Source organism: Zobellella endophytica (assembly GCF_003012775.1).
Taxonomy (GTDB): domain Bacteria; phylum Pseudomonadota; class Gammaproteobacteria; order Enterobacterales; family Aeromonadaceae; genus Oceanimonas; species Oceanimonas endophytica.
This window is the reverse complement of the sequence record NZ_PXYG01000011.1, coordinates 1-112,051: the sequence shown is the minus strand read 5'-3', so window position 1 is coordinate 112,051 and position 112,051 is coordinate 1. Positions and strand designations below refer to the sequence as shown.

At 63.1% G+C, this 112,051-nt stretch carries 107 protein-coding genes, 1 tRNA gene and 1 rRNA gene; 52 read left to right on the top strand and 57 right to left on the bottom strand.

The features are described 5' to 3' along the window. The 7 genes from C7H85_RS18330 to nirD all read left to right on the top strand — a co-directional run. On the top strand, positions 1-124 hold a 124-nt coding region (locus tag C7H85_RS18330), incomplete at its 5' end, for a transposase (protein ID WP_146140482.1). Positions 125-370: 246 nt separating this feature from the next. Then, the gene (locus C7H85_RS18325; RefSeq protein WP_106731152.1) at positions 371-1,738 is read left to right on the top strand and encodes a CmpA/NrtA family ABC transporter substrate-binding protein; all 1,368 of its coding nucleotides are present in this window, start codon (positions 371-373) and stop codon (positions 1,736-1,738) included. Positions 1,739-1,755: 17 nt separating this feature from the next. Further along, positions 1,756-2,727 (top strand): ABC transporter permease, encoded by a 972-nt coding sequence (locus C7H85_RS18320; protein ID WP_106731151.1) that lies wholly within the window; start codon positions 1,756-1,758, stop codon positions 2,725-2,727. Between the two features lie 11 nt (positions 2,728-2,738). Next, positions 2,739-3,554 carry an ABC transporter ATP-binding protein gene (locus C7H85_RS18315; protein WP_106731150.1) on the top strand — a complete coding sequence of 272 codons (816 nt, stop codon included), beginning with the start codon at positions 2,739-2,741 and terminating at the stop codon, positions 3,552-3,554. Positions 3,555-3,606: 52 nt separating this feature from the next. After that, positions 3,607-4,368 carry a uroporphyrinogen-III C-methyltransferase gene (gene cobA, locus C7H85_RS18310; RefSeq protein ID WP_106731149.1) on the top strand — a complete coding sequence of 254 codons (762 nt, stop codon included), beginning with the start codon at positions 3,607-3,609 and terminating at the stop codon, positions 4,366-4,368. A 371-nt stretch (positions 4,369-4,739) separates the two neighbouring features. Continuing rightward, entirely contained in the window at positions 4,740-7,253 is a 2,514-nt protein-coding gene (gene nirB / locus C7H85_RS18305; protein WP_106731148.1) for a nitrite reductase large subunit NirB, read from the top strand. Then, positions 7,250-7,570, top strand: a complete 321-nt coding sequence (gene nirD, locus C7H85_RS18300; protein WP_106731147.1) for a nitrite reductase small subunit NirD — start codon at positions 7,250-7,252, stop codon at positions 7,568-7,570. The genes nirB and nirD overlap by 4 nt, the downstream gene beginning before the upstream one ends. A 396-nt stretch (positions 7,571-7,966) precedes the next feature. On the opposite strand, the gene hldE is transcribed toward nirD, so the two are convergent. Beyond that, complete coding sequence (gene hldE / locus C7H85_RS18295) at positions 7,967-9,391, bottom strand: bifunctional D-glycero-beta-D-manno-heptose-7-phosphate kinase/D-glycero-beta-D-manno-heptose 1-phosphate adenylyltransferase HldE (protein WP_106731146.1); 1,425 nt, start codon at positions 9,389-9,391, stop codon at positions 7,967-7,969. 138 nt (positions 9,392-9,529) lie between these two features. Between hldE and lpxL the strand changes: the two genes are divergently transcribed. After that, positions 9,530-10,453, top strand: coding sequence for an LpxL/LpxP family Kdo(2)-lipid IV(A) lauroyl/palmitoleoyl acyltransferase (lpxL, locus tag C7H85_RS18290; RefSeq protein ID WP_106731145.1), 924 nt, complete (start codon positions 9,530-9,532; stop codon positions 10,451-10,453). Positions 10,454-10,503: 50 nt separating this feature from the next. On the opposite strand, the gene C7H85_RS18285 is transcribed toward lpxL, so the two are convergent. Both C7H85_RS18285 and glnE read right to left on the bottom strand, forming a co-directional pair. Continuing rightward, positions 10,504-10,863 (bottom strand): four helix bundle protein, encoded by a 360-nt coding sequence (locus C7H85_RS18285; RefSeq protein WP_106731144.1) that lies wholly within the window; start codon positions 10,861-10,863, stop codon positions 10,504-10,506. A 22-nt stretch (positions 10,864-10,885) separates the two neighbouring features. Beyond that, complete coding sequence (gene glnE, locus C7H85_RS18280) at positions 10,886-13,765, bottom strand: bifunctional [glutamate--ammonia ligase]-adenylyl-L-tyrosine phosphorylase/[glutamate--ammonia-ligase] adenylyltransferase (RefSeq protein ID WP_106731143.1); 2,880 nt, start codon at positions 13,763-13,765, stop codon at positions 10,886-10,888. A 167-nt stretch (positions 13,766-13,932) separates the two neighbouring features. On the opposite strand from glnE, the gene C7H85_RS18275 reads away from it, so the two are divergent. The 3 genes from C7H85_RS18275 to C7H85_RS18265 are packed head-to-tail and all read left to right on the top strand — an operon-like array spanning position 13,933 to position 15,315. Beyond that, positions 13,933-14,346 (top strand): YjfI family protein, encoded by a 414-nt coding sequence (locus tag C7H85_RS18275; protein ID WP_106731142.1) that lies wholly within the window; start codon positions 13,933-13,935, stop codon positions 14,344-14,346. A gap of 10 nt (positions 14,347-14,356) precedes the next feature. Then, a complete protein-coding gene (locus tag C7H85_RS18270; RefSeq protein ID WP_106731141.1) occupies positions 14,357-14,986 on the top strand; it encodes a hypothetical protein in 630 nt (209 codons plus the stop codon). Then, on the top strand, positions 14,983-15,315 hold the full coding sequence (locus tag C7H85_RS18265) for a hypothetical protein (RefSeq protein ID WP_106731140.1): 333 nt from the start codon (positions 14,983-14,985) through the stop codon (positions 15,313-15,315). The genes C7H85_RS18270 and C7H85_RS18265 overlap by 4 nt, the downstream gene beginning before the upstream one ends. A 48-nt stretch (positions 15,316-15,363) precedes the next feature. Here C7H85_RS18265 and C7H85_RS18260 read toward each other — a convergent pair whose 3' ends face one another. After that, positions 15,364-16,878 carry a CYTH and CHAD domain-containing protein gene (locus tag C7H85_RS18260; protein ID WP_106731139.1) on the bottom strand — a complete coding sequence of 505 codons (1,515 nt, stop codon included), beginning with the start codon at positions 16,876-16,878 and terminating at the stop codon, positions 15,364-15,366. Positions 16,879-17,046: 168 nt separating this feature from the next. Between C7H85_RS18260 and C7H85_RS18255 the strand changes: the two genes are divergently transcribed. The 6 genes from C7H85_RS18255 (at position 17,047) to C7H85_RS18235 (ending at position 24,729) form a co-directional block, all read left to right on the top strand. Further along, positions 17,047-17,727 carry a TIGR00153 family protein gene (locus C7H85_RS18255; protein ID WP_106731138.1) on the top strand — a complete coding sequence of 227 codons (681 nt, stop codon included), beginning with the start codon at positions 17,047-17,049 and terminating at the stop codon, positions 17,725-17,727. Positions 17,728-17,748: 21 nt separating this feature from the next. Beyond that, positions 17,749-19,014, top strand: a complete 1,266-nt coding sequence (locus C7H85_RS18250; RefSeq protein ID WP_106731137.1) for an inorganic phosphate transporter — start codon at positions 17,749-17,751, stop codon at positions 19,012-19,014. An 87-nt stretch (positions 19,015-19,101) separates the two neighbouring features. Further along, entirely contained in the window at positions 19,102-19,719 is a 618-nt protein-coding gene (locus C7H85_RS18245) for a TIGR04211 family SH3 domain-containing protein (RefSeq protein WP_106731136.1), read from the top strand. Positions 19,720-19,767: 48 nt separating this feature from the next. Then, a complete protein-coding gene (locus C7H85_RS19655; protein ID WP_146140481.1) occupies positions 19,768-20,022 on the top strand; it encodes a hypothetical protein in 255 nt (84 codons plus the stop codon). Between the two features lie 166 nt (positions 20,023-20,188). Next, entirely contained in the window at positions 20,189-23,359 is a 3,171-nt protein-coding gene (gene putA, locus C7H85_RS18240) for a bifunctional proline dehydrogenase/L-glutamate gamma-semialdehyde dehydrogenase PutA (protein ID WP_106731135.1), read from the top strand. Positions 23,360-23,496: 137 nt separating this feature from the next. Then, positions 23,497-24,729, top strand: coding sequence for a multifunctional CCA addition/repair protein (locus tag C7H85_RS18235; protein ID WP_106731134.1), 1,233 nt, complete (start codon positions 23,497-23,499; stop codon positions 24,727-24,729). Here C7H85_RS18235 and C7H85_RS18230 read toward each other — a convergent pair. Both C7H85_RS18230 and folB read right to left on the bottom strand, forming a co-directional pair. After that, entirely contained in the window at positions 24,720-25,523 is an 804-nt protein-coding gene (locus C7H85_RS18230) for an undecaprenyl-diphosphate phosphatase (RefSeq protein WP_210433697.1), read from the bottom strand. The two genes, C7H85_RS18235 and C7H85_RS18230, sit on opposite strands and share 10 nt — an antisense overlap. A 65-nt stretch (positions 25,524-25,588) precedes the next feature. Further along, positions 25,589-25,957 carry a dihydroneopterin aldolase gene (gene folB / locus C7H85_RS18225; protein ID WP_106731158.1) on the bottom strand — a complete coding sequence of 123 codons (369 nt, stop codon included), beginning with the start codon at positions 25,955-25,957 and terminating at the stop codon, positions 25,589-25,591. Between the two features lie 106 nt (positions 25,958-26,063). On the opposite strand from folB, the gene plsY reads away from it, so the two are divergent. Further along, complete coding sequence (gene plsY, locus C7H85_RS18220; protein WP_106731132.1) at positions 26,064-26,681, top strand: glycerol-3-phosphate 1-O-acyltransferase PlsY; 618 nt, start codon at positions 26,064-26,066, stop codon at positions 26,679-26,681. A gap of 7 nt (positions 26,682-26,688) precedes the next feature. Here plsY and tsaD read toward each other — a convergent pair whose 3' ends face one another. After that, positions 26,689-27,702 (bottom strand): tRNA (adenosine(37)-N6)-threonylcarbamoyltransferase complex transferase subunit TsaD, encoded by a 1,014-nt coding sequence (gene tsaD / locus C7H85_RS18215; protein WP_106731131.1) that lies wholly within the window; start codon positions 27,700-27,702, stop codon positions 26,689-26,691. A gap of 172 nt (positions 27,703-27,874) precedes the next feature. Here tsaD and rpsU point away from each other — a divergent pair, with 172 nt between their 5' ends. From rpsU to C7H85_RS18190, 5 genes are all read left to right on the top strand, one after another. Next, entirely contained in the window at positions 27,875-28,090 is a 216-nt protein-coding gene (gene rpsU, locus C7H85_RS18210) for a 30S ribosomal protein S21 (RefSeq protein ID WP_014293599.1), read from the top strand. A 15-nt stretch (positions 28,091-28,105) separates the two neighbouring features. Continuing rightward, positions 28,106-28,549 (top strand): GatB/YqeY domain-containing protein, encoded by a 444-nt coding sequence (locus tag C7H85_RS18205; RefSeq protein ID WP_106731130.1) that lies wholly within the window; start codon positions 28,106-28,108, stop codon positions 28,547-28,549. A gap of 75 nt (positions 28,550-28,624) precedes the next feature. Next, positions 28,625-30,403, top strand: a complete 1,779-nt coding sequence (gene dnaG / locus C7H85_RS18200; protein ID WP_106731129.1) for a DNA primase — start codon at positions 28,625-28,627, stop codon at positions 30,401-30,403. Between the two features lie 3 nt (positions 30,404-30,406). Then, on the top strand, positions 30,407-32,485 hold the full coding sequence (gene rpoD / locus C7H85_RS18195) for an RNA polymerase sigma factor RpoD (protein WP_342749357.1): 2,079 nt from the start codon (positions 30,407-30,409) through the stop codon (positions 32,483-32,485). Positions 32,486-32,625: 140 nt separating this feature from the next. Then, a tRNA-Ile gene (locus tag C7H85_RS18190) sits at positions 32,626-32,702 on the top strand. Positions 32,703-32,908: 206 nt separating this feature from the next. Here the strand turns inward: C7H85_RS18190 and C7H85_RS18185 are convergent. Next, complete coding sequence (locus tag C7H85_RS18185; RefSeq protein WP_106731127.1) at positions 32,909-33,313, bottom strand: winged helix-turn-helix transcriptional regulator; 405 nt, start codon at positions 33,311-33,313, stop codon at positions 32,909-32,911. Between the two features lie 143 nt (positions 33,314-33,456). Here C7H85_RS18185 and C7H85_RS18180 point away from each other — a divergent pair, with 143 nt between their 5' ends. Further along, positions 33,457-33,666, top strand: coding sequence for a thioredoxin family protein (locus C7H85_RS18180; protein WP_106731126.1), 210 nt, complete (start codon positions 33,457-33,459; stop codon positions 33,664-33,666). A 38-nt stretch (positions 33,667-33,704) separates the two neighbouring features. Here the strand turns inward: C7H85_RS18180 and C7H85_RS18175 are convergent, their stop codons facing one another. Together C7H85_RS18175 and C7H85_RS18170 are read right to left on the bottom strand one after the other, a co-directional pair. Then, the gene (locus C7H85_RS18175) at positions 33,705-34,637 is read right to left on the bottom strand and encodes a ketopantoate reductase family protein (RefSeq protein WP_210433696.1); all 933 of its coding nucleotides are present in this window, start codon (positions 34,635-34,637) and stop codon (positions 33,705-33,707) included. Positions 34,638-34,732: 95 nt separating this feature from the next. Further along, entirely contained in the window at positions 34,733-35,599 is an 867-nt protein-coding gene (locus C7H85_RS18170) for a LysR family transcriptional regulator (RefSeq protein ID WP_106731125.1), read from the bottom strand. Positions 35,600-35,719: 120 nt separating this feature from the next. Here C7H85_RS18170 and C7H85_RS18165 point away from each other — a divergent pair, with 120 nt between their 5' ends. Continuing rightward, positions 35,720-36,913, top strand: coding sequence for an MFS transporter (locus C7H85_RS18165; protein WP_106731124.1), 1,194 nt, complete (start codon positions 35,720-35,722; stop codon positions 36,911-36,913). A 28-nt stretch (positions 36,914-36,941) separates the two neighbouring features. Here the strand turns inward: C7H85_RS18165 and C7H85_RS18160 are convergent, their stop codons facing one another. After that, complete coding sequence (locus C7H85_RS18160) at positions 36,942-37,760, bottom strand: DUF2797 domain-containing protein (RefSeq protein ID WP_106731123.1); 819 nt, start codon at positions 37,758-37,760, stop codon at positions 36,942-36,944. Positions 37,761-38,027: 267 nt separating this feature from the next. Here C7H85_RS18160 and C7H85_RS18155 point away from each other — a divergent pair, with 267 nt between their 5' ends. Both C7H85_RS18155 and C7H85_RS18150 read left to right on the top strand, forming a co-directional pair. After that, positions 38,028-39,269 carry an MFS transporter gene (locus C7H85_RS18155; RefSeq protein ID WP_106731122.1) on the top strand — a complete coding sequence of 414 codons (1,242 nt, stop codon included), beginning with the start codon at positions 38,028-38,030 and terminating at the stop codon, positions 39,267-39,269. Between the two features lie 8 nt (positions 39,270-39,277). Beyond that, positions 39,278-40,741 carry a glycoside hydrolase family 32 protein gene (locus C7H85_RS18150; protein WP_106731121.1) on the top strand — a complete coding sequence of 488 codons (1,464 nt, stop codon included), beginning with the start codon at positions 39,278-39,280 and terminating at the stop codon, positions 40,739-40,741. Between the two features lie 30 nt (positions 40,742-40,771). On the opposite strand, the gene C7H85_RS18145 is transcribed toward C7H85_RS18150, so the two are convergent. Continuing rightward, on the bottom strand, positions 40,772-41,767 hold the full coding sequence (locus C7H85_RS18145) for a LacI family DNA-binding transcriptional regulator (RefSeq protein ID WP_106731120.1): 996 nt from the start codon (positions 41,765-41,767) through the stop codon (positions 40,772-40,774). Positions 41,768-41,869: 102 nt separating this feature from the next. On the opposite strand from C7H85_RS18145, the gene C7H85_RS18140 reads away from it, so the two are divergent. Then, positions 41,870-42,292: a VOC family protein gene (locus C7H85_RS18140; RefSeq protein ID WP_106731156.1), complete on the top strand. Its 423-nt coding sequence runs from the start codon at positions 41,870-41,872 to the stop codon at positions 42,290-42,292. On the opposite strand, the gene C7H85_RS18135 is transcribed toward C7H85_RS18140, so the two are convergent. Continuing rightward, complete coding sequence (locus C7H85_RS18135; protein ID WP_245879717.1) at positions 42,289-44,226, bottom strand: alkaline phosphatase D family protein; 1,938 nt, start codon at positions 44,224-44,226, stop codon at positions 42,289-42,291. The genes C7H85_RS18140 and C7H85_RS18135 overlap by 4 nt on opposite strands. Positions 44,227-44,429: 203 nt before the next feature. Between C7H85_RS18135 and C7H85_RS18130 the strand changes: the two genes are divergently transcribed. Continuing rightward, entirely contained in the window at positions 44,430-46,100 is a 1,671-nt protein-coding gene (locus tag C7H85_RS18130; protein WP_106731118.1) for a methyl-accepting chemotaxis protein, read from the top strand. A gap of 2 nt (positions 46,101-46,102) precedes the next feature. Here the strand turns inward: C7H85_RS18130 and C7H85_RS18125 are convergent, their stop codons facing one another. Further along, the gene (locus tag C7H85_RS18125) at positions 46,103-47,101 is read right to left on the bottom strand and encodes a hypothetical protein (protein WP_106731117.1); all 999 of its coding nucleotides are present in this window, start codon (positions 47,099-47,101) and stop codon (positions 46,103-46,105) included. Between the two features lie 162 nt (positions 47,102-47,263). On the opposite strand from C7H85_RS18125, the gene C7H85_RS18120 reads away from it, so the two are divergent. Then, complete coding sequence (locus C7H85_RS18120) at positions 47,264-48,316, top strand: AI-2E family transporter (protein WP_106731155.1); 1,053 nt, start codon at positions 47,264-47,266, stop codon at positions 48,314-48,316. A gap of 6 nt (positions 48,317-48,322) precedes the next feature. Here C7H85_RS18120 and C7H85_RS18115 read toward each other — a convergent pair whose 3' ends face one another. Together C7H85_RS18115 and C7H85_RS18110 are read right to left on the bottom strand one after the other, a co-directional pair. Next, on the bottom strand, positions 48,323-48,646 hold the full coding sequence (locus tag C7H85_RS18115) for a metal-sulfur cluster assembly factor (RefSeq protein WP_210433695.1): 324 nt from the start codon (positions 48,644-48,646) through the stop codon (positions 48,323-48,325). Positions 48,647-48,693: 47 nt separating this feature from the next. Continuing rightward, entirely contained in the window at positions 48,694-49,929 is a 1,236-nt protein-coding gene (locus tag C7H85_RS18110; RefSeq protein WP_158260120.1) for a methyl-accepting chemotaxis protein, read from the bottom strand. A gap of 141 nt (positions 49,930-50,070) precedes the next feature. Here C7H85_RS18110 and C7H85_RS18105 point away from each other — a divergent pair, with 141 nt between their 5' ends. Beyond that, complete coding sequence (locus C7H85_RS18105; protein WP_106731115.1) at positions 50,071-50,814, top strand: phosphatase; 744 nt, start codon at positions 50,071-50,073, stop codon at positions 50,812-50,814. Positions 50,815-51,015: 201 nt separating this feature from the next. Here C7H85_RS18105 and C7H85_RS18100 read toward each other — a convergent pair whose 3' ends face one another. The 3 genes from C7H85_RS18100 to puuE are packed head-to-tail and all read right to left on the bottom strand — an operon-like array spanning position 51,016 to position 53,016. Beyond that, positions 51,016-51,525 carry an ureidoglycolate lyase gene (locus C7H85_RS18100; RefSeq protein ID WP_106731114.1) on the bottom strand — a complete coding sequence of 170 codons (510 nt, stop codon included), beginning with the start codon at positions 51,523-51,525 and terminating at the stop codon, positions 51,016-51,018. Positions 51,526-51,577: 52 nt separating this feature from the next. Beyond that, entirely contained in the window at positions 51,578-52,093 is a 516-nt protein-coding gene (gene uraD, locus C7H85_RS18095; protein ID WP_106731113.1) for a 2-oxo-4-hydroxy-4-carboxy-5-ureidoimidazoline decarboxylase, read from the bottom strand. Further along, positions 52,093-53,016 carry an allantoinase PuuE gene (gene puuE, locus C7H85_RS18090; protein ID WP_106731112.1) on the bottom strand — a complete coding sequence of 308 codons (924 nt, stop codon included), beginning with the start codon at positions 53,014-53,016 and terminating at the stop codon, positions 52,093-52,095. Before puuE ends, uraD begins: the two co-directional genes overlap by 1 nt. Before the next feature lie 361 nt (positions 53,017-53,377). Between puuE and uraH the strand changes: the two genes are divergently transcribed. Further along, entirely contained in the window at positions 53,378-53,731 is a 354-nt protein-coding gene (gene uraH, locus C7H85_RS18085; protein WP_106731111.1) for a hydroxyisourate hydrolase, read from the top strand. Positions 53,732-53,823: 92 nt separating this feature from the next. After that, positions 53,824-55,167, top strand: coding sequence for an NCS2 family permease (locus C7H85_RS18080; protein ID WP_106731110.1), 1,344 nt, complete (start codon positions 53,824-53,826; stop codon positions 55,165-55,167). 71 nt (positions 55,168-55,238) lie between these two features. Here C7H85_RS18080 and C7H85_RS18075 read toward each other — a convergent pair whose 3' ends face one another. Beyond that, the gene (locus C7H85_RS18075) at positions 55,239-55,580 is read right to left on the bottom strand and encodes a DUF3461 family protein (RefSeq protein WP_245879715.1); all 342 of its coding nucleotides are present in this window, start codon (positions 55,578-55,580) and stop codon (positions 55,239-55,241) included. A gap of 231 nt (positions 55,581-55,811) precedes the next feature. Between C7H85_RS18075 and C7H85_RS18070 the strand changes: the two genes are divergently transcribed. Beyond that, positions 55,812-56,060, top strand: a complete 249-nt coding sequence (locus C7H85_RS18070) for a hypothetical protein (protein WP_106731108.1) — start codon at positions 55,812-55,814, stop codon at positions 56,058-56,060. A gap of 173 nt (positions 56,061-56,233) precedes the next feature. Here the strand turns inward: C7H85_RS18070 and C7H85_RS18065 are convergent, their stop codons facing one another. Both C7H85_RS18065 and C7H85_RS18060 read right to left on the bottom strand, forming a co-directional pair. After that, positions 56,234-56,641: a DUF3461 family protein gene (locus C7H85_RS18065; RefSeq protein WP_106731107.1), complete on the bottom strand. Its 408-nt coding sequence runs from the start codon at positions 56,639-56,641 to the stop codon at positions 56,234-56,236. A gap of 201 nt (positions 56,642-56,842) precedes the next feature. Then, entirely contained in the window at positions 56,843-58,174 is a 1,332-nt protein-coding gene (locus C7H85_RS18060) for an aldehyde dehydrogenase family protein (RefSeq protein ID WP_106731106.1), read from the bottom strand. Between the two features lie 267 nt (positions 58,175-58,441). Here C7H85_RS18060 and C7H85_RS18055 point away from each other — a divergent pair, with 267 nt between their 5' ends. The 8 genes from C7H85_RS18055 to C7H85_RS18020 all read left to right on the top strand — a co-directional run bounded on the left by C7H85_RS18055 (position 58,442) and on the right by C7H85_RS18020 (position 68,223). Next, positions 58,442-60,238: a SulP family inorganic anion transporter gene (locus C7H85_RS18055; RefSeq protein ID WP_106731105.1), complete on the top strand. Its 1,797-nt coding sequence runs from the start codon at positions 58,442-58,444 to the stop codon at positions 60,236-60,238. Positions 60,239-60,347: 109 nt separating this feature from the next. Further along, positions 60,348-61,328: an AAA family ATPase gene (locus C7H85_RS18050; protein ID WP_106731104.1), complete on the top strand. Its 981-nt coding sequence runs from the start codon at positions 60,348-60,350 to the stop codon at positions 61,326-61,328. A 90-nt stretch (positions 61,329-61,418) separates the two neighbouring features. Continuing rightward, complete coding sequence (locus tag C7H85_RS18045) at positions 61,419-63,167, top strand: cobaltochelatase CobT-related protein (RefSeq protein WP_106731103.1); 1,749 nt, start codon at positions 61,419-61,421, stop codon at positions 63,165-63,167. A 314-nt stretch (positions 63,168-63,481) separates the two neighbouring features. Further along, positions 63,482-64,498 (top strand): TRAP transporter substrate-binding protein, encoded by a 1,017-nt coding sequence (locus C7H85_RS18040; RefSeq protein WP_106731102.1) that lies wholly within the window; start codon positions 63,482-63,484, stop codon positions 64,496-64,498. A gap of 64 nt (positions 64,499-64,562) precedes the next feature. Beyond that, positions 64,563-65,117 (top strand): TRAP transporter small permease, encoded by a 555-nt coding sequence (locus C7H85_RS18035; RefSeq protein ID WP_106731101.1) that lies wholly within the window; start codon positions 64,563-64,565, stop codon positions 65,115-65,117. A 14-nt stretch (positions 65,118-65,131) separates the two neighbouring features. Next, positions 65,132-66,472: a TRAP transporter large permease gene (locus C7H85_RS18030; protein ID WP_210433694.1), complete on the top strand. Its 1,341-nt coding sequence runs from the start codon at positions 65,132-65,134 to the stop codon at positions 66,470-66,472. 54 nt (positions 66,473-66,526) lie between these two features. Then, a complete protein-coding gene (locus tag C7H85_RS18025) occupies positions 66,527-67,033 on the top strand; it encodes a universal stress protein (protein ID WP_106731100.1) in 507 nt (168 codons plus the stop codon). A gap of 206 nt (positions 67,034-67,239) precedes the next feature. Beyond that, positions 67,240-68,223 (top strand): ribonuclease Z, encoded by a 984-nt coding sequence (locus C7H85_RS18020; protein ID WP_106731099.1) that lies wholly within the window; start codon positions 67,240-67,242, stop codon positions 68,221-68,223. Positions 68,224-68,239: 16 nt separating this feature from the next. Here the strand turns inward: C7H85_RS18020 and C7H85_RS18015 are convergent, their stop codons facing one another. The 4 genes from C7H85_RS18015 to C7H85_RS18000 form a co-directional block, all read right to left on the bottom strand. Continuing rightward, positions 68,240-68,533, bottom strand: a complete 294-nt coding sequence (locus C7H85_RS18015; RefSeq protein ID WP_106731098.1) for a DUF6506 family protein — start codon at positions 68,531-68,533, stop codon at positions 68,240-68,242. A gap of 24 nt (positions 68,534-68,557) precedes the next feature. Next, positions 68,558-69,499: a bifunctional enoyl-CoA hydratase/phosphate acetyltransferase gene (locus C7H85_RS18010; RefSeq protein WP_106731097.1), complete on the bottom strand. Its 942-nt coding sequence runs from the start codon at positions 69,497-69,499 to the stop codon at positions 68,558-68,560. A 287-nt stretch (positions 69,500-69,786) separates the two neighbouring features. Beyond that, positions 69,787-71,550 (bottom strand): sulfoacetaldehyde acetyltransferase, encoded by a 1,764-nt coding sequence (gene xsc, locus C7H85_RS18005; RefSeq protein ID WP_106731096.1) that lies wholly within the window; start codon positions 71,548-71,550, stop codon positions 69,787-69,789. A gap of 368 nt (positions 71,551-71,918) precedes the next feature. Continuing rightward, entirely contained in the window at positions 71,919-72,398 is a 480-nt protein-coding gene (locus tag C7H85_RS18000; protein WP_106731095.1) for a carboxymuconolactone decarboxylase family protein, read from the bottom strand. A 139-nt stretch (positions 72,399-72,537) separates the two neighbouring features. Here C7H85_RS18000 and C7H85_RS17995 point away from each other — a divergent pair, with 139 nt between their 5' ends. After that, positions 72,538-73,344, top strand: coding sequence for an AraC family transcriptional regulator (locus C7H85_RS17995; protein ID WP_106731094.1), 807 nt, complete (start codon positions 72,538-72,540; stop codon positions 73,342-73,344). A gap of 26 nt (positions 73,345-73,370) precedes the next feature. On the opposite strand, the gene pdxR is transcribed toward C7H85_RS17995, so the two are convergent. The 8 genes from pdxR to xdhA all read right to left on the bottom strand — a co-directional run bounded on the left by pdxR (position 73,371) and on the right by xdhA (position 84,210). Next, positions 73,371-74,837, bottom strand: coding sequence for a MocR-like pyridoxine biosynthesis transcription factor PdxR (pdxR, locus tag C7H85_RS17990; protein ID WP_106731093.1), 1,467 nt, complete (start codon positions 74,835-74,837; stop codon positions 73,371-73,373). A gap of 156 nt (positions 74,838-74,993) precedes the next feature. Then, positions 74,994-76,418, bottom strand: coding sequence for an NAD(P)/FAD-dependent oxidoreductase (locus C7H85_RS17985; protein WP_106731092.1), 1,425 nt, complete (start codon positions 76,416-76,418; stop codon positions 74,994-74,996). A gap of 42 nt (positions 76,419-76,460) precedes the next feature. Next, on the bottom strand, positions 76,461-76,856 hold the full coding sequence (locus C7H85_RS17980) for a nuclear transport factor 2 family protein (protein WP_106731091.1): 396 nt from the start codon (positions 76,854-76,856) through the stop codon (positions 76,461-76,463). Between the two features lie 227 nt (positions 76,857-77,083). Then, entirely contained in the window at positions 77,084-77,821 is a 738-nt protein-coding gene (locus tag C7H85_RS17975; RefSeq protein WP_106731090.1) for a GntR family transcriptional regulator, read from the bottom strand. A 188-nt stretch (positions 77,822-78,009) separates the two neighbouring features. After that, the gene (guaD, locus tag C7H85_RS17970) at positions 78,010-79,332 is read right to left on the bottom strand and encodes a guanine deaminase (protein WP_106731089.1); all 1,323 of its coding nucleotides are present in this window, start codon (positions 79,330-79,332) and stop codon (positions 78,010-78,012) included. A gap of 26 nt (positions 79,333-79,358) precedes the next feature. Continuing rightward, positions 79,359-80,189, bottom strand: a complete 831-nt coding sequence (gene xdhC / locus C7H85_RS17965; protein WP_106731088.1) for a xanthine dehydrogenase accessory protein XdhC — start codon at positions 80,187-80,189, stop codon at positions 79,359-79,361. 180 nt (positions 80,190-80,369) lie between these two features. Next, a complete protein-coding gene (gene xdhB / locus C7H85_RS17960) occupies positions 80,370-82,772 on the bottom strand; it encodes a xanthine dehydrogenase molybdopterin binding subunit (protein ID WP_106731087.1) in 2,403 nt (800 codons plus the stop codon). Continuing rightward, positions 82,765-84,210 (bottom strand): xanthine dehydrogenase small subunit, encoded by a 1,446-nt coding sequence (gene xdhA / locus C7H85_RS17955; protein ID WP_106731086.1) that lies wholly within the window; start codon positions 84,208-84,210, stop codon positions 82,765-82,767. The genes xdhB and xdhA overlap by 8 nt, the downstream gene beginning before the upstream one ends. Positions 84,211-84,455: 245 nt before the next feature. On the opposite strand from xdhA, the gene C7H85_RS17950 reads away from it, so the two are divergent. Next, positions 84,456-85,859, top strand: a complete 1,404-nt coding sequence (locus tag C7H85_RS17950; RefSeq protein WP_106731085.1) for an MFS transporter — start codon at positions 84,456-84,458, stop codon at positions 85,857-85,859. On the opposite strand, the gene C7H85_RS17945 is transcribed toward C7H85_RS17950, so the two are convergent. Then, positions 85,856-86,479 carry a TetR/AcrR family transcriptional regulator gene (locus C7H85_RS17945; protein WP_106731084.1) on the bottom strand — a complete coding sequence of 208 codons (624 nt, stop codon included), beginning with the start codon at positions 86,477-86,479 and terminating at the stop codon, positions 85,856-85,858. The genes C7H85_RS17950 and C7H85_RS17945 overlap by 4 nt on opposite strands. A 160-nt stretch (positions 86,480-86,639) precedes the next feature. Then, positions 86,640-87,071, bottom strand: a complete 432-nt coding sequence (locus C7H85_RS17940) for a GlcG/HbpS family heme-binding protein (RefSeq protein WP_106731083.1) — start codon at positions 87,069-87,071, stop codon at positions 86,640-86,642. Between the two features lie 306 nt (positions 87,072-87,377). On the opposite strand from C7H85_RS17940, the gene C7H85_RS17935 reads away from it, so the two are divergent. Continuing rightward, entirely contained in the window at positions 87,378-87,911 is a 534-nt protein-coding gene (locus C7H85_RS17935; RefSeq protein WP_245879713.1) for a superinfection exclusion B family protein, read from the top strand. 24 nt (positions 87,912-87,935) lie between these two features. Here the strand turns inward: C7H85_RS17935 and C7H85_RS17930 are convergent, their stop codons facing one another. From C7H85_RS17930 to C7H85_RS17850, 17 genes are all read right to left on the bottom strand, one after another. Beyond that, positions 87,936-88,397, bottom strand: a complete 462-nt coding sequence (locus C7H85_RS17930; RefSeq protein WP_106731081.1) for a methylglyoxal synthase — start codon at positions 88,395-88,397, stop codon at positions 87,936-87,938. Positions 88,398-88,511: 114 nt separating this feature from the next. Next, on the bottom strand, positions 88,512-88,988 hold the full coding sequence (gene bfr, locus C7H85_RS17925; RefSeq protein ID WP_106731080.1) for a bacterioferritin: 477 nt from the start codon (positions 88,986-88,988) through the stop codon (positions 88,512-88,514). A 77-nt stretch (positions 88,989-89,065) separates the two neighbouring features. After that, positions 89,066-89,257, bottom strand: coding sequence for a bacterioferritin-associated ferredoxin (locus C7H85_RS17920; protein WP_106731079.1), 192 nt, complete (start codon positions 89,255-89,257; stop codon positions 89,066-89,068). Between the two features lie 362 nt (positions 89,258-89,619). Continuing rightward, positions 89,620-90,045, bottom strand: coding sequence for a protein tyrosine phosphatase family protein (locus C7H85_RS17915; protein WP_106731078.1), 426 nt, complete (start codon positions 90,043-90,045; stop codon positions 89,620-89,622). 165 nt (positions 90,046-90,210) lie between these two features. Next, complete coding sequence (gene tuf / locus C7H85_RS17910; protein ID WP_106731077.1) at positions 90,211-91,395, bottom strand: elongation factor Tu; 1,185 nt, start codon at positions 91,393-91,395, stop codon at positions 90,211-90,213. Between the two features lie 63 nt (positions 91,396-91,458). Continuing rightward, a complete protein-coding gene (fusA, locus tag C7H85_RS17905) occupies positions 91,459-93,558 on the bottom strand; it encodes an elongation factor G (protein WP_106731076.1) in 2,100 nt (699 codons plus the stop codon). 76 nt (positions 93,559-93,634) lie between these two features. Beyond that, positions 93,635-94,105: a 30S ribosomal protein S7 gene (gene rpsG, locus C7H85_RS17900; RefSeq protein WP_106731075.1), complete on the bottom strand. Its 471-nt coding sequence runs from the start codon at positions 94,103-94,105 to the stop codon at positions 93,635-93,637. An 83-nt stretch (positions 94,106-94,188) separates the two neighbouring features. After that, positions 94,189-94,563 (bottom strand): 30S ribosomal protein S12, encoded by a 375-nt coding sequence (gene rpsL / locus C7H85_RS17895; RefSeq protein ID WP_106731074.1) that lies wholly within the window; start codon positions 94,561-94,563, stop codon positions 94,189-94,191. A gap of 137 nt (positions 94,564-94,700) precedes the next feature. Further along, positions 94,701-94,985 carry a sulfurtransferase complex subunit TusB gene (gene tusB / locus C7H85_RS17890; protein ID WP_106731073.1) on the bottom strand — a complete coding sequence of 95 codons (285 nt, stop codon included), beginning with the start codon at positions 94,983-94,985 and terminating at the stop codon, positions 94,701-94,703. Between the two features lie 7 nt (positions 94,986-94,992). After that, complete coding sequence (tusC, locus tag C7H85_RS17885) at positions 94,993-95,349, bottom strand: sulfurtransferase complex subunit TusC (RefSeq protein ID WP_106731072.1); 357 nt, start codon at positions 95,347-95,349, stop codon at positions 94,993-94,995. Then, positions 95,349-95,750, bottom strand: coding sequence for a sulfurtransferase complex subunit TusD (gene tusD, locus C7H85_RS17880; RefSeq protein ID WP_106731071.1), 402 nt, complete (start codon positions 95,748-95,750; stop codon positions 95,349-95,351). The genes tusC and tusD overlap by 1 nt, the downstream gene beginning before the upstream one ends. A gap of 52 nt (positions 95,751-95,802) precedes the next feature. Beyond that, positions 95,803-96,186, bottom strand: a complete 384-nt coding sequence (locus C7H85_RS17875; protein WP_106731070.1) for a RidA family protein — start codon at positions 96,184-96,186, stop codon at positions 95,803-95,805. Positions 96,187-96,198: 12 nt separating this feature from the next. Continuing rightward, positions 96,199-96,918: a helix-turn-helix transcriptional regulator gene (locus C7H85_RS17870; RefSeq protein WP_106731069.1), complete on the bottom strand. Its 720-nt coding sequence runs from the start codon at positions 96,916-96,918 to the stop codon at positions 96,199-96,201. Positions 96,919-97,004: 86 nt separating this feature from the next. Beyond that, positions 97,005-97,244, bottom strand: a complete 240-nt coding sequence (locus C7H85_RS17865; protein WP_342749355.1) for a DUF2845 domain-containing protein — start codon at positions 97,242-97,244, stop codon at positions 97,005-97,007. 165 nt (positions 97,245-97,409) lie between these two features. After that, positions 97,410-97,904, bottom strand: a complete 495-nt coding sequence (gene ilvN, locus C7H85_RS17860; RefSeq protein ID WP_106731067.1) for an acetolactate synthase small subunit — start codon at positions 97,902-97,904, stop codon at positions 97,410-97,412. Next, entirely contained in the window at positions 97,904-99,622 is a 1,719-nt protein-coding gene (locus tag C7H85_RS17855) for an acetolactate synthase 3 large subunit (protein WP_106731066.1), read from the bottom strand. Before C7H85_RS17855 ends, ilvN begins: the two co-directional genes overlap by 1 nt. A 304-nt stretch (positions 99,623-99,926) precedes the next feature. Further along, positions 99,927-100,841, bottom strand: a complete 915-nt coding sequence (locus C7H85_RS17850) for a hypothetical protein (RefSeq protein ID WP_106731065.1) — start codon at positions 100,839-100,841, stop codon at positions 99,927-99,929. A 469-nt stretch (positions 100,842-101,310) separates the two neighbouring features. Here C7H85_RS17850 and leuA point away from each other — a divergent pair, with 469 nt between their 5' ends. From leuA to leuD, 4 genes are read left to right on the top strand one after another with little or no spacing between them, the layout of a single operon-like run. Beyond that, complete coding sequence (gene leuA / locus C7H85_RS17845; RefSeq protein ID WP_106731064.1) at positions 101,311-102,876, top strand: 2-isopropylmalate synthase; 1,566 nt, start codon at positions 101,311-101,313, stop codon at positions 102,874-102,876. 2 nt (positions 102,877-102,878) lie between these two features. Further along, positions 102,879-103,979 carry a 3-isopropylmalate dehydrogenase gene (leuB, locus tag C7H85_RS17840; protein WP_106731063.1) on the top strand — a complete coding sequence of 367 codons (1,101 nt, stop codon included), beginning with the start codon at positions 102,879-102,881 and terminating at the stop codon, positions 103,977-103,979. Then, the gene (gene leuC / locus C7H85_RS17835) at positions 103,979-105,376 is read left to right on the top strand and encodes a 3-isopropylmalate dehydratase large subunit (protein WP_106731062.1); all 1,398 of its coding nucleotides are present in this window, start codon (positions 103,979-103,981) and stop codon (positions 105,374-105,376) included. Before leuB ends, leuC begins: the two co-directional genes overlap by 1 nt. 10 nt (positions 105,377-105,386) lie before the next feature. Then, positions 105,387-105,986 carry a 3-isopropylmalate dehydratase small subunit gene (leuD, locus tag C7H85_RS17830; protein WP_106731061.1) on the top strand — a complete coding sequence of 200 codons (600 nt, stop codon included), beginning with the start codon at positions 105,387-105,389 and terminating at the stop codon, positions 105,984-105,986. A gap of 31 nt (positions 105,987-106,017) precedes the next feature. Here the strand turns inward: leuD and C7H85_RS17825 are convergent, their stop codons facing one another. Together C7H85_RS17825 and C7H85_RS17820 are read right to left on the bottom strand one after the other, a co-directional pair. Further along, positions 106,018-106,443 (bottom strand): acyl-CoA thioesterase, encoded by a 426-nt coding sequence (locus tag C7H85_RS17825; RefSeq protein WP_106731060.1) that lies wholly within the window; start codon positions 106,441-106,443, stop codon positions 106,018-106,020. Positions 106,444-106,531: 88 nt separating this feature from the next. Continuing rightward, entirely contained in the window at positions 106,532-106,822 is a 291-nt protein-coding gene (locus C7H85_RS17820) for a PilZ domain-containing protein (protein ID WP_106731059.1), read from the bottom strand. A gap of 173 nt (positions 106,823-106,995) precedes the next feature. On the opposite strand from C7H85_RS17820, the gene thiB reads away from it, so the two are divergent. From thiB to thiQ, 3 genes are read left to right on the top strand one after another with little or no spacing between them, the layout of a single operon-like run. After that, positions 106,996-107,979 (top strand): thiamine ABC transporter substrate binding subunit, encoded by a 984-nt coding sequence (gene thiB / locus C7H85_RS17815; RefSeq protein WP_106731058.1) that lies wholly within the window; start codon positions 106,996-106,998, stop codon positions 107,977-107,979. Further along, positions 107,979-109,580, top strand: a complete 1,602-nt coding sequence (gene thiP, locus C7H85_RS17810; protein ID WP_106731057.1) for a thiamine/thiamine pyrophosphate ABC transporter permease — start codon at positions 107,979-107,981, stop codon at positions 109,578-109,580. The genes thiB and thiP overlap by 1 nt, the downstream gene beginning before the upstream one ends. Next, a complete protein-coding gene (gene thiQ / locus C7H85_RS17805) occupies positions 109,564-110,259 on the top strand; it encodes a thiamine ABC transporter ATP-binding protein (RefSeq protein WP_106731056.1) in 696 nt (231 codons plus the stop codon). Before thiP ends, thiQ begins: the two co-directional genes overlap by 17 nt. Here the strand turns inward: thiQ and C7H85_RS17800 are convergent. Next, positions 110,256-111,635 (bottom strand): PhoH family protein, encoded by a 1,380-nt coding sequence (locus tag C7H85_RS17800; protein ID WP_106731055.1) that lies wholly within the window; start codon positions 111,633-111,635, stop codon positions 110,256-110,258. The genes thiQ and C7H85_RS17800 overlap by 4 nt on opposite strands. A gap of 335 nt (positions 111,636-111,970) precedes the next feature. Then, positions 111,971-112,051: ribosomal RNA gene (gene rrf, locus C7H85_RS20360) — 5S ribosomal RNA — on the bottom strand; the annotation flags it as partial.

Genomic DNA, 112,051 nt, shown 5'->3' with positions numbered 1-112,051 from the left:
TACCAGTCAACTGGAAGGCGTGAACAATCGTATCAAAGTCATCAAGCGCATGGCCTATGGGTTCAAGGATACCGAGTACTTCTTCCTGAAAATCAAGGCGGCGTTCCCCGGTAAAGTGCGATGAACCAAAAATAACGGCAGGCACTTGCGGCGGCCCCGATATACCCCTAAAGTAGTACCTATAATTGCCTAAGTTGTACCCGCTGCATCATCTTGGTGAGAACCCTGCCCGCAAACAGGCATCGCCCTCGCACACACCTATAAATTCCATTTAAAATCAAACGTTTAATCTTTGGCACGTATCTTGATACTCCCTGTATAGCTACCGGTCTTTCCGGCCACGGATCCAACATCACAGGGAGTACCCATCATGAACTTATGGCAAAGCACCGCGGCGGCCTGCACCCTCGCCTTCGGCCTGGCCGCCCCGCTGGCGGCCCAGGACGAAACAGGCCCGGCGGAAAAGGACGAGCTCACCCTCGGCTTTATCAAGCTCACCGACATGGCCCCCCTGGCCATCGCCTATGAAAAGGGCTTCTTCGAGGATGAAGGCCTCTACGTCACCCTCGAAGCCCAGGCCAACTGGAAGGTACTGCTGGACCGGGTGATCTCCGGCGAGCTGGACGGCGCCCACATGCTGGCCGGCCAGCCCATCGGCGCTTCCCTCGGCATCGGCACCCAGGCCGACATCATCACCGCCTTCAGCATGGATCTGAACGGCAACGCCATTACCGTCGCCAACGAGGTATGGGCGGCGATGAAACCCCACCTCGAGCTGGACGACGCCGGCAAGCCGGTGCATCCCATCTCCGCCTCCGCCCTCAAACCGGCGCTGGAGCAGTACCGCCAGGGCGGCAAGAGCCTGAACATGGGCATGGTGTTCCCGGTGTCCAGCCACAACTACGAGCTGCGCTACTGGCTCGCCGCCGGCGGCATCCATCCCGGCTACTACGCGCCCCACAAGGGCGACAACAGCGGCCAGTTGCAGGCCGAGGTGCTGCTGTCGGTGACCCCGCCGCCGCAGATGCCGGCCACCCTGGAGGCCGGCACCATCGCCGGCTACAGCGTGGGCGAGCCCTGGAACCAGCAGGCGGTACTGAAGAAAATCGGGGTGCCGGTGATCACCAACCACGATATCTGGCCCTACAACCCGGAAAAGGTGTTCGGCGTCAACAAGGCCTGGGCCGAGCAACACCCCAATACCCACCTGCGGCTGGTGAAGGCGCTGCTGCGCGCCGCCCACTGGCTGGACGAGGGCGACAACGCCAACCGGGAAGAAGCGGTGGAGATCCTGTCCCAGCCCTATTATGTGGGCGCCGATAAGCAGGTGATCGCCGCCAGCATGACCGGATCCTTCGAGTACGAGCCCGGCGACGTGCGCCCGGCCCCCGACTTCAACGTCTTCTTCCGCCACGACGCCACCTACCCCTACTACAGCGACGCGGTCTGGTTCATGACCCAGATGCGCCGCTGGGGCCAGATTGCCGAGGCCCAGAGCGACGACTGGTACCTGGAGCAGGCCAGGCGCGTCTATCGCCCGGACATCTACACCCAGGCCGCCCGGGCGCTGATCGCCGAGGGCAAGCTCGGTGCCGACGATTTCCCCGGCCTGGACCAGCGGGACGGCTTTCGCCCGGTGACCGGTGACTTCATCGACGGCGCCACCTTCGACGGCCGTAAACCCAACGACTACATCGATCAGTTCACCATCGGCCTGACCGGCGATACCCGGTTGTAAACGGCGAGGAGGCAATGATGAACATGAAAGTGATTTCGCTGACGCAATGGTCGCGACTGGCGTCGCCGCGGTACTGGTCGAAGGCCCTGATACCGGCGTTCGGCCTTACCGTTTTCCTGCTGCTGTGGCATGTGCTGGCGGGCCAGGTGCAGACCTCTCTCGGCACCCTGCCCGGCCCGGTGCAGACCGGCCAGCAGTTGGTGAACCTGGTGCAGGAACACAAGGTGGAACGGGACCGGGAGCGGCAGTTCTACCAGCGCCAGATCGCCCGCAACCAGGCCCTGCTGGAGAGGGACCCCGACGCCGAGGTGCGCATCCGCGCCTTCAACGGCCGGCCCACCTTCTTCGACCAGATCCTGACCAGCCTGAAGACGGTGGCCGCCGGCTTCATGCTGGCCACCGCCATCGCCATCCCGACCGGCATCGCCCTGGGCCTGAACAAGAGCCTGTACCAGGCGCTGAACCCGGTGGTGCAGCTGCTCAAGCCGGTGTCGCCCCTGGCCTGGCTGCCGCTGGTGACCATAGTGGTGAGCGCGCTCTACGTCAGCCCGGAGCCGCTGGTGTCCAAATCGTTCCTGATCTCGCTGTTCACCGTCACCCTGTGCTGTCTGTGGCCGACCCTGATCAACACCGCCGTGGGCGTGGCCAACATGGACAAGGACCTGATCAACGTCAGCAAGATGCTGCGCCTGGGCAGCCTGACCCATGTGCGCAAGATAGTGCTGCCGAGTGCCATTCCGATGATCTTCACCGGCCTGCGCCTGTCCCTGGGAGTGGCCTGGATGGTGCTGATCGCCGCCGAGATGCTGGCCCAGAACCCGGGCCTCGGCAAGTTCGTGTGGGATGAATTCCAGAACGGCAGCAGCGATTCCATGGCGCGGATCATGGTGGCGGTAGTGGTGATCGGCCTTATCGGCTACCTGCTCGACCGCCTGATGCTGAGCCTGCAGCAAAAACTGTCCTGGGACAAAACCAGCGCCAGCCGCTGAGGAGACCAACCATGAGCAAACATTACCTGGAACTGAGCGGCATCGACATGTGCTTTCGCACCGACAAGGGCGAATTCGAGGCGCTGAAGAACATCAACCTGCGGCTGCAGAAGGGCGAGTTCGTATCGCTCATCGGCCACTCCGGCTGTGGCAAGAGCACCGTGCTCAACCTGGTGGCCGGGCTCTATGCCCCCAGCACCGGTGGCGTCATCCTCGACGGCCGGGAAGTGGACGGCCCCGGTCCGGAGCGGGCCGTGGTGTTCCAAAACCATGCCCTGCTGCCCTGGCTGACGGTGGAGCAGAACATCGCCCTGGCGGTGGACAACACCTTCCGCCATCACGGCAAGGCCGAACGCCGGGAGCGGGTGGAGCACTTCCTGGCCCTGGTGCACATGAGCCACGCCGCCCACAAGCTGCCCGGCGAGATCTCCGGCGGCATGAAACAGCGGGTGGGCATCGCCCGGGCGCTGTCGGTGGATCCCAAGGTGCTGCTGATGGACGAACCCTTCGGCGCCCTGGATGCCCTGACCCGGGCCCACCTGCAGGACTCGCTGATGGAAATCCAGGCCGAACTCGGCAACACCGTCATCATGATCACCCACGACGTGGACGAGGCGGTGCTGCTGTCAGACCGGATCGTGATGATGACCAACGGCCCATCCGCCACCATCGGCGAAATACTGCCCATCAACCTGGAGCGCCCACGCAACCGGGTGGCGCTGAGCGACGACGCCCAGTACCACCAGCTGCGCCGGCGGGTGCTGAGCTTTTTGTATGAAGGCCATAATAAAGTCAGCCAACTGGACCGCAAGGCCAGGGTCGCCTGACATAAAATTAAAGAGAGAGAAGCCGGCACTGGCCGGCTCCCTGGAGGAAGCAATGAATCAAGATATCCATGTCACCCTGGTCGGCGCCGGCCCCGGCGATCCCGAGCTGCTCACCCTCAAGGCCCTGCGCGCCATCGAGCGGGCCGAAGTGGTGGTGTACGACAGCCTGGTCAGCCCCGACATACTGGCGCTGATCCCGGCCGGCGTGAAACGCATCGAAATGGGCAAGCGCTGCGGCAAGTCCAGCGCCCGCCAGGAAGACATCTGCGCCGTGCTGGTGCGGCTGGCCCGGGCCGGCAACCGGGTGGTGCGGCTGAAGGGCGGCGATCCCTTCATCTTCGGCCGCGGCGGCGAAGAGGCACTCTATCTCAAGCAACACGACATTCCCTTCAGCGTGGTGCCGGGCATCACCGCCGCCCTGGGCTGCGCCGCGGCCAGCCTGATCCCGCTGACCCACCGGGGGGTGTCCCGTGCCGTCACCCTGGTCACCGGCCACCTGCAGCAGGGCGGGGAATTCCGGGGCTGGTCCGCCCTGGCCCAGGCCGGCCAGACCCTGGTGTTCTACATGGGGCTGGAGCAGGCCACCGTGATCCAGCAGCAACTGCTGGCCGAAGGCTGCCCCGCTTCGCTGCCGGTTGCATTGATTGAGTCTGGCACCACCGCCGGGCAACGGATCACCACCACCGAGCTGGGCCGGCTGATCCACACCGCCGAACGGCTGACGCCCCGGGGACCGGTGCTGATGATGATCGGCGAGGTGGTCCGGCTGCGGGCCGAACTGACCGCCACCCTGGACTCCCTGGCCGTGGCCTGAGTAGCCTCCCGCCAGACCGCGGCCGCTTCATCCTGGTGTTGAAGCGGCCGCGGCGTTATCTGGCCCCGCGCACAGCCGATGCCGGCCCCTTGTCAAAAAGCCGCTTGCCTTCTCCCGCAAATACCCCTAAAGTAGTAATCAGCGTCAATCCGCTCATTTCTGTTGCATCATCCTGGTGAAGCCTGCCCCGCCAGGGAGCATTCCATTATCCCCCTGACCAAAAAAAACCTTGTGGATCAAACAAATAAAGTTTGGCACGCATTTTGATACCTATGGCTTAAGCGCTCGTCGCACAACTAATGGGGCCCGAACCAAGAAGGTCGCCAACAGTATCAACCCGCAAGCAAGTCCAGGGTGGCTTAAGGATAGCAATGATGAAACAGAAACTGATTGTCATCGGTAACGGCATGGTAGGTCATCACCTGCTGCAACAGTTGGTCGACCAGAACGGATTGGCGCAGTACGAGGTGACCGTGTTCGGCGCCGAGAAGCACGCCGCCTACGACCGGGTGCATCTGTCCGAGGTGTTCGGCGGCAAGGAGCCGGAAGAGCTGCTGATGGCCACCCCCGACTGGTACCGGGAGAGCGGCCTGGAGCTGCGCCTGAACGAGGCGGTCACCGCCATCGACCGCCAGGCCAAGACCCTGACCACCGCCCTCGGCGAGGTACTGGAATACGACCGCCTGGTGCTGGCTACCGGCTCCACCCCCTTCGTGCCGCCCATACCGGGCCGAGATCGCAAGAAATGTTTCGTCTACCGCACCCTGGAAGATCTGGCCGACATCAAGGCCGCCTGCCAGAATGCCAAGACCGGCGTGGTGATCGGCGGCGGCCTGCTCGGTCTGGAAGCCGCCAACGCCCTGCGCCTGCTCGGCCTGGAAACCCATGTGGTTGAATTCGCTCCCCGACTGATGCCGGTGCAGCTGGACCCCCAGGGCGGCACCCTGCTGAAGGAGAAGATCGAGCGCCTGGGGCTGCATGTGCACACCCAGAAAGCCACCCACCATATCATCGATGGCGAAGGCGCCACCCACCGCCTCAAGTTCGACGACGGCGGCATTCTGGAAACCGACGTGCTGGTATTCAGCGCCGGTATCCGCCCCCAGGATGCCCTGGGCAAGGCCGCCGGCCTCACCCTGGGTGAGCGGGGCGGCATCTGCATCAACAATCAGTGCCAGACCTCGGATCCGGACATCTACGCCATCGGCGAATGCGCCCTGTGGCAAGGCAAGCTGTTCGGTCTGGTCGCCCCCGGCTACCAGATGGCCCGCACCGTGGCCGCCGACCTGCTCGGTGGCGAAGGTTCCTTCCAGGGCGCCGACATGAGCACCAAGCTCAAGCTGTTGGGCGTGGAAGTGGGCGCCATCGGCGACGCCCACGGCCAGACCCCGGGCAGCCAGGAAGTGCTGCTGCTGGATCGCAGCAAGGATCTGTACAAGAAGCTGGTGCTGAACGAAGCCGGCGATCGCCTGCTGGGCGCCGTGCTGGTGGGTGACACCGGCGACTACGACACCCTGCTGCAGACCTACCTCAACGACATGCCGCTGCCGGATCACCCGCTGGCCCTGCTGGTGCCGGAAGACGCCGCCGGCGGCGCGCCCAAGGCGGCCCTGCCGGCCACCGCCACCGTCTGCTCCTGCCACAACGTGAGCAAGGGCGCCATCATCGAGGCGGTGCAGGGCGGCGCCTGCGACGTGGCGGCGGTCAAGTCCTGCACCAAGGCCGGCACCGGCTGCGGCGGCTGTTCCGGCCTGCTCACCCAGGTGGTCAACCAGGCGCTGGAAGACCAGGGCATCAGCGCCGACAAGAGCCTGTGCGAGCACTTCGCCTACAGCCGCCAGGAGCTGTTCCACCTGATCAAGGTCGGCCAGATCAAGCGCTTCGACGAGCTGCTGCACCAGCACGGCACCGGCCTCGGCTGCGATGTCTGCAAGCCGGCGGCGGCGTCCATCTTCGCCTCCCTGTGGAACGAACACGTACTGTCGCCCAAGCACCAGCCGCTGCAGGACACCAACGACACCTTCCTCGCCAACATGCAGAAGAACGGCACCTACTCGGTGGTGCCCCGGGTACCGGGCGGCGAGATCACTCCCGAGCAGCTGATCGTGCTGGGCCAGGTGGCCAAGCGCTACGACCTCTACACCAAGGTCACCGGCGGCCAGCGCATCGACCTGTTCGGCGCCCGGCTGGAGCAGTTGCCGCTGATCTGGGAGGAACTGATCGACGCCGGCTTCGAGACCGGCCACGCCTACGGCAAGTCGCTGCGCACCGTCAAGTCCTGTGTCGGCTCCACCTGGTGCCGTTACGGGGTGCAGGACTCCCTGGATCTGGCGGTGGCCCTGGAGCACCGCTACAAGGGCCTGCGTTCGCCCCACAAGCTGAAGTTCGCGGTGTCCGGCTGCACCCGTGAGTGCGCCGAGGCCCAGGGCAAGGACGTGGGCGTGATCGCCACCGAGAAGGGCTGGAACCTGTACTTCGCCGGCAACGGCGGCATGCGCCCGCGCCACGCCGACCTGTTCGCCACCGATCTGGATACCGACACCCTGGTCCGCTACATCGACCGGCTGCTGATGTTCTACGTGGCCACCGCCGACAAGCTGCAGCGCACCTCGGTGTGGATGGAAAACCTGGAGGGCGGCCTGGACTACCTGCGCGAGGTCATCATCGACGACTCCTTAGGCTTGGCCGAGGAGCTGGAAGGACGCATGGCGCATGTGGTCGACAGCTACGAATGCGAGTGGAAAGCCACCCTGCAGGATCCGGAAAAACTCAAGCGCTTCAAGAGCTTCGTCAACACCGACGAGGCCGACGACAGCATCGTATTCGAACGCAAGCGCGGCCAGATCCGCCCGGTCGAACTGATTGAAATCAAGGAGGTATCATGAGTCTTGTTCGTCTTTGCCAGCAGAGCGACATTCCCGAGTACAGCGGCATGGCCGCCCTGGTAGAGGGCCGGCAGTTGGCCCTGTTCAACCTGCCCGGGCTCGGTTACGTCGCCCTCGACAACTGGGATCCCATGGGCAAGGCCCAGGTGCTGGCCCGGGGCATCGTCGGCGACATCAAGGGTGAGCCCTGCGTGGCCTCGCCCCTGTACAAGCATCATTATTCATTGAAAGACGGCCGCTGCCTGGAGCAGGAGGACGTCAAGGTCAAGGTCTGGCCCCTGATCGCCAAGGACGGTCAGCTGTGGCTTGAGCAGTAATCCCTGACGGGATACGGAAGCGGGCTGGGCCAACGGGAATAGGGGAGCCGGCAACCCGCCTCGCTTCCACCTTCATAATCAAACGGGGCCAATGCGGCCCCGTTTCTGCTGGCAGCTGTTTACGATCTTTACGAAACTTGTCGGTGACGACTCAAACAAAGAGTCAACAGGCGACACTGAGCTTTGGGGAGGACAAAGGGGGCAGCGAAGCCGACCATGAAATGCCATGGATGGCATTTCGAGCCCACATGGGGAGAGCTTGCTCGCCGTGACGAGCCGTTTCGGCCTGACCGAACATCCAGTGAATGTTCGCAGCAGGCCGAAATGGCGAGTATCAGGTCCTACGGCGTGTCGGTGGAGTGGGCCCTTTGGCCGACCTCACCGACATGTTATCCGTCAGCGGGTACGGATGGCCTGGATGATGGCGGTGGTGGAGCAGCCGTCCTCGAAGTTGAGCACCTTCACCTCGCCGCCGTTGGCGGTCACTTCCTCGAAGCCGGCGATGTCCTCGGGTTTATAGTCGCCGCCCTTGACCAGCACGTCGGGCAGCACCTCGGCAATCAGCCGGCGCGGGGTGTCCTCGGCGAAGGGCACCACCCAGTCCACCGCGCCCAGGCCGGCCAGCACCGCCATGCGCCGGTCCACCGAGTTCACCGGCCGGCCCTCGCCCTTGAGCGCGCGCACCGAGGCGTCGGTGTTCACCGCCACGATCAGCCGGTCGCCCAGCTTGCGGGCGTTGTTCAGGTAGGAGACGTGGCCGGCGTGGAGGATGTCGAAGCAGCCGTTGGTCATCACCACTTTCTCGCCCCGGCGGCGGGCGGCGTCCACCACGTACTTGAGCTGCTGCTCGGTGACCACCCCCATGCCCGATTCGGGGCCGCCGTAGAGCACGTTGGCCAGCTCGATGGCGGACACGGTGGAGGTGCCCAGCTTGCCCACCACGATGCCGGCGGCCACGTTGGCCAGGGCACAGGCCTGATCCAGCGCCAAGCCGGCGGCCAGGCCGGAGGCCAGGGTGGCGATGACGGTGTCGCCGGCGCCGGTGACGTCGAACACCTCGTGGGCCTGAGCCGGCAGGTGCAGTTCGTCCTCGCCCGGGCGGATCAGGGTCATGCCGTGCTCGGAGCGGGTCACCAGCAGGGCCTTGAACTCGAACCTGTCCACCAGCTCCAGGCCGCGGGCCACCAGCTCGCGTTCATCCTTCACCTTGCCCACCACCGCCTCAAACTCGCTCATGTTGGGGGTGAGCAGGGTGGCGCCCCGGTATTTCTCGAAATCCGAACCCTTGGGATCCACCAGCACCGGTACCCCGGCCTGGTTGGCGGCACGGATCAACTGCTGCACCTGGGCCAGGGCGCCCTTGGCGTAGTCGGACAGCACCAGCACCCCGGCCTGGCCCAGGGCCGCGCGGGTCTTGTCGGTGAGCGGGGCGGCGTCCTCGGCCTCGAAGCCTTCCTCGAAGTCCAGCCGCAACAGCTGCTGGTTGCGGCTCATCACCCTGAGCTTGGTGATGGTGGGGTGGCTCTTGAGGCGCACGAAGTCACACGCCACCCCCACACCCTGCATCTTGTCCTGCAGCACGGTGGCGGCCTCGTCGTCTCCGGTCAGCCCCAGCAGGCGGGCGCCGGCGCCCAGGGCGGCGACGTTCAGCGCCACGTTGGCGGCGCCGCCGGGGCGTTCTTCATTGTGTTCGACCTTGACCACAGGCACCGGAGCCTCGGGCGAAATGCGTCCGGTAGGACCGGACCAGTAGCGGTCCAGCATCACATCCCCGACCACCAGCACCCTGGCGCTATCGAATTCCGGCAACTTGATCTTCATGGTTCCGACCCTTGTGAACATGGGAAAGGCAAAATATTATCACAGCCACCACCGATCGCACCCGTCGGCCGGCCTTTGGTGGTCATTCCCGCCAGAGTTATTTAGAATTCGGCCTTTCGACGACGATGGCGACTCCCTATGTACGATTCCCGGCTTCCTCCCTTTCGCACCGCGCTGCTGCATCCGCGTTACGCCCTGAACTGGCTGGGCCTGGGCCTGCTGTGGCTGCTGGTCACCCTGCTGCCCTGGCGCGCCCAGATGGCCCTGGGCCGCGGGTTGGGCCGGCTGTCGATGAAGCTGCTGAAGTCCCGGGTCGGGGTAGCCAGGCGCAACCTGGAGCTGGCCCTGCCCGAACTGACGCTGGCCGAGCGCGAACGGATGCTCGGGGCCAACTTCGAGAGCGTGGGCTGCGCCATCTTCGAAACCGGCATGGCCTGGTTCTGGCCGCACTGGCGCATGCGCGCCCTCACCCGGATGGACGGCACCGAGCACGTAGACACCGCCGTGGCCAAGGGCCAGGGCATGCTGCTGCTGTCGGCCCACTTCCTGACGCTCGAGCTCAACGCCCGCCAGTTCGGCCTGTACCGGCCCGGGGTGGGGGTGTACCGGCCCAATACCAATGCGGTGCTGGAATACGCCCAGGTGCACGGCCGCTGCCGCTCCAACAAGTATTTGGTGGACCGGCTCGACATCAAGGGCATGCTCAGGGCGCTGCGCCAGGGCGACGCCCTCTGGTACGCGCCGGACCACGACTACGGCCGCCACGCCAGCGTGTTCGTGCCCTTCTTCGCGGTGGCGCAGGCCGCCACCATCACCGGCACCGCCACCCTGGCGCGGGTGAAGAACACCGTCACCCTGCCTTGCTTCACCCTGCGCGAGCAAGACGGCTACCGGCTGATCATCCAGCCGCCGCTGGCCGATTTCCCCACCGGCGACGATGAAGCGGACGCCATCGCCGGCAACCAGGTGATCGAAGCCGCCATCCGCCAAGCCCCGGAGCAATACATGTGGCTGCACCGGCGCTTCAAGACCACCCCGGAAGGAGTGCCCTACCGGTACTGATTAAAAAGCCGGGATTAGGGATTGGGGACTCGGGACTGGTACAGACGCTGTCAGCTCTCGAGTTTCTTTTTGATGCTGCTCTGCAACCCATTGAGCAACCGAAAGGTGCGGTCCAACTGCTGAAAAATATCGTGTGTCTGCGGCAGCAATCCGAGCATACACGCGATCTCCATCTGGGTATCAAGCTCATTCAGCGAGCCTCTGGCAATACTCAGGAAATGGGCATATTCACGCGTGCTCGATCTGGCCACGCCTTCAGCAATATTGGAAGGCACCGAAATGGCCGCCCTGCGCATCTGTGATGTCAGACCGAATAGCTCGGCCTTGGGAAATGCGGCTGAAGCCTCATAGGTCAGCTTTACCAACAGCATGGCCTCGCGCCAGACATCAAGTCGCTTATGCGTCTTCATACTTCCTCCCAGTCCCGAATCCCTAGTCCCCAGTCCCGGCGTGCTTGAGCCATTTATTCCAGCTTGCCACCACCCAATCCCTCTCCCGGACGAGTTCGCTGTCCGGCACCCGGCCGGGCTGGTCGGACAGGCTCAGCCGGTGGCCCCGGTCGCGGATGGCGCAGTAGGCGGTTTTCAATTGCCCGGCCTCCTCCTCTGCCAGCAGTCCCACTTCCACCGCCGACTCCAGGATGCGGATATTGTCCGACCAGCGGGTCAGCGCCCGGGGATGCTCATGACCGTAGGCCAGCACCAGGTACTGGGTGAGGAACTCGATGTCGGCCAGGCCGCCCACCGATTGCTTGAGGTGGAACTCGCCGGGGTCGGCCTTGATCAGATGGGCGCGCATCTTCTCGCGCATCTGCACCACCTCCCGCGCCAGCTCGCTGCGATCCCTGACCTTGCCCAGCACCTCCCGCCGGATCCGGTTGAAGGCCTCGAACAGCTCGGGATCGCCCACGATCATGCGGCTGCGCACCAGGGCCTGGTGCTCCCAGGTCCAGGCTTCGTGGTGCAGGTAGGACCGGTAGGCGTCGAGCGGGCTCACCATCAGGCCGGAGGCGCCGCTCGGGCGCAGCCGCATGTCCACCTCGTAGAGCACGCCGCTGGGGGTGCGGGTGCTGAACAGGTGGATGATGCGCTGGGCCAGGCGCAGGTAGAACTGGCGGCAGTCCAGGGGCTTGTCGCCGTTGGTCTGGCCCTTGAGCCCGGCTTCCTGCACGAACACCAGGTCGAGATCCGAGCTGTAGGCCAGCTCGATGCCGCCCAGCTTGCCGTAGGCCACCACCCCGAAGCCCTTGCGCGGGCTGTCCGCCAACGACTCGGGCTCGCCGTGGCGGGCGCTCATCTGGGCCCAGGCCTGGTTGACCACCTCCTCGACGATGGCTTCCGCCAGCCAGGTGAGGTGATCGCTCACCTTCATCAGCGGCAGGGCGCCGGCGATGTCGGCGGCGGCGATGCGCAGCAGCTGGATCTGCTTGAACTGGCGCAGGGCTTCCATCTGCTGCTCCACGTCCTCCTCCGGCACCCGCAGCAGGAACTGGCGCAGTTCGCCCCGGTAGGCATCGAGGGGGATGGGGTTGTACAGCAGCTGGGGCACCAACAGTTCGTCCAGCAGGATCGGATAGCGCGCCAGCTGCTCGGCCACCAGGGAGCTGGCCTCGCACAGCCGGATCAGCTGGGTCAGGGCGCCGGCGTTTTCCACCAGCAGCTGCAGGTAGGCGGTGCGGGTGGCGATCTGCAGCAGCAGCTTCTGCAGCCGGGCGAACAGGATGCCGGGGAGCTCCGACTGGCTGACCTTGTCGAGCAGCACCGGCATCAGCTTCTCCAGCGCCTGGCGTCCCTGGGGGCCCATGGCCCGGCGCGGGCACTCTTCCTTGAAGGTGTTGAGTGCCCGGGCCAGGCGGCCGGCCTTGTCCTGCTCCATGCCCTGCTCCTGCAGCAGCCGGACCAGCTCTTCCTCTTCCCAGTCGGTCTGCCAGAGATCGAACCAGATCTGGGCCGCCCCCTCCTCTTCCGCCTCGGTGCTGTCGCCGATCAACTGCTCGAACTGGCGGTGCACCCGGGCCATGGCCCCGTGCAGCGCCCGGTAGAAGTCCTCCCAGTCCGGATGGCCCATCAGCCAGGCCAGGCGAGTGCGGTTGAGTTCGTCCTGGGGCAGGGTCTGGGTCTGCTGGTCGGCGAAGGCCTGCAGGAAATTTTCGACCTTGCGCAGCAGGCGGTAGCTCTGGTGCAGCTGCCCCGCCTCGTCCGCCGTCAGCGCCCCCGCCTCCCGCGCCGCCGCCAGGGCCTGGGGCAGGTGGCGCACCTGCAGCGCCGGCTCCCGGCCACCGCGGATCAGCTGGAACACCTGGGCAATGAACTCCACCTCGCGGATGCCGCCGGCGCCCAGCTTGATGTTGTCCTTCAGTCCCTTGCGCCGCACCTCGGCGGCGATCATCGCCTTCATCTGGCGCAGGGAGTCGATCACCCCGAAGTCGATGTAGCGGCGGAACACGAAGGGCTTGAGCATGGCGCGCAGCTCGGCGGTGTATTCGCCCTCGTCGTTGAGGATGCGCGCCTTGACCATGGCGTAGCGCTCCCAGGTGCGGCCGTGGTGCTGGTAGTAGTCCTCCATGGCGGCGAAACTCACCGCCAGGGGGCCGGACTCGCCGAAGGGGCGCAGCCGCATGTCCACCCGGTAGACCTGGCCGTCGATGGTGGTCTGATTGAGCGCATTGACCAGCTTCTGTCCCAGGCGGATAAAGAACTGCTGGTTGGCCAGCTCCTTGCGCCCGCCCCGGGTCACCCCGTTGTGGGGGAAGGTGAAGATGAGATCGATATCGGAAGAAAAGTTGAGCTCGCCGCCGCCCAGCTTGCCCATGCCCAGGATCAGCATGGGCACCGCATTGCCTTCGGCATCACTGGGGGTGCCCAGTTCGACACACTGGCGCTGGTAGAGCCAGCGGTAGGCCTCCACGATCAGCGTATCGGCCAGCGCCGAAATGTGCACGAAGCTTTCTTCCACCTCGGCCCCCAGCAGCATCTCCCGCCAGGCGATCAGCAGCAACTCGCGCCGGCGAAAGCGGCGCAGGGTGCGCAGCAGGCCGGGCTCGTCGTGAACCTGCGCCAGCTGACCGGCGAGATCGGGACGGTAGCGGCCGGCCCGGTCGCCGTTGTGCAAATCCCGCGCATCGTCCAGTTCCAGGGCCAGCTCCGGCTGCTGGCACAGGCTGTCGGCGGCGAAGTCGCTGCAGGCGAACAGCGCCCTGAGCTGTGCGCGGCGCGGCTCGCCCAGGCCGGCGCGGATGTCGGCGGCGCGTTGTTCGAAGCGGGCCCAGTGCCTGTCGGCCTGGGCACTCAGCAGGGCGGGCATCTCAACCATGTACGTTTCCTTGTTGGCAGAATCTGCCTTCAGACTATCATTGTTGCCGCCATTGCACAGTGCGCGGGCGCAGATTGTCGTGCCCGCCGCCACCGGTCGACACCGGGCTTGCACTCGGGCCGCGGGCTGATTAGTCTGTTGCTGACTTATTATGTCAGGACCTCTTGATGGATCTCTCAGTTATCGGCCAGCACCTCGAGCAACTCGGCGACAATTCCACCACCGGTTTCGGCTTTCAGTGCTTCCCCATCTCCGGTGATGTGGAGGTGTTGAAGGTGACGGTGGAAGACCGCGAGGAGCTGCCCCTGTTCATTTCCGTTTCCGACGATCAGATCCTGTGCATCAGCTACCTGTGGGACGAAAGCCAGGTCCGGCCGGCCCGGCGCCAGGCCATGCTCGAAGCCATGCTCGACATGAACATCCCCATGCCGCTGTCGGCCTTTGCCCGGCTGGACGACTGGTACGTGGTGTTCGGCGCCCTTTCCCTTCACGCCAGCCTGGATGACATCGAACACGAACTGGCGGTGCTGAGCGACAACGTCCTGGAAGTGATCGAAGACATGGCGGAGTTTCTGTTATGAGGGCGGGGCGATGAGCGTATTGGGTCAGGTACTGCGCAGCCTGCAGGACCCCCGGGACGGCAGTCTGGATCCCGACCGGGTCTGCGTCCAGCTGGTGCGCGACTGCCGCCACGCGGAACAGCACATGCAGGGGCTGGCGCGCCAGCGCGACCAGCAGCAGCAGGATATCGACGAGCTGCGACAGCAACAACAGCAGCAGCAACAGTTCCTGGCCGGCCAGGAGCTGCAAGTGCTGCAGGCCCTGACTGAAGGCGACCGGCCCCGGGCCCTCCGGCTGGCCATCCAGGTCGCCCGGTGGGAAGATCGCCAGGAACAGGGTCTGGCGGCCCTGGCCGTGGCCCGCAAGCGGCTGCGCTACTACCAGGATCGCTGGCTCGGCGCCGAGCGTCAGTACCACGATCTGTGCCGTCAGCTGGCCATGGCCAAGACCACCGCCTGCGTGCGCAAGACCATGGCCGCCATCCGCCGCCATCCGGCGGTGACCCTGGTCAACGCCAAACAGGCGCTGGCGGACATCCGGGCGCGGGAGCGGCGGCAGGCGGCGGACTCGCTGCCCGAGGAGGCTCAGGCCACCTTCTGCCCGCACAGTGCCGAGCAGGTGCTGGCCCGGCTGCAACAACGACTGGACCCTCGCCCATGAGCCAACGCAAGCTTCCGGAAAAATGGCAAAGTTCGGTGCGGGCCGCCAAGGCGGTGCAGGTGGCCTTCGACATGGATGAAGGCCTGCAATACCACATCCGCCGCGAAGCGCTGGACAACGGCCTGAGCCCGTCGGATCAAATTCGTCATATCCTGGCCCTGCCCACCGCCGCCAGGCCCAAGCGTCCCCGGCTGACGGTGTCGCTCAGCCCGGAAGACTACGCCTACCTGGCCGAACGCTACGGCCTGCGCCCCGACCAGCAACTGGAAATCAAGCACAGGGTGATGGACGAGCTGCTGAGCTACAGCCGGCGCGCGCAGAAGCCCTGAGCGGAAAGGATGAAGGCGAGCCTGCCGAACGGGCGGCCCGCCATGTTGTCAGCGCCAGTAGGGCTCCAGCAGCAGGGCCTGGGCCCGGGACTGCTCTAGCGCTTCCAGCAGGAAACGCCGCTTGCGCTCCAGCCAGTCGTCCAGCTCCTCGCGATCCTCCGCCGCCAGCCGTTCGCGCGCCTCCTCCAGCGGCGACAGCATGTCCAGATCCTCGATGCCGCGCAGTATGTCCAGCCAGGGCATGCGAAACCCCATGCGCGCCTCCGCCGGGTACAACTCGCCGAAGCACAGCCCGACCAGCAGGTTGCGCCTGAGTTTGCCCTTTTGCTGAATGTACCGCTCCCTGCCGAGCCGCTCGTCGCCCAGGGCGCTCCGGCGCAGGGTCTGCCAGCTGTCGTCCATCAACTGCCGGGCCAGCCCCGCCACCGGCGCCGCCAGCTTCGCCACCTGCTCCTCGCTCAGGCCGGCACGCCAGTCCTGGCGATAGAGCCAGTGGGTCAGCCCCAGCATCAGCCGGCCGTAACGGGGGCCGTGCAACAGCTCCCGCAGTTGCGGCTCATCGGGCAGTTGCGCCTGCTGTTCCGCCAGCTCCGCCAGCAGCGCCTTCTGGCAATCCAGACGGCGCAGGTAATGCCCCTTTTCGGCGCTGAGGTGGCCCAGCATCTGCGCCTTGTCCAGCCAGGACAATTGCTGCTGCAGCCAGAGCAGGTCATCGATCCAGGCGCTGTTGACCCGGTGCGACACCAGGCCGCCGAACATCAGCAGGATCTGGTGCACCAGGGACACACCCTCGCGCAGCTGCACCAGCCAGTCGATGCCGGGGGTGGTCACCCAGGCTTCCTCGTGGAACTGCCAGTGGCGCAGCCCCTGGTGCAGCAGGCGCACCATGGCCTGCTCGCAGGACTCGTGCCCCGCCAGCGGAATATGCTCGAGCGGGCGCAACGCCGGCGCCGGGCTCAGCCCAGCCAGCCGGTAGCCGCGTTGCGCCTTGGACACGGCGCCCAGACGCAGCCCGCCCTGCTTGACCAGGATATCGGCCAATTCAAACAGCTGGGAGGCGTCACCTCTCACCAGCTCCAACTCCAGCTCCAGGATCGGCTCCTGCCGCCCCTGGACACGGATCTCGCCCCGATCGAAGGCCAGCTCGATTTCGCTGCCGTCGGCGACGCCGAGCAGCCAGCGCTGGCGGGTGAAGTCGGTGCAGAACAACGGCTGCAACGCCTGCTGCAGCGACTCGGGCTCGACACCGGCGGGCCAGATATGGGCAGGAAAGCGCGACAGATCCGGGCTATGTTCGGTCAGCGCGACATTGTATTCGGGCCGCTGATGCAGACCGCCGACCTGGCTGCCGGCGAGCTTGATGGTCTGCTCCAGCTCGCCGTCTTGGCTTCGGATGCGCAGGCCCGCATCCATCCGGCGCAGGGCCAGTTCGGCGGTATCGAAGTAGGTGTTGGCCAGGCGCCGCTGGTCATGTTTGAGGATTTGGTAAGATTGCAACAGCCCGGGCAGGCGGTCGGAGATATCGTGTGAGACAAGGAACTTGATCTCTATTTCTGTATCCATAAGGGTGTCCGGAAATACCAACCTTTTGATTTAAAAGTAAAAGTAAAAAGCGCTGCGCGGCCCAGATGACAGTTTTATGAAAAATGCTGTTTTCTTGCCTTTGTAGTTAAGTTACCATTCGCGCCACATTGATGTATCGAGTGTTTTTTCACCGACACAGGGTTGGCTATGCCAGTAAATACTATTTTGGGACTCTTTGCCAAGTCCCCGATCAAACCCCTGCAGAAGCATGTGATGAAAGTCCATGAGGCTGCGCAGCAATTGGTTCCCTTCTTCGACGCCATGTGGGAGCAGGACTGGGAAAAGGCCGAACAGATCCAGGGCCGTATTTCCCAGCTGGAACGGGAAGCCGATGCGTTGAAACGGGAAATCCGTCTCAAACTCCCTCGCGGCCTCTTTATGCCGGTTGAACGCACCGACATGCTGGAGCTGCTCACTCAGCAAGACAAGATTGCCAACAAGGCGAAAGACATCTCCGGCCGCATCGTGGGCCGCCAGATGGAAATTCCGCTGCAACTCAAATCCTCCTTCATGGATTACCTCAGCCGCTGTATCGATGCCACCGCCCAGGCGGCCAAGGCCATCGACGAGCTCGACGAACTGCTGGAAACCGGCTTCAAGGGCCGGGAGATGGATCTGGTCACCGACATGATCCATCAGCTGGACCTGATCGAAGACGACACCGACGTCATGCAGGCCAGGCTGCGCAAGCAGCTGCAAGCGATCGAAGACAGCTACAACCCCATCGACGTCATCTTCCTGTACAAGATCCTTGAGTGGGTCGGTGACCTGGCAGATCAGGCCGAGCGGGTGGGTGCCCGTTTAGAGCTGATGCTGTCCCGTTCCTGAGCGAATCAACAAGGTATATAAATGGATATCATCGCTAACTACGGCACCACGCTGATCCTGGTGGCGGCCGTCTTCGGCTTTTTCATGGCCTGGGGCATCGGTGCCAACGACGTGGCCAACGCCATGGGTACCTCGGTGGGTACCCGCTCGCTGACCATCAAGCAGGCGATCATCATCGCCATGATCTTCGAGTTTGCCGGCGCCTACCTGGCCGGCGGCGAAGTGACCTCCACCATCCGCAGCGGCATCATCGACTCCGCAGCCTTTGCCGATACCCCCGATCAACTGGTGTTCGGCATGATAGCCTCGCTGCTGGCCGCCGGCACCTGGCTGCTGCTGGCCTCCTACTTCGGCTGGCCGGTGTCCACCACCCACTCCATCATCGGCGCCATCGTCGGCTTCGCCCTGGTGTCGCTCGGTTCCGAGGCGGTACATTGGGGCAAACTCGGTGGTGTGGTCGGCTCCTGGATCGTCACCCCGGCCCTGTCCGGCCTGCTCGCCTACTTCACCTTCATCAGCGTGCAGCGCCTGATCTTCAACGCCGACAGCCCGCTGGCGGCGGCCAAGAAGTATGTGCCCGTCTACATCTTCCTCACCATCATGGTGATCTGCCTGGTGACCCTGAAGAAGGGTCTGAGCCACGTGGGTCTGGAGATGACCAACGCCCAGAGCTGGGGCCTGTCGGTACTGGTGTCGCTGGTCGGGGCCCTGCTCTGCGCCCTTTATATTCGCCGCCAGAAATACAACCCCCAGGACGACAAGGACATGCATTTTTCCAACGTGGAGAAGGTATTCGGCATCCTGATGGTGGTTACCGCCTGTGCCATGGCCTTCGCCCACGGCTCCAACGACGTGGCCAACGCCATCGGGCCGCTGTCCGCCGTGGTCAGCACGGTGGAGAGCGCCGGCCAGATCGCCAGCCAGTCGGCCATTGCCTGGTGGATACTGCCGCTGGGCGGCATCGGCATCGTCATCGGCCTGGCCTCGCTGGGACACAAGGTGATGGCCACCGTGGGCACCGGCATCACTCACCTGACCCCCAGCCGCGGCTTCGCCGCCCAGTTGGCCACGGCTGCGACAGTGGTGATCGCATCCGGCACCGGCCTCCCCATCTCCACCACCCAGACCCTGGTGGGGGCGGTGATGGGGGTCGGGCTGGCCCGCGGCATCGCCGCCCTCAACCTTAACGTATTGCGCAATATCGTGGTTTCCTGGGTGGTGACCCTGCCCGCCGGCGCCATCCTGGCCATCGTGTTTTTCTATATTATCGAGTGGGCTTTTGCCTGACGACGGGGGCCTGCGGGCCCCTTGTTCTTGTCCTCCCCCCCATCGCCGATTACCATGGCTCCATCAATGAGAGTGAAGGAATCCCAGGTGAAATCGAAATGTCTTCTGGCGCTGCTGTGCAGCCTGTCCTGGCTTGGCAATGCCATGGCCGAAACCCGTTATATCTCCGATAACGTCTATGCCTACCTGCACGCCGGCCCCAGCAATCAGTACCGGATCATCGGTTCCATCAACGCGGGAGAAACGGTCGAATACCTGAACCGCAATGCGGAAAGCAAGTATGTGCAGATCCGCGATGGTGAAGGCCGTACCGGCTGGGTTGACGGCCAGTTCGTGCAGACCGAAGAAAGCTTCCGCTCCCGGTTGCCGGCGCTGGAACAAGAACTCGGCGACACCAGGCAACAGCTGGCCACCGTCGACCAGCGCCACCGCCAGGACGTGGCCGACAAGGTGACGCAGCTTGCCGATCAGGAGCAGGAGTTGAGCAAACTGCGCAGCCAGCTGGACGAGCTGAGCCAGCGCAGCGAAGCACTGCAGGAAGAAAATCGTCGACTGAGCAGCCTGATGGACGACAGGGAGCACAACATGCGGATGGACTGGCTGTTGCGGGGCGGCCTGGTAGCCGGTATCGGCGCCCTGTTCGGCTTTTTGCTGCCACTGATCCCGCTGCGCCGCAAGCGCCGCCAGGACAGATGGATGAATTGACCCGCCGTTTTCCCTTCCCGAAGGCGCCCTCCAGGCGCCTTCAGCTTGATGACAAAGTCCATTACCTGCTTTTTTCCTGATATTTCCCTTTGTTTCAGCTATTTAACCATCGTCATCTCCGCGAAGGCGGAGATCCATGAAACATTGCACTGGACTTCCGCCTTCGCGGGAGCGACTACAGAGAACGACGACGCTTTGTCAGCAGTCTACTTTTTTCTCGCCCCCGCCCCCCGCTCCCGCCCCGTCGGCTATGGTTATAAAGCAATTCGTACAGGCATCGCATACAAAGACCGTCAGCCTTGATGAGCAAGGCTCACTTGTCACAACAAAAAACCACAAATATGGCACTTATGCAGTCTTGAACACCGTGAAAACTGTTTAGCAATACCTGACTTCATACTCTATTCGACCTTGGGCGGGCCTCCGTCATCCCGGCCCATCATGCCCGGCAACATCAGGAAGTGTCGCTATGTTCAATGCCGCCACCGTCTTCGCTCCCGGTTACGCCCCCCGCGACCTGCCGGCCCTGCGCCGGGACATTACCCAAAACTACGTGGTCGATGAAAACGGCTACCTGGCCGGCCTGCTGGAGCAGGTGCCGGCCGACGCCCAGACCCTGGCCCGCATCACCGACCAGGCCCGGCGTCTGGTGACCAAGGTTCGGGCGGAAAGCGACGGCGGCGATGGCATCGACGCCTTCCTGCAGCAATACAGCCTGGACACTCAGGAGGGCATTATCCTGATGTGCCTGGCCGAAGCGCTGCTGCGCATCCCCGACAGCCATACCGCCGATTCACTGATCAAGGACAAGCTGTCCGGCGCCGACTGGGCCAGGCACTTCCGCCAGAGCGATTCCACCCTGGTCAACGCCTCCACCTGGGGGCTGATGCTGACCGGCAAGATAGTGCGCATGGACAAAAAGCTCGACGGCAACCCGGCCAATGTACTGGGCCGCATGATCAACCGCCTGGGCGAGCCGGTGGTGCGCTCCGCCATGTACGCGGCCATGAAGATCATGGGCAAGCAGTTCGTGCTGGGGCGGGACATCAAGGAGGCGCTCAAGGCCAGCCGCAAGTCCCGCGAGCTCGGCTACACCCATTCCTACGACATGCTGGGCGAGGCGGCCATGACCGCCGCCGACGCCGGGAAATACCGTGCCGACTACGCCAAGGCCATCGCCACCGTGGGCGCCGAGCAGCTCAACAACCCGGCGGTGCCGCGCCCCTCCGTCTCCATCAAGCTGTCCGCCCTGCACCCCCGCTACGAGGAAGCCAGCCGGGCGCGGGTGCTGAGCGAGCTGCATGCCACCGTGCTGGGGTTGCTGGAAGAGGCGCGCAAACTGGACGTGTTCATCACCATCGATGCGGAGGAGATGGACCGGCTGGAGCTGTCGCTCGACCTGTTCGAGGCCCTGTACCGCGCCGAGGTCAACCGGGGCTGGAGCGGGCTCGGTCTGGTGGTGCAGGCCTATTCCAAGCGCGCCCTGCCGGTGCTGTGCTGGCTGACCGCCCTGGCCCGGGAGCAGGGCGACGAGATCCCGGTACGGCTGGTGAAGGGCGCCTACTGGGACAGCGAGATCAAGCACTGCCAGCAGGCCGGCATCGACGGCTACCCGGTCTATACCCGCAAGGCCGGCACCGACGTGTCTTATCTCGCCTGTGCCCGCTACCTGCTGAGCGAGGCGACCCGGGGCGCCATCTATCCCCAGTTCGCCACCCACAACGCCCACACTGTGGTGTCGGTGATGGCCATGGTGGGGAAACGCCGCTTCGAGTTCCAGCGCCTGCACGGCATGGGCGAGGAGCTGTACAACACCGTGCTGAAGGAAAACCCCGGCCTGGTGTGCCGCATCTACGCCCCGGTGGGGGCCCACAAGGATCTGCTGCCCTACCTGGTGCGCCGGCTGCTGGAAAACGGTGCCAACACCTCCTTCGTACACAAGCTGGTGGACCCCAACACCCCCATCGACAGCCTGATCACCCATCCGGTCGCCAGCCTGCAGGAAGCTCCCTGCCTGGCCAACGACCGGATAGCGCTGCCGCTGGCCATCTTCCCGGACAGAACCAACTCCCGCGGTCTGAACATGAATATCGAAGGCCTGCGCACGCCTTTCTTCCAGGAGTTGGCCAGGCTCGCCGACAGGCAGTGGCAGGCCGGCCCCGTGGTCGGCGGCAAGACCCTGACCCAGGGCAGCGCCAATACGGTGGTCAGCCCCCAGGATCACCACCGGCAGGTGGGCCGGGTACATTTTGCCGACCAGGCGACGGTAGCGCAGGCGGTGGGCCGGGCCCGGGCCGCCTTCAAAGGCTGGCGCGACACCCCGGTGGAACAACGCGCCCGGGCCCTGGAAAAACTGGCCGAACTGCTGGAGGCACACCAGGCCGAGTTCGTCTCGCTCTGTACCCGGGAGGCGGGCAAGCTGTTGCAGGACGGCATCGACGAGGTGCGCGAGGCGGTGGACTTCTGCCGCTATTATGCCAACGAGGGGCGTAAACTGATGGCCGAGCCCACCCGCCTGCCCGGCTACACCGGCGAGCTGAACCTGCTCCATGCCCAGGGCCGGGGGCCCTTCGTCTGCATCAGCCCCTGGAACTTCCCGCTGGCCATCTTCCTGGGTCAGGTGGCCGCCGCCCTGGTCACCGGCAATACGGTGCTGGCCAAGCCGGCGGAGCAGACCTCGCTCATCGCCCACCTGGCGGTGACCCTGGCGCACCAGGCCGGCATTCCCGCCGAGGTGTTGCAGTTGCTGCCCGGCGACGGCGCCACCGTGGGCGCGGCCCTCACCCAGGATCCGCACATCGCCGGGGTCTGCTTCACCGGCTCCACCGACACCGCCCAACTGATCAACCTGACCCTGGCCAAACGCCAGGGCGCCATAGTGCCGCTGATCGCCGAAACCGGCGGCCAGAATGCCATGATAGTGGACTCCACCGCCCTGCCCGAGCAGGTGGTGCGCGACGTGCTACGCGCCGCCTTCCAGAGCGCCGGCCAGCGCTGTTCCGCCCTGCGGGTGCTCTACCTGCAGGAAGACATCGCCGAGCGGGTGCTGGAGATCCTCAGGGGCGCCATGAAGGAGCTGAGCGTGGACGATCCCGCGCTCTGCTCCACCGACGTGGGCCCGGTGATCGACCAGGGCGCCAGGGCCGGGCTGGAAGCGCACCTGGCGCGGATGAAGGCCGAAGGCAAGCGGATCATCGCCGAGGCCCCCATGGGCAACTGCTGCGACAAGGGCTTCTACGTCCGGCCCACGGCGCTGGAAATCGGCTCCATCAATGAGCTGGAAAAGGAGCAGTTCGGCCCCATACTCCATGTGGTGCGGTTCAAGGCGAAGGACATCGACAAGGTGATCGATGACATCAACGGCACCGGCTACGGCCTGACCCTGGGCATCCACAGCCGCAACGAGTCCTTCGCCGACCAGGTCGCCAAGGGAATCAATGCGGGCAATATCTATATCAACCGGGATCAGATCGGCGCCATGGTCGGCGTGCAGCCGTTCGGCGGCCAGGGCCTATCCGGCACCGGCCCCAAGGCGGGCGGCCCCCACTACCTGAGCCGCTTTATTACCGAGAAGACCATCACCAACAACACCACCGCCATCGGCGGCAACGCCACCCTGCTGTCCCTGGGCGAAAGCTGACCCCAAGCGGGAAGCGGGAAGCGGGAAGCGGGAAGCGGGAAGCGGGAAGCGGGAAGAATGATAACAAAAGGCGCTGCGGCGCCTTTTTTCATTTTCAGCCGCTATAATGGCCCTTTTGTCATCCGGGGGAGCTGGGCGTGGATATCTATCTGGTAGGCGGGGCGGTGCGGGACGAACTGCTGGACTTGGAGGTCCGAGAGCGGGACTACCTGGTGGTGGGCGCCACCCCGGGGCAATTACTCGCGCTCGGCTATACCCAGGTGGGCAAAGACTTCCCGGTGTTCCTCCACCCTGCAAGCCGCGAAGAGTACGCCCTGGCCCGCACCGAGCGCAAGTCCGGCCGCGGCTACACCGGCTTTATCTGCGACTTCGGCCCCGGGGTGACCCTGGAAGAAGACCTGCGCCGCCGGGATCTGACCATCAATGCCATCGCCCGGGATGAGCAGGGCCGATTGCACGACCCCTACGGCGGCCAGGAAGATCTCGACAACCGGGTGCTGCGCCATGTGTCACCGGCATTCGGCGAGGATCCACTGCGGGTGCTGCGGGTGGCCCGCTTCGCCGCCCGCTTCCACGCCCTCGGCTTTACCCTCGCCGGGGAAACACTGGCCTTGATGCGGGAGATGGCCGCCGGTGGCGAGCTCAAAACCCTGACTCCGGAGCGGGTATGGAAGGAAACGGAAAAGGCCCTGGCCTGCGACGATCCCCAGGTCTACTTCGAGGTACTGCGCCAGGCCGGCGCCCTGGGCGTGCTCTTCCCAGAACTGGAAGCGCTGTTCGGGGTACCCGGCCCGGCGCAATGGCATCCGGAGATCGACACCGGCATCCATACCCTGATGGTGCTCAAACGAACCGCCGAGCTGGGCGGCAGCCTGCCCTGCCGCTTTGCCGCCCTCTGTCATGACTTTGGCAAGGCACTGACCCCGAGGGAAAAATGGCCCAGCCACCACCGACACGGCGAGTTGGGCATAGCTCCGATAGAGGCCCTGTGCACCCGCTTCAGGGTGCCGAGCGAACACCGGGATCTGGCCATACTGATGAGTCGCTGGCATATCCTGTTCCACCGGCTGGCGACGCCGAGTCCCGAACAGGCCGATACCATTCTGGAACTGTTCAATCATACCGACGCCTGGCGCAAGCCGGCGCGCTTTGCCGAACTGCTGCTCTGCGCCCAGGCGGATCTGCAGGGGCGAGAAGGCTTCGGCGAGCGCCCCTACCCCCAGCGGCAACAACTGTGGGACTGGCTCAACCGGTTGAAAACCATCACCGCCCAGCCCTTCGTCGCCGGGGGGCTCAGGGGCCCGGCCATCGGTGCCGCCATCGATGCGGCCCGCTTGCAGCAATTACGGGAATGGCTGGCTCAGGCCTGAGCCGACAACATCCAGAGCAGTACCGCCCCCAGCCCCAGTCGGTATAGCACGAACGGCAGCACTCCGATACGGTTGAGCAGGGCCAGGAACAGGTGGATGCAGGCCAGGGCGCTGACGAAGGACACCAGCACGCCCACCCCGACCGCGGACCAGGACATCACCGCCTCGGCGCCGATCAGATCCTTGGTCTGGTGGCTGCCCGCCAGAAAGATGATGGGGATGGACATCAGGAAGGAAAAACGGGCCGCCGCCTGCCGGGTCAGGCCCAGCATCAGGCCGGCGGTCAGGGTTATACCACTGCGGGAGGTGCCCGGGATCAGCGCCAGCGCCTGGGCACAGCCCAGCCAGAGGGCACCGCGCCAGCCCGTCTGGTATTCATTCTTTTGCAGCCCGGCCATGCGGTCGGCCCACCACAGCAGCAGCCCGAAGACGATGGTGGCGACGGCGATCACCCAGCCCGAGCGCAGGTAACGGCTGATCCAGTCCCCCAGAAACAACCCCACGACACAGGCCGGAATGGTCGCCAAGATAATGCACCAGGCCAGGCGGGATTCGGCATTGTGGCCGCCGCCGCTCAGCGATAGCCACCAGGACGACGCCATCACCGCCACTTCGCGGCGAAAGTAATACAGCACCGCCAGCAGGCTGCCCAGGTGCACCGCCACGTCGAAGGCCATGCCCTGATCCCGCCAGCCCAGTAACACCGACGGCAGGATCAGATGGGCAGAGCTGGAGATGGGCAGAAATTCGGTAAAACCCTGGATCAGGGCGAGCAGTATGGCCTGTACTTCCATGATGATATTCCCGTCCCGGATGACGCCGACAGACTAACAGGCGAGAATGACGCTTTGATGACGCCTCAGCTTATCCGGCAGCCTGCGGCGAAACGCTCGATCTCCACCCCCACCCCGGCAGCATTGGGCACAGCGGCCGGTTTGGTGAGCCGAACTTTCACCGACAACACCGGAAACTCGGCCAGGATCAGCTGTGCAATGCGCTCGGCCATGGTTTCGACCAGCTCGACGTGGTTTTGTTCGGCATAGGCCGCCACTTTTTGCGACAGGCTCGCATAGTCCAGTGCCTTGTGAATATCATCATCCGCCGCCGCCGGATGATTATCGAACCCCATCTCCAGATCGAAGCGGAGCTTTTGCCGAATGCCTTTTTCCCACTCATAAACTCCTATGGTGGTCAGCACTTCGAGGCCTTGCACAAACACTTTATCCATCATCTCTGTCTTCTGTTAAGCTGTGGCTGTCTGCCGCGACCGGGCCAGTTGGTCCGGTTTTGAGAGCGCAATAATAACGGATTGACCCTGGGGTATAAACCGCGATATGACGGCCCTCACCTTGTTTATGATCATCCTGGCCTACTTGGGCGGCTCCGTGTCCAGCGCCGTGCTGATCTCCCGTCTTTACCGCCTGCCCGATCCCCGTGCCCACGGCTCGGGCAATCCCGGCGCCACCAATGTGCTGCGCACCGGCAACCGCAGCGCCGCGGTGTGGGTGCTGCTGCTCGATATTCTCAAAGGCACCATACCGGTGTACCTGGGCTGGTTCCTGGGCATCGGCCCGCTGTATCTCGCCTTTATCGCCATGGCCACCTGCCTGGGCCACATGTTTCCGCTGTTTTTTCACTTCCGCGGGGGGAAAGGCGTGGCCACGGCGCTGGGGACCCTGCTGCCGCTGGGCATGGACATGGCCGGGCTATTGCTGCTGACCTGGCTGGTGAGCCTGGGGCTGTTCGGTTACTCTTCGCTGGCCTCGATGATCGCCGCCCTGCTGGCGCCGCTGTACATCTATTTCATCAAGCCGGAATACACCCTGGCAGTGGCCCTGCTGTCCTGCCTGATCATCCTGCGTCACCACCGCAATATCAGCCGGCTGTACCATCATCAGGAACAGCCTATCCTCGACAAGTTCAGGAAGCCGCCGGAAGACGGCGACCACTAGATGCGCGTCAGACCGCCGCCAGCTCATCCAGCGGCCAGCGCGGCCGGGCCCTGACCGACAGGGGCTCGAACTCGCCCGCCTTGAGCCGCTGCAGGCCGGCGAAGGCGATCATGGCGCCGTTGTCGGTGCAGTATTCGTTGCGTGGGTAGAACACTTCCCCTTTCAGACCCGACATCAGCGCCGCCAGTTGGGCGCGCAGCGACAGGTTGGCGCTGACACCGCCGGCCACCACCAGCCGGTTGAGCCCGGTCTGTTGCAGGGCCCGCTTGCATTTGATGGCCAGGGTATCCACCACCGCCTGCTGGAAAGCGTGGGCGATGTCGGCTCGGGTCTGCTCGTCGTTCCCTTGCGCCGCTATGGTGTTGGCGGCGAAGGTCTTGAGCCCGGAAAAGCTGAAGTCCAGGCCGGGTCTGTCGGTCATCGGCCGGGGAAACAGGAAACGGCCGGGAACGCCCTGCTCGGCCAGCCTGGCCAGGCGCGGGCCGCCGGGATACTCCAGCCCCATCAGCTTGGCGGTCTTGTCAAAGGCCTCGCCGGCGGCATCGTCGATGGACTCGCCGAGGATCTGGTAGCGGCCGATGCCGTCCACCCGCACCAACAGGGTGTGGCCACCGGACACCAACAGCGCCACGAAGGGAAAGGCGGGAACCCGTTCTTCCAGCATCGGCGCCAGCAGGTGGCCTTCCATATGGTGCACCGCCACCGCCGGCTTGCTCCAGGCAAAGGCCAGGCTGCGGCCGATGGTGGCGCCCACCAGCAAGGCGCCCATCAGGCCGGGGCCGGCGGTATAGGCCACGCCGTCGATATCGTCCCGGCTGCAGCCGGCCTGGGCCAGGGCGGCCTCGATCAGCGGAATGGTCTTGCGGATATGATCCCGGCTGGCCAGCTCCGGCACCACGCCGCCGTAGTCCGCATGCAGCTTGACCTGGCTGTATAGCTGGTGGGCCAGGATGCCCCGCCTGTCGTCGTAGATGGCGATGCCGGTCTCATCGCAGGAGGTCTCGATACCTAGTACACGCATGGAAATGAGTAACACTGTCGAAAAGATGGGGGCTATGATACCCTGCCCGCGATTTTTTAACCAGCGACGGGCTGTCGGACTTTACATCGGTGGCCGGTTCAGAGTAGAATTTCGCACCATTTTTATAGTAATGCTGGTCGGTGACAGGCCAGTTAACCGAGGTGAGAGGCACATGCCAGTAATTAAAGTACGTGAAAACGAGCCCTTCGACGTAGCCCTGCGTCGCTTCAAGCGTTCCTGCGAAAAGGCCGGTATCCTGTCCGAAGTGCGTCGTCGCGAGCACTACGAGAAGCCGACTACCGAGCGCAAGCGCGCCAAGGCTGCCGCGGTTAAGCGTCACGCCAAGAAGCTGGCTCGCGAAAACGCACGTCGTACTCGTCTGTACTAAGCAGTCGTTGATCTCATGTCTTTGAAAGACCAGCTGTCAGAGCAGCAAAAGAATGCCATGCGCGCCAGAGACAAGGTTCGCCTGGGCACATTGCGCATGCTGCTGGCCGAGATCAAGCAAAGAGAGATAGATAGCCGCGAAACCCTGGATGACGACGGCATCATTGCGGTGGTCACCAAGATGGTGAAACAGCGCAAAGACGCCGCCAGCCAGTTTGAGCAGGCTGGTCGCCAGGATCTGGCCGACAACGAGCGCCAGGAAATAGCGGTGCTGCAGGAATTCCTGCCGCAACCTCTGACCGAAGACGAACTGGACACCTTGCTGAGGCAAGCCATCGCCGATACCGGTGCCACTGGCATGCAGGACATGGGCAAGGTGATGGCGGTACTCAAGCCGCAGATCCAGGGACGTGCAGACATGGGCAAGGTAAGCGCCATTATTAAAGCCAAACTGGCTTAATAGCTCTCGCTAACCTGCCAACGGGCCGTGCTTCCTCTGATGCACGGCTTTGTTTTTTTCGCATCCCGGTGAACCATGGCAGGCAGAATCCCCCAATCCTTTATCGACGATCTGTTGGCCCGCACCGACATTGTCGACTTGATCGATCAGCGGGTAAAACTCAAGAAAGCCGGTAAGAACTACCAGGCCTGCTGCCCCTTTCATAACGAAAAAAGCCCCTCCTTCACCGTCAGTCCCGACAAGCAGTTCTACCACTGCTTCGGCTGCGGCGCCCACGGCACCGTGCTCGGCTTTTTGATGGAATACGACGGTCTCGAGTTTCTCGACGCCATCGACGAGCTCGCCGCCATGCACGGCGTGACCGTACCCCGCGAGGGCAATGACGGCGCCTCACCCCAGCAACAGGCGGCAGCCAAGGCGGTACGCCAGGATCTGTACGGCCAGTTGAACGACATTAGCCGTTTCTATCAGGCCCAGCTCAAGCAGTCCCAGGCCGCCATCGGCTACCTCAAGGGACGGGGGCTCAGCGGCGAAGTAGTCAAGCATTTTGCCATCGGCTATGTGCCGGACCAGTGGGACAGCGTCAAGCGCCAGTTCGCCCGTAATCGGGAGGCGGAGCAGCAGTTGATCGAAGGCGGCATGCTGCTGCAAAACGACAGTGGTCGGGTTTACGATCGCTTCCGCGACCGCATCATGTTCCCGATCCGCGACCGGCGTGGCCGGGTGATCGGCTTCGGCGGCCGGGTACTGGGCCAGGGTAGCCCCAAATACCTGAACTCGCCGGAAACCCCGGTGTTCCACAAGGGTCGCGAGCTGTACGGTCTCTATGAGGTACGCCAGGCCCACAGAGCCCCAGATCGCATCCTGGTGGTGGAAGGCTACATGGACGTGGTGGCTCTGGCCCAGTTCGGCATCGACTATGCGGTGGCCAGCCTGGGTACCTCCACCACCCCCGATCACCTGCAGTTGCTGTTCCGCACCACCCGCGAGGTGATCTGCTGTTACGACGGTGACCGGGCCGGGCGCGAGGCGGCCTGGCGGGCCCTGGAAAACGCCCTGCCGCTGATGCAGGACGGCCGCAGCCTGCAGTTCGTGTTCTTGCCGGAAGGGGAGGACCCGGACACCCTGGTGCGCAAGCTGGGCGCTTCCGCCTTCGAACAAATGCTCGATGGTGCCCAGGATTTCGGCGACTTCCTGTTCGAACGCCTGGCGCAAGACAGCATGGCCGGGGATGCCGGCCAGCACGAGCTGGCCCACAAGGCCGCCGAGGCCATCGCCCGGGTACCGGAAGGCTTTACCCGCGAGGGGCTGATCACCCGCCTTTCGCGCCAGCTCAACTGGGGCGAGAACGAACGGCGGGTAAAGGAGCTGTTCAACCGGCTGCAGCCGACGACGGAGCCAACCGGCCAGGCTCCGCAAAGGCGCGTCAAAAAGATAAAGCTGACCCCCCTTCGCCGGGCCATCGCCCTTGTGTTACAATATCCGGCTGCCGCGGCCAGGCTGCCGGCCATGCCGGAACTGCACGAGTTGTCCCTGCCCGGTATCGAGCTGCTGGTTGAACTGCTGGCTCAGGTGCAACGACAGCCCGGAATGAGTACCGCCCAGCTGCTGGAACACTGGCGAGGCCACGGCTCCGAACAGGCCCTTTCCCGTCTGGCCATGGCGGAAGAGCTGTTTGCCGGCGAGCATATCGAGCAGGAATTGCAGGATATCTTCGTGGTGCTGATCAATGAGTTTCTGGCAAAACGCATCGAAACGCTGCAACAGAAAAGCAAAAGCCCGCAAGGGCTGACCCCCGCGGAAAAGCAGGAACTGCTGCTGCTGTTAACAGAAAGCAAGGGCAGCATGGGCTGAGCCATTGAAAAACGGGCGCACAGCCCCAAAATTGTAAGACAGGCCCGGAACACGGGTAGAGATAAAACCTTAACGCGCTGCAGCACACACTCCCACGGTCAAACGGGCGAGGCGTGTTGGCAGGCACAGACCGGCATAGCCAGGCTGGTCAAATTTTGTTATAATCGGCTACTTGCGCGCCATAAAAAGAGTGCCTTATGCCTACACCCTCTTGCAACATCTAACCGGACGAGTTCTATGGAGCAAACCCCGCAGTCACAGCTTAAGCTTCTCGTTGCCAAAGGTAAAGAACAGGGTTACCTGACTTACGCCGAGGTGAACGATCATCTCCCCCAGGATATTGTCGATTCCGATCAGATCGAAGACATCATCCAGATGATCAACGACATGGGCATCCAGGTGGTGGAAAGCGCCCCCGATGCCGATGATTTGATGATGTCGGAAACCACCGCCGACGAAGATGCAGCCGAAGCTGCCGCCCAGGCCCTGGCTTCCGTTGAATCGGAAATTGGCCGCACCACCGATCCGGTGCGCATGTACATGCGCGAAATGGGCACGGTCGAACTGTTGACCCGTGAAGGCGAAATCGATATCGCCAAGCGCATCGAAGACGGCATCAACCAGGTCCAAAGTTCGGTCGCCGAATATCCCGAGGCCATCACCTCCCTGCTCGATCAGTTCGACCGTTTCGAAGCCGGCGACATCAAGCTGAGCGACATCATTTCCGGTTTTGTCGATCTGGACGAAGCCGACGGCCTCGCGCCCACCGCCACCCACATCGGCTCCGAGCTGAGCGAAGAGGAGCTGGACGACGAAGACGACGACGAGGATGAAGACAAGGAAGACGACGACGATTCCGACGGCGATTCCGGCCCCGATCCGGAAGTAGCCCGCGAGAAATTCGGCGACCTGCGCACCCAGTACGAAAAGACCCGGGCCACCATCCAGGCCAATGGCCGTACTTCCGACGCCGCCGCCGAGCAGATTGCCGCCCTGGCCGACGTGTTCCGCCAGTTCCGCCTGGTGCCCAAGCAGTTCGATCGCCTGGTCAACAGCATGCGCGACATGATGGAGCGGGTGCGGGTGCAGGAACGCATCATCATGAAGCTGTGCGTCGAGCAGTGCAAGATGCCGAAGAAGACCTTCGTGCAGGCCTTTGCCCACCACGAAAGCGAACAGCAGTGGTTCGACAAGCAGCTGAGCGCCGGCAAGGCCTGGTCCGGCAAGATGGAAGAGGTAGCGGACGACGTCAACCGCGCCATCGGCAAGCTCAAGCTGGTGGAAGAGGAAACCGGCCTGACCATCTCCCAGATCAAGGACATCAACCGCCGTATGAGCATCGGCGAGGCCAAGGCCCGCCGTGCCAAGAAGGAAATGGTTGAAGCCAACCTGCGTCTGGTGATCTCCATCGCCAAAAAATACACCAACCGCGGCCTGCAATTCCTGGATCTGATCCAGGAGGGCAACATCGGCCTGATGAAGGCGGTAGACAAGTTCGAATACCGTCGCGGCTACAAGTTCTCGACCTACGCCACCTGGTGGATCCGGCAGGCCATCACCCGCTCCATCGCGGATCAGGCCCGTACCATCCGTATTCCGGTGCATATGATCGAGACCATCAACAAGCTCAACCGGATATCCCGCCAGATGCTGCAGGAAATGGGCCGCGAGCCCACCCCGGAAGAGCTGGCCCATCGCATGGCGATGCCGGAAGACAAGATCCGCAAGGTGCTGAAGATCGCCAAGGAGCCCATCTCGATGGAGACGCCCATCGGCGACGATGAAGATTCGCATCTGGGTGACTTTATTGAGGACACCACCCTGTCCCTGCCGGCCGACTCCGCCACCAGCGAAAGCCTGCGCGCCGCCACCCGCGACGTGCTGTCCGGGCTGACTGCACGGGAGGCCAAGGTACTGCGCATGCGCTTCGGTATCGACATGAACACCGACCATACCCTGGAAGAGGTGGGCAAGCAGTTCGATGTAACCCGCGAACGTATCCGCCAGATCGAAGCCAAGGCCTTGCGCAAACTGCGCCATCCCAGCCGCTCCGAGGTGCTGCGCAGCTTCCTCGACGAGTAAGCCACAGGCAGTAAAAAGGGCGCTTCGGCGCCCTTTTCCATGGCCGCCGACCGGCACGCCAACCGCTTAAAAATCAAACTGATATAAACTCGCCCGACTAGACAGCCAAGGCCGCTTTCCCTATAATCAGCTCCACTTTTGGCCCCTTAGCTCAGTTGGTTAGAGCGCTCGACTCATAATCGATCGGTCGCTGGTTCAAGTCCAGCAGGGGCCACCAAATATCAAGGGTCAGCAGCTTAACAGCCGCTAACCCTTTTTTCTGTGCCGCCTATGTGCCGCTTACAGCGAGCTAGCCGGGCAACACTCTATCGGGATGAGACTGGAAGTCACTGCCCTGATTACCAGCGCCATAACAACAAAAGATAACCCCTGCCTAGGGCCATCGCTCCCTTTCCATTGCTAAGCCTATTGCTTAGCCCTTTACTAAAAACACCGACTATAAATAGCCAAGCCATTGATTAACATCAAGTTAATTGACCTTCCATTGCTAAGCCCTGTGGTTTCTTCTGCTAACTTTGCTTGCGTACCCACTTGGGGTAGCAGTTGCTGCCGGATCTGGCTGATGATGGCCACCAGCTTGTGACCGTTGTCGGTAAGCCGGTGTTCGGTTCGGGGAGGGACTTCCAGGTAGCTCTGCTTGTGCAGCAGGCCATAGCGGGTCAGCTTGCGCAGCCGCTCCGACAGCACCTTGGTGGAGATCCCCGCGATATGCCGTTCCAGGGCACCGGGCCTGTTGATGCCGGCGGCGATGGCCTGCAGCACCGACACCGACCATTTGCACCCCACCACTTCCTCAAGCTGGCAGTAGCTGGACTGGGTTGGGGACATATAATTTTTGCCTTTTGTTTTCGCCAAATTACACCAAAAAGTGCCCGGGTTACCCAAAAGTGCACGCTGTTCGGCGGGGTGAACCGAGCCTACCCTTGGGGTGTGCCCATGCACCCAGTGTAAGCCATCGCAGGAGAGCAGCCATGACCAGCAAAGCCATTTTCTACCACGCCGGCTGTCCGGTGTGCGTCGCCGCCGAGCAGGACCTTGCCCGGGCCCTGGACCCGGGTCGCTACCAAGTAGAAGTCGTTCATCTGGGCGAACAAAAACACCGCCTGGCGGAAGCCGAGGCCGCCGGGGTCAAGTCGGTGCCGCCTTTCATATCAACTTCGACGCCGACCTGGCGGCGCTGAAATAACCCGGGTGCCGGCCATGCCGCCGCCCTGCCTGTTCAATCCCGCAGTTGCAGCAGGCCGTAAGCCAGGCGGGTGGCCGGCACCTCCAGCCCCAGTTGTTCCGCCCGGCGCAACACGGCGCCGCTGATGGCGTCCAGTTCCAGTTCCCGCCCCTTCTCCTTGTCCACCAGCATGGAGGTCTTGATAGCGTCGAAGTTGCGGATAAGGGCATACATCTCGTCCACGTCGGTTTTGCCGAGGGCCACACCATCGGCCTCGGCCACGGCGGCGGTTTCCGTCATCATCTGGTAGACGCTGCGGCCCAGTTGCGGATGGTGGCTGAGGCGACGGGTGTCCAGCCCGGAAAGGGCCGAGAGCGGGTTGACACCATTGTTAATAATGAGTTTGCGCCACAGCTCACGGCGAATGTCCACCGCCACCTGGGTCGGAATGCCGGCCAGCTCGAAACACTGGCGCAATTGCTCCAGCCAGTCGGCCTGGGCCGACCGCCGTTGCGGCCAGGCGCCCATGATCACCTGGGCCGGCCCGTCCGCCTGCACCAGGCCCGGCGCCACTATATGACCGCCGATGCGCACCGCCAGTCCGCCCAGGGTCCGTTCCTCCCCCACCACTTCACTGATAAGGGGTTCGTTATCCACCCCGTTCTGCAGCGACAGCACCGGCACCTCGCTTGCAGCCAGCCAGTCCGCCAGCTCCGCCATCAGGGGGCCCGTGGCCTGGGACTTCATCGCCAGCACGACCAGATCGAAATCGCCGCTGGCGCAGGTCTCGCGCAGGGTGGTCAGATCCAGCGCCCGCACCGGCTGCGCGAAGTGGAATTCCTGGTGTTCCACCCGGAGTCCCTGCCGTTGCATGGCGGCCAGGTGTTCCCCCCGGGCCACCAATACCACCTCATGCCCGGCCTGCTGCAGCCGGGCACCGTAATAGCCGCCGATGCCGCCGGCACCGATGATCAGAAACCGCGTCACTCGCTTTCTCCTCACTCCTGGTTCACTTTATGGCTGGTGAACAAATGACTCATCTCGCCCTATTTCACCTTATTTTTATTATTCATTACAGCCATTTATGGCTCGCCCCGATAACGCTGGAACTGCGGGCTCTCCTCGATGGTTTTGGCCAGTCGGACCGTGGCCTCGTTGGCCCGTTCGGCCACGAACAGGGTGGTGTCCGTCCTGGGCAAGGGAGGGAGTCCTTCTTCCACCACCACCAGACCCGGCTCCAGGGTCTGGCGCGGGATCACCCCGACGCCGATCCCGGCCCGCACCGCCGCCAGCACGCCCGCCCGGCTCTGGCTGGTAAAGGCGATACGGTAGGAGGTGTCGGTATGCTCCAGCGCCAGGCAGGCCGACTCCCGGTGATAGCAGCCTTCGACAAACACCGCCAGCGGCAAGGGTTCCCGCCGGTGGGTCGCATGGGCCTCCGAACACACCCAGACCAGTTCGTCCCGGCACAGCCGCAGGCCCCCGTCGGACAGGGCCGGCATCTCCACCAGGGCAATGTCCAGCTTGCCCTCCTGGACCAGGGCCGCCAGGTAATGGGGCCGGTGATCGCAGAGCACTTCCAGCCGGGCCTCCGGATAATTGAGCACAAAGGCTTCCAGCAGGGGAGTCAGGCTGCGGGTGGCGTATTGATCATGGGTACCGAAGCGGACCTTGCCCACCACCTCCGCATTCTGGAAAGCCCCCAGGATCCGGTCGTGCAGGTTCAACAGCTGATGGGCGTGCGTCCTGAGCTGCTCCCCCGCCGGGGTCAGCCTGACCCCATACTGCCCCCGCTCCAGCAACTCGGTCGCCACCAGCCCCTCCAGCCGGCTCAACTGCATGCTGATGGTGGACGGCGCCCGGTGCAGCCGCCCCGCCGCCGCGGTCAGGTTGAGGGTTTCCGCCACCACCGCAAAGGTACGCAGCAGGGTAATGGGTAAATCGCGCATCGGCAGACTTCATCCTTATTGAAGACAGGCCTCAATATTTATCGATTTACCGAACACTGGCAAGGGGACAAGATGGCTCGCGGCCAATAAGCGCCGTTACCGGATCAGGGAGATCACCCCATGCGCATGGCCGCTATTTTCGGAATGAACCAGGTTGTCAGCCACGGTTTCGGCATGTTTCTGTTTGCCGCCCTCGTGCCCATGATGCGGGACAGCATTGCGCTGAGCCACTGGCACCTCGCCACCATCGGGGCCTTGACCCAGTTGGCCTACCTCGGGGGTGCCCTGTTGCTGGGCCTGGTTGGCCACCGCCTGGGCACCGCCCGCCTGGCGCTGGCCACCGGCGGTATCACCAGCCTGTTGCTGTTTACCCTGTCGCAGCTGCAGACTCCGCTGCTGATCATCCTGGCCCTCACCTGCCTGGCGGCCAGTGCCGCCATCAGCTGGGGCAGCATAGTGGAGATCGTCAGCCGCCATGCCGGGGCCGAGCAACGCTCGGGCTGCCTGTCGACCATTTCCAGCGGCACCGCCTGGGGATACGGCCTCAACGGCCTGCTGATCCTGCTGGTGGTCCCGGCCCTGGGCTGGCAACGGGGCTGGCAGCTGGCCGGATTGATGGGCCTGCTGGTCATGGGGCTCACCTGGCATATGCTGCGGACGTTAAAGCGCCAGCCGGCGACGCAAGGCGAGGGCCCGGTTGCCGCCATCCCGGTGACCCGGCTGCTGGCGACCATCTGTGGTGAACGCACCGCCCTGTGCGCCTGCCTGATCTGCTTTCTGGTCGGCTTTACCACCATGCCGTTTTCCAATTGGCTCAATACCTACCTGGATCAGCTGGGCCTGCCCGCCACCCTCGGTGGCTATACCTGGACCACGGTCGGGTTGACCGGCATGGTCGCCGGCCTGCTCACCGGCAAGCTGGCCGACCGCAAGGGGCCGGAACTGGCGCTGCTGGTGATCTTCGGCGGTTTTGCCCTGGGTTTGCTGGCCTTCGTCCAGGATCCCGCCCGCTTCGCGCTGGTGGCCGGCTTCGGTTACGGCCTGATGTATTTTCCCATGTGGGGGATACTGGCCGGCTGGGTCGGCCAGCGCTATTCGCCGACCGCCACCATGCAGATCAGCGGCATCTGCATGGTCACGTTCGGCCTGGGCGGCACCCTGGGCAACCTGCTGGCCGGCTATCTGCGCGAGGCCACCGGCGCGCTGGACACTGTCTACCTGATGCTCGCCCTTGCCTCGGTGGTACTGGCCTTGCTAGGGCTCTGGCTCTACCGGGCCGGCCCCCGTCCCGACCCGGCCTGCCCAACCGCCTGACCGCTCCGCCGGCCGCGGCCGGCGTCCCTCAGCCCAGGCTCACTTCATAGCCGGTGAACTTGCGCAGGTTGATCACCCCGCTGTCGAAGATCAGGTACTGGCCCTTGATGCCGAGCAGGGTGCCGGACACCACCGGGTTCTTGTCGAAATTGTGGCTGGCGATCTTCTTCGGGTACTCCAGCACCGGGTAGTTGAGCCCGACCACCGGCTCGTCGAGCAGGGTGATCGCCTCGGCACCGTATTTCAGAGTGAGATCGGCGAGTCTGGTCTGAATTTCCGGCAGCAGCCGGGCGGCCTCGGCCTTGAGGTCGAGCGGGATTTCGTCGCCCTTGAGCATGGCCCGCCAGTTGGTCTTGTCGGCCACCAGCTCGGCCAGGGCCACTTCCACCAGGCCGGAGATCTGGCGAGTGGCCACCCGCAGGATGGGCAACGCCTGGGTGGCTCCCTGATCGATCCAGCGGGTGGGCACCTGGCTGTGCCGGGTAATGCCCACCTTGAGGCCGGAGGTGTTCGCCAGGTAGACGATATGGGGCACCATGCAGTGACTGTCGCCCCACTCGGGCTCGCGGCAGGTGCCTTCGAAATAGTGGCAGGTCTCCGGCTTCATCACGCACATGTCGCAACGAGCCAGTTTCTTCATGCAGGGAAAGCAGTGCCCCTGGGCGAAACTCTTGCTGGTCTTGCGGCCGCAGGCGTCGCAGTAGATGTTGCCGGTGTAGCCGAGGGTGAGCGGCTGCCCGAGCAGGGCGTTCAGTGCCACCCTGTGCTCGCCCAGGGCCAGCTGGTAGGCCACGGGCTCGGCCAGGCTGGCCGGCATCTTGACCAGGGTTCCGGTGATCTTGCTCATGCTTCTTTCGTTATCGGTTGTGGGTTACCCGGCTACTTTAACAGCCGGTGTCGGCGAGCGCACCTGGGCGCGGCGACAGGACTTCCCTCTATCGCAATGACAATGCAGATTCATGCAGGTCGGTCATTTTGGTGATCCGCCTCACAAGATGCTTATGTTAACGTTAACTTTGGTGATTAACATCACAATAACGCGCGATGGGCCCTTTTGGGAATACAAGTTAACGTTAACAATGGTGCCGTTATCAGGAGATAAGGATGCTCAACCATGAACCCGACCACCAAAAAATACTACGCCTTGCTCAGCGGACTGCTGTTCTTCTTTTTCTTTACCTGGTCTTCGTCGTTTTCGCTGATCTCCATCTGGCTTAACCAGCAGGTGGGGCTGAAAGGCACCGAGACCGGGATCATTTTTGCCGCCATCTCGCTGGTCGCCCTCTGCGCCCAGCCACTGTACGGTTTTGTGCAGGACAAGCTCGGCCTGCGCAAGAACCTGCTCTGGGTTATCGGCCTGTTGCTGCTGCTGACCGGTCCCTTCTTTATTTTCGTCTACGCAAAACTGCTGGCGTACCACCTCTGGCTCGGCGCACTGGTCGGCGGTCTCTTTATCGGCGCCACCTTTTTCGCCGGCATCGGCGCGCTGGAGTCCTACACCGAAAAGGTCAGCCGCATCGCCGGCTTCGAGTTCGGCCGGGCCCGGATGTGGGGCTCCCTGGGCTGGGCGGCGGCCACCTTCTGCGCCGGCTTCAACTTCAATATCAATCCCGACATCAACTTCTGGGTCGCCTCCGGCTCGGCGGTGATCTTCCTGCTGCTGCTCTCCCGAGTGCAGGTGATCAAGGCCGATGCCATGGGCCAACTGGAATACGGCAAAACCGACCGGCTCTCCCTGGCCGATGCCCTCGCCCTGCTGCGGCTGCCCCGCTTCTGGTCGCTGGTGGTGTTCGTGCTGGGGGTCAGCGTCTACGGGGTGTTCGATCAGCAGTTCGCCGTCTACTTCGCCGCCCAGTTCCCCACGCCGCAGCAAGGTAACGAGATGTACGGCTTCCTCAACTCCCTGCAGGTTTTCCTGGAGGCGGGCGGCATGTTCCTGGCACCCTTTCTGGTCAACCGCATCGGCGCCAAAAATGCCCTGCTGCTGAGCGGCGTGGTCATGGCGGCCCGTATCCTCGGTTCCGGGCTGGTCGAGGGCGCCTGGCTGATTTCGGCGATGAAGCTGCTGCACGCGGTGGAACTGCCCATACTGCTGGTGGCAATGTTCAAGTACATTTCCGCCAACTTCGACCCGCGCCTGTCCGCCACCCTGTATCTGGTCGGTTTCCAGTTCGTCACCCAGATAAGCTCCAGCCTGCTGTCGCCCCTGGCCGGCTACGGCTATGACCGGCTCGGCTTCGCCGACACCTATCTGCTGATGGGGCTGGCGGTATCCGCTTTCGTGCTGCTGTCCTGCCTGCTGCTGCGCGACACGCACAGCCCCTCACCTTCCTTACTGCAACCTGCGACAAAGTGAGTCCACCGATGAAAACCGTACTGCTGCAAGCCCATCATGCCCTCGAATGCCTGCAATCCCGGGTGTCCCGGGAATACTATCCCCAACTGCACCTGGCGCCGCCCGCCGGCTGGATGAACGATCCCAACGGCCTGATCTATTTCGCCGGGGCCTACCATGTGTTCTACCAGCACCACCCCCATGACGAAAACTGGGGCCCCATGCACTGGGGCCACGCCCGCAGCACCGATCTGGTGCACTGGCAGCATCTGCCCATCGCCCTGGCGCCGGGCGCCGACGACGACAGGGACGGCTGTTTTTCCGGCAGCGCCGTGGCGCATAACGGCGAGCTGTGTCTGCTCTACACCGGACACGTCTGGCTGGGAGAGTCAGGGGACGACAGCCGGATCCGCGAGGTCCAGTGCCTGGCCACCAGCACCGATGGCGTGCACTTTACCAAGCAGGGAGCGGTACTGGCCGCGCCCGAGGGCATCCAGCATTTCCGCGATCCCAAGGTGTGGAAGGAAGGGAACGACTGGATGATGGTGGTGGGCGCCCGCACCGCCGATGACCTGGGCCAGGTGTTGCTGTATCGCTCGCCGGATCTGCGCCACTGGACCCCGGAGCCGGTGCTGGCCAGGGCCGAACCCGGCCAGGGCTACATGTGGGAATGCCCCGACTTCTTCCCCCTCGGGGATCGGCACCTGCTGCTGTTCTCCCCCCAGGGCATGGCGGCCGAGGGCTACCGTTTCCGCAATCTCCACCAGAGCGGCTATCTCCTCGGCCGCTGGCAGCCGGGGCAGGCCTTCGATATCGAACAGCCCTTCGTCGAACTGGATGCGGGCCACGACTTTTATGCGCCGCAAACCTTCACCGCCGCCGACGGCCGCCGGTTGCTGTTCGGCTGGATGGACATGTGGGAGTCGCCCATGCCCAGCAAGGCGCATTACTGGGCCGGGGCCTTCACCCTGCCAAGGGAGCTGTCACTGGACGACCAGGGCAGGGTGAGGATGCAACCGGCGCGGGAGCTGACCGCCCTGCGCCAGGGAGAGGAACGCTGGCCGAGCCAGACGCTGACCAGCGAGCGTCGGCCGCTGGGGCTGGATGCTCACACTCTTGAACTGCAGATCACCCTGCGCCTGTCGGCCAGCGCCGAACGCTTCGGCCTGGAACTGGCCGCCACCGCCGACGGGAGCAGGGGCGCCCTGCTGTACGTGGATGCCCAGGCCGGAAGACTGGTGCTGGATCGCAGCCGGGCCGGGCTGGAGGTGAGCGGCTGCCGCAGCGTGCCGCTGCCGGCGGGCCCGTTGCTGGAGCTGCGGATCTTTATCGATCACTCCTCGCTCGAGGTGTTTGTCAACCAGGGGGAGGCCTGCTTCACCAGCCGCATCTATCCCCTGCCCGGTGAACGGACCGTCAACCTGTTCGCGGAAAACGGCAGCGTGGAGATCCCGGCCGTCCATGCCTGGCCACTCGGCAGCATCTGGCGCTGAGCCCCACCGGGCGGGCCCGGGCCCCGCCCGTCACAAGGAGGCCCTGGCCAGCAGGGGGCAGCCGATGTTCACCCGCTGGAGGTGTTCCCGCCGATCGATCAGGTGCAGGGCCGCCTGCCGGCCTATCTCGTTGTGGGGGAGCTGCACCGTGCTCAGCGCCGGTAAAAACAGCTCGCCGATGCCCACCATGTTGTCGTAGCCCAGCACCGCCACGTCCTGGGGAATGCGCAGCCCCCGCGCCAGCAAGGCCTGATAGGCCACGAAGGCGACGCGATCATTGCCGCACACCAGCACATCGAACCCGGGGCGGCCATGGTGCAGGTGCCGCTCGATAATGGAGGGCACGTCCAGGTAGTGCTGATCCCCCAACGCCAGGTGGTATTGCAGCAGTTGCTCCCGCGGCAGCCCGGCCTGGCGCCAGGCCCGCTCCAGCCCCGCCCGCCGCAACGGCGCCGCCGGGATCGATTCCGGCAGATGGATGCACAGCGGCCGTCGGTAACCCCGCGCGAGCAGGTAGCGCATGGCGTCACACTGGCCCTGCTCGTCATCGGGCACATAACTCGCCACCGCCGGCTCCCGGGTGAAACAGTTGGCCAGCACCAGCGGCTGGTCGCGCAGTTTCGGCGGGATCCGAACCTCGCGCAGCCCCATGGTGGTGAAGATCACCCCCGCCGGCCGGTGCGCCAGCAACAGGTCGACGGTCTGCCCGGCGCTGTCGTCGTCAAACAGGTTGACCACCAGGCTGTTCCAGCCCCGCTCCCGGGCCGTTTTTTCAATCGACAGGATGATGTCGACCGAAAACGGCGTGGTGGCGGTATCCAGCGCCAGCACCCCCAGGGTGGCGGGCCCGGCCTTGTCGCCGCGGATCCGGCGGGCCGACAGGTCAGGCACATAGTTCAGGGCATCGATGGCCTGCCTGACCTTGTCGTAGGTCTCGGGGCTCAGCTTGGCCGGGGTATTGATCGCCCGGGATACCGTCATCAGGGATACGCCCGCCAATTTGGCGACGTCTTTTAAAGAAGCCATACTCCATACAGAATTCAGCCATCGGGAGCCGCATGTTCCCACAAGTTGTCGCCCGGCTCCACCGGTGGCATCGATTATCGCCAGCCCAGGGAGGACATGCCCATGTCAGAGCCACGCCACTACCCCCGCCTGACCCACATCGCCCTGCATGTACGGGATATCGCCGCCTGCATCCGTTTCTATTGCGGCTTCTGCGGCATGGTGGAAACCCACCGGCGCGAGAGCGGCCACCAGACCATCGTCTGGCTGGCCGAGCCCGGACGGGAACACGACTTCATTCTGGTGCTGATGAACGGCGGCGAAGACCTGCAGCTGTCCAGCCACGACTACCGCCACTTCGGCTTCGCCCTGCCCAGCCGGGCGGCGGTGGATGCCCTCGCCGCCCGGGCCAAGGCGGCCAACTGCCTGGTCTGGCCGCCCCGGGACGAACCCTACCCGGTGGGCTACTACTGCGGGGTCAGGGATCCCAACGGCAACTACGTGGAGTTCAGCTACGGCCAGCCACTGGGCCTGCCCGAGGATTAGGGATCTTCCCGGCTCAGGGCCGCCGCCGGCTGCGCCGCCTGGTCGGCGGCGAAGTCCACCACCCCCTCGGCGGTGATCTGCTGCACCAGCACCGGCTCGCCTTCCTCGTTGAAACGCACATGGCCGATCCCGGCCTTGTTCAGCAGCCGCTCGCCGCGGGACGCATCCGCCGGCGGATGGGGGGTGATCTCCAGCCGCCGCCGCCGGGTGAACCAGTTGAGCGGCGAGCGGGGCGAATACAGCCAGCGGTTGAGCCGGTCCAGCACGTCCAGCAGCCGGGCCGGAAACTCGTTCTTGATGCCGCTGCTGGTGATCTGCCAGATATGGGGCTCCCCCTTCTGATGGCGCAGCCGGATGTCGTACATGAAGGAATAGTGTACGTCCCCGGACAGGATCACGTAGTTGGCCGGGGTACGGGTGTGGCGGAAGATGTTGAGGATGACGTTGGCGGTGCCCTGGTGCGCCATCCAGTTTTCCGCATCCACCAGCAGCGGCTTGCCGAGCCAGGTGAAGATCTTCTGGATCACCTCGATCAGCTTGACCCCGAACACCGGGGTAGGCGAGACGATCACCACGGCGTCGTGGTGCAGCAACTCGCCCTGCAGCTCGGTCAGCGCCTCCCAGTCCATCAACCCGGACGGGCTGCCGAAGTTGGACTCCGCCCGCCAGCGGCGGGTGCGGGTGTCCAGCACCAGCAGCTTGGGGCTGGTCTCCAGACTGTAGTGCCAGCGCTCGAAGCGCAGCAGGTGATCGATAAGGGCATCCTGCCGTCCAGCATCCTGCCGCTCGCACCAGGCCCGGATCAGCGCCATCGGCTCACCCGCGAAGGCCTGCGGATCGTTGCCCCAGCCCTGGCAGAGAAAATAGCCCACCAGGGCATTGCCGATGATGCGGCGGGAAAACGGATGGCCGTAGGCGCTCTGCTCCCAGGCGGCGGTCAGGTTCCAGTCGTCGGTCACGTCGTGATCGTCGAAGATCATCAGGGTCGGCAGGTGCGCCAGCAGCCGGCGCACCGCCGGCAATCCCTCGACGAACTGCGCCAGGCACCGGCGCTCGGTCAGGTACCGGGCCCGCAGCTCTTCATCCAGCGGCGGCTGCTCTTCCGTCAGTCCGCGCCAGGGTTCGGGGGACCACACCAGCAAATACATGGCCAGTACCTCGGCCAGGGTAATCAGGTGATTGTTGGCGCTGCTGGTGGTGAAGATCGGCTTGCGCGCGCCCTCGAAAAAGCGCTCGCGCAGCGGCACGTTGGCCTTGATGCTGGGCAGCAGTTCGTGCCGCCGGTAGTAATTGAGCGGGCTGGCGAACAGCTCGGCGCTGTCGGCCACCAGGGCGCCCTCCAGGGTTTCCGGGTAGAGCCCCAGTTCCTCGATCAACTGGTGAATGGCGGTGAGCATGGGGCCGGCCACGTCGTCGGCGTACACCTGATCCCCGCTCAGCATCAGCGCCGCCGGCCGGCTCCGGGGCTGGGCATGGCAGCCCCCCAGCCAGACATCGGCGGCCACCAGGCCATCGGGCGCCGCATGGTGCGGCTTGCGACAGGAACCGTGCAGCAGGCCGTCCAGCCGGCTGCGGATCACCAGTTGCGGCAGGCTCTCGCCCTCGTAGCACAGATCCGGCGCCCAGTCGGCTAGGCCGTGCCAGTGGTCCTGCTCATCGCGGCGCCACTGCAGATCGTAGGGCACCAGGGTGTCGGCCGGCAGCGGCGTGTCGAGGGGCAGGTCCAGCAGCTGGAGATAGCAATGCTCGCCGACCCGCAACTGTTGCTGCCGCTCCCCGGTCGCTGCCAGCGGGGCCTGTTCTGGCAGCAGCAGCCGGAACTGCAGCGGGACCCGGCTGGCCAGCCAGAACACCAGCCGCTCGCAACTGGCCCGGCGCAGTATGGGGCCAGCGAGAATAGTGGATGCCATGTCATGCTCGGTTAATAGGCTCATGGCCGCATCATAACGGGCCCGGCAGCCATTTGAAAAGGCAACATACCGCCCGGCCGGCTCAAGCCACGCCGGCACCGGCCGTTAACCTTGTGACGGTGTATTCGTTTTATCCACTGTATGGGGATATTAATGTATTCACTTCAATGACAGGTGGAAAACAAAATGATAATAATATGTAAACAAATAACACAGCGAGATCAAGGATGAACCGACTTTCCATCAGGCAAAAAATTCTGTTGCTGGCGCTGTTGCCGCTGGCCCTGCTGGCGGCCGCCAGCACCTGGGTCAATGTGGAACAATCCCTACGCCTTAAAAACCTGAGCGGCGACAGCCTGCACCGCTCCCTGTTCGAGGCGCGCAAGGATCAGTTGGCCAACTACATGGAGCTGGCGCTGACCAGCATCGCCCCCCTGGTGCAGGGCGGCGACCTCGACAGGGCCAAGGATCAGCTGCGCCGGCTGCGTTTCGACGACGGCACCGGGTATTTCTTCGTCTACGACGCCCAGGGCGTGCAGGTGGTCAGCGCCGACAACCCGGCCCGGGAAGGCAACAACTACCTGAACTCCACCAGCCCGGACGGGCGCCACCTGGTGCAGGAATACGTGGCCTTGGGGCGTCAGGGCGGCGGCTATGTGGAATACCGCTGGCCCAAGCCCGACAGCCAGCAGGGGGCGCCCAAGCTGGCCTATATCGCCCCGGTGCCGGGCACCGACTGGCTGCTGGGCACCGGCTTCTATGTCGATGACCTGCAGGCCACCGTGGCCGGGCTGGAGCAGGAACTGTCCCATTCGGTGCGCCAGGGACTGATCAATTCCGCCCTGTCCGCCACCCTGTTGCTGGCGCTGATCGCCGCCGCCGGCCTGCTGATGGCCCGCAGCATTCACCAGCCCATCCGCCGGGCGGTGTCCACCATGCAGGACATCGCCCAGGGGGAAGGCGACCTGACCCGCCGGCTCAGCCCTGACGGCGGCCACGAGCTGGGGGTACTGGCCCGCTCCTTCAACCAGTTCGCCGGCCAGATCAGCGAGCTGGTGCAGAGCACCCGCCAGTCGGCGGATACCCTGCAGCGGGCCAGCGCCGAGCTGCAGCGCTTCATGGATGAGACCGAGACCGGCATCGGCCGCCAGCATCACGAAAGCGACCAGTTGGCCACCGCCATGAACCAGATGTCGGCCACCGCCCAGGAAGTGGCCGCCAGTGCCGCCCGCGCCGCCGACGCGGCCCAGCAGGCGGAAACCCAGGTCACCGATGCCCAGCGGCTGCTGCAGGGGGCCATCTCGGTGATCGACGGCCTGGAACACCAGGTGGCCGGCGGGGTGGACATCATCCAGCGGCTGGGGCAGGAATCGGAGCAGATAGGCTCGGTGCTGGATGTGATCCGCGGCATCGCCGAGCAGACCAACCTGCTGGCGCTCAACGCCGCCATCGAGGCGGCCCGTGCCGGCGAGCAGGGGCGCGGTTTCGCGGTGGTGGCCGACGAGGTTCGCACCCTGGCCGGCCGCACCCAGGCCAGCACCGAGGAAATCCACAACATGATCACCCGGCTGCAGTTGGGCGCCAAGGAGGCGGTACAGGCCATCGAGAGTATCCGCGATCGCAGCAGCCATACGGTCACCGAGGCCCGCCGCATCGACGAGGCGCTGCTCGACATCGGCACCGCGGTCAATACCATCAACACCATGAATGCCCAGATCGCCAGCGCGGCGGAAGAGCAGACCCAGGTGTCGGAAAGCATCAATACCAATGTGCACCAGATAGTGGCCATCGCCGAGCAGACCAACGCCGGCTCAAAGGCCGCCAGCGAGACTAGCCGGGAAGTGGGCCAGTTGGCCGAGCACCTGCAGCTGCTGGTGGGGCGCTACCGCACCTCATAAGGCTACTGCAGCCGCCACTGGCCGCGCAGCTGGATGGCCATGAAACCCAGCACAAAGCCCACCACGGCCAGGCTGGTCAGGTGGGCGCTGACCTGGGGCCACCAGGGCCGGGCCACCAGCCCGAGCTGCAGTACCAGCAGCGGCAGGTACAACAGCGCGTGGTAGTAACAGCGGATGTTCAGCAGTGCCGGCACTATCACCGGGGCATGGCCGAACACCATGGCCATCACGAAGCCCAGCATCACCCCGTGCAGCGCCATGTCCGCCATGGCGCCGCTCAGCCACAGGCCGCCGCTCAGCGCCAGCCAGCCGTAGCCGCTGAGCAGGCAGGCCGCCACATAACGGGGCAGTCCGCTGGTGCGGATGGTCTTGCGGGCGATGTCGAAACGCCACAGCCACAACGCCAGCAGGATCAGCGCCAGTCCCAGCCAGAGCCGCCCCGACGGCAGCCAAGGCGCCAGCAGCAGCAGGCCCGACAGGCCCATGAAGGCTCGCCTGGCCCACAGCGGCCTGGGCAACAGCCGGGACAGCTCCAGCCGCTCGGCGGCGATGGTCAGCACCAGGAATACCAGCCAGGCCCTCAATACCACCGGCGCTATGCCGCCCAGCCACCACCAGTACAGGTTGGCCAGTAACAGGGAGCCGCAGGCCAGTACCAGCAGCAGGGTAAAATCCTGGGGCTGGCGCCGCCACAGCAGCCACGACAGCCCCGTCATGCCCGCCGCCAGCAGGCCGTAGAGCGGCGGCGCCAGGGCCGGCGCCCACCAGAGCGAGACACTGGCCAGAATACCGCACAGCGGCACCAGCCAGGCCCGGCGATCGCCGTAGGCCACGCAGCGCTCACAGCTGATCAGGGTGGCGAAAAAACCGTTGACCATCAGGGCGCCGTGGTAAATCAGCCCGGTCTGGGTCAGCGGCAGCCAGTCGACGCCCAGCCGCCAGGCGCCGCCGCCGATGGCCAGCACCAGCAGCACCATCATGGGGATCAGTAACAGTATCATGCCGCCTCCGTGGCCCGGTTTCGTCGAATAAGGGAATGATGGCAGCCCGCCTCGCCCGGCGCCTTGCGCCGGCGCAATAAAATGCGGCCAAGGGAATCGGTGGCGCCGGCCGGTCCGCTTCTTTACTATGATGGCAGTGTCTCATCGGGAACCATGATCACCATGCGCGAAAAACTCGAACAACGCTCGTTTCTGTTTATGCTGCTGCTGGTCAGCCTGCTGTTCGGGCTGATCCTCAAACCCTTCTGGGGCGCCATTTTCTGGGCCTGCGCCATCAGCGTCATCTTCTATCCGCTGCAGCATCGCATACTGTGCCGCATCGGCCCCAAACCGAACCGTGCCGCCCTGCTCACCCTGCTGTTCTGCGTGGTGATAGTGGTCTTTCCGGTGCTGCTGATCGCCACCTCCTTCGTGCAGGAAGGACTGAGCTTCTACCAGCGCATAGACCGTGGCGAAATCAATCCGGGCCGGGTGTTGGAGCAGATCCGCACCGCCTTCCCGTTACTGCCCGAGCTGCTGGAGCGGCTCGGCATCGATCTCGACAGCGTCCGCCAGCGGCTGTCGGACGCGGCGGTGGCCGGCAGCAAGCTGCTGGCGGAGAAGGCCCTGACCGCGGGCCAGAGCACCTTCGGCTTTATCATCAACGTGGCGCTGATGCTCTACCTCACTTTCTTCCTGCTGCGCGACGGCCATCAGCTCACCGAGCTGATGGTCAAGGCGCTGCCGCTGGGGGACGAGCGCGAGCGCAAGCTGTTCAGCAAATTTTCCGAGGTGACCCGGGCCACGGTGAAGGGCAATATCCTGGTGGCCATGGTGCAAGGGGCGCTGGGCGGTTTCATCTTCTGGGCGCTGGACATCCCGGGCCCGCTGCTGTGGGGGGTGGTGATGGCCTTCCTGTCGCTGATCCCGGCGGTAGGCGCCGGCCTGGTGTGGCTGCCGGTGGCCATCTACCTCTATGCCACCGGCGCCTGGGTTGCCGGCACCGTGCTGGTGGCCTTCGGCGCCCTGGTGATCGGCCTGGCGGACAACGTACTGCGCCCGCTGCTGGTGGGCCGCGACACCAAGCTGCCCGACTACGTGGTACTGTTCTCGACCCTGGGCGGCCTGAGCCTGATGGGCATCAACGGCTTCGTGATAGGACCGCTGGTGGCGGCGCTGTTCATGGTGTTCTGGGATATCTTCATGCGCGAGTTCAACAACCAGCCGCCGGAATAAGCGGCGTCAGCCCCAGCCCAGCCGGGTCCGCAGCGCCGGGCTCATCATCTCCGGGCTCCAGGCCGGCTGCCATACCAGCCTGACCTCGGCCCGCTGCCCGTCCCGGCACAGGTCCCCGAGCTCGGCCGCCACCTGCTGGCGGATCCAGTCGCCCATGGGACAGGAGGGCGAGGTCATGGTCATGGTGACCACCAGCCGCTCGTCGTCGATATCGATGCCGTACACCAGCCCCAGCTCGATGATGTTCTCACCCACCTCCGGATCCAGCACCCGGCAGAGGGCATCCCTTACCTGCTGTTCGGTCACCATGGCCACCTCGTTAATATGCATCGTGAAAGCCGATTATGTGCAGCCGGCGGCGGGAAAGCAAGGGTGGCTCAGGCGCGCACCCGGGCCATGTTGGCTGCCAGCTGCTCGGCGATGTCGTGCACGTGGCCCCGGTCCCGGCTCAGGGTATCCAGCTGGCGCCGCGAGCGCTCCGCCTGGCCGAGCAACAGCTCCAGGCTGGCGTCCAGCTCGGCCATCGCCAGTTCCTGGCCCGATACCGAACCGGCGATATCCCGGTTCATCCGGCTGAGTTCGGCCACCCGCTGCAGTATGTTCTCCAGCGCCTGCATTCCGGCCCTGACGCCGGTGGCCGCGCCGGTGCTGGCCTCGGCGTTGCGCGACATCATCTCGATGCTGCGGTTGACGCTGTCGGCCAGGGTTTCAATCATCTGCTGAATATCGTGGGTGGCGTGCTGGGTGCGCCCCGCCAGGGTGCGCACTTCGTCGGCCACCACCGCGAAACCGCGCCCCTGCTCGCCGGCACGGGCCGCCTCGATGGCGGCGTTGAGCGCCAGCAGGTTGGTCTGTTCGGAAATGGCCTTGATGGTTTCCACTACGGTGCCTACCCGCTCCAGGGTCTCGCCCAGCACGCGGGAATCGGCCCGCGCCTCCTGGGTGTCGGCCACCAGTCGCTCCATGCCCTGCATGGCGTCGGTCATATGGGTGCCGGCGGCCAGGGCTTCGTCGTGGGTCTGGCCGGTCAGCTCGTCGGCCTGGCGGGAGTGAGCGGCCACTTGCTGTACCGCCCGGTTCAAACCGGCCACCGTTTGCCGGCACTGGGCCACTTGGCCGTGCTGGGCGCTCACTTCCTCCCCAGTCTGGCTTACCGCCTCGCCGATATTGCCCACCGCCCCGTGCAGCACCCCGGCGGAACGCTCCACCAGTTCGAAGGTCGCCGACAGGTGCTGCAGGGTGGCGTCGATGGCCGAGCCTATCTTGCCGAATTCGTCCTCGCCAGAAAAGCCGACCCGCTTGTCGAGCCGGCCGCCCGCCACCTGGGCCATGACCCCCTCGATATGACCGAGCAGCGGCAGCAGGTTGTCGCTCACCGCCCGGGCCAGCAGCCAGAGCAGGAGCAGCAACAGGACGACGGCAGCCGCCACCCACGCCAGGGAGAGCGAAGCCGGCGGCCCACTCCTGCTCTCCAGCTCGAGCTGCAATTGCCAGTAGGCGTACAGTAGCCCGGCCAGCCCGGCGGCGGCCAGGTAGCAAGTGAGCATTAACTTGTGCTTGAGCGGAATATTCATCAGCAGGCGGTCGCGCCAGCCGATCTTGAGTGCATCCATGCGTTCACCTTCACCTAAAATATTTTCATATAGAAATAACATGTGACGGGGAACTGAACAAGCACCGGGACCGGCGTTAATCACCCCAAACGGCAGATTATTTTTGTTATGCTGGTCACAGTCCGCTCACGGAGAAGCCCCATGACCTATCTCGTCGATACCCACAGCCATACGGTGGCCAGCACCCACGCCTACAGCACGGTGCACGACTACCTGCCCATCGCCCGCGCCCGCGGCATCAAGCTGTTCGCCCTCACCGATCACGGCCCCGAGATGGCCGACGCTCCCCATTACTGGCATTTCGTCAACATGCGGGTGCTGCCCCGGGTGGTGGACGGGGTAGGCATACTGCGCGGCATCGAGGCCAACATCAAGAACGAGGCGGGAGACATCGACTTTCCCGAGCGCTACTTCGACTGCCTGGATCTGGTGGTGGCCGGCTTCCACGAGCCGGTGTTCCCGCCGGCGGACCGGGCCCGCCATACCACCGCCATGATCAATGCCATAAAAAGCGGCAAGGTGGACATCATCAGCCACCCGGGCAACCCGGCCTACCCCATCGATATCGAGGCGGTGGCGGCGGCAGCAGCCGAACACCGGGTGGCGCTGGAGATCAACAATTCCTCCTTCAACCACTCGCGCAAGGGCAGCGAGGCCAACTGCCGGGCCATCGTGTCGGCGGCACGGGACAGCGGTGCCTGGCTCGCTTTCGGCTCCGACTCCCACGTGGCCTTCACCTTGGGCCAGTTCGAGCACTGCCACCGGCTGGTGACCGAGCTGGAGTTTCCCCGGGAGCGGATACTGGCGACGGATCCGGACAAGCTGCTGGGCTTTCTGGAGCGGCGGGGACATCCGCGCATCACGGAATTCGACGAACTGCGTTGAAAACGGCAGAGGCAGGCCACAGGGCCTGCCTCTGCTTGCTGACAACGTCATTGTCATGACTGAAGAAGTCGGCCAAAGGGCCGATACACCGTAAATCCATCCATGGAGGCTCCGCCGCGCCGATGTCGAGGAAACAGCTCTTGTCGCCGCGCTGCCGCCTGCTGGCACCACCCTCGGGCGGCATCGGGGCTTGAAAGGGACTCAGCCCAGCTCCAGGCTCAGTTGGACGGACTCGTCGAAGAAGAATTCGTCGCAGTTGTTGCCGGGGCCGCTGCGATCCACCACCAGGAACTCGTCGTCGTCGCGCAACGCCAGTATCGGGTGGTGCCACACGCCCCTGTGGTAGTTCACGCCCTGGCGGCCGCTGGCCCGGAAGGCGCGCACGCTGGCCGGGTCGATGTTCATGCCGCCGTCGCCCACCGGCGCCACCACCAGCAGGAAGTCGTGGCCGAACAGGGGAATGAAAGACTGGGAGCCGAAGGGATGGCGCTCCAGCATCTTGATCGCCAGCGGGTAGTCCAGGGTCCTGGCCCGGAAGATGCTGATGATGCCCCGGCCCTGCTCGTCCAGCTGCACCTCGCCCAGTTGGTGGTAGCGGCGGGTGGAACCGTTGTTGATCATGAAGTAATCGCGGCCTTCGGACTCGATCACATCGCCGAAGGGGGCGAAGGCTTCCCGGGTCAGCGGCTCTATGGTGAGGGTCTTGATCATTTCTGCCTCCGAAAACGGATAAAAAAACGGGGGCCTGGGCCCCCTCGCCTCATTACATCTCGTTCAAACGGAACAGGGCTATCTTGTTGATTTCCTTGACGGCGCGCTCGAACTCGGTGTCGTAGTCGTTATGGATGCGCTCTTCGAAGGCGGCCAGGATCTGGTGCCGGTTCGAGCCCTTCACCGCCATGATGAAGGGGAAGGCGAACTTTTCCTTGTAGGCGTTGTTCAGCTCGGTGAAACGGGCGAACTCTTCCGGGGTGCACTGGCTGATGCCGGCTCCCGCCTGCTCGTTGGTGGAAGCCTCGGTCAGTTCGCCGCGCTGGGCAGCCTTGCCGGCCAGATCCGGGTGGGCGTTGATCAGCGCCAGCTGGGCCCCCTTGTCGGCGGCCAGCAGCACGCCGGCCATGCGGCCGTGCAGCTGCTCGACATGGTCGTCTTCCGCATTCAGGCCCTGGTCGAAGGCCTGCTCCGCCACCCAGGCGGAATGCTCGTAGATGTCGGCAAAAGCCGCCACGAAGTCGGCGCGGCTCATGGTGCTGGGAGAACAGCTCTTGAACTGGGTCATTACTTGTTTCCTTTATAGGGATGATGCTCGTGCCAGTGTTTGGCGATGTCGATGCGGCGGGTGAACCAGACCCGATCGTGGCTGCGGGCATACTTGACGAAACGCTCCAGCGCCGCCATGCGGGCGGGGCGGCCCAGCAGGCGGCAGTGCATGCCGATGGACAGCATCTTGGGCGCCTCGGCCCCTTCTTCGTACAGCACGTCGAAGGCATCCTTCAGGTACTGGTAGAACTGCTCGCCGCTGTTGAAACCCTGCGGGGTGGCGAAGCGCATGTCATTGGTGTCCAGGGTATAGGGGATCACCAGATGGCCCTTGCCCTTGTTGTCGACCCAGTAGGGCAGATCATCGGCATAGGAGTCGGAGTCGTACATGAAGCCGCCTTCCTCCATCACCAGCTTGCGGGTGTTGGGGCTGTCGCGGCCGGTATACCAGCCCAGCGGACGCTGGCCGCAGACCCGCTCTATGGTTTCGACGGCCTTGTGCAGTTGCTCGCGCTCTTCCTGCTCGTCCATCCACTGGTAGGTGATCCACTTGAAGGCGTGGGAGCAGATCTCGTGCCCCTCTTCCACGAAAGCCCTGGCGACATCCGGATAACGCTCGATGGCGCTGGCCACGGCGAAGATGGTGAGCGGAATGTCGTACTTCTTGAACAGGCGCAGCAGGCGCCAGACGCCGGCCCGGCTGCCATACTCATAGACCGATTCCATGCTCATGTGGCGCACGCCTTCCCAGGCTACCGCCCCGGGCAGCTCGGACAGGAAGGCTTCGGACTCGCCGTCCCCGTGCAGCACGTTGCGTTCGCCGCCTTCCTCGTAGTTCAGCACGAACGAGATGGCGACACGCGCATCACCGGGCCATTGCGGGTGAGGAGGGTTGGCTCCATACCCGATGAGGTCACGGGGATAGTCTTGGTTTTGGCTCATCGGAAAACTCCTTGAAACGCAGGTTAAAAAACCGGCCGAAACAAGCATGAAGGGGGCTTGCCGGTCATTGTAATAATCTTATTGTATACAATAAAATCAATATATGTAAATAACAGGTTTAGTTTTTGTATCAGATCTGCCCTGGAATTCTTGCTTTGCGGCACCAAAGCAAAGACAATCCTACTCTATCAGGATAGATAACAGCGGCATGACACAGGAAACTGCGCTCATTGTACACATTTTTGTTAATTAAATGTAGACGCACCAATTTATCTTGATATAAAATTAATTCTGTCGACGCATCGCGAAGACAGTACCTTGAACTAACGGAGACGCGTACTTACGCGCAAGGTAACTAGAAATGGGAAAATTAACTACACACGTATTGGATACTGCCAAGGGCCTGCCAGGCTCCGAGATCAAAGTTGAACTGTACCGGGTTGAGGGCGAACAGACCACGCTGATCAATACCGTCTACACCAACCACGACGGCCGGACCGATGCGCCCATCCTGGCGGGTGAGGACTACGTGGCCGGTAAATACCAGCTGGTGTTCCACACCTCCAGTTACTTTAAGAAACAAGGTATTGAGCTGCTCGAACCGGCCTTCCTGGACGACGTGGTCATCCGTTTCGGGATCGCCGCCGGCGAAGAGCATTACCACGTACCCCTGCTGATCGCACCCTACAGCTACTCTACCTACAGAGGTAGCTGACGGGTCGCAGACGGCTCCTGCCAATGCCGCGACGAAGGAAAATCGTGCGGCATTGACAGTCTGCAACTCAATCTACTCGAGGACTTCAGGTCATGGAAAACATCAAGAATGAGCCAACACCTAAAACCCTCCCGGCTCCCGGGGGACTACTGGAAAAGTGGTTTAAGCTGAGTGCCCACGGCACCTCGGTCAAAACCGAGCTGGTGGCGGGGCTGACCACCTTCATCACCATGGCATACATTATTTTTGTTAACCCCAACATCATGTCCGCCTCGGGTATGGATGCGGGGGCCGTGTTCGTGGCCACCTGCATCGGTGCCGCCATCGCCACCCTGTTCATGGGACTGTACGCCAACTGGCCGGTCGGCCTGGCGCCCGGCATGGGCCTGAACGCCTTCTTCGCCTTCACCGTGGTCGGTGAAATGGGCTACAGCTGGGAAGTGGCGCTGGGCGCCGTGTTCTGGTCCGGCGTGATCTTCACCGCCATGAGTTTCTGGAAAATCCGCGAATGGGTGCTCGACTCCATTCCCGAATCCCTGCGCTACGCCATGACCGCCGGCGTGGGCCTGTTCCTCGGCCTGATCGGCCTGAAAACCGCCGGCATAGTAGTGGAAAGCCCGGCCACCCTGGTGACCCTGGGCGACTTCACCAAGCCCAGCGCCCTGCTGGCCGCCGTCTGCTTCCTGATCATCTCCATCCTGGTGCATCGCAAGGTGTTCGGCGCCGTGCTGATCGGGGTGATGAGCGTGACCCTGATCGGCCTGCTCATGGGCATCGTCGAATACAACGGCATCTTCGCCATGCCGCCCAGCATAGAGCCGACCTTCATGAAGCTGGACATCATGGGCGCCCTGGACATCGGCATGATCACCGTGATCCTGGCCTTCCTGTTCGTCAACATGTTCGATACCGCCGGCACCCTGATGGGCGTGGCCGAGCGCGCCAACCTGCGCCGCCCCGACGGCAGCATCGAAGGCCTGAAGAAATCCCTGAAGGCCGACAGCGCCTCTTCCGTCATCGGCACCTTCGTCGGCTGCCCGCCGGTGACCAGCTATGTGGAAAGCGCCGCCGGCGTCGCCGCCGGGGGCCGCACCGGCCTGACCGCCGTGACCATCGCAGCGCTGTTCCTGCTGTCCATGTTCCTGGCCCCCCTGGCCGGCATGATACCGCCCTACGCCACCGCCGGAGCCCTGATCTTCGTGGCCTTCGCCATGATGAGCAGCCTGGCCAAGATCGAGTGGGACGACTTCACCGAAATGGCCCCGGCCGCGGTGACCGCGCTGATGATGCCGCTGACCTTCTCCATCGCCAACGGCATTGCCATGGGCTTCGTCACCTACACGGTGCTGAAGATGGCCACCGGCCACCCGCGCGACGTGTCCATCAGCGTCTACATCCTGAGCGCCATCTTTATCGCCAAGTTCGTGTTCATGTAACGCTTTGTCTCTCGCACAACAAAAAACCACCGGTTTGCCCCGGTGGTTTTTTTATGGTCGTTGAGGCCGGCTCAGGCCGGCAGTTGCGCCAGCCGCCCCCTGAGCTCCGCCATCTTGGCTTCCATCACCCGCTCGAACTGCTCCAGGTTGTGCAGTATGGCCGCCCGGGGATCGGTGTTGCGCCGATCCAGAAGCTGCCCGAGCTCGTCCACCGCCTGCTGCAGGGCGATGCGCACCTCGGGGTTTTGGCTGCGGGGAAAGCGGAACTTGAGGCTGGCCGGCAGGCAGGAACCGGCGGGCCGCTCGAAGCAGACCTTGAGCTCATCGTGATCGCCCCGCTCCGTCACCCGGAAACGGCTGATCTGGTCGACGTCCTCGATGCCCATGGCGGTCAGGGTGGCAAACACTGGCATAACGGTTTCCTCTTGATGGCCGGACGGCGGGGCCGCTCCGGCGGCAAAGTGATGTTTACATATCGTTAACATGGAGGTTAGCCCCCCGGCCGCGGAAACATTAGAGCCAGTCGGGCATGCCGACTGAGTCCAGCTGGCCCCATCCCCGCCCCGCTGCTGGCGCTAACCAGCGACGACCGGGGATCCTAGATTGGTGAGCTATCACTACTCCATTCCTAGAGGAACGCGGTTATGTCGAAACAACAGGAAGTGACCATCAGGCTGGATGAAGCCACCAGCGCGCTCTTTGCCGAATATCAAGCCTATACCCGGGTCAGCCCCGAGCACTATCTGCAGCAACTGCTGGAAAAGACCCTGCCCACCCTGGAAGCCATGGTCGGTGCCCTGCGCGAGGCGGGAGGAGACGAGCAGGCGGTGATGGAGCTGTTCGGCAAGAAGATGGCGGAGTCGCTGCTCCGGCAGCAGGCGGCCAGATCCTGACCAGGCCAAGAAGCACGCGGGTGGAGCGCAGGCGGCCCGCCTGCTTTCCCGCGTAGCGGGAACCACAGGCCTGGCAAGCAACGCCTCAACCCTGGGCGCGACACCGATGCGGGCGAGCCGCCCGCGCCCCATTCGGTCACCGGCAGACAGGGGCGGTGATAACCGCCCCCCTGTTATTTCAACGCCGCTATCTGCCGGCGCAGCTCTTCCAGCTTGGCCTTCATCACCCGCTCCATGTGCTCCAGATCCTGCAACAACTGCTGCTTGCTGTCCCGGGTGGCGTCGTCCCCGTCCGGCCCGGCGGTGTTCAGCAGTTGCTGCAGCTCCACCAGCGCCTGGCGCAGCACCGGGCTGGTGTCGTCCAGCTGGTGCCATTGGGCGGTTTTCTGGAACTCGACCGGCACCGCGGCCTTGGGCCGGGCGAAGGTGAATTTCTTGCTGCGCGACAGCAGGGAGCCGGCTGGCCGGTGGTAATACACCTTGAGCACGTCGGCCCTGGCCTCGCGGCGCAAGCGGTATTGGCTGATGCTGTCGAAGGAGTGGATCCCCATCTGTTCCAGGGTTGGGTATGCTGATGTCATCTGTATTCGCCCGAAAAATTGATACTGCTGTCACTCAGGTTTCCACCACGCAGGGCGGCGGACATTGACCGGGGCGTCGGATCCGTGACGGCTGACCGCGGGGCGGGGCCATTCCAGGCAGGGCAATGGATGGCGCGGAGTCTAACCGGGCCCGCCCGCCGCGGACAGGGCCAGATGCCATCCGCCGCTGGGGCCAGCCCGCTATACCGCCAGTACCAGCGATTTCATGGTGCAGAACGCCTTGATATTGAAATGCCCCGCGGGGCTCGGTCCCACTGCGAAGGGGTAGCCCGCATCCCGCCCCGGTACCGCATTGACGAAGCAGCTGTCCATCGCCAGCTGCCGGCCCAGCTGCTCGCCCCGGGCCAGATCCCGGCTCCAGATGCCGGCGCTGCCGCCCGGTCCCAGGCCCCGGCACAGGGCGGGAATGTCGTCGGCGCCGGCGACCCGCAGCACAGAGAGCAGCGGACCGCCCGCCGGCCGGCGGAACACCGGCATCTCCGGCGCCACCCCGTCGAGCAGGGAGGCCGGATAGTACCAGCCGGGGCCGGCGGGCAACTCGCACCCCAGCACCGCCCGGGCTCCCTGCCGGCGCGCCGCCTGCACCTGCCGGTGCAGCCGAGCGCGCGACGAGGCGCTCGCCAGCGGGCCCAGCCCGGTTTGCGGATCTTCCGGATCCCCGCACGCCATCCCGGCCAGCCGCTGGGCCAGCATCGCCACCACGTCATCGGCGATGGCCGGGGTCACCACCACCCCGCGCGCGCCCCGGCCCAACTGGCCGGCATTGCGCAAGCCGGAGTCCAGCACCGCCGCCACCGCCGCCTCCGGATCCGCGTCATCCAGCACGATCTGCAAATCAGCCCCATCCAGCTCCATCACCACCGGTTTCAGCTGCCGGCCGGCCAGTACCGCCAGCCGCGCCCCGTCCTCCCGGTTGCCGCCGTAGGCCAGGGCCGCCACCCGGGGATCCCGGATCACCCCGGCCACCCGGGGTTGGTCGATGAGCAGGCAGGACACCAGCCCCGCCGGCGCCCCCGTCGCCCGCACCAGGGCGTCGATTTCCCGGGCACAGTGCGGCAGGTTTTCGGCCGGCTTCAGCAGCACGGCGTTGCCGGCCATCAGGGTCGGCGCCAGCAGGCGAAACGCCTGCCACAGGGGGAAACGCCCGGTGCCGAGCTGCAGCACCGAGCCCATCGGCTCGAAGGTGGTCAGGCTGCGGGCCAGCGGCAACATGGCCTGGCCGTGGGCGGCGAAATAGGCGCACTCGTGGGCGCAGCGGTCCACCTCCGCCAGCGACTCGCTCAGCCGCTGGCCCAGCTCCCGGGTCACGATCAGGGCCAGCCGCTCCCGGTTGGCCGACAGCTGGGAAGCCAGCTGGTTGAGCAGGGCGGCGCGCTCGGCGAAGGTGCGCTGCCGCCAGCCTTCGGCCGCCTCGGCACTCTGTTGCAGGCGGCCTTCCAGCTGGCTCGCGGACAGGGCCTCGAACACCCCGGTCTGCCGGCCGCTGGCCGGATGGCAGGAAACAAATGTCATGATGCGATCCTCTTGTCCTTGAGTGCGGGGAGCGGCCTCGCGTCCGGGATCCGAAGGCGGAGCCTTCCTCCGACGTTACCGGGCACCAAGGCGACCAACAAATGCCAGTTACCGGCCCGGGATGGGGCCAGCCATAATGAAAGGCAGGAGACGCCGGCCGCGACCGTATCCGGGCTTAAGGCGGCGCGCAAGACGTGGTTTAATCGACACCGATCCCGGGCCGGTTCCGGGTCGTGACCGATACCCCCAACAACACGGAGGCCGAACATGGCAATCAAGGGAACGGGACAGCCGGGCTCATGGACCCGCCTGCTGCCTTTTCTGCAATGGGCGCCCATGGTCAACCGCACCAGCCTGAAGGCGGACGCCCAGGCCGGCCTGACCAACGCCATCATAGTACTGCCCCAGGGCGTGGCCTATGCGCTGATCGCCGGCCTGCCGCCGGAGTACGGCCTGTACGCGGCCATCGTGCCGGCCATCGTCGCCGCGCTGTTCGGCTCTTCCTGGCACCTGATCTCCGGCCCCACCGCCGCCATGTCGATAGTGGTGTTCACCTCGGTCAGCCCCCTGGCCGAGCCGGGCACGGCACAGTTCATCACCCTGGCGCTGACCCTGACCCTGATGAAGGGAATCTTCCAGCTGATCCTGGCCTCGGCCCGGCTGGGGGTGCTGGTCAATTTCGTGTCCCATTCGGTGGTGATCGGTTTCACCGCCGGCGCCGCCGTGGTGATCGCCTCCAGCCAGCTGCAGAACCTGCTGGGGCTGAACCTGGACACGGACGGTTCCTTTACCGACACCTGGTGGCAGGTGCTGCACCACCTACCCGAGATTGATCCCTACAGCCTGGCGGTGGGCCTGCTGACCCTGCTCGCCTGCGTGCTGCTCAAGCGGTTCCGCCCGCGCTGGCCCAACATGCTGATCGCCCTGTTCCTGGCCAGCGGCCTGGCCCTGCTGCTCGACCCCGGGCGGCAGCACATCGCCCTGGTGGGGGCCATTCCCGCCAGCCTGCCGCCCTTCAGCCTGCCGGACCTCAGCCTCGGCAACATCAGCGCCCTGGCCTCCGGCGCCCTGGCCATCGGCCTGCTCGGGCTGGTGGAAGCCGCCTCCATCGCCCGCGCCGTGGCCAGCCGCTCCCACCAGCGGCTGGACGGCAACCAGGAGTTCATCGGCCAGGGGCTGTCGAACGTGGTCGGGGCCTTCTTCTCCAGCTATGCCTCCTCCGGCTCCTTTACCCGCACCGGGGTCAACTATACCTCCGGCGCCCGCACTCCGCTGGCGGCGATCTTCGCCTCCGGCTTCCTGCTGGTGATACTGCTGCTGTTTTCCGACCTCACCGCCTGGCTGCCCATGCCCGCCATGGCCGGCCTGCTGCTGGTGGTGGCCTGGAACCTGATCGACTTTCACCATATCCGGCTGATCGTGCGGGCGGCCAGGTCCGAGGCCACGGTGCTGAGCGTGACCTTCGCCGCCACCCTGCTGGTGGCGCTGGAGTTCGCCATTTATGCGGGGGTGATACTGTCGCTGGTGTTCTACCTCAAGCGCACCTCCACCCCGCGCATCGTCACCATCTTGCCGGATCCGGACGCCAGGCATCCGTTCTTCGTCAATGCCGAACACAAGCGGCTACCCTATTGCCCCCAGCTGCGCATCATCCGCATCGAGGGCTCGCTGTTTTTCGGGGCGGTCAACCACGTGCAGGAATACCTGCAGAACATCCGCGAGCCCCGGCTGCTGATCGTGGGCAACGGCATGAACTTCGTGGATATCGTCGGCGCCGAAATGCTGGTGCAGGAATCCCGGCGGCGGCGGGACGAAGGCGGCGATCTCTACCTGTGCAACCTCAAGGACGGGGTGGTCCGTTTTCTCAAACGCAACAACCTGGTGGCAGAGCTGGGCGACGATCACCTCTTCGTCAACAAGGGCCAGGCCATACACCGCATCTACCAGCGGCTGGATCCGGCCATCTGCAAGACCTGCACCGCCAAGATCTTCCGGGAATGCCACCTCGCCCCGCCCGGTGCCCGGTCCGAGCAAGAGCGGGAGATACTGCGCCAGCCGGCCTAGCCGCCACTGGCCATATCCCTCCGGGCCAACTGGCCCCTGTCCGGCCCCGTGCCGGCCGTTACACTGGCGTCAGCGTTATCTTTGATGTCTACAGACAGGGAGCAGGGCCATGACAGATTTGATTCACGAGCACCCCGGCCGGCTGGTGTCGGTGCGCGAGCTGTTCGATATCGATGCGGATTTCAAGGTGCCGGTGTTTGCCCAGCGGGATGAACACGTGCCCGAGGCCGACCCGACCTACTGCTTCAACCCGGACGTCACCCTGGCCATCCTCGCCGGCTTTACCCGCAACCGGCGGGTGCTGCTGCAGGGGCTGCACGGCACCGGCAAGTCGACCCATATCGAGCAGGTGGCCGCCCGGCTCAACTGGCCCTGCGTGCGGGTCAACCTGGACGGCCATATCAGCCGGCTGGACCTGGTGGGCAAGGACACCATAGTGCTGGAGGAAGGCAAGCAGATCACCCGCTTCCAGGAAGGCATAGTGCCCTGGGCCCTGCGCCGGCCGGTGGCGCTGATCTTCGACGAGTTCGACGCCGGCCGCCCGGACGTGATGTTCGTGATCCAGCGCATCCTGGAGCAGGACGGCAAGTTCACCCTGCTCGACCAGAACCAGGTAATCACCCCTCATCCCGACTTCCGGCTGTTCGCCACCGCCAACACCGTCGGCCTCGGCAACGTCAACGGCCTCTACCACGGCACCCAGCAGGTCAACCAGGCGCAGATGGACCGCTGGAACATCGTGGCCAAACTCGACTACCTGCCGCGGGAAGACGAAATCCGCATCGTGCAGGGCAAGGTGCCCCGTTACGCGGACCCGCGCGGTTACCAGTTGATCAGCACCATGGTGGCGGTGGCCGAGCTGACCCGGGCCGGCTTCGCCGCCGGCGACCTGTCCACCCTGATGTCGCCGCGCACCCTGATCGCCTGGGCCGAAAACACCGAGATCTTCGGCGATCCGGCGCGGGCCTTCCGGCTCTCGTTCCTCAACAAGTGCGATGAGGCGGAGCGCGGGCTGGTGGCGGAATACTACCAGCGCTGTTTCGATCAGGAACTGGACGAATCCCGGTCCCTGCAGCTGGCGATGATATAAGCGCCTGTTTGAAGACTGTAGTAATTCAGCGATGAGGCACCTGGGCCGCCCAGCCCCGAGCCCAGCCGCATCATCAACGGGATGGAAACCATGACCACCACCTCCAATTCACCCCAGGATCCGGCCGCCGCCGCCCGCCGCCAGCAACGGCTGGAAGAACTCTGCGCCGCCCTGATCCGCGCCCAGTCGGCCCAGGCGGAGCTGCGCTACCGCGGCCACCGGCTGGAATGGCGGGGCCGCCCCTATCCCCTGCGCGCGCCCCACCTGCATCCGGAACCGGGCCTGGACGACCTGGGCTCCTTCCGCGGTGTCGCCGACGCCATCGCCCTGCGCCTGCGCCACAACGATCCCGGGCTGCACCGGCGGCGGCGGCCGGCCCCCCCCGTCGCCCGGCTGGTGTTCGAGCTGCTGGAGCAGCTCAGGGTCGAATCTCTGGTCGAAGCGCACCATCCGGGCAGCCGCCGCAACCTGCACCATCGCTTCAGCGCCTGGAGCAACCAGTTCCTGGCCTCGGGCCAGACCGAGACCCACGTCGGCCTGCTGCTGTTCACCCTGGCCCAGATGAGCTGGGTCCAGCTCGGCGGCGGCCCGCTGGAAGAAACGACCGAGATGCTGATTGAATCCACCCGCATGTTTCTGCTGCGGGACATCGGCCCCGCCTTCGGCCTGCTGCGCCGCCACCGCCACGACCAGGCCGCCTTCGCCGAGCCGGCGCGGCACATCGCCTTCTGCCTGCACGAGCTGGTGGACGGGCTCGGCCAGCGGCTGGCGGCGGAGGGCAAGGCCGAGGCCCTGAGTGAAGACACCAAAAGGGCCTTCGGCCTGCTGCTGGAGCCGGAGGGCGACGGCGACGAGGGCCCGGCCACGGCCGCCGGGCCGTCCGGCTCCCGTCCGGACCGGCCGGCCGCGAATTACCGCGTCTACGACGACCGTTTCGACCAGGAATGGCCGGCCCGACGGCGGGTGCGACCCGAGCTGCTGGTCAGCCTGCGCGACACCCTCGACCGGCGCATCCGCGCACAGGGGCTCAACCTCAACCTGCTCACCAAGAAGCTGCACCGGCTGCTGGCCAGGCCCCGGCTCGACGGCTGGCGCTTCGGCGAGGAGGACGGCCGGCTCGACGGCCGCCGGCTGCCGGCCCTGGTCACCTCGGCCGCCGACCGGCGGGTGTTCAAGCAGGAACAACCGGCACCGCACACCGAGGCGGTGGTCAGCTTCCTGATCGACAACTCCGGCTCCATGCGTCCGCACATGGAGAGCATCGTCATGCTGGTGGATACCCTGGCCCGGGCCCTGGAACGGGTCGGTGCCCGGGTGGAGATACTGGGCTTCACCACCGGCCACTGGAACGGCGGCCAGCCGCTGCGCCAATGGCAGCGCAGCGGCCGGCCGGCCAACCCGGGCCGGCTCAACGAGCGCTGCCACCTGGTCTACAAGGAAGCCGAACGGCCCTGGCGCCGGGCCAGGAAAGACATCGCCGCCCTGCTCAAGGGGGATCTGTTCCGCGAGGGGCTGGACGGCGAGGCCCTGCAGTGGGCCGAGCAGCGGCTGCTGGCGCTGCCGGCGCGGGACCGGCTGTTGCTGGTGATCTCCGACGGCTGCCCGATGGACACCGCCACCCGCCAGGCCAACGGGCAGGATATCCTCGACCTGCACCTGCGCCAGGTGACCGGACGGCTGGAGCAAGAGGGCCTCATCCGGCTCTGCGCCCTGGGGGTGGGGCTGGATCTGAGCGACTACTACCGCCACAGCCGGCTGCTGGATCTGGCGCGGGCGCCGGACAACCGGGTGTTCGATGAAATACTGGCGTTGATGGCCGCGGCCATGGCCGGAAAATGATCATTTAATTAACATTTAAATTACAAAATTATTTTATTAACTGTATGATTTTAAGGTTTTTTTACGCTGGACCCAGCTCAACAGGATAAGTGGTCCTAACCTTTTGGTCGGCCGCATTTAACTATTAACCCCAGGCCCGCCGTCCCGGGGCCGAGGAACACCGGATGCCGTCTTGGTTGCACCCACCCGGGTCGAGACGGCATGCATTGAGCCAGTAGTGGGCAGCAGGCGTGGCAGAGACACCCTGGGGCCCGATGTCACGGAAGGTCACGGTTCCGCCGCGAGCGGAACATCAGCAACTGGAGCAAGAAGCCATGATACGCAAGCAACGTTTTATCAAGTCCCTCTCTTTCGCCCTCTGCCTGGGGGCGGCGGCCGTCACCAGCGGCCTGGCCCAGGCCAAAACCTTCAGGGTGGCGGTGGGCGACGGCGCCGGCGGCACCCAGCACCAGCTGGCGCTGAAGTTTTCCGAGGTGTTCAAGGAAAAGACCGGCGGCCAGCACGACACCCAGCTGTTCCTCAACGGCCAGCTCGGCGACGAACAGGCCACGGTCAACGACGCCTCCATGGGGTTGCTCGACTTCTCCATCCTGGCCATCAACAACGTCACCCCCTTCTCCCCTTCCGTCGGCGTGCTGACCCTGCCCTACATGGTGCAGAGCCTGGACGACGCCATCGCCCTGACCCAGGGTGAGGTGGGCCAACAACTGGTGGACAACACGGTACGCGACGCCGGGGTACGCATCGTCGGCTGGGCCTATTCCGGCTTCCGGGTGCTGACCAACTCCAAGCAGCCGGTGCAGAGCCTGGACGATCTCAAGGGCCTGAAGATCCGGGTGCCCAACAACGAGATCATGATCGACACCTATCGCGCCTGGGGCATCAACCCCACCCCCATGGCCTGGTCCGAAACCTTCACCGGACTGCAGCTGGGCGTGGTCGACGGCCAGGACAACCCCTACATCACCGTCTACGCCATGAAGTTCGACGAGGTGCAGAAATACGTCACCAACATCCGCTATCTGTTCTCCATCGAGCCGCTGATCGTGTCCGAGTCGGTATTCCAGTCCCAGACGCCGGAAGTCCAGCAGGCCATCCTGGACGCGGGCCAGGCGGCCACCGAACACGGCGCCCAGTGGCTGGTGGAGCAGGAAGACAAGATCAGGGCCGAGCTGACCAGCCGCGGCATGCAGATCACCGACGCCGCCAACGGCGAACAGGAATGGATGGACAAGGCCATCAGCCAGGTCTGGCCCAAGTACTACGACCAGCTCGGCGGCAAGGAAAACCTGAACAAGATCCTGCAATCCCTGGGACGTGACGAGATATAACCGCGACGGCTCAGCAGCGTGCACCCGGCGAGCGCCGGGTGCATTGGGATCAGGGAGGAAAGTCATGACCATCGGCAAGCTGATTTTCAGCATTATCGACAATATAGAAAGTGTTATTTGCAGAACATTACTGGCCAGCTTCGTGGTCATTCTGTTCATTCAGATCATTTCGCGGCAGGTATTCAATTACTCCATCGCCTGGAGCGAGGAGTTATCCACCTACATGTTCGTCTGGTTCGTTTATTTCGGCGCCAGCTACGCCACCAAACTGGCGGCCCACAACAGGGTGACCTTTCAGTTCAAGCTGTTTCCGCCCCGTTTCGCGGTCATTTCCGAGGCCCTGGCCGACCTCGTCTGGGTCGGCTTCAACAGCTACTTCGTTTACCTCAGCTACGATTTCGTCTTCAACAAGATGAACCTGTTCTGGAAATCCCAGACCCTGGGCTTTCCGATGAAATATGTTTACATGATTTTACCCATTGCCTTCGCCCTGATGACAATACGCATTCTCCAGGTGAATTATTACAAGCTGATCAAAGGGATCGATATCCGGGATCCGGAGTCGCGAGAAGTGGAAAAGCTGCTCGAATCATCAGACACCGCCACCAAACCGAATTAATCCCGGAGCATCCCATGATCGAATCATCCGTAGTCACCATCCTGTTCGGGAGCTTCCTGTTACTGTTGTTAATGGGCGCCCCCATCAGCGTGTCGCTCGGCGTCTCGGCGCTGGCTTCCTTCCTGTATCTGGGCGAAAACCCGATCAAGTTCGTGCAGATCGCCTTTACCTCGGTCGGCTCCTTCCCGCTGATGGCGCTGCCCGCCTTTATCCTGGCCGGCGCCCTGATGGAGGCCGCCGGCATTTCCAAGCGGCTGGTGGACCTGGCGGAAAGCTTCGCCGGCCCCTTCACCGGCGGCATGTCGGCGGCCACCGTCATGGCCTGCATGTTCTTCGGCGCCATCTCCGGCTCGGGCCCGGCCACCACCGCCGCCGTGGGCATGCTGATGATCCCGGCCATGGTGCAGCGGGGCTACAGCAAGGGCTACGCCTCGGCCATCACCGCCTCCTCCGGCGGCCTGGGGGTGGTGATACCGCCTTCCATTCCGATGGTGATCTTCGGCATCTCCGCCATGGGGCTGATGCCGCCGCCCGAGGCCGTGGCCCAGTACGGCCAGTTCCAGTCGGTGTCGATTCCCAAGCTGTTCATCGCCGGTTTCCTGCCCGGGCTGGTGCTGTCCTGCGGCCTGCTGATCATGAACTATTTCCTCAGCAAGAAGCACGGCTACAAGGGCACCACCGAGGGCTGGTCCATGGCCGTCACCTACACCGCCCTGCGCAAGGGCATCTGGTCGGTGCTGGCGCCCATCGTCATCCTGGGCGGCATCTACAGCGGCCTGTTCACCCCCACCGAGTCCGCCATCGTCGCCATCTTCTATACCCTGGTGATCGGCTTTTTCGTGCACAAGGAGCTGAAGTTCAAGGACGTGATGCACTCGCTGGAAACCACCACCTGGCTGACCGGACGGGTGCTGCTGATCCTGTTTACCGCCACCGTGTTCGGCCGCCTGCTGGTGGAAAACCAGATCCCGGCCGTGGTCGCCGCCGCCATGCTGGACATGACCACCAATCTCTACATCATCTGGGCGCTGATCATCTTCTTCCTGCTGTTCGTCGGCATGTTCATGGAGACCCTGGCCGCCATCATGATACTGACGCCGGTGCTGCTGCCGGTGGCCTACAACCTGGGGATAGACCCCATCCACTTCGGCATAGTGGTGGTGTGCTGCCTGTCCATCGGCTTCCAGACCCCGCCGCTCGGCGAAAACCTGTTCATCGCCTCCGGGGTGTCGGGCACCTCCATCGAGGAGATTTCGCTGCGGGCCCTGCCCTTCGCCGTCGCCTCGGTGGTGTCGGTGTTCCTGATAGCCTATGTACCGCAGATAGCGCTGTTTCTCCCCGGCCTGTTCGGATAGCGGCCATTCACGCATGGCCGGCGGCCCGGCCATGCCCTTAGCGAGGGTAAAAACATGTTGCCAGAGCTCAAACGCATCCTCTATTGCACCGACCTTTCCAAGAACGCCTCCTTCGCCTTTCAGTATGCGGTGTCGCTCGCCAAGACCACCGGCGCCGACATCCATATCCTGAACGTGGTGGAGCAACTGTCCGGCGACGAGAAGCTGACCCTGCAGTCCTACATCCTCAACCAGCGCAGCCGGGAGGAGTTCCTGCACCAGCGGCTCAACCACGCCAGGGAGCAGTTGCAGCAGCGGCAGGACTACTTCTGGGACGTCATCGCCCCCGCCGAGAAGGCGCTGCGCACCAGGATCGTCGGCTGCGAGGTGGTGGAAGGCTACCCGGTGCAGACCATACTCCGCCGCTCCCGGGAACTGGGTTGCGATCTGATCGTGATGGGCGCCCACGAAAAGGGCTGGCTGCACACCCTGCTCGGCAGCGTGGCCAAGAACGTGCTGCGCGAGTCGCGCATCCCCACCCTGATCGTGCCCCGGCCGGAGAAAAAAGCGCCGGCTGAATGATGCCATTCTGCCAGGAGCCTGTTTAGGATATTCGCAGAGCTTGTCTGCCATGCCCGAGCGAAGAGGCAACAGGGATTGCCTCTTCGCTGGATGAGTGACAGACAGCGTTGTAAAGATCGCAAACAGCGTCCAAGAAGTGACTCCGGATTCCCCGCGCCGGCGCTTGCGGTTACCATCAAGGGTATCCCTTTTCGTCGGCACAGCGCATGGAACTGATCTTCCTCGGCACCTCTTCCGGTACCCCCACCAAGAGCCGTAACGTCTCCGGCCTGGCCCTGCGCAGGGCCGGCACCCGCGCCTGGTGCCTGATCGACTGCGGCGAAGGCACCCAGCACCAATTGCTGCATACCCGGCTGTCGCCGATGCAGCTCGACACCCTGCTAATCACCCATGTGCACGGCGACCACTGCTACGGCCTGCCCGGGCTGCTGGCCAGCGCCGCCCTGGCCGGGCGCACGGCGCCGCTGCGTATCATCGCCCCCGCGCCCATCGCCGGTTTTATCGAGTGCGTGGCCCGGCTGAGCGATCTCCGGCTCGACTTCCCCATCGATTTCGTGCCGGTCGAATCGCTGCAGGCCCCCCTGGCGGTGCGGGATTTCACGGTGGAACCGGTGGCCCTGTCCCACCGGGTGCCGAGTTATGCCTATGTGTTCACCGAAACCCGGGTGGAGGCCCGGCTGGATGTGGCCCGGCTGACCGCCGAGGGCATTCCCGCCGGTCCGCTGTGGGGCCGGCTGCACCGGGGGAAGGAGCTGCAGTTCGAGGGACGGCGCCTCAGGGGGCGGGACTACCGGCTGCCCGAACGGGCGCCGCGCAAGGTGATCATCGCCGGCGACAACGACACCCCCGCCCTGCTGGCGGAGGCCGCCCGCGGCGCCTGCCTGCTGGTGCACGAGGCCACCTACACCCGGGAGGTGGCCGAGCGCCTGGGGCCGGCGCCCCGACACAGCGACGCCGAGCGGGTGGCCCGCTTCGCCGAACAGGCCGGCCTGCCCAACCTGATCCTCACCCACTTCAGCCCCCGCTACCAGGACGGTGTCGGCTCGCCCCATATCGACGAGATAGCGGCGGAAGCCCGCGCCCATTACGGGGGCAGGCTGAAGCTTGCGCGGGACCTGGATCACTACCGGCTGAGCCGGCAGGGGGAGCTGGAAACGGCCGGTCCTCGCCGGACCGGCCGTCAGCCATGAACCGGCATCGACGGGCTCAGGGCCAGTCGACCCGCCCCTGGTCTTCGGGCCGGTAGCTTACCCGCCCCAGGGGCACGTGATCCTGGATCGCCTCACGGATCTGCGCCTCTTCCTCGGCACTGAAGCCACCGCACAGTTCGATAAGCTCGATGCGCCGGGTCAGCATCTCCTGGGCGGCCATGACCGCCTCCTCCAGGGTACGCACCCCGGCCACGGCGATGTCGAAGCCGTCGCTCTTGATGCGGCCGTGGTGCTTGAACAGCTCCAGGTCCGGCCCCTTGATGATAAAACCATAACGGCTGAGTGACATAAATAGCTCCTTTCGGGTCGAGGCTCAGGCCACCACGGCGCGGCTGGCCTGGTGGGCACAATGGAGGGCGGCCAGGGCGCAGGACGCCAGCCGGGCCTCGGGCGGATCGGCGCGGGAGGTGAGGATGATCGGCACCCGGGCGCCCAGCACCAGGCCGGCGGCGGTGGCGCCCATAAAGTACACCATCTGCTTGAACAGGAAGTTGCCCGACTCCAGGTTGGGCACCAGCAGGATGTCCGCCTGCCCCGGCACCCGGCCGCGGATGCCCTTGATGGCCGCCGCCTCCGGCGATACCGCGTTGTCGAAGGCCAGGGGGCCTTCGACCAGGGCGCCGGGCAGGGCTCCCATGGCCGCCAGCTTGACCAGCTCGGCGGCGTCCAGGCTGGAAGGCATGCTCTTGCTCACCTCCTCGGTGCCCGACAGCACCGCCACCTTGGGCTCGGGGTTGCCCAGGGCGTGCATCAGACCGATGGCGTTGCGGGCGATGTGCAGCTTGTCGAGCACCGTCGGCTGGACGTTGATCACCGCGTCGGTGATGCACAGGGCCTTGCAGCTGCCCGGCACCGTCATGTGGAACAGGTGGCTCAGCCGGCTGTCGGTGCGCAGCCCGGCGGACTTGTTCAGCACCGCCCGCAGCAGGATATCGGTATGCACATGGCCCTTCATGATGGCGTCGGCGTCGCCCTGGCTGACCAGGGCGACGCCCAGCCGGGCGGCCTCGGTTTCGTCGGCGGCCTGCACCAGGCGCAGGTCGTCCAGCGCCCAGCCCATGGCCTGGGCCTGATGCCGCATGACGGCGACATCACCCACCAGTATCGGCTCGATCAGCCCCTGCTCCCTGGCCAGCCGGGCACTGGCCAGGGAAACGGCATTGACCGGGTTGATCACCACGGTGGTGACCCTGGGGTGCTGGCGGGCCTGGGCCAGCAAGCGGGGCGGGCATTCCTTGGGCGCGGTATTGAGCATGATTCCCTTCCTGTTCGACAGAAGACCACCGGAGGCCACTGACACAATGGCATCGGGTTGTGTTCCGGTATCGGCAGACTGGCATAAACAGGCGACACCCATGTCAGAAGAGACGGACAAAGGGAACCGCTCCGCCGACCGTCACATGCCAGGGATGGCATGTGCGAGCCTACATGGACGTACTTGCGGCGTGTCGGAGGAGTGGGCCCTTTGGCCGGCTCATGCCAGTAAAACAGACGGCTTGATGATAAAGCCGAGCTGCCCGCCGTGGCGGGCAGCCTCCTTTATCAGCAATAGTCCTTGTACTTGTCCAGGTGGCGCACCGGCTTGGAGAGGGCGTCGCGGCGGAAGGGGTCGCCCAGCTCGCGGGTGCACATGATCTCGATGACGGTGGTCTTGCCCTCCTCCATCTGGCGCGCGATGGCGTCCTTCAGGGCCGGGCCCACGTCTTCCAGCTTGTCCACCGTCACCCCTTCGGCGCCCATGGCGCGGGCGATGTCGGCGAAGCTGGGGTTTTCCAGATCCCCGGCCACGAAGCGGCGGTTGTAGAAGTCGACCTGGTTCTTCTTCTCGGCGCCCCACTGGCGGTTGTGGAACACGATGGAGGTCACCGGAATGTTTTCGCGTACACAGGTCATGATTTCCATCATCGACATGCCCCAGGCGCCGTCACCGGCGTAGGAGATGGCCGGGCGATGGGGCGCGGCGGTCTTGGCGCCAATGATGGTCGGCAGGGCGTAACCGCAGTTGCCGAAGCTCATGGCGGCGAAGAAGGAGCGCGGCTTCTCGAAGCGCAGGTAGCTGTTGGCCACCGAGTTGATGTTGCCGATGTCGGTGGACACCATCACATCCTCGGGCATGGCCTTTTCCAGCTCGCGCAGCACCTGGCGCGGATGCAGGTAGCTGCCCTGCTCTTCCGCCTGCTCGGCGATCATGTCCAGGGAATAGTCGTCCTTTTCGTGGACCCACTGATCCAGCTCCTGCTCCCAGGCCGCTTTTTCGGCGGCGATCTCGCCGGCGCGGGCGCCCTTGTTCTCCAGGCAGGCGACGTTGAGGTTCTGCAGCCGCTCCAGGAGGGAGACGGCGGCGGCCTGGGCGTCGCCACAGATACCGACGGAGATTTTCTTCACCAGTCCCAGCATCTTGGCGTCGCAGTCCACCTGGATGATCTTGGCTTCCTTCGGCCAGTAGTCCAGGCCGTGCTGGGGCAGGGTGCCGAAGGGCCCCAGGCGGGTACCCAGCGCCAGCACCACGTCGGCGCGGGAGAGAAGCTTCATGCCGGCCTTGGAGCCCTGGTAGCCCAGCGGGCCGCACCACAGCGGGTGGCTGGCCGGGAAGGAGTCGTTGTGCAGGTAGCTGTTGACCACGGGGGCCCCCAGGAACTCGGCCAGGGCCTTGCACTCCTCCACCGCCCCGGACATCACCACGCCGCCGCCGGAGATGATCACCGGGTTCCTGGCTTCGGCCAGCAGGGCGGCCGCCTGCTGCAGGCTCTGCTCGCCGCCGGCGCCGCGCTCGATGCGGATCGGCTGGGGGATCTCCACGTTGATGTCGCCGTAGAAGAAGTCCCGCGGAATGTTAAGCTGGGTGGGGCCGTTTTCCAGCATGGCCCGGTCGAAGCAGCGGGCGGTGAACTCGGCCATCCGCGCCGGGTTGGCCACGTGGCCCTGGTACTTGGTGATGGTCTCGAAGAAGGGCAGTTGCTGCGCTTCCTGGAAGCCGCCCAAGCCCTGGGTCATGGAGCCGGTTTCCGGGGTGATGCACACCACCGGGCTGTGGGCCCAGTAGGCGGCGGCGATGGCGGTGACGAAGTTGGTGATGCCGGGGCCGTTCTGAGCGATACAGACGCCGTGCCGGCCGCTGACCCGGGCGTAGCCGTCGGCCATGTGGCCGGCGCCCTGCTCGTGCACCGTGGGGATCAGGCGGATGCCCGCCGGGGCGAAGATGTCCATGGCGTCCATGAAGGCGGAGCCCATGATGCCGAAGATATCGGTTACACCATTGGCCGCCAGAGTTTCGACCAGTGCTTCACTAGGAGTCATACGTGGCATAGCTGTCTTCCTTTTTGCTGTTTCCTGTCGGTGGCGGCGGTGGCCGTCACCCCGGGGTTATCGATCCAAATTTCGGTTAAAGCAGGTTTCCATTCGCGTTGTTATTTGTCGGTTCAGGGCGAATCGCAAAACCGGTGCCGATACCGCCGCCGGATGCCGGGCTTCCCCTCCCGTATCCTGGCCTGGCAGAACGGCGCCTGATGGCTGCGCCGCGATTCACTGGGGGTTAGATTAGAAAGCGGGGGGAAAAGAGAGTAGGACCAGTTTCACTCGCCCTGTTACGCCAGTGTTAACGGCAGCGTGGCCCGGACGTGAAAAAACGGCGGGGCACCCACCGGCGCCCCGCCCCCGTACCGAACCCCGCCTCCTCAGGCCGGAAGGTGTTTTCCTGCCCGGTAGGAGCCGACCTCGGCCCCCAGCGCTACCGCAAAGCGGTTCCAGCCATTGATGGCGACGATGGCCAGGGTCAGATCGGCCAGTTGACGCTCGCTGAACTGCTGCCGGGCCCGGCGGAACAGCTCCTCCGTGACCCCTTGCTGAGCCTGCAGGGTCAGTCCCTCGGCCCAGGCCAACGCCGCCTTTTCCCGAGGATCGAAACAGGGCGCCTCCTCCCAGGCGCCGAGCAGATACAGCCGTTGCTCGCTCTCGCCTGCGGCCCGGGCATCCTTGGTATGCATATCGAGGCAGTAGGCACAGCCGTTCAGCTGCGATACCCGGATCTTGACCAGCTCCAGCAACGAAGGCGGCAAGCCTTGCTCTCCTTTCTGGCCGGTCAGGTACTGCTCCAGCCCCAGCATGGCCCGGACGGCGCCGGGGGCGACCTGGCGATAGTCGATTCGTACAGACATGGCGATACTCCTGCTCGTGATGGATGTCTGCGCCAGTGTAGGGAGCCCGGAAAGATGGGAATTGTAGATTTTCGACATTCGCCTTGGGGGCCGACTCTGCTAGGCTGGTTCCCGGACCAGACCCACGAACCCGACCCCGATGAGCCGACTCGATTTTCTGCGCTACCCACCCAGCGCCGGGCTGAGCCCCTTCATCCAGTGCTACTGGCGGCTGCAGGGAAGCCTGCCCGCCGGACAGAACATCACCGAATGGCTGCATCCCGAAGGAGGCAGCGGCATCATTTTCAACCTGGGCGATCCCCTGATCTTCAATGGGCGGCATACCCCGGCTTCCTGCCTGATAGGCGGCCCCATGCGGCACAGCCTGAGGCTGACCCTGTCCGGCCGGATCGATGCCTGGGGCGTCAGGTTCCGGCCCGGCGGCGCCTATGGCTTCTTCACCCGCCCTTTGCGCGACCTGCTCGGACAACAGGCATCGTCCGAGGGGTTGGTGCTGCACTTTCCGGGCGGCGCCCTGGCGGAGCAGCTTTATCACCAGGCGGACGCCGGTGGAGGCCTGGCCCTGCTGGAACGGGAACTGGCTCCCCGGCTGCTGTCCTCGCCGGATTCCCCGGGGAGCTTCCGTCGCGCCCTCCAGTGCCTGTTGCTCCACCGGGGCCGCCTTCCCATCGCCCGGCTACCCTCAGCCGTCGGCCTGAGCCAGCGCCAGCTGGAGCGGCAATTCGCCCTCTGGCTGGGCCTGTCGCCCAAGGAATACGGGCGTTTGCTGCGGGTCGCTCATGTCAGGGAGCGCCTCAAGGCCGGGGACGGCCGGCGGCTGACCGAGCTGGCCCATGAGTCCGGCTATTACGATCAGGCCCACTTTATCCACGACTTTCGACGGGTGGTCGGCATGACACCGGGCCAGTACCGCCTGCGACCCAGGGCGCAACCGCTTTACCGCTAGCGCTCACCGCCGGGAGGTGCGGCGCTTCAGATCATATCCTGGATCAGCTCCACCAGCGCCTTGATGCCGGGGCGGATCTTGGCGGCGGGGATGGAGGAGTAGCCCAGGCGGAAGTAGTTGAGCGGCACCGGCTCCTGCAGGAAGTGGATGTCGCCGGGCTCAATCAGGATGCCCCGATCCGCCGCCTCCTTGCGCAGTATGCGGCTGTCCAGCCCCTCCGGGCCGCGCACCCAATAACAGGAGCCGCCGAAGCTGGGCTGCCGGCTGGCGGACGGCAGGTAGTCGTTCAGCGCCGCGCCCATCTCCTGCCAGCGTTCCTCGTAGGCCTTGGCGATGTTCATGATCAGGGCGTCGTGGTAGCCCCGCTCCAGGAACAGCGCCACCGAGCGCTGGTTGTTGGCCGCCGGGTGGCGCAGGATCAGCCGGCGCAGGGCGCGGGCCTCGCGGATAAGCTCGGCCGGCCCCACCAGGTAGCCCAGCCGCAGCCCCGGCGCCAGGGTCTTGGACAGGCTGCCGACGTAGAGCACCCGGTCGCTGCTATCGAGGCTCTTCAGCGCCGGTATCGGGTTGGTCTTGAAGTTACTCTCGCTCTCGTAGTCGTCCTCGATGATCAGGAAATTCTGCTCGCTGGCCTTGTCCAGCAGGGCATAGCGCCGCTCCAGCGGCATGGTCACCGTGGTGGGGCACTGGTGGCTGGGGGTGGTGTAGATGCAGTCGCAGTCGTCGAGCCGTTCGTCCACCACCAGCCCCTGTTCATCCACCGCCAGCGGCCGCACCCGGGCCGGGTTCATGGTGGCAATATTGCGGATGTCCACATAGCCGGGATCCTCGATGCCGAAAGTGCTGTCCTTGTCCAGCAGCAGCCGGGCCAGCATGTACAGGGCCTGCTGGGCGCCCACCGTCACCAGTATCTGGTCCGCCGAGGCCCAGACCCCGCGCCGGGGCAGCAGCCGGGTGCGGATCTGCTCGATCAGCAGGGGATCGTCGTTGTCGAAGCGGTCCGAGGCCCAGTCGCGGATCGCCGGCACGCTCACCGCGTCCCGGCAGCATTCCCGCCAGTTGTTGCTGGGAAACAGGCTGGGATCGAACTGGCCGTAGATAAAGGGATAGGGGTACTTCTGCCAGTCCTTTGGCTTGGTGATGTTGTGCTGGCTGCTGGGACGGACCTTCAGGAAACGATCCCAGTGGGGCTTGTGGCCGCCGCCGGCCCGCGCCGCCTCCGGCGGCGTTTCCAGCCGGCGGGACAGGATCTCCGGGTTGACGAAATAGCCGCTGCGCTCGCGGGCGATGAGGTAGCCGTCGTCCAGCAGGTGCTCGTAGGCCAGCACCACCGTATTGCGGGCGATGCACAGCTGCTTGGCCAGCTTGCGGCTGGAGGGCAGCGGGCTGTCCTGGGGGATGTTGCCGTTGAGGATGGCGGCGGCGATCTGCTCGCGCAGTTGCTGCTGCAGGCTGGTGCTTTTTTCCGTGGAGAGGTGAAACAGCTGGAACATGGTGACTCAACTTACCTGTCGATACATGGCCCGCGGGCCGGAACAACCCAGTTTGACCCTTTTTGCCGTCGCTTGTAAACCACAGGGCAACATATTGAAAACAAAATGGAAACGCCGGGGCATCGGCTCCCGGCGTGGTTCAGGTGGATTCGGCTCCTACAGGTGTTCGTCGCGCAGGTGGTACCAGTGGTACAGCATGCGCTGGCCCAGGCGGCGGAAGGGCGCGAACAGGTGCCCCGGCAGCGGTGAGTTGTAGATGGGCAGCTCGAACCCCTGCTTAATGCCCGCGATGCGCTGGGCCATGCGCCGGCCGGCATGGGCCGAGAACATGACGCCGTTGCCGCCGTAGCCCAGGGCGTAGAAGATCTGCTCCCTTTCATCGGGCTGGGCGATGCGCGGCATCATGTCGTGGCTGACGTCCACCCAGCCCCACCAGGAATAGTCGACCTTGATGCCCTTGAGCGCCGGAAACTTGCGGTGCATGCCGTCGATCAGCACCTGCAGGTGTTTGGGGTTGTGGGCATCGGCGCCGGTGATGGAGCTGCGGCTGCCGATCTGCAGCCGGTTGTCGGGCAGCTTGCGATAGTAGTAGCGCAGGGTGCGGGTGTCGGTGATCACCTCGTTGGTGATAAAGTTGCACTCGGCGAGCTCCTGCTCGGTCATCGGCCGGGTCACCAGGGAGTTGGACAGTATCGGCATGATCTTGCTGCGCAGGCTCTGGTGCAGCCCCTGGGAGGTATAGCCGCCGGTGGCCACCCCCACCGCCCGGGCGCGCACCACGCCGCCCGGGGTCTGCAGGTAATGCACCCCGTTGCGGGTCTCCCAGCCCAGCACCGGGCTGGAGGGATGTATGGTGGCGCCCAGCTCCCGCGCCATGCGGTGATAGCCCTGGGCCAGCTTGAGCGGATGCACGCCGATGCCGTCCGGCTCGTGCATGGCGCCCACCGCCTCCGCCTCGTTCACGTAGTTGCGGCTGAGGGTGGCCTTGTCCAGCAGTTCGGTCTGGTAGCCGAACTGCTCCCGCAGCACCCTGGCCTCGGCCTCCAGCTTGTGCATCGCCTTGTCCCGGTGCGCGATGTAAAGATGGCCGCCGTCCTGGGGATTGCAGTCGATGTTGCCGTCCCGGATCAGCCCCTTGAAGGTATCGAAGCCCTCGCGCACTTCCTCGTGCATGCGCCGGGCGGTGTCCAGGCCCCAGCGCTGGATCCACTGGGAGCGGCTGAGCCGGCCCGAGGCATTCTGGGCCTGGCCGCCGTTGCGGCTGGTACAGCCCCAGCTGACCTGGTTGGCCTCCAGCACCGTGGCCTTGATGCCGTGCTCCTTCGCCAGGAACACGGCGCAGGACAGGCCGGTGAAACCGCTGCCGATGATGGCCACGTCCACATCCATGTCGGCGGTGACGGGGCCGTCGTCTTCCGGCGGGGTGCCGGCGGTGGCCACCCAGTAGGTGGGCGCGTACTGCTGGCCGCGTCCGGGGCTGGGCGCCACCAGGGGATCATAACTGGGATCGTAACGATCCAGCACCTTTTGAGTCTGCTGCGGCTGGCGGAGCTCCGCCTGGGTTTTGTTGGCAATATCCATATTCGTCTTCCCCTGTAATGGGTTTACACCGGGTGGCAGCGATTACTGGGGATCCAGCAAGGGGCGGTCTTTGCGGAAGGCCTGCTTCAGCGCCAGTTTGCCGCCCTTGAGGGTAAACAGATCGACACCGTCGGCCTCGATGCGGCGGCCGTCCGGGCCGGTGGCGCAGAAGGTCCACTGGGACACGGCGCGGTTGCCGGCGGCGAAGTGGCTGGTACCCCGCCAGCTGACGTCCGGATAGGTGGTCCAGACCTTGACGAAGGCGGCGGCGACCGCCTCGGCTCCGCTGAAACGGGTCCCGAAGGCCTCGCTGCCGGCGGCGCCTTCGAAGACGCAGTCATCGGTCATGCAGGCCATGACGCCCTCGATATCGTGACGGTTGAAGGCGGCGAACAGTTGCTCCAGCAGGGCGACGGTGTTCTGGTTTTCGGCTGACATATTATTCTCCCTTGGCCACCTCTCCGGCGGCGATGAACAGAAACCCACAGCAGGGCTGTTGTTTACATGTTCACAACATTAGGAGCCGGGCGACGATGCCGGTAGCGCCAGTTAGGGAAAACCACTTGGACCACGAAAAAAACAATTGATAATCAGGGGGATAGTAAATGAGGCGGGAGGCAGGATAACGCGGGACGGCTCGGCCGCCCCGCGCGCCGGGGGAGAACTCAGCGGCGGCGGCCGCCTTTTTTGACCACCCCGGAAAACACCACGTGCAGATCGGTGGAGGCGGATTCGTTATCCAGGTTCAGCTTGGCCTCGATATGATCCAGGTGCTCCTTCATCATGGTCACGGCCTTGTCCTTGTCGCCGGCCTCGACGGCCTTGAGCAGTTCCTCGTGCTCGTTGAAGGAACAGTGGGCCTGGTGGCCGACCTCGTACTGGGCAATGATCAGCGAGGTCTGGGACACCACGCTGCGCTGGAAATTCAGCAGCGGCGTGTTGTTGGCCATGTGTGCCAGCTCCAGGTGAAACTCGCCGGACAGGCGGATGCCGGTGCCGCGATCGCCGCGGGCAAAGGCATCCTGCTCTTCCTGCACCATAGCCCGCATCTTGGCCAGGCTGGTCGGGGTGGCGTGTTCGACCGCCAGTTCGGTCACCGCCAGCTCCACCACCCGGCGAGCGGCGAAGATCTGCCGGGCTTCTTCCACGCTGGGCGCGGCCACCACGGCACCGCGATTGGGCCTGATGCTGACCACCTGCTCGTGGGACAGCCGCAGCAGGGCGCGGCGGATGATGGTCCGGCTGACGCCGAAGATCTCTCCCAGGGCTTCTTCACTTAACTTGGTGCCCGGCGCCAGCCGCTGTTCGAGAATGGCATCGAAGATATGTTCGTAGACGATATCGTCCTGAGTGTTTGAGCTCGACTTGACAGGTCTTGGCTCCAGTTGACTGAGTGAACTCATGTTTAGGTTTCCAGTTACGGCCTGCATATGCGGCGACCCGTGCACCGCTATCCTTGCCTGTTAATTAAATTGTTGTTGATGTCGTATACAATCTTACTGGGTTTTTACCGATACAACAGCCGGAATATCAAAGTCTGTGACTAAACACAAAAAACGCCCTGAACGGGCGTTTGTTGATGATTCCGGGATCAGACCGCCGTTTGGCGCTGATCGCGCCGGTAGCGACAGTCCCCGTAAATATACGTTTCTGCGATGGCCCTGTCATCTCCGAGCATCATCAGCACGAATAATTGCTCGAACAGATTGTGCGCATTATTCATCCGCGCATCCATCAAGGGGGTGGCGTGCAGGTCCAGCACCAGGAAGTCCGCTTCCTTGCCTACTTCCAGGTTGCCTATCTTGTTTTCCAGCCGCAGCGCCCGGGCCCCGCCCAAGGTGGCGAGATAGAGCGCCTTGATGGGATGCAGCTTGTGCTGTTGCAGCTGCTGGATCTTGTAGGCCTCGGCAATGGTCTGCAGCATGGAGAAGCTGGTGCCGCCGCCCACGTCGGTGCCCAGGCCGACCCGGATCCGGTGCTCTTCCATCCGCGGCAGATCGAACAGCCCGGAGCCGAGAAACAGGTTGGAAGTGGGACAGAAGGAGATCACAGAGTCGGACTCGCCCATCCGCTCGCATTCTTCCTGCTCCAGGTGCACCGCATGGGCGAATACCGAGCGCTCGCCCAGCAGGCCGAAGTGATCGTATACGTCCAGGTAGCCCTTTCGTTCGGGAAACAGCGACCTGACCCACTCGATCTCCTGCTTGTTTTCGGACAGGTGGGTCTGCAGGTAGACCCCCTCGTATTCCGCCAGCAGCTTGCCGGCCGCGCTCAGCTGTTCGGCAGTGCTGGTGGGCGCGAAGCGCGGGGTCACCGCGTACAGCTGGCGGCCCTTGTTGTGCCAGCGCTCGATCAGCGCCTTGCTATCCGCATAACCGGACTCGGGCGTGTCGAGCAGGTAGTCGGGAGCGTGTCGGTCCATCATCACCTTGCCGGCGATCATGCGCATATTGCGCTTGTCGGACTCGGCAAAGAAGGCCTCGACCGACGCCTTGTGCACGGTGCCGAACACCATGGCGGTGGTGGTGCCGTTGCGCAGCAGCTCGTCCAGGAACAGGGTCGCCACCCGGGCCGCGTGGGCGGCGTCGACGAACTTGCGTTCTTCCGGAAAGGTATAGTTGTTGAGCCAGTCGAGCAGCTGTTCGCCGTAGGAAGCGATCATCTCGGTCTGGGGGAAATGGATATGGGTATCGATAAAGCCCGACGTGATCAGCTGGTTCTCGAAACGGATCACCTCAAGATCGGCTGGCTGGCGGGCCAGCACGGTATCGGCCGGGCCGATGTCCCGGACGTGGCCGTCGGCCACCACCAGCACGCCGTCTTCATAGTAGGCGTAAGAGGCATCCAGGCCGACCTTGGCCGGATCGGCCAGGCTGTGCAAAATAGCGGCACGGTACGCGATAGCATGCGTCATGGACGTGCGTCTCCTTAAAAATAATCTTATGGCTGGGTGCAGGCGGCTTGCTGCGCCGGCGCCGCAGCGTCGTCATGGCTTGGCGCCGGGGACTGGTAGGCCGCAATCAGCTGCCCCGCCACCGACACCGCGATTTCCGCCGGATGCTTGCCGGTTACCTCGGCCAGGCCGATGGGGCAGATCATCCGGGCCAGGGCCGCGTCGTCGAAGCCCCGCTCCCGCAGCCGGTAGTCGAAGCGCTTGCGCTTGGTGCGCGAGCCGATCACCCCGAAGTAGCGGGCGTCGTTGCGTTTAAGAATACGGGCGCACAGTTCCAGATCGAGCTGGTGGTTGTGGGTCATCACCAGGTAGAAGCTGCCGGGCGGCTGGTCATCGACTTCGTCCACCGGATCCTCGCTCACCACGCGGGTGACGCCGGCGGGCAGCTCGGCGGGAAACTCGCTTTCCCGCTCGTCAATCCAGGTGATACGAAACGGCAGGGTCGCCAGGATCGAGACCAGCGCCTTGGCCACATGGCCGGCACCGAACAGTACCAGGTGATGGCGCGACTGCACCACCGGCTCCAGCATGATGGTGGCCATACCGCCGCAACACTGGCCCAGGCTGGCCCCCAGGTTGAAGCGCTCGACCTTCATCTGCTGCTCGCCCCGGGCCAGCATGTCCCGGGCCAGCTCCAGCGCCTTGTATTCGAGGTGGCCACCACCGATGGTGGCATGGCAGCCCTGTTCGGTCACCAGCATCTTGGTGCCGCTGTCCCGCGGGGTCGAGCCCTTATGCTCCACCACCGTCACCAGCACGCAGGGTTCCCCCTTCTGCTCCAGCTCGGCCAGCACCTGAATCCAGTTATCCTTGAACATAGCTTACTCCTCGAAGACGATGGTTCCGCCACCGGCACTTAGCCTGTTGGCATGCAGAGAGGCAACAGGGGCGAGCTTGCTCGCCGTGACGAGCCGTTTCGGCGGAATAGTGCCCTTTGGCCGAGCTTTAGCGCTGCACCAACAGTCAACACAAGCTCCTGAGCCAGGCTGCCCCTGCCCTTACTTAATCAACACATCTTCGGCCTGGGTGGCGGCCTCCTCCTGCTCCACCAGCGCCTGCATCTGCTCCACGCCCCACAACACCCGTTCCGGGGTGGCCGGCGCGTCGATATGCGGATAGCGACGGTATCCGGACACGCTGGCCACGGCGTCTTTCAGCGCACACCACACCGACATGCCGAGCATGAAGGGCGGCTCGCCCACGGCCTTGGAGTGGAACACGGTGTCTTCCGGGTTCTTGCGGTTTTCCACCAGCTTGACCCGGAAGTCGATGGGCATGTCCGCCACCGCCGGGATCTTGTAGCCCGCCGGACCGTTGGTCATCAGCCGGCCCTGGTCATTCCACACCAGCTCCTCGGTGGTGAGCCAGCCCACCCCCTGGATAAAGGCGCCTTCCACCTGGCCGATGTCGATGGCCGGGTTCAGGGAATCACCCACGTCGTGCAGGATGTCGGTACGCAGTATCTTGTACTCGCCGGTCAGGGTGTCCACCACCACTTCGGCACAGGCAGCGCCGTAGGCGAAGTAATAGAAGGGACGGCCGGAGCCGGTGGCGTGGTCGTAGTAAATCTTCGGCGTCTTGTAGAAACCGGTGCTGGAGAGCGAGATCTGGTTGAAATAGGCCAGTTGCACGAACTCCTGGAACGACAGTATCTGGTGGCGGATCTGCACGAAGTTGTTCTTGAACACCACCTCTTCCGGACTGACCTTGAAGTGGCCCGCCGCCCAGTCGATCAGCCGCTGCTTGATGGTCCGGGCCGCGTTCTGCGCCGCCTTGCCGTTCAGATCGGTGCCGCTGGACGCCGCCGTGGGCGAAGTGTTGGGCACCTTGTCGGTGTTGGTGGCGGTGATCTGGATACGCTCGATATCCACCTGGAACTCTTCCGCGACTATCTGGGCCACCTTGATGTTAAGGCCCTGACCCATTTCGGTGCCACCATGGTTGAGGTGGATACTGCCGTCGGTGTAAATATGCACCAGGGCACCGGCCTGGTTGAGGAAGGTGGCGGTAAAGGAAATGCCGAACTTCACCGGGGTGATGGCGATGCCCTTCTTGAGGATCGGGCTCCTGGCGTTGAACGCCTTGATTTCCTCGCGCCGCCTGGCGTATTCGGAGGATTGCTCCAGATCCGCCACCAGCTCGTGGATGATGTTGTGCTCCACCGGCTGGTGGTAGTGGGTGACGTTGCGATCATCCTTGCCGTAAAAGTTGACCTTGCGGATCTCCAGCGGATCCTTGCCGAGCACGGAGGCGATCTCGTCCATCACATGTTCGATGGTCATCATGCCCTGGGGTCCGCCGAAACCACGGTAGGCGGTATTGGACGCGGTGTTGGTCTTGCAGCGATGGCCGATGACGGTGGCCTCGCCCAGGTAGTAGGCGTTATCCGAGTGGAACATGGCCCGATCGACGATGGAGGAGGACAAGTCCGGCGAATAACCGCAATTGCCGGCCACCACGATTTCCGCCGCCTCGATGCGGCCGCTGTCGTCGAAACCGATTTTGTACTGGTTGAAGAACGGATGCCGCTTGCCGGTCATCATCATGTCTTCCACCCGTGGCAGCCGCATCTTGGCCGGACGACCGGTCAACCGGGCCACCACCGCCGCCATGCAGGCGGGACCGGCGGCCTGGGTTTCCTTGCCGCCGAAGCCGCCGCCCATGCGGCGCATGTCGATCACCACCTTGTGCATGGCAACGCCGAGCACGCTGGCCACCAGCTTCTGCACTTCGGTCGGGTTCTGGCTGGAGGTGAACACCAGCATGCCGCCGTCTTCGGTAGGCACCACCGAGCTGATTTGGGTTTCCAGGTAGAAGTGCTCCTGGCCGCCGATATGCAGGCTGCCCTCGATCACATGCCTGGCACGCTTGAGCCCGGCGGCGGAATCGCCGCGCTGCTGCTTGTGGCTCTCGGTCACAAACAGCTCTTTTTCCAGAGCGTCTTCCACCGACAGCACCGCCGGTAACTCCTCGTATTCGACGATGGCGGCCATGGCCGCCTTGCGGGCTGTCTCGAGGTCGTTGGCGGCCACCGCCAGCACCGGCTGGCCATAGTATTCCACCTTGCCGTCGGCCAGCAGGGGATCGCCCGCCAGCACAGGGCCGATATCCAGCTCGCCGGGCACGTCTTCGGCGGTGATGGCGATGGCCACCCCGTCAAAGGCGTAACAGGGGCTCACATCCAGCCTGGTGATACGGGCGTGGGCCTTGTCGGACAGCCGGGCGTACACGTGCAACTGGTTGGGGAACTCCAGCCGATCGTCGATGTACTGGGCCTCGCCGGCCACCTGCATGGCGGCACTGTCGTGGGGCACGCTCTTGCCCACGCCGGTTTGCAGGTCCTGTTTGATCCTTTCCATCATTTCGTCGATGGTGAGCGTGTTCAGCGGTTTGTTAGACATAAGACGTCACCCTGGTTTCCAGTTTCAGATCCTGTTGCTCGATAAAGAACTTGTAGAGCAGGTTTGCCGCTGTCTTGCTGCGGTATTCCTTGCTGGCGCGGAAATCGGACAGCGGCTGGAAGTCGCCCTCCAGGGCCTTCATCGCCGCCTTGACGGTGGCGTGGTTCCAGTTCTGGCCCACCAGCGCCTGCTCGCAGGCCGCGGCCCGTTTGGGCGTGGCCGCCATGCCGCCGAAGCCGATGCGGGCTTCCACCACCTTGCCGTTTGCTATGGTCAGGTTGAAGGCGCCGCATACCGCGGAAATATCGTCGTCTATCCGTTTGGACAGCTTGTACACCCTGAAGTGCTGGTTGGCCGCGGGTTTGGGCACTATCACCTTCTCGATGAACTCGCCTTCTTCCTGGGCGGTCACCTTGTAGCTCAGGAAGTAGTCCTCGATGGGCAGCTCGCGCACCCGCTCGCCCTTGCGCAGCACCAGGCGGGCATTGAGCGCGATCAGCACCGGCGGGGCGTCGCCGATGGGCGAGGCGTTACCGATATTACCGCCCAGGGTGCCCTGGTTACGGATCTGCAGGGAGGCGAAACGGTGCAGCAGCTCGCCGAAATCCGGGTAGCTGCGGCTCAGCGCTTCATAGCTGTCGCTCAAGGAGCGGGCGGCGCCGATCACCAGTTGCTCGTCGTCTTCTTCCAGCTGCTTCATGTCGGCCACGTTGCCCACATAGATCATCTTGGGCAGTTCGCGATAAAACTGGGTCACTTCCAGCGCCAGATCGGTGCCGCCGGCCAGCAGCCGGGCATCGGGGTGCTGCGCCAGCAGGGTCGCCAGCTCGGCGCTGGAGGTGGGCGAGAAGCACACCTTGTCGTCCCCTTCCAGGGTGACCAGGGTATCGGTCTCGATCTGCGCCAGCTTGGCCAGCACCTCGGCCTCGTAGCGGGAAAAGTCGTCGGCCAGCCGGGGCTGCTCGGCGATGGCCTTGGCGGCATCGACGATGGGGCGGTAACCGGTGCAGCGGCACAGGTTGCCGGCCAGGGCCTCGAGGATGTCGTGCTTGTCGGCCGCGGGCTTGTTCTTGCTCAGGGCAAACATCGACATGATGAAACCCGGGGTACAAAAACCGCATTGCGAGCCATGAAAGTCCACCATGCTCTGTTGCACCGGGTGCAGGCGGCCGTCCTTCGACTTGAGGTCTTCCACCGTAATCAACTGCTTGCCGTGCAGCGCCGACACGAAGGTCAGGCAGGAGTTGACCGAGCGATAACGGATGCGATCGCCTTCCGGTTCGCCCAGCACCACGGTACAGGCGCCGCAGTCCCCGGACGCGCATCCTTCCTTGGTGCCGCTCTTAGCCGCGCGGGTACGCAGATAATTCAACACCGTCATATTTGGCGAAAGGTCCTTCTCCTCCCGCAACTCCTGGTTAAGTAGGAACTTAATCAAGGCTTGCCTCCTTCAGTGAGTACACTGCACACATTGCCGACCAACATAATGGTAGTATCTTTACCTGTAATTAAAATAAAAAACTGACCCATGAGTCAACAAATATTTCACAGCCGGATAACCATTTTATTGCCCCCGGATGTTAAGTGGTTGCCGGGACAAGCAATTAACTAAATAGTTGTGTACGTTAGTGACAGCAATTTTTCTGGCCTTTTGTGTTAAGTGTAGCGGGAGCGGAACAGAGCATGATTCAAGCAACGGCGCCGACCGAACGACGGCGGGTACAGCGGGTATTTATGGGGGTGGCCCTGGCCATCATGCTGGGGGCACTGGAGATCACCCTGCTGATGCCGGCGCTCTCCACCCTGGGCCGGGAGTTTGCCGCGCCGACGCTGGCCCCGCTGCTGATCAGCAGCTACCTGTTTGCCATGACCCTCAGCATGCCCATCTATGGCCGGCTGAGCGATCGCTTCGGCCGTCGCCCCTGCCAGGCCATGGCCATCTCGCTCTTTACCCTGGGCTCGCTCGCCAGCGGCCTGGTCGATACCCTGCCCGCCCTGCTGCTCACCCGGCTGCTGACCGGGGCCGGTGGCGGCGGCCTGATCGCCCTGTCCTTCGCGGTGATCGCCGATGTCATCCCTCCCCGCCATGTGGGCCGCTACCAGGGCTACATTTCCGCCATCTTCGCCATTTCCAGCGTCGCCGGCCCCCTGCTGGGCGCCTTTATCATCGGCCTGTTCGACTGGCGCTGGTTGTTTATCTTCAAGGTACCGCTGGGGCTGCTGGCGCTCTGGCTCAACCACTGGGCGCTGAAAGAGCTTGGGCACAAGGGCGCCAAAAGCCGGCAGGATGCCGTCGGTATCCTGTTGCTGCTGCTCACCGGTATCGGCTGGGGAGTATCGACCAATATCGGCCTGATCGCCCCGGAACTGGTTGATAACCAGCCCTTGCTGCTGGGGCTGATGGCGCTGCCCAGCCTGCTCCTGCTGTGGCACCAGTGGCACCATCCCGACCCGGTGTTGCCGTTGCGTTTTCTGCGGGAAAAGCTGTTCCGCACCGCCGTGCTGCTGCTGGCCCTGTCGGAGGCCATTCGCCTGGCACTGCTGGTGTACGTGCCCCTGGGGCTCGAGCTGCAACTGGGCATGAATCCTGCTCAGACCAGCCAGGTGCTGCTGTGGTTTATCCTGAGCGTGACCCTGGGGACCTTTGTCAGCGGCAAGCGCATCGCCCGCCAGGGATTCTGCCGGCCTTTCCCCTGGCTGGGCGGGCTGGCGCTGGGGGCCGGCTGTGCGGGACTCTGGTGGGTATTTCAGCATAGCCAGCCGGGGCTGTGGCTCTATCCGGGGCTGATCGCCGGCGGCGTGGGCATCGGCTTCCTGATCGTGGCCTGCTCCATCGCGGTGCAGAATGCCCTGCCGCCCAGACAACTGGGCTCGGGGCTGGCACTGATGAACTTTATCCGTTCACTGGGGGGAACCCTGGGGGTGGCCCTGCTCGGCTGGCAATACCAGGGACACGGCGATAATCAGTGGCTGATGCCGGTATTCCTGACCATGGCCGGCTATGCCCTCTGCTGCCTGCTGCTCGGGTTGCTGATGCCCGATGCCGAGCTGGCGGGCACCGCCAAGAATGATCCGGCGAAAAGTTAAGACACCACCGGGGCCGACTTGACGGCGCAGCCTTCGATCACCAGCCGGGTGATCACCGCCGCGGCCTGCTCGAAATCGACGTCGTCCAGCTCTGCCTTGCCCAGGGCCATGGTGATCTGCCAGTTAAAATCGGCATAGGTCTGGGTGGAGGCCCAGATGGCAAACAACAGATGTCGGGGCTCGATCCTGGCCATCAGCCCCTGCGCCATCCAGTCGCTCAGCTTGGCGGCCAGGGTGCGGGTCTGTTCGCTCAGGCGGACGATGATGTCCTCCGGCAAATGGGGCGCCCCGTGCATGATCTCGCTGGCAAAGACCTTGGAGGCGTAGGGGTAGTCCCTGGAGATCATCAACTTGGCCTTAATATAGGCGGTCAATGCCTTCACCGGATCCTGATATTCGATAAAGGGAGCCGAGGCCGCCAGCAGCGGTTCGGTCACGCTTTCCAGTACGGCCCGGTAGAGCTTCTCTTTGCTGCCGAAATAGTAATAGATATTGGGCTTGGGCAATTCGGCCAGTCCGGCGATATCCGCGGTTTTGGTGGCCGCGTAGCCATTTTCGGCAAAAATCCGGCTGGCGGCACGGATGATTTTTTCTTCGTTCTTGACTCTTATCCGGGACATACAGATTTCAGGCTCCAACCCTCAATAGGTGTTTTTCTGCTAACCATACCGGAATCCTGTAAAAAAGTGATAAAAAAAGCGCTCACGAGTGAGCGCTAAAAACTGAGTAACCAAGGTTACCCCTCGACCAAAACAACAAGTTTGCCCAAATCGGCGGCGGTTAGCCGCAGTCGGCCACCAGCTCGGCGAGCCGGATACCGGCCACGGCACAGGCTTCATCCACATCGGACTGATCGCCACTGATGCCCACGGCGCCCAGCAGGCACTGCTGATCATCACGGATCAGCACTCCCCCCGGCACCGGCACGATATTGCCCTGGGCCAGCACATTGACCGCCGACATAAAGGCCGGCCGGGCCGCCGCCATTTCCGCCAGCCCCCGGGAGCTGCGTCCCAGGGCGATGGCGCCCCAGGCCTTGCCGACGGCGATGTCCGGCCGCAGCAGGCTGGAGCCGTCCTGGCGCTGCAAGGACACCAGCCGTCCGGCATTGTCCAGCACCGCCACCGTCAGTGATGCCGCCCCCACCTCTGTGCCATGCAATAAGGCGCCGCGCGTGATAACCAGCGCCTGTTCAAGTGAAACTGTACTCATTACCCTGGACTCCCTGTCGAGCTGTAACAAAGAAGGATTAATTGATCACTAATAAAACACAAAAAGACCACAATGTTAAGATCATTTGTATACATTTCACGTAAAAATAAATTTATGATTACTTTATCCCACGCTATCTGCCGCCACCTCTCCCTCCCGCCAACGACTGTCAATTCCTCTTCCGGGCAGGCTGTCGCCAACCATGAGGCTATGGCATGGTCCTTGCAGTGTTTTGTGGCAGATGGTCGTTTGAGGTGAGAGAAGAGGATGCCGGATCTACGACAGGTTTCGCCGCTGAACTGGTTTATGTGCTGGTTATTGTTGAGCTGTACCCTGGTCACCCTGCTGCCGGACAGCCTGTTCACCGGCGCCTTCGGACTGTGGCTGGCGGATTACCGGCTGCTGTTTGTGCTCGGCATGGTGCTGTCGGGCTCTTATTTCTTGTCCCAGGGCGCCATCCTGTTGTTTCAGTATGTGTTTTACAGAAAGCAGCGGCTGGTCCGGCAAAAGTTGCTGAAAGAGCTGCTGGACTACCTGGATGCCAGTGAAAGGGCGGTGTTGCGGGAGTTTGTGATCCAGCGCAAAAGCGTCATAAAATTGCCGGTCACCGAACCTTCCGTCAAAAATCTGTTGGAGCAGGGCATACTGACCTATGCCTACGGCGAGCCGAACGAGCCGGGACTCAATGCCATCAAACCCCTGATGATTACCATTGAGGCCCGTCCGCTGCTGACTTTCAAGGTACTGGGGCTTAATCCGGCCAGCATGAGCGAAGAGCAGAAAAACATGATACTGAACAACAGGCCCAAGTATGCCTACAAGCAACTGGGCCGCAACTGACCGCCTTCTGGCGGCCGGTTGCCGTTATTCGCCGGTTCTTTCCTTCAGATAGCCTTCATAGTCCGGGATGCGGATACTGAAATCCCGGCTCATCTGGGCGCTGTTCATCAGCATGTCGGCGGTGGCGATATTGGTCGCCACCGGAATATTCCACACCGTCGCCAGCCGCAACAGGGCCTTGACGTCGGGATCGTGGGGGACGGCATTGAGCGGATCCCAGAAGAAGATCAGCACATCGATTTTCCCTTCGGCAATCAAGGCACCCAGTTGCTGATCTCCCCCCATGGGGCCGGACAGCAGGCAGCGCACCGGCAACCCCACCTTGCGGCTGAGCATGGTACCGGTGGTGCCGGTGGCATACAGATGATGCAGTTTCAGCTCTTCGGCATGACTGGATACCCATTCCAGCAACTGCTCTTTCTTATGGTCATGGGCCACCAGTGCGACATTCTTGTGGGAAGGCAGGGTTCTTTGCGTATCTTTCATCACTATCGACATCCTTGCTAAAGTCTGCCTCCATAGTAGCCAAAGCCGCGGCCAATGAGCAGCCCTAAAAATAAAAAAGCCCCCGAAGGGGCTGCCGGTGCTTGCCGGATGGGATCAGTCTTCATCCATAAACCGGGCTTGCTGATAATTCTGGATGCCAACCTTGTCGATCAGCCCGAGTTGCGTCTCCAGCCAGTCGATATGCTCTTCTTCCTCTTCCAGTATCTCGTTGAACAGCTCCCGGCTGACATAGTCCCGCACCGATTCGGCATAGGCCATGGCCTCTTTTAAATCGGGGAGCGCATCCATTTCGAGGGACAGATCGGCTTTCAGCATTTCCTCGGTATTTTCACCGATGCGAAGGCGGCCGAGATCCTGCAGGTTGGGAATACCTTCGAGGAAAAGGATGCGTTCGATCAGGTGATCCGCATGCTTCATCTCATCGATCGACTCGTGGTATTCCTTGTCTGCCAGATGCAGCAGGCACCAGTCCTTGTATATCCTGGCATGCAGGAAATACTGGTTGATGGCAACCAGCTCGTTACCCAATACCTTGTTGAGGTGAGCAATAATCCAGGGCTCCCCTTTCATCGAACCGGACTCCTATCGCTTAAAAAGCACCTTTCTAAAGGTAGTCCAGGGGGAAGAACTGATAACAATAAAGCGGGTCAGGCGACTTCGTAGTAGAGCGGGGTCTTGGCGTTTTCTTCGGCCAGGATGGCCATCGCCACGGGCACACACTTGCCGCACTGAGAGCCCACTCCCAGCTCGCACTTGAGCTGTTTGAATTCGGTATTGCCCTCGGCAATGGCCGCTCTCAGTTGACGTTCGGTAATGCCCTTGCACAGACACACGTACATAGATATATCCTCCGGTTCGATGAAATAAATCTAAATGATAGTGGTTATCAATGCAAGCACTGCGTGGCTAAAAAGTCCTCTCGGATCACATAATCCTGCACCGTCGTCAGCCTGCCATAGAGTAAGGGAAACCGGGCCATGCGACGCCACCGACCAGGGGTTGTGCATCGGGCTCAGGTCCACTCGCGGGCAAAGAGAGTAAAGCGCCGTCCGGCCCTCCCCGCCGGCATAACCGGTTGCGGAAATGCCCGGTATCGGCAAGCGGCCCGGCTCAAGGCCGGTGCGGGCGGTAGCCGTGATACAGGCGCCGCCGCGGGGTCGTTCTGTTGTAGCGCCGGCACCGGTCAAGCAGGGGAAAGGGATCAGCCCTTGAAGCGAGCCTCGAGCAACGGCACCATCGCTGACAGGTCGTAGCCGGCCCGGGCGGCGGCTTCCAGTAACACTGCGGCCGGCCGTTGCGTCGCCTGGGACAGGGCCCAGAGGGTAATAGAGCGGGTGCCACTGCGGCAGAAGGCCAGCACCGGCTGGTCGGTGGCGGCCATCGCCTGCTCGAAGGCCAGGACGGCATCCTGGCTGAAATTGCCGGAGGAGATAGGGATCCAATACCAGTCGAAGCCGTGCTCACGCGCCTTGGCAGCCAGCATCTCCGCAGCCGGCTGGCCATCGGCCTCGCCATCGGGTCGGTTGCAGATCAGGGTTTTAAAGCCCTTGGCTTGCAACGCAGGCAAATCGTCTTCAACGACCTGGTCTGCAACAGCAAAGAAGGGAGTAACCTGTCTAATTTCCATATGGACACCTCATCAGGCGGAAACGGGTGAACGGGATGACCACCTCCGCCATGTTGTGTGGGAGACGAACGTTAAATTAGATTATTCTAATGGCAAGAGTTACCACAAGCCCAGAAACGCAAAAAGGAGGCCGAGGCCTCCTTTTTAACGTTAGCAAGAAGTCAGTTACTTGACGATCTTGGCAACAACGCCGGCACCAACGGTACGGCCACCTTCACGGATGGCGAAGCGCAGACCCTCTTCCATCGCGATGGGAGCAATCAGGCTGACCACCATCTTGATGTTGTCGCCCGGCATCACCATCTCGACGCCTTCCGGCAGTTCGATGGTACCGGTCACATCGGTGGTACGGAAGTAGAACTGCGGGCGGTAACCCTTGAAGAACGGGGTGTGACGACCACCTTCTTCCTTGGACAGTACGTATACTTCGGATTCGAAGTCGGTGTGCGGAGTGATCGTGCCGGGCTTGGCCAGAACCTGACCACGCTCAACGTCTTCACGCTTGGTGCCACGCAGCAGCACACCCACGTTTTCACCGGCACGGCCTTCGTCCAGCAGCTTGCGGAACATTTCAACGCCGGTACAGGTGGTCTTGACGGTATCTTTGATACCAACGATAGCCACTTCCTCACCCACTTTCACGATACCGCGCTCAACACGACCGGTGACCACGGTACCACGGCCCTGGATGGAGAACACGTCTTCGATCGGCATCAGGAAGGCACCGTCGATGGCACGCTCGGGCTCGGGGATGTAGGTATCCAGGGCGTTGGCCAGCTCGATGATCTTCTCTTCCCACTGGGCATCGCCTTCCAGGCCTTTCAGGGCGGAACCCTGGATAACCGGAATGTCATCGCCCGGGAAGTCGTACTCGGACAGCAGCTCGCGCACTTCCATTTCTACCAGCTCGAGCAGCTCTTCGTCGTCGACCATGTCGCACTTGTTCATGAACACAACGATGTAGGGAACGCCTACCTGGCGGGCCAGCAGGATATGCTCACGGGTTTGCGGCATGGGGCCGTCGGTGGCGGCAACCACCAGGATAGCGCCGTCCATCTGGGCCGCACCGGTGATCATGTTTTTCACATAGTCGGCGTGGCCGGGGCAGTCAACGTGAGCGTAGTGACGGATTTCGGTGTCGTACTCGACGTGAGAGGCAGCGATGGTGATACCACGGGCTTTTTCTTCCGGAGCGTTGTCGATCTGGTCAAAAGCACGGGCGGCGCCGCCGAATTTCTTGGCCAGCACGTTGGTGATGGCGGCGGTCAGAGTGGTTTTGCCATGGTCAACGTGACCGATGGTACCGACGTTCACGTGCGGTTTTGTACGTTCAAATTTTTCTTTAGACACGACCTAGTCCTTCCTAGTTTGATCCCGACCGCAGGGCGGGCGGGGAGTTAAAACAAAGATTAATTAACCTTTACGAGAAGCGATAACCGCTTCTGCCATGTTCGCAGGCACTTCGGCATACTTGGCAAACTCCATGGAGTAAGAAGCACGCCCCTGGGTCTGGGAACGCAGATCGGTGGCGTAGCCGAACATTTCGGACAGCGGTACCAGAGCATTGACAATCTTGCCGCTAGGACCGTCTTCCATGCCTTCGATAATACCACGACGACGGTTAACGTCACCGATCACATCACCCATGTACTCTTCCGGAGTTTCTACTTCAACCTTCATCATCGGCTCAAGCAGCACGGGGTTACACTTCATGAAGCCCGCTTTGAACGCCATGGAACCGGCGATCTTAAAGGCCATTTCAGAAGAGTCAACATCGTGGTAGGAACCGTCGTACAGGGTGATCTTGATATCTTCGATCGGATAGCCGGCCAGAACACCCTGCCTCATCTGCTCTTGAATACCCTTGTCGACGGCAGGGATGTATTCCTTCGGAATCACCCCACCGACAACGGCGTTCTCGAACTTGTAGCCGGCACCGGCTTCTTGCGGCTCGATCTTGATCCAGACGTGACCGAACTGACCTCGGCCACCGGACTGACGCACGAACTTGCCTTCCTGCTCCACGGAACCACGGATGCTTTCGCGGTAGGCCACCTGGGGTTTGCCCACGTTGGCTTCAACCTTGAACTCACGCTTCATCCGGTCGACGATGATGTCCAGATGCAGCTCACCCATACCGGCGATGATGGTCTGGCCGGATTCTTCGTCGGTCCACACGCGGAAAGACGGATCTTCCTGCGCCAGACGACCCAGGGCCAGGCCCATTTTCTCCTGGTCGGCCTTGGTTCTCGGCTCGACGGCAACGGAGATAACCGGCTCGGGGAACTCCATCCGCTCGAGGATGATAGGCGCGTCCTGGGCACACAGGGTGTCACCGGTGGTCACGTCTTTCAGACCGATGGCGGCGGCGATGTCACCGGCACGCACTTCCTTGATCTCTTCCCGCTTGTTGGCATGCATCTGAACGATACGGCCGAAACGCTCGCGCTTGCCCTTGACGGAGTTCAGCACGGTGTCGCCGGAGTTGATCACGCCGGAGTACACGCGGAAGAAGGTCAGGTTGCCCACGAAGGGATCGGTGGCGATCTTGAACGCCAGCGCGGAGAAAGGCGCGGCGTCGTCGGCCGGACGGGTGTCCGGGGTTTCGCCGTCTTCTTTCAGACCGGAGATGGCATGCACCTCTACCGGCGAAGGCAGGTAGTCGATCACCACGTCCAGCATGGCCTGCACACCCTTGTTCTTGAACGCCGAGCCGCAGGTCACCAGGATCACTTCGTTGTTCAGCACACGTTGACGCAAAGCGGACTTGATTTCCTCTTCGCTCAGTTGACCTTCCTCGAGGTATTTCTCCATCAGCTCTTCGTTGGCCTCGGCAGCGGCCTCCACCAAGTTCTGGTGCCACTCTTCGGCCAGGTCGGCCAGCTCGGCAGGAATATCCTTGTACTCGAAGGTGGTGCCGTTGTCTTCGTCGTTCCAGTCGATAGCTTTCATCTTGACCAGATCGACCACGCCACGGAAGCCTTCCTCGGCGCCGATCGGCAACTGTACCGGAACCGGCACGCCTTTCAGGCGACTCTTGATCTGGGACACCACGCGCAGGAAGTTGGCGCCGGTACGGTCCATCTTGTTGACGAACGCGATGCGTGGCACCTTGTACTTGTTGGCCTGGCGCCATACGGTTTCTGACTGGGGCTGAACACCACCCACAGCACAGTAAACCATGACAGCACCGTCGAGCACACGCATGGAGCGTTCTACTTCAATGGTGAAGTCAACGTGTCCGGGGGTATCGATAATGTTGACACGGTGCTTGGGATACTGGTGCGCCATACCGTCCCAGAAACAGGTGGTCGCGGCGGAGGTAATGGTAATACCACGCTCTTGCTCCTGCTCCATCCAGTCCATGGTGGCGGCGCCATCATGCACTTCACCGATTTTATGGTTTACACCGGTGTAGAACAGAATACGCTCGGTAGTGGTAGTCTTACCGGCGTCGATGTGAGCACTGATACCGATATTGCGGTAACGCTCAATTGGGGTTGTACGAGCCACAATAATATCCTCTTGCTAAGGTCAACTGTCCTTAGTCAGCAATCAAAGGAGCGCGGCCTTGACCGCGCCCATCCAATTACCAGCGATAGTGTGCGAACGCTTTGTTTGCTTCGGCCATACGGTGCACGTCTTCACGCTTCTTGACCGCAGAGCCTTTATTTTCGGCGGCATCCAGCAACTCGCCAGCCAAACGCTGAGCCATCGATTTTTCACCGCGCTTACGGGCGGCGTCTACCAGCCAGCGCATGGCCAGGGCATTACGACGCACGGGGCGCACTTCAACCGGAACCTGATAGGTGGAACCACCCACCCGGCGAGATTTAACTTCAACAGTAGGACGAACATTGTCCAGGGCTTCTTCGAACAGAGCCAGATGCTCTTTGCTGGTTTTGCCAGCAACGATGTCCAAAGCACCGTAAACAATTTTTTCAGAGGTAGATTTCTTACCGTCTACCATAACTACGTTTACGAACTTCGCCAGCAGCTCGGATCCGAACTTGGGATCCGGCAGGATTTTACGCTGGCCGATTACGCGACGTCTTGGCATTGCAAACTCTCCGTAACTTCAGGGATAACCCAAAACAAAACAGGTTAAAAATAAAATGTTTGGCCTTACTTAACGGAGAACCATTAAGACTTGGGCTTCTTGGCGCCGTACTTGGAACGGCCCTGGCGACGAGCAGAAACACCAGAGGTGTCCAGCGCGCCACGTACGGTGTGGTAACGCACACCGGGCAAATCTTTAACACGACCACCGCGGATCAGCACTACGGAGTGCTCTTGCAGGTTGTGGCCTTCACCACCAATGTAGGAGTTGACCTCGAAACCATTGGTCAGACGCACACGGCACACTTTACGCAGTGCAGAGTTCGGCTTCTTGGGGGTGGTGGTGTATACGCGGGTACATACGCCGCGCTTTTGCGGGCAAGCTTCCAGCGCCGGAACGTTGCTTTTCGCTACGTTCTTTTCGCGTGGCTTGCGTACCAGCTGGTTAATTGTTGCCATTAACAGCTCCTGAAAAATGTCGTTCTACAGTTGTGAAAAATCTATCCCCAAAAGCGGGGACGCAAAATTCTATGCCTGCCTCGATTTTGAGTCAAGATTTATACAGTTTCTTGTTGATGGTTTTATCGGGGATGGGATCACCAAGCCTGGGGGCTGCCCAGTTCGGCCACCAGTGCAACCAGTTCGCTCATGGTGAGCAGTTGCCCCAGGTCGCTCTGCAGCCCTCGCGCCTGCAAATCTTCCTGCATCACATAGAGCCGGCCGGCGCTGGCCAGTGGCTGCAGCCGTTGCCGCCACGCGGGCACGGTCGCGGCTATCACCGCATCCTGCCATAATAATAGTCGATCTTCATCCGCCATATAACACAGCGCCTGCGGCAAATTGCCGTGACCGAAGGGAGACTGTTTTACCGTATGCAGCATCGTCACCTCAAAAGCTCAGCCGGACATTAAACACCGCCAGTTGCTGCCGCAGTTCGGCCGGTGCCAGCACCGTCGCGGCCGTCGCCAGGGAAGAACCGTCCAGTCCCCGCTCGGCCAGCGACTCGCCACAGGCATAGACTGCCTCGATGTCGTAGAGTTCGAACAGGCCGAAGGTCAGCGCATAATGGCGCCCCAGCACAGCTGACGGCTCCTGTCCGCCCAGCAACTGGTAAACACCATCACCGATAAAGAAGACGGCGATCTCGTCACTCAGTGCCGAGGTGGCCAGAACCGCATCCAGGCCTTCCCGCCCACTGGCGGAACCGTGAGGCGGTGTGCGAAAAACAAATGCAACCTTATTCATCAGAATTGTACCACCCTGTCTGCACTCAACGCCGCTTGCGCCAGCGATCCCAGGCCACTCAGCCGAAACGGCGGCACCACATTCCACTGGGCCACTCCCGCCTGGTGTGACGAGCCGGCGTCGCTCATGCCCCGGCGCAAGGCGGCGGCCACGCAGACATCCAGGCTCAGCCGATGTTGCGTCGCGAGCTCGGTCCAGGCCTGGTGCAGATTGAATTCATCACCGGCGGGCTGGGTCAGCAGATTGCCGTTGCCCACTCCATCCTGGTAAAAGAAGATACTGTCGATCACGTGGCCTTGCTGCAGCACGGCACAGGCGAAACGATAGGCATCGGCGGCAGACTGGCTGCCGTAGCAGGGGCCGGTGACCAGTAACGCAAAATGCAGGGGAGTCTGTTCCATCGCGGGATCCGCATATAAGGACGGGGACGATGCGGCTCGTCCCCGCGGGGGATTATTCGACGTAGGCGACGGCTTCTACTTCCACCAGCACGTCTTTCGGTAGGCGCGCCACTTCCACGCAGGAACGCGCCGGGGCGCCGGCCAGGAAATAGCTGGCGTAGACTTCGTTGAACGCCAGGAAGTTGTTCATGTCAGACAGGAAGCAGGTGGTCTTGAGCACGCTGGAGGCATCGGCACCGGCCTCGGCCAGCACCGCCATCAGGTTGTCCATCACCTGCTTGGTCTGGGCTTCGATGCCGCCTTCCACGATATCCATGGTCACCGGATCAAGCGGGATCTGGCCGGAGGTGTAGATCATGTTGCCGACGCGGGTCGCTTGTACATAAGGCCCGATGGCGGCGGGAGCATTGTCGGTGGCGATTACAGTTTTAGTCATGGGTTCTCCTGGTTAAGCGATGTGATCTTCCTCATCGCGTTTCTTTTGTCGAATATAAAGATAGACGGTGTGTTTGGATATATTGAGCTTGCTGGACACCATGGCGATGGCATCCTTGATGTCGAAAATGCCTTTTTCGTAGAGGGTAATCACAATCTGCTTGTTTTTGGCGTTGTTGGCCACTTCCGGATCCGCGTTGATCTCCTCGATGGTCCGCTCCACCGTCAGCGTTACCAGCTCTTCCACGTTGTTGCTGAAGTTCTCCGGCGAAACCTCAGGCAGCTCCGCCGCCTTGGGCAGGAAGTCGGCCATGAACACATGAAAGGGAGCAGCCAGGTGCAGGTTGATGCACAACAGGCCGATGGTCTCGCCATCCAGGTTGCGTACCGCCAGGGTGGTCGATTTCATCGGTTCACCCAGCCGGCTCTGGGTGAAATAGGCTGGGCTGTGGTGACACCCTTCCTGCTCCAGCTCGGGCAGCAGGCGCAACGCCAGATCGGTAATGGGAGCACCAAGGGTCCGACCGGTATTGAAGCCATTCGCTATCTTGATCACCGAATGCTCCAGATCTTCCAGCGAGTGCAGCACCACTTCGCAGTGCTGGCCGAACATCTCGGCCAGGCCATCGACCATGTCCGCATAACGTGCAAGCAACTGACGATCCTGCTGGCTGAAGACTTTTTTTCTGGCACCCTTTTTGACTGGCTGTACTGTCTCGCTTTCAGCTGGCATTGCTGGCTCCTACCGGATTTCTTCACCAGATTTTCAACCGATGATGCCATATGTCAACTTTTTTTGAAACGCCATCCGCCGCCGGCTCAGCCCCTGGGGCCATTCTCGATACGGGTGATAACCCCGTCCCTGATGGTGACTATCTGCATGAACTGGTAGCGGCCGAAGTGATAGGTCCAGCGTTCGCCGTCCGGATACTGATGCCAGTGGCCGTAACGATTACGGAGGTAGCGGTAGGCGGGCTCCCGCACCAGGGGCTCGCCACAGTGCAGCACCAGCAGGGCGATGGGGTCGCCATCGATGATCAGGTGATTGTTACATCGCATGCTGTCGGCCTGTGCCGACCACGCCCACAGCCAAAACAGCAGAATGAAAATCCGGTGAAACATGGGCCGCCTCCCTCTGTTTAAGGATAGTAGGCCGACACCTCAAGGGCGGCCGGCGACCGGCGATAAAAAACCGCCCGAAGGCGGTTCAGTCCGGACCGGCGCTCAGGCCCGCAGCGACTTCTCGCCACGGGACACACCACACACGCCGCTGCGCACCACTTCCACCACCTCGGTGGTTTCGCTCATGTTGCGGATAAAGGCGTCCAGCTTGTCGCTGGTGCCGACCAGCTGCACCGTATACAGGTGCGGGGTCACGTCCACTATCTGGCCGCGGAAGATATCGGCGGTGCGCTTGACCTCGTCCCGGTTGGCCCCGTCGGCCCGCACCTTGACCAGTACAATTTCACGTTCGATATGGTCACCATCGGTCAGGTCGCTGACTTTGAGCACGTCCACCAGCTTGTTGAGCTGCTTGGTGATCTGCTCGATCACCCTGTCATCCCCCGTGGTCACTATGGTCATGCGCGACAGGGTCGGATCCTCGGTGGGCGCCACCGTCAGGGTCTCGATGTTGTAGGCGCGCTGGGAAAACAGCCCCACCACCCGGCTCAGGGCGCCGGACTCGTTTTCCAGCAACAGGGATATAATACGCCGCATCAGGTTCTCTCCGTCTTGCTTAACCACATTTCATCCATGGCACCGGTCTTGATCTGCATGGGGTACACATGCTCTTCCGGATCGATCTGAATATCCATAAACACCAGCTTGTCGGTGAGGGAGAAACATTGCTCCATCGCCGCCTCCAGCTCGGCCGGATCGGTGACCCGGATCCCCACATGGCCGTAGGCTTCCGCCAGCTTGACGAAATCGGGCAGAGAATCCATGTAGGAATGGCTCTGGCGTCCTTCGTAGAACATTTTCTGCCACTGTTTCACCATGCCCAGGGCATTGTTGTTCATGGAGATGATCTTCACCGGTATGTTGTATTGCATGCAGGTGGAGAGTTCCTGAATGTTCATCTGGATGGAGCCGTCACCGGTCACGCACACCGAAATCGCCTCGGGACGGGCCAACTTGGCGCCCATGGCGGCGGGCAGGCCGAAACCCATGGTGCCGAGACCGCCGGAGTTTATCCACTGGCGCGGCTTGTCGAACGGATAATACAGGGCGGCAAACATCTGGTGCTGGCCCACGTCGGAGCTGACCATCGCCTCCCCTTTGGTGATGCGGTACATGGTCTCGATCACCTGCTGGGGCTTGATGTATTTGTCGCTCTTTTCATAGCGCAGGCAGTGGCGGGCACGCCATTGCTCGATTTGTGCCCACCAGTCGCTCATCGCCTGGCTGTCGGTCTTGAGGCCGAGATCACGAATGGTTTCCAGCATCTGCGCCAGCACCGTATCGGCCGAGCCAACGATGGGAATATGGGCCTTGATGGTCTTGGAAATGGAGGTGGGGTCCACATCCACATGCACGATGGTGGCATGGGGGCAGAACTTGGCCACGTTGTTGGTCACCCGATCGTCGAAACGAGCGCCGACGGCCAGGATCAGATCCGAGTTGTGCATGGTCTTGTTGGCTTCATAGGTACCATGCATGCCCAGCATGCCGACAAATTGCTTGTGGGTACCCGGCATGCTGCCCAACCCCATCAGGGTATTGGTTACCGGCAGGTTGAACAGCTCGGCCAGCTGGATCACCAGCGCACTGGCTTCGGCGGTCACGGCGCCACCACCCACGTACATCACCGGACGCTTGGCGTCGGCCAGGGCCTTCATCGCTTTCTTGATCTGGCCCTTGTGCCCGATACCGGTGGGGTTATAGGAGCGCATTTCCACCGAGCTGGGATAGGCGTAGGGGTGCTTTTCCTTGGGATTCTGCACGTCTTTCGGCAAATCCACCACCACCGGACCGGGACGGCCGGTGGCCGCGATGTAGTAGGCCTTTTTAATCGCCAGCGGGATATCGGTCGCCTTCTTGCACAGGAAGCTGTGTTTGACGATGGGCCTGGAGATACCGATCATGTCGGTTTCCTGGAAGGCATCGTCACCGATGTAGTTGGTGGGAACCTGGCCGGAAAGTACTACCATGGGGATGGAATCCATATAGGCCGTGGCGATGCCGGTAATGCAGTTGGTCGCCCCCGGCCCCGAGGTCACCAGCACGGTACCGACCTTGCCGGTGGCCCGGGTGTAACCATCGGCCATGTGCACCGCGCCCTGCTCATGGCGCACCAGCACATGCTCAATTTTGCTGTTTTCAAATAAGGCGTCATAGATATCAAGCACCGAACCACCGGGGTAACCGAATATATGTTCGACTCCCTGGTCTTCCAGCGCTCGCACTACCATTTCCGCGCCTGATAACATCTCCATGATAAGCCCTCCAGGCTCTGCTCCGTTCATGTCGCCATCGCTACCCAAGGCCAGTTTGCAGGTTTTGCTTCCCGGCCGGGTCAAAACGCCGCAATATAGCAAAGTAGCTGGCTTTTATCTTTATTAAACAATCACTTCTGCTTGTCAGACTGAAAATAAGCAGAAAAGGGGTGAAAAATCACCTTAACCTGCTTTAAATCGCTTGTCCATGGGCTTTGCAAAAACTGTTGCAAGACCGGGCCCACGCCGCCGACCGAGGCTATTTATAACCCTTTCCGGCGCGCAAAAAATGGGCCAATTCCGGCTAACGCAACAGTCCACCGCACTGGATCCCGTTCTCGCCGCCCAGTTCACGCAGCCGCTCGTCCAAAGGTTCGGCAAACAGCACCTGACGCCACAACTGCCGGCACAGCTCCACCAGGGGGATCGGCTGGCCACCCGCCAGCCAGTGCATCAGCGCAGTGGCCGTCCGCGGGTAGCGCACCCGCAGCGCCGGCTCCCGGGCCGCCGTCGGCAGGGGGGCGCCGAGCCCCTCGACCAGTCGAGCCAGTTCGAGCTCTGCCAGCAAAGGCGCATGGCAGTGCCGCGACCGCGCCAGCAGCCACAAGCCGGTCCCCCCGGCCAGCGCCGACGCCACTACGTTCAGCAACCCGTCGCTGAGCACAGCATGGCTGCCGGCCAGGAGATGAGGCCAGCGTTGCCATGGCAACAAGGTCAGGGAGCCGGTGACCAGCGGCTCGGCGATGGCGGGATGGCAGCCGGTCAACGGCTGGGACCGGTAGGAATAAGCCGCGATGACCTGGTCCAGGGGGATCGACGGCAGCAACAGGCCGATCTCCTGCCGGGGCACACTGTCCGGTTCAGCCGTCTCGATGATGGGCGGTAACACCGGTAAGCCGAAGTGAAACCAGTCGAGCCGGATCACCTCCACCCCCCAGAAACGGACCCAATCCTGCCCTGCGTCCTGAGCCAGCAACAAGACCATGCCCGCCCCCGCCTTTCTCAGCAAGAATGCCACCCAGCTGCTGCCGGCAAGCAACAGATCGTAGCCCTGCAGGCGCTGTCGGAAAGGGCCGGAGATCCCCGTTTTCAGCCACGCCATACCGCTCATTACCAGGACGTCAAGCTCGACGCCCATCTCGGCTGCCGCCGCCGCCATCACCCGGGCGCAACAGGCCGCCCCATGATCGCCCTCGGCAAGCACGTACACTATCCTCATTCATCTTCCTTACCTTACTGCTCGGGACTGTCCAGTGTCTCCCGCTCAGGTGACAAAGCGATGACCCCGATCTCGTCCACCGGATCGTCGCCGGGAATAAATGAATGAAACCTAAAAACGGAGAAATACAGTACTTAGTTTCAAAAAACTAAAACAAACAGGTACATTAATCCAAATAAAACCGAAACAGACACTTTATCGAAAAACTGCCGCATCGAGAGCTGGCAAGGTAAAAGTTGACAGCCGTCAAGATTCCCGTTATTGGTATAGCGTTGTTGACGGATTCTTTTCGGTGATGAGTGATATGCAAAAGCACGTTCGGCTACTACTAACTCTAGAGGTGCTCAAGCGCACGGGTTAGGCGTAGCTGGAATTCATCATCCACATATTCAAGTTAAAACCCGTGCCATCCGCACGGGTTTTTTATATCTGTCGCGGGCGGCACGGATCCATATAGAGGGGAAGCGACATGTCGAGCCAAGTCATTATTTTCGATACCACCTTGAGAGACGGCGAACAGGCCCTCTCCGCCAGTTTGACGGTCAAGGAAAAACTGCAGATTGCCCTGGCCCTCGAACGCCTCGGGGTGGACGTGATGGAAGTGGGCTTCCCCATCTCCTCCCCCGGTGACTTCGAGTCGGTACAGACCATCGCCCGTCATATCAAAAACAGCCGGGTATGTGCCCTGTCCCGCGCGCTCAAGGCCGATATCGACGCCGCCGGCGAAGCCCTGCGGGTGGCGGACCAGTTCCGTATCCACACCTTTATTTCCACCTCCGATATCCATGTACAGAGCAAACTGCGCAAGGATTTCGACTCTGTGGTGGAAATGAGTGTCGCCGCGGTCAAACACGCTCGCGGCTATACGGACGATGTGGAGTTTTCCTGTGAAGACGCCGGCCGCACCCCCATCGACAACCTGTGCCGCATGGTCGAAGCGGTCATCAAGGCCGGCGCCCGCACCGTCAATATTCCCGATACCGTGGGGTACACTGTGCCGAGCGAGTTCGGCGGCATTATCAAAACCCTGTTTGAACGGGTGCCCAACATTCATCAGGCGGTGATTTCCGTACACTGCCACGACGACCTCGGCATGTCGGTGGCCAACTCCATCGCCGCGGTGCAGCAGGGTGCGCGCCAGATTGAGTGCACCATCAACGGCATCGGCGAGCGGGCCGGCAACTGCTCGCTGGAAGAAGTGGCCATGGTGATGAAGACCCGCGGCGAGCTGCTCGGGGTGCACACCAACATCAAGCACCAGGAAATCTACCGGACCAGCCAGCTGGTGCGCAACCTGTGCAACATGCCGGTACAGCCCAACAAGGCCATCGTTGGTGCCAACGCCTTCGCCCACTCTTCCGGCATTCACCAGGATGGCGTGCTGAAGAACAAGAACACCTACGAAATCATCACCCCCGAGAGTATCGGCCTGCCCAAAAACCAGCTCAACCTGACCTCCCGCTCCGGCCGCCATGTGATCAAGCACCGCATGAGCGAGATGGGCTATACCGAGCAGGATTATGATCTCGACAGCCTGTACCAGAGTTTCCTCGCCTTGGCGGATCGCAAGGGTCAGGTGTTCGACTACGACCTCGAAGCGCTGGTATTCTTCAGCCAGATCCACGAGGAGCCGGAGCAGTTCAAGCTCAAGTACCTGAGCGTGCAGTCCGGCAGCAATGTGATGTCCACCGCCAGCGTGCGCATGCTGGTGGGCGGCGAAGTGGTCAACGAGGCCGCCGTCGGCAACGGCCCGGTGGATGCGGTATACCAGTGCATCAATCGCGTGACCGGCTACGACATCCGCATCGACAAGTATGAGCTCAAGAGCAAGGGCGAAGGCAAAGACGCCCTCGGCCAGGTGGACATCGTCGCCGAATACAAGAGCCGCAAATTCCACGGCATGGGCCTGGCCACCGATATCGTCGAGTCCTCCGCCCAGGCATTGGTACACGTGATCAACAGCATCTACCGGGCCGAACAGGTGGCCGAGAAGAAAGAAGAAATCCAAAAGAAAATTCGTATGGAGACAGTGTGAGTATGAGTGCAAGCTACAAGGTCGCCGTCTTGCCGGGCGACGGCATCGGCCCCGAAGTGATGGCGCAAGCCCTCAGGGTGCTGGACAAGGTACAGGCCGAGTTCGGCTTCAGCCTGGAACTGGCCCACCATGACGTGGGCGGCATCGCCATCGACAACCACGGCACTCCGCTGCCGGCGACGACCCTGGCCGGCTGTGAAGCCGCCGACGCCATCCTGTTCGGCTCGGTCGGCGGCCCCAAATGGGAAAAACTGCCCCCCAACGAACAGCCCGAGCGCGGTGCCCTGCTGCCCCTGCGCGGCCATTTCAAACTGTTCTGCAATATGCGCCCTGCCAAGATCTACCGGGGGCTGGAAGGCTTCTCGCCGCTGCGCGCCGACATCAGCGCCCGCGGCTTCGATATCCTGTGCATGCGTGAACTGACCGGCGGTATCTATTTCGGCCAGCCCAAGGGCCGGGAAGGCTCGGGTCCCGAAGAAAAGGCGTTCGACACCGAGGTCTATCACCGTTACGAGATCGAGCGCATCGCCCGGCTGGCGTTCGAGGCGGCCCGCGGCCGTCGCGGCCTGGTTACTTCGGTGGACAAGGCCAACGTGCTGCAGACTTCCATCCTGTGGCGGGAAGTGGTGATCGAGGTGGCCAGGGATTACCCGGACGTGACTCTGAACCACATCTATATCGACAACGCCACCATGCAGTTGATCAAGGATCCGTCCCAGTTCGACGTGCTGCTGTGCTCGAACCTGTTCGGCGATATCATCTCCGACGAGATGGCGATGATCACCGGCTCCATGGGCCTGCTGCCCTCGGTCAGCCTGAACGACAAGGGCTTCGGCCTGTACGAGCCGGCCGGCGGTACCGCCCCGGATATCGCCGGCAAGGACATCGCCAACCCCATCGCCCAGATCCTCTCGGCCGCCCTGATGCTGCGTTACAGCTTCAAGCAGGAAGAGGCCGCCCAGGCCATAGAGCGGGCCGTGAGCGAAACCCTGGCCGCCGGTTATTTCACCGGTGATCTTTACAGTGCCGACGCCGAACATCCGGTACAGAGCACCAGTCAAATGGGTGAGCAGATAGTCGCGCGCATCAGGAGAGCAAACTAATGGCCAAGACCCTCTATCAGAAAGTTTTCGACGCCCACCTGGTGCGCGATGAAGCCGGTGAAACCCCGCTGCTCTACATCGACCGCCACCTGGTGCACGAAGTCACCTCGCCCCAGGCCTTCGACGGCCTGCGCGAAAAGGGCCGCCAGCTGCGCCGCCCGGACCGCACCTGGGCGACCATGGATCACAACGTCTCCACCCAGACCAACGACATCGCCGCCTCCGGCGAGATGGCCCGCATCCAGATGGAAACCCTGGCCAGGAACTGTGAAGAGTTCGGCGTGCCCCTCTATGACCTGCACCACAAGTACCAGGGCATAGTGCACGTGATCGGCCCCGAGCTGGGCCTGACCCTGCCCGGCACCACCATCGTCTGCGGCGACTCCCACACCGCCACCCATGGCGCCTTCGGTGCCCTGGCCTTCGGTATCGGCACTTCCGAAGTGGAACACGTCATGGCCACCCAGACCCTGAAGCAGGGCCGGGCCAGGACCATGAAAATCCAGGTCAACGGCGCACTCAAACCGGGCATCAGCGCCAAGGACGTGGTACTGGCCATCATCGGCAAGGTCGGCCACGCCGGCGGCACCGGCCATGTGGTGGAATTCTGCGGCAGCGTTATCGAGTCCCTGTCGATGGAAGCGCGCATGACCATCTGCAACATGGCCATCGAGCTCGGCGCCAAGGCCGGCCTGGTGGCCCCGGACCAGACCACCTTCGACTACCTCAAGGGCAAGCCCTTCGCCCCCGAGGGCGAGCAGTGGGAAGCGGCGGTTGCCTACTGGCAGGCCCTGAAGTCCGACGCGGATGCCACCTTCGACGCCGTGGTCGAGCTGGATGGTGCCGAGATCGCGCCCCAGGTGACCTGGGGCACCAACCCGGGCCAGGTGATGCCGGTGAACGGCACCATTCCGGCACCGGAAGACTTCGACGATGCCATCGAGCGCCAGTCCGCCGCCAAGGCGTTACAATACATGGCGCTGGAAGCGGGCCAGAAACTCACCGACGTCAGCATCGACAAGGTATTCATCGGCTCCTGCACCAACAGCCGCATCGAGGATCTGCGCGCCGCCGCCGCCATCGCCCGCGGCCGCAAGGTCGCCGTCGGGGTACAGGCGCTGGTGGTACCCGGCTCCCAGCAGGTGAAGGCCCAGGCAGAAGCGGAAGGGCTGGACAACATCTTTATCGAAGCGGGCTTCGAGTGGCGTCTGCCCGGCTGTTCCATGTGCCTGGCCATGAACAACGACCGGCTGGAGCCGGGCGAGCGTTGTGCCGCCACCAGCAACCGTAACTTCGAAGGCCGTCAGGGCCGCGGTGGCCGCACCCATCTGGTGAGCCCGGCCATGGCCGCCGCCGCCGCCGTGTTCGGTCACTTCGTCGACATCCGGGATTTATAAGGGGTAAACCATGAGCGGATTCAAGCAATTAACCGGTATCGCCGCCCCCCTGGACGCGGCCAACGTAGACACCGATCAGATCATTCCCAAGCAGTTCCTGCAGAAGGTGACCCGGTCCGGCTTCGGCAAGCACCTGTTCCACGACTCGCGTTTTCTGGACGATGCGGGCAACCAGCCCAATCCCGAGTTCGTGCTCAACCAGGCGCCTTACGATCAGGCGGTGATCCTGCTGGCCCGGGAAAACTTCGGCTGCGGCTCCAGCCGCGAGCACGCCCCCTGGGCCCTGGCCGACTTCGGCCTCAAGGCCGTCATAGCGCCGAGCTTCGCCGATATCTTCTACGGCAACGCCATCAACAATGGCATGGTGCCGGTGCGGCTGAGCGAAGAGCAGGTGGACGCCCTGTTCCAGTACGTGAACGCCGACAAGGGCGCCGAGATAACCGTGGATCTGGAAGCCCAGCAGGTGAAGGCCGGCAAGCTCGCCTTTCCCTTCGAGATCGACGAGTTCCGCCGCTACTGCCTGCTCAACGGCCTGGACAATATCGGTCTGACCCTGCAACACGCAGATCAGATCGACACCTACGAGGCCAAGCAACCGAGCTGGTTGTAATCACCACAACGCCGGCGCAGCCGGCGTTGTCTTATCCCTCCAACTGCAGCAGCCGCTGTTTCAACTCCTCGCCGAGCGGCGCCTTGCGACCGCTGCCGAAATCCACCATCACCACCCGCGCCGAGCCTTCGGTGGTCACCGTCTGCTGGGCCTGGCTGACAATGCGGTACTCCATGGTAAAGCCGTGTTCATCCAGTTGGCTGACCCGGGCCTGGGCAGTCAGGGTATCGGGAAAGGTCACCGGGCGGCGATAGCGGGCGGAGGTCTCCGCCAGCACCGGTCCCACGCCCTGGGTGCTCAGTACATCCAGCATGCCGATACGACGCAGATACTCGATACGCACGGTTTCGAAATAGCGAAAGTAAACCACGTTGTTGACGTGGTTGAGCGCATCCATCTCGCCCCAGGCGACGGGGATCTCGATGCTGACCGGAAAATGACGTTCATCTTTGGACATGTGAGGGCTTCCCGAACTGAATTAGGTTTTTTACTCTAACCACAACAACAAAAACATTCAATTAACATTCAGGAAAGCGCCCTCCTCGCTAGTGTACGTCGCTCAGCCTCAGGGCCACCCGATCGTTCTCTGCTCCCGCGTCAACCCGCAGCACCGTTGCCGTTGCCATCAACGGCTCGATATGAGGATCCGTGGAGGGCAGTACCAGGTGCCATTGCTGCCCGGCCTGACACTTGCCGGCCGCCACTTCCAGCAGTACACCCTCGGCACTGAGGTTGCGGCATACGGCTTCTACCCTCTCCTTGCTGGTGGCCAGGATCACCTTGGCATCCAGTTGCATGCGGCTGTAAAAACGATGTTCTTCATGGGCTGGCATCATGGGTCGTCATCCTTATAAGAAACTGGTTTAGCAAAAAGAATAGCCCTACAATGGCGGCCATTCTCAAACGGGTGCGGCCAGCCGCTGAGATCATACTCGTGCACCTGAGCCGGGTCATGCCGGCAAAGGGATTTGAGCACTCGGCCTTACCCTATCCACCAAGGAGTGGCCCAGTGAAAAAAGTCCTGATAGCCCTGCCCCTGCTCGCCGCCGGCCAGGCCGCGGCGCAAACCCCGACCCTGACCATCTATACCTATAGCTCATTTGCGTCCGATTGGGGACCAGGCCCGGCCATCGAGCAGACCTTCGAGGCGGAATGTGACTGCAATCTTGAGCTGGTGGCCCTGGACGATGGGGTGTCGATCCTCAACCGGCTGCGACTCGAAGGCGCCAACACCAAGGCCGATATCGTGCTGGGACTGGACAACAACCTGCTGCAGGCCGCCAAGGACACCGGCCTGCTGGCCGAGCATGGCCAATCTCCCGAGGGGCTCCAGGTCCCCGGCGGCTGGAATGACCCGGTGTTCCTGCCCTTCGACTACGGCTACTTCGCCTTTATCTACGACACCGAGCGCCTCGCCAATCCCCCCGCCAGCTTCGCCGAGTTGCTGGAACGCCCCAAGCTGACCCTGCTGTACCAGGATCCGCGCACCAGCACCCCGGGCCAGGGCCTGATGCTGTGGGTTCAGAAGCTGTACGGCGACAAGGCGCCCGAAGTCTGGCAGAACCTGGCCAAACGCACCGTCTCCGTCACCAAGGGCTGGAGCGAGTCCTACGGTATGTTCCTCAAGGGCGAGGCGGATCTGGTGCTGTCCTACACCACTTCCCCCGCCTACCACATCGAGGCGGAGCAGAAGACCCAGTATCGGGCCGCCGGTTTCGAGGAAGGTCACTACCTGCAGGTGGAAGTAGCGGCCAGGCTCAATACCAGCCAACAGCCGGAGCTGGCCGACCGCTTCCTGCAATTCATGGTCAGCCCCGGCTTCCAAAACCATATTCCCGCCGGCAACTGGATGTACCCGGTGATAGACACCGAACTGCCCGCCGGCTTCAAGACCCTGGTTCAGCCTACCCAGGCGCTCAGCTTCAGTTCCCAGGAAGTAGCCGAACGCCGCCAGAGCTGGCTCCGACAGTGGCTGTCCTCGGTTACCCATTGATGCCGGTACGACGCTGGTGGTTACCGGGCGGCCTCAGCCTCGCCGGTATACTGCTGCTCACCGCTGGGCCCATTGTGGCCTTATTACTGCAGAGCGGCCAGGCCTCCATCGGGCAGTTATTGAGTGACAGCTATCTGCGCCACGTCATCTGGTTCAGCTTCTATCAGGCGGCCCTGTCGACCCTGTTCAGCCTGCTGCTGGCCATCCCCCTGGCCCAGACGCTGTCGCGCCGCTACTTCCCAGGTCGTGTCCTGTTGTTGCGGCTGTTCGGGCTATCGCTGGTATTGCCGGTGATCCTGGTGGTGTTCGGCATTGTCGCCGTCCATGGCCGGCAGGGCTGGGTCAATCAACTGCTGCTCCTGGTCGGCATGGAGCCCGTCAGCTACCTCTATGGCCTGCCCGGCATACTGCTGGCCCACGTGTTCTTCAATATGCCATTGGCGGCCCGCGTGCTGCTGCAAGGTATAGAAGCGGTACCCCAGAGCCAGTGGCGGCTGGCCAGTCAACTGGGCTTCAACGGCTGTCAGCTGTTCCGCTGGCTGGAATGGCCGGCCATGCGCAGCGCCCTGCCGGCCCTGGCCAGCATGATCTTCATGCTCTGTTTCACCAGCTTCGCTACCGTCATGGCGCTCGGCGGAGGGCCCAGATCCACTACCCTGGAAGTCGCCATTTACCAGGCCCTGCGCTTTGATTTCGATCTACCGCTGGCCGGCATGCTGGCCCTGCTGCAACTGTTGTTCTGCTGCGGTTTTCTGGCCCTGCAGTACTGGCTGAGCCACCCCCAGCTTCATCAGCCGGGCGGCGGAAACCGGATTGAGCGCCCGGATCGGCGGGCCCCCCTGATCCGATTATGGGATACTCTGGTACTGGGAGGCTGCCTGGCGATTTTTCTCCCGCCGCTGCTGGCCATCGTTACCGCCGGTTTCAATCCGCAACTGTGGCCGGCGCTGAGCTCACCCCGTTTATGGTTGTCTGTGCTGACCTCATTGTGGATCGCCGCCGGCGCGGGCCTGCTGTCGCTGCTGCTAACCCTGGGGTTGCTGTACAGCAGCCGTTATCTGCGCCTGCACCTGGAGCACCGGACGGGTGCGGCCATGCTGGAGGCCACCGGCTCGGTGATCCTGGTGCTGCCCGCCGTGGTGCTGTCCACCGGGCTTTTTATCCTGTTGCGCAATATCGCCGACGTGTTTGCCCTGGGGCCGATACTGGTGCTGCTGGTCAATGCCCTGATGGCACTGCCCTATGGCCTGCGGACCTTGCAGCTACCCATGGAGCGCGTGGCCCGCCAGTACGACCGACTCTGTGCCAGCCTGGATATTCAGGGTCTGGCCCGTGCCCGCCGGGTCGAGTGGCCGCAACTGCGTAAACCCATGGCGCTGACCCTGGCCCTGGCGATGATGCTGTCGCTGGGGGATCTCAGTGCCATTGCCCTGTTTGGCAGCCAGCAGTTGCAAACCCTGCCCTGGCTGCTGTACCAGCAGTTGGGTAATTACCAGATGGCCGATGCCGCCGCTACCGCCCTGCTGTTGCTGTTGCTGAGCCTGGGCCTGTTCCTGTTGATCGAAGGGGTTCTGGGGGGCAAAGATGCTCGAGCTGAATAAACTGACCGCCCGCTATCCGGAGCAGGAATTGTGTTTTTCCCTCCAGGCCCCCGCCGGCGCCATTACCGCACTGATCGGCCCCAGCGGCGCCGGTAAATCCACCCTGTTGTCCATGCTGGCAGGATTTTCGAAGATAACCTCCGGAGACTTGCGTTTTGACGGGCGGGATCTGCTGCCGTTGGCGCCGGCACAGCGCCCCATCACCACCCTGTTCCAGGACAACAACCTGTTCTGGCATATGACGGTATATCAGAATATTGCCATCGGCCTGTCACCTTCGCTGCGGCTGAGTCCACAACAGGATGCCGAGGTGATGACCGCAGCCCGGCAGCTGGGGATCGAGTCCCTGCTGGCGCGCAAGCCAGCCACCCTTTCCGGGGGGCAACAGCAGCGGGTCGGACTGGCCCGTTGCCTGGCGCGCCGGCAGCCGGTCCTGCTGCTGGATGAACCCTTCTCGGCCCTGGACCCGGCCTTGCGCTTCGAGCTGCTCGAGCTGTTACGCCAGCAGACCGACCGGCTGGGGCTGACGGTACTGCTGGTCACGCATCATCCGGACGAAGCCGCCAGGATCGCCGACGGCCTTGCCTTCGTTTATAACGGAACCATTTGGGAAAGCGGTAACGGGGAGCTGTTGTCAGCCCCCCGGACCCCTGAGCTCAGTGCCTATTTGGGCGGTTAGAGGTTTTCTTCCGCAAAGGAGGCCAGCCGGCTGCGCACCACACCGTTGAGGTAGATATTGGCGCTGCCTTCAAAATCCTTGAAACGTTCCACGATATAAGTCAGCCCGGAGGTCACCGGGGTCAGATAATTGGAGTCAATCTGCGCCAGGTTACCCGAACACACCAGCTTGGTACCTTCGCCACAGCGGGTGATGATGGTCTTCAACTGAGACGCGGTGAGGTTCTGGCACTCATCCAGCAGCACGAAGGTGTTCTGAATGCTGCGTCCGCGCATAAAGTTGACCGATTTGAACTGAATATTGGCCTTGCCCATGATGTAACTGAGCGAGCCGTCCATGCATTCGTCCTGCTTGTGCAGCACTTCTAGGGTGTCGGTGATCGCCGCCAGCCAGGGAGCCATCTTCTCTTCCTCCGTGCCGGGCAGAAAGCCGATGCTCTCGGCAATCTCGGGTGTGTTCCGGGTCACGATGACCCTGTCGTAAATCCCTTTCTCGATGGTCATCTCCAGGGCCGAGGCCATCGCCAGCAGGGTCTTGCCACACCCCGCCGGACCGGTCAGGATCACCAGGTCAATGTGCGGATCCAGCAAGGCATCCAGCGCCATGGCCTGATAAATGTTCTTGGGATGTATACCCCAGGCCTTGCGCCCCATCATCCGCTCCCGCCCCAGATCGACGAAGCGAACCTTGCCTTCGCCTTTAGTCAGCACTCGGCCGGCAAAATCATCGGTATCGTCGACCAGGAACTGGTTGATATGGGCGCCGGGCAGCAGCTCTTCGGCCACGGTGTGGATCACCTCCCGGCCGTGAGTTTCGCTGTCGCATTCGCCGACCCTATCCCAGAAGCTGTCTTCTATATGATTAAAGCCCTTCGACAGCAGGCGAATGTCGTCCACCAGCTGGTCGGAGCGGTAATCCTCCACGTTCTGCAGGCCGGCCCCCTTGGCCTTGAGCCGCATATTGATGTCTTTGGTCACCAGTACCGCCATGCCTTCCGCATTGTGCTTTTGCAGATACAACGCGGTATTGATGATGCGGTTGTCGGCCTCATCGTCGGTGAAGATGGCATACCCTTCCGGCAGGTGCCGGTCCGAAATGATGGCGATGGTGCCTGAAGCCTCGTCATCCTTCAGCCCCAAGGGAACCCCGGCGACGATCTGTTCCGGCGTGGCATCATGAAATATATCCTCGAGGGCACGTATCGCTACCCGGGCATCACGGCTGACGTCTTTTTGCCGGTCCTTGATGCGGTCCAGCTCTTCGAGCACCGTCATGGGTATGACGACATTGTGTTCCTTGAAGGAATAGATGGAGAGAGGTTCGTGCAGGAGTACGTTGGTATCCAGAATAAAGCGTTTACGGTCGTTGCCGTCCATAGGCATGCTCCCCGGGCTTGGCCCCTGTGATGATCATCACCCAGTTAAAGCACTGTGTAATGACAGCTTTATTACAATTTAACGCTATGACGTTTTGTCAGGTACTGCAACTGCTTGCTGTGAGATAAAGTCGGTGAACGAGGGTTAACTCACTAAATCACAAAGAGGATCCCTAGACCAGAAATTTATGTGATCCCGTTCACAGCAAAAAAACAGACAGGGACCTTATTGAGAACCATTCGAAAGGAGTGAAAGGCAGGGACTCTGATTGAATCCCGATTTCAGAAGCACGAAAAAAGCCCTTCACATCGGTGAAGGGCTTCTTGAATTTGGGTGCCTGGCAGTGACCTACTTTCACATGGCAGCTGCCACACTATCATCGGCGCGGTCGCGTTTCACTTCTGAGTTCGGCATGG

What these genes read in the sequence shown, in the direction of transcription:
- C7H85_RS18150 (WP_106731121.1), top strand. Translation starts at nt 39,278, where the DNA reads ATGAAAACCGTACTGCTGCAAGCCCATCATGCCCTCGAATGCCTGCAA.
- C7H85_RS18025 (WP_106731100.1), top strand. Translation starts at nt 66,527, where the DNA reads ATGTTGCCAGAGCTCAAACGCATCCTCTATTGCACCGACCTTTCCAAG.
- C7H85_RS17915 (WP_106731078.1), bottom strand. Translation starts at nt 90,045, where the DNA reads ATGGAAATTAGACAGGTTACTCCCTTCTTTGCTGTTGCAGACCAGGTC.
- tsaD (WP_106731131.1), bottom strand. Translation starts at nt 27,702, where the DNA reads ATGCGTGTACTAGGTATCGAGACCTCCTGCGATGAGACCGGCATCGCC.
- thiP (WP_106731057.1), top strand. Translation starts at nt 107,979, where the DNA reads ATGCCGGTACGACGCTGGTGGTTACCGGGCGGCCTCAGCCTCGCCGGT.
- C7H85_RS17875 (WP_106731070.1), bottom strand. Translation starts at nt 96,186, where the DNA reads ATGACTAAAACTGTAATCGCCACCGACAATGCTCCCGCCGCCATCGGG.
- C7H85_RS18135 (WP_245879717.1), bottom strand. Translation starts at nt 44,226, where the DNA reads ATGAGCCTATTAACCGAGCATGACATGGCATCCACTATTCTCGCTGGC.
- C7H85_RS18065 (WP_106731107.1), bottom strand. Translation starts at nt 56,641, where the DNA reads ATGACATCAGCATACCCAACCCTGGAACAGATGGGGATCCACTCCTTC.
- lpxL (WP_106731145.1), top strand. Translation starts at nt 9,530, where the DNA reads ATGTACGATTCCCGGCTTCCTCCCTTTCGCACCGCGCTGCTGCATCCG.
- C7H85_RS18105 (WP_106731115.1), top strand. Translation starts at nt 50,071, where the DNA reads ATGACCTATCTCGTCGATACCCACAGCCATACGGTGGCCAGCACCCAC.
- rpsL (WP_106731074.1), bottom strand. Translation starts at nt 94,563, where the DNA reads ATGGCAACAATTAACCAGCTGGTACGCAAGCCACGCGAAAAGAACGTA.
- C7H85_RS18320 (WP_106731151.1), top strand. Translation starts at nt 1,756, where the DNA reads ATGAACATGAAAGTGATTTCGCTGACGCAATGGTCGCGACTGGCGTCG.
- uraH (WP_106731111.1), top strand. Translation starts at nt 53,378, where the DNA reads ATGGGAAAATTAACTACACACGTATTGGATACTGCCAAGGGCCTGCCA.
- rpsG (WP_106731075.1), bottom strand. Translation starts at nt 94,105, where the DNA reads ATGCCAAGACGTCGCGTAATCGGCCAGCGTAAAATCCTGCCGGATCCC.
- rpsU (WP_014293599.1), top strand. Translation starts at nt 27,875, where the DNA reads ATGCCAGTAATTAAAGTACGTGAAAACGAGCCCTTCGACGTAGCCCTG.
- C7H85_RS18325 (WP_106731152.1), top strand. Translation starts at nt 371, where the DNA reads ATGAACTTATGGCAAAGCACCGCGGCGGCCTGCACCCTCGCCTTCGGC.
- leuC (WP_106731062.1), top strand. Translation starts at nt 103,979, where the DNA reads ATGGCCAAGACCCTCTATCAGAAAGTTTTCGACGCCCACCTGGTGCGC.
- C7H85_RS18275 (WP_106731142.1), top strand. Translation starts at nt 13,933, where the DNA reads ATGGATCTCTCAGTTATCGGCCAGCACCTCGAGCAACTCGGCGACAAT.
- C7H85_RS18170 (WP_106731125.1), bottom strand. Translation starts at nt 35,599, where the DNA reads ATGCGCGATTTACCCATTACCCTGCTGCGTACCTTTGCGGTGGTGGCG.
- C7H85_RS18010 (WP_106731097.1), bottom strand. Translation starts at nt 69,499, where the DNA reads ATGCTCAATACCGCGCCCAAGGAATGCCCGCCCCGCTTGCTGGCCCAG.
- C7H85_RS18160 (WP_106731123.1), bottom strand. Translation starts at nt 37,760, where the DNA reads ATGAGCAAGATCACCGGAACCCTGGTCAAGATGCCGGCCAGCCTGGCC.
- C7H85_RS18045 (WP_106731103.1), top strand. Translation starts at nt 61,419, where the DNA reads ATGACCACCACCTCCAATTCACCCCAGGATCCGGCCGCCGCCGCCCGC.
- C7H85_RS18055 (WP_106731105.1), top strand. Translation starts at nt 58,442, where the DNA reads ATGGCAATCAAGGGAACGGGACAGCCGGGCTCATGGACCCGCCTGCTG.
- leuA (WP_106731064.1), top strand. Translation starts at nt 101,311, where the DNA reads ATGTCGAGCCAAGTCATTATTTTCGATACCACCTTGAGAGACGGCGAA.
- C7H85_RS18070 (WP_106731108.1), top strand. Translation starts at nt 55,812, where the DNA reads ATGTCGAAACAACAGGAAGTGACCATCAGGCTGGATGAAGCCACCAGC.
- C7H85_RS18230 (WP_210433697.1), bottom strand. Translation starts at nt 25,523, where the DNA reads ATGGAAGTACAGGCCATACTGCTCGCCCTGATCCAGGGTTTTACCGAA.
- C7H85_RS18145 (WP_106731120.1), bottom strand. Translation starts at nt 41,767, where the DNA reads ATGGCTTCTTTAAAAGACGTCGCCAAATTGGCGGGCGTATCCCTGATG.
- dnaG (WP_106731129.1), top strand. Translation starts at nt 28,625, where the DNA reads ATGGCAGGCAGAATCCCCCAATCCTTTATCGACGATCTGTTGGCCCGC.
- C7H85_RS18285 (WP_106731144.1), bottom strand. Translation starts at nt 10,863, where the DNA reads ATGAAGACGCATAAGCGACTTGATGTCTGGCGCGAGGCCATGCTGTTG.
- C7H85_RS18035 (WP_106731101.1), top strand. Translation starts at nt 64,563, where the DNA reads ATGACCATCGGCAAGCTGATTTTCAGCATTATCGACAATATAGAAAGT.
- C7H85_RS18130 (WP_106731118.1), top strand. Translation starts at nt 44,430, where the DNA reads ATGAACCGACTTTCCATCAGGCAAAAAATTCTGTTGCTGGCGCTGTTG.
- tusB (WP_106731073.1), bottom strand. Translation starts at nt 94,985, where the DNA reads ATGCTGCATACGGTAAAACAGTCTCCCTTCGGTCACGGCAATTTGCCG.
- C7H85_RS17920 (WP_106731079.1), bottom strand. Translation starts at nt 89,257, where the DNA reads ATGTACGTGTGTCTGTGCAAGGGCATTACCGAACGTCAACTGAGAGCG.
- C7H85_RS18185 (WP_106731127.1), bottom strand. Translation starts at nt 33,313, where the DNA reads ATGTCCCCAACCCAGTCCAGCTACTGCCAGCTTGAGGAAGTGGTGGGG.
- xdhC (WP_106731088.1), bottom strand. Translation starts at nt 80,189, where the DNA reads ATGTTCAAGGATAACTGGATTCAGGTGCTGGCCGAGCTGGAGCAGAAG.
- C7H85_RS18115 (WP_210433695.1), bottom strand. Translation starts at nt 48,646, where the DNA reads ATGCATATTAACGAGGTGGCCATGGTGACCGAACAGCAGGTAAGGGAT.
- nirB (WP_106731148.1), top strand. Translation starts at nt 4,740, where the DNA reads ATGATGAAACAGAAACTGATTGTCATCGGTAACGGCATGGTAGGTCAT.
- C7H85_RS18155 (WP_106731122.1), top strand. Translation starts at nt 38,028, where the DNA reads ATGAACCCGACCACCAAAAAATACTACGCCTTGCTCAGCGGACTGCTG.
- C7H85_RS18255 (WP_106731138.1), top strand. Translation starts at nt 17,047, where the DNA reads ATGCCAGTAAATACTATTTTGGGACTCTTTGCCAAGTCCCCGATCAAA.
- C7H85_RS18080 (WP_106731110.1), top strand. Translation starts at nt 53,824, where the DNA reads ATGGAAAACATCAAGAATGAGCCAACACCTAAAACCCTCCCGGCTCCC.
- C7H85_RS18265 (WP_106731140.1), top strand. Translation starts at nt 14,983, where the DNA reads ATGAGCCAACGCAAGCTTCCGGAAAAATGGCAAAGTTCGGTGCGGGCC.
- C7H85_RS17945 (WP_106731084.1), bottom strand. Translation starts at nt 86,479, where the DNA reads ATGTCCCGGATAAGAGTCAAGAACGAAGAAAAAATCATCCGTGCCGCC.
- uraD (WP_106731113.1), bottom strand. Translation starts at nt 52,093, where the DNA reads ATGACCCAGTTCAAGAGCTGTTCTCCCAGCACCATGAGCCGCGCCGAC.
- C7H85_RS17950 (WP_106731085.1), top strand. Translation starts at nt 84,456, where the DNA reads ATGATTCAAGCAACGGCGCCGACCGAACGACGGCGGGTACAGCGGGTA.
- C7H85_RS18125 (WP_106731117.1), bottom strand. Translation starts at nt 47,101, where the DNA reads ATGATACTGTTACTGATCCCCATGATGGTGCTGCTGGTGCTGGCCATC.
- C7H85_RS17850 (WP_106731065.1), bottom strand. Translation starts at nt 100,841, where the DNA reads ATGAGGATAGTGTACGTGCTTGCCGAGGGCGATCATGGGGCGGCCTGT.
- leuB (WP_106731063.1), top strand. Translation starts at nt 102,879, where the DNA reads ATGAGTGCAAGCTACAAGGTCGCCGTCTTGCCGGGCGACGGCATCGGC.
- C7H85_RS18040 (WP_106731102.1), top strand. Translation starts at nt 63,482, where the DNA reads ATGATACGCAAGCAACGTTTTATCAAGTCCCTCTCTTTCGCCCTCTGC.
- C7H85_RS18050 (WP_106731104.1), top strand. Translation starts at nt 60,348, where the DNA reads ATGACAGATTTGATTCACGAGCACCCCGGCCGGCTGGTGTCGGTGCGC.
- C7H85_RS17935 (WP_245879713.1), top strand. Translation starts at nt 87,378, where the DNA reads ATGTGCTGGTTATTGTTGAGCTGTACCCTGGTCACCCTGCTGCCGGAC.
- plsY (WP_106731132.1), top strand. Translation starts at nt 26,064, where the DNA reads ATGACGGCCCTCACCTTGTTTATGATCATCCTGGCCTACTTGGGCGGC.
- pdxR (WP_106731093.1), bottom strand. Translation starts at nt 74,837, where the DNA reads ATGTTCCAGCTGTTTCACCTCTCCACGGAAAAAAGCACCAGCCTGCAG.
- hldE (WP_106731146.1), bottom strand. Translation starts at nt 9,391, where the DNA reads ATGAAGATCAAGTTGCCGGAATTCGATAGCGCCAGGGTGCTGGTGGTC.
- C7H85_RS18020 (WP_106731099.1), top strand. Translation starts at nt 67,240, where the DNA reads ATGGAACTGATCTTCCTCGGCACCTCTTCCGGTACCCCCACCAAGAGC.
- C7H85_RS18110 (WP_158260120.1), bottom strand. Translation starts at nt 49,929, where the DNA reads ATGGATGCACTCAAGATCGGCTGGCGCGACCGCCTGCTGATGAATATT.
- C7H85_RS18270 (WP_106731141.1), top strand. Translation starts at nt 14,357, where the DNA reads ATGAGCGTATTGGGTCAGGTACTGCGCAGCCTGCAGGACCCCCGGGAC.
- C7H85_RS18140 (WP_106731156.1), top strand. Translation starts at nt 41,870, where the DNA reads ATGTCAGAGCCACGCCACTACCCCCGCCTGACCCACATCGCCCTGCAT.
- bfr (WP_106731080.1), bottom strand. Translation starts at nt 88,988, where the DNA reads ATGAAAGGGGAGCCCTGGATTATTGCTCACCTCAACAAGGTATTGGGT.
- C7H85_RS18100 (WP_106731114.1), bottom strand. Translation starts at nt 51,525, where the DNA reads ATGATCAAGACCCTCACCATAGAGCCGCTGACCCGGGAAGCCTTCGCC.
- C7H85_RS17865 (WP_342749355.1), bottom strand. Translation starts at nt 97,244, where the DNA reads ATGCGATGTAACAATCACCTGATCATCGATGGCGACCCCATCGCCCTG.
- leuD (WP_106731061.1), top strand. Translation starts at nt 105,387, where the DNA reads ATGAGCGGATTCAAGCAATTAACCGGTATCGCCGCCCCCCTGGACGCG.
- C7H85_RS17855 (WP_106731066.1), bottom strand. Translation starts at nt 99,622, where the DNA reads ATGGAGATGTTATCAGGCGCGGAAATGGTAGTGCGAGCGCTGGAAGAC.
- thiQ (WP_106731056.1), top strand. Translation starts at nt 109,564, where the DNA reads ATGCTCGAGCTGAATAAACTGACCGCCCGCTATCCGGAGCAGGAATTG.
- ilvN (WP_106731067.1), bottom strand. Translation starts at nt 97,904, where the DNA reads ATGCGGCGTATTATATCCCTGTTGCTGGAAAACGAGTCCGGCGCCCTG.
- C7H85_RS18120 (WP_106731155.1), top strand. Translation starts at nt 47,264, where the DNA reads ATGCGCGAAAAACTCGAACAACGCTCGTTTCTGTTTATGCTGCTGCTG.
- C7H85_RS18015 (WP_106731098.1), bottom strand. Translation starts at nt 68,533, where the DNA reads ATGTCACTCAGCCGTTATGGTTTTATCATCAAGGGGCCGGACCTGGAG.
- C7H85_RS17985 (WP_106731092.1), bottom strand. Translation starts at nt 76,418, where the DNA reads ATGGATATTGCCAACAAAACCCAGGCGGAGCTCCGCCAGCCGCAGCAG.
- C7H85_RS17930 (WP_106731081.1), bottom strand. Translation starts at nt 88,397, where the DNA reads ATGAAAGATACGCAAAGAACCCTGCCTTCCCACAAGAATGTCGCACTG.
- puuE (WP_106731112.1), bottom strand. Translation starts at nt 53,016, where the DNA reads ATGAGCCAAAACCAAGACTATCCCCGTGACCTCATCGGGTATGGAGCC.
- tusC (WP_106731072.1), bottom strand. Translation starts at nt 95,349, where the DNA reads ATGAATAAGGTTGCATTTGTTTTTCGCACACCGCCTCACGGTTCCGCC.
- C7H85_RS18030 (WP_210433694.1), top strand. Translation starts at nt 65,132, where the DNA reads ATGATCGAATCATCCGTAGTCACCATCCTGTTCGGGAGCTTCCTGTTA.
- C7H85_RS17825 (WP_106731060.1), bottom strand. Translation starts at nt 106,443, where the DNA reads ATGTCCAAAGATGAACGTCATTTTCCGGTCAGCATCGAGATCCCCGTC.
- C7H85_RS18205 (WP_106731130.1), top strand. Translation starts at nt 28,106, where the DNA reads ATGTCTTTGAAAGACCAGCTGTCAGAGCAGCAAAAGAATGCCATGCGC.
- xsc (WP_106731096.1), bottom strand. Translation starts at nt 71,550, where the DNA reads ATGCCACGTATGACTCCTAGTGAAGCACTGGTCGAAACTCTGGCGGCC.
- C7H85_RS17870 (WP_106731069.1), bottom strand. Translation starts at nt 96,918, where the DNA reads ATGCCAGCTGAAAGCGAGACAGTACAGCCAGTCAAAAAGGGTGCCAGA.
- C7H85_RS18250 (WP_106731137.1), top strand. Translation starts at nt 17,749, where the DNA reads ATGGATATCATCGCTAACTACGGCACCACGCTGATCCTGGTGGCGGCC.
- C7H85_RS18075 (WP_245879715.1), bottom strand. Translation starts at nt 55,580, where the DNA reads ATGCCAGTGTTTGCCACCCTGACCGCCATGGGCATCGAGGACGTCGAC.
- glnE (WP_106731143.1), bottom strand. Translation starts at nt 13,765, where the DNA reads ATGGTTGAGATGCCCGCCCTGCTGAGTGCCCAGGCCGACAGGCACTGG.
- folB (WP_106731158.1), bottom strand. Translation starts at nt 25,957, where the DNA reads ATGGATAAAGTGTTTGTGCAAGGCCTCGAAGTGCTGACCACCATAGGA.
- C7H85_RS18165 (WP_106731124.1), top strand. Translation starts at nt 35,720, where the DNA reads ATGCGCATGGCCGCTATTTTCGGAATGAACCAGGTTGTCAGCCACGGT.
- putA (WP_106731135.1), top strand. Translation starts at nt 20,189, where the DNA reads ATGTTCAATGCCGCCACCGTCTTCGCTCCCGGTTACGCCCCCCGCGAC.
- C7H85_RS17980 (WP_106731091.1), bottom strand. Translation starts at nt 76,856, where the DNA reads ATGTCAGCCGAAAACCAGAACACCGTCGCCCTGCTGGAGCAACTGTTC.
- C7H85_RS18180 (WP_106731126.1), top strand. Translation starts at nt 33,457, where the DNA reads ATGACCAGCAAAGCCATTTTCTACCACGCCGGCTGTCCGGTGTGCGTC.
- guaD (WP_106731089.1), bottom strand. Translation starts at nt 79,332, where the DNA reads ATGACGCATGCTATCGCGTACCGTGCCGCTATTTTGCACAGCCTGGCC.
- C7H85_RS17800 (WP_106731055.1), bottom strand. Translation starts at nt 111,635, where the DNA reads ATGGACGGCAACGACCGTAAACGCTTTATTCTGGATACCAACGTACTC.
- nirD (WP_106731147.1), top strand. Translation starts at nt 7,250, where the DNA reads ATGAGTCTTGTTCGTCTTTGCCAGCAGAGCGACATTCCCGAGTACAGC.
- xdhB (WP_106731087.1), bottom strand. Translation starts at nt 82,772, where the DNA reads ATGTCTAACAAACCGCTGAACACGCTCACCATCGACGAAATGATGGAA.
- C7H85_RS18000 (WP_106731095.1), bottom strand. Translation starts at nt 72,398, where the DNA reads ATGTCTGTACGAATCGACTATCGCCAGGTCGCCCCCGGCGCCGTCCGG.
- C7H85_RS18315 (WP_106731150.1), top strand. Translation starts at nt 2,739, where the DNA reads ATGAGCAAACATTACCTGGAACTGAGCGGCATCGACATGTGCTTTCGC.
- C7H85_RS17995 (WP_106731094.1), top strand. Translation starts at nt 72,538, where the DNA reads ATGAGCCGACTCGATTTTCTGCGCTACCCACCCAGCGCCGGGCTGAGC.
- cobA (WP_106731149.1), top strand. Translation starts at nt 3,607, where the DNA reads ATGAATCAAGATATCCATGTCACCCTGGTCGGCGCCGGCCCCGGCGAT.
- C7H85_RS17975 (WP_106731090.1), bottom strand. Translation starts at nt 77,821, where the DNA reads ATGAGTTCACTCAGTCAACTGGAGCCAAGACCTGTCAAGTCGAGCTCA.
- tusD (WP_106731071.1), bottom strand. Translation starts at nt 95,750, where the DNA reads ATGGAACAGACTCCCCTGCATTTTGCGTTACTGGTCACCGGCCCCTGC.
- C7H85_RS17820 (WP_106731059.1), bottom strand. Translation starts at nt 106,822, where the DNA reads ATGATGCCAGCCCATGAAGAACATCGTTTTTACAGCCGCATGCAACTG.
- C7H85_RS18260 (WP_106731139.1), bottom strand. Translation starts at nt 16,878, where the DNA reads ATGGATACAGAAATAGAGATCAAGTTCCTTGTCTCACACGATATCTCC.
- C7H85_RS18060 (WP_106731106.1), bottom strand. Translation starts at nt 58,174, where the DNA reads ATGACATTTGTTTCCTGCCATCCGGCCAGCGGCCGGCAGACCGGGGTG.
- C7H85_RS19655 (WP_146140481.1), top strand. Translation starts at nt 19,768, where the DNA reads ATGACAAAGTCCATTACCTGCTTTTTTCCTGATATTTCCCTTTGTTTC.
- C7H85_RS17940 (WP_106731083.1), bottom strand. Translation starts at nt 87,071, where the DNA reads ATGAGTACAGTTTCACTTGAACAGGCGCTGGTTATCACGCGCGGCGCC.